This window comes from Gelidibacter maritimus, assembly GCF_014062315.1.
Lineage (GTDB): Bacteria > Bacteroidota > Bacteroidia > Flavobacteriales > Flavobacteriaceae > Gelidibacter > Gelidibacter maritimus.
Window position 1 is genome coordinate 1 of sequence record NZ_JACGLT010000006.1, and the last position, 115343, is coordinate 115343.

Genomic DNA, 115343 nt, shown 5'->3' on the forward strand with positions numbered 1-115343 from the left:
ATATGTTCTGGAAGGTTGTCCAAGGGCAATATCAGTCCATCGACCATTACCATGTTGTTAAAAGGGCTGTTCTCCTGCATGGCACCGGTAGAAAATTCAGGGCTATAATACCATAGATCGAACATATCCTTTATGATCCGGGCCTTGCTCGAGACCGTAGCCCCCTTGGTCCCGAAGTATTCGTTCATCTCTTTGGAACTTATATACGGCTCGAAGGATCTGTCGAACAAAAAATTTATCGACCCTATGGCATGGACCACAGCTGCCGCCCATATCTCTAATTTTCCCCTTGTGAACGGGACGTCTCTTTTTCTACCCATCTTTTTGATGAGTTTTTCACAGAGTACGAAGTATTCATCATTGAGTTTCTGCGCACAGAAGGCCCCCGTTATTTCCAATAATTGTTTTTCCTTTTCCTTTACCTGTTCTTTGGTCATATGCTGTTCTGTTTTTGGTATCCGGGCAGGAGTTCTTCGAGTTTTTGTATGCTATGATCTGGGATCCGCCCGAGGGTCTCCTTTAGCCATTCCCGGGGATTGACGCCCTGCATCTTGCAGCTACCGAAGAAAGAATAGAGCATGGCGGCATTTTGTGCCGCTTTATGTGATCCACAGAAAAGGAAGTTCTTTCTGCCTATGGCCATGGGGCGGATGGCATTTTCGATCAGGTTATTGTCAAGTTCGATGCGTCCATCCTCAAATATGGCCTCCAGTTTTGGGTATTGATTGATGAAGTAGGTCATCGCCTTGCCGATGGGACTTTGCGGCAGCACTCTGAATTGTTGCCCTTCGATCCACGTTTTGATCTGTACCAATAGCGGCTTGATCCTTATGTCTCGTTGTCTTTTTCGGGCTTCAAGATCATCTTGGGCCTCCTCTTTGATCTTACGTTCTTCCAAATAGATATCCCTAAAGATGGCCAATGCTTTTTCCGCTTGTTTTTTATCACTGTCCAGCGCGTCGTGGAACTTGCGCCTGGCATGTACCAGACATCCGGCAAGTGCGATCTTGGGGTCGGTACCTATTTTATCGTACACGGTATAGCCATCGCATTGCAGATACCCACTATAGCCCGCAAGCAATTCTTTGGGGCCGTGCTGTCCACGGCCTTTTCGGTAATTGAAAAGCACCAATTTTTGAACGGGATCGTGATAGACCCATTGATATCCCTGATGTGTACTGCCTTTTTTATCGGAATCCAACACCTTGATCGGACTCTCATCGGCCTGGATATAATCGGAGGCCAGTATTTTTTGTTTCAGTGTATTGTAGAGCGGTTCCAGCAGCTGGCAACAACTGGCCATCCAGTCGCTCATGGTGCTCTGTGCGGGTTCCCATCCAAAGTCCCGTTTGAACATTTGGATCTGCCGGTAGAACGGAAGGTGATCGATATATTTGCCCACCAGGATGTGTGCCAGTAAACAGGCCTCGGCTATCGATTTGTCGATGGGACGGGTAGGAAGTGCCGCGATCAGTACGCCCTCTCCATCCGCTTTGGCATACTTGGGCCGGATCGTCCTTCTTTTGATAAGGCTTGCGGGAGTGTATTCCAAGGTTTCGGTGACCTCTTCCCCGATCTTCTTCAGTCCCGTGGTATCCTCTTCGGGCTCGATGGTGATTTCCCTGACCGGCAGATGTTCGGGCAGTGCATTGCGCCCATTGTGTTTTTTCTTGTCCCTGGAATAGGTAATGGTCTCTTGCGGGGTCTCTTCTACGGTTTCTGGGGAATCATCCCCTGAAAAGAGCGATAACTGGTCGACCACAGCTTGGGATATGAAACTCTCGGATTTGAATCCACTTATGAGTTTGTAGAGCTGTGCCAGTTGATGTTCCAAGGAAACTATTCTGGCCGTGGAGGCCTTCTCCTTTTTTTGAAGGTCCCGGTTCTCGACAAGCAGCTCTTGATAGGTCATAGCAGGGCTAAGATAAAAATTGCCCTGTTAAAAAACAACCTAATATCACGTTTTTTTGTAACGTTTTCTCCTGGTTATATTGGTAATGGAGATCCCATCGATGAGCAGGACCAATTGAGCGTAATCCAGCCGTAGACTGCCGACTGATCCATCGTAATCGGGAAGTTCAAAAGTACCGGATTCCAGCCTTTTGTAGTACAGCATAAACCCTCCCGATTGCCAGTGCAACAACTTTGCCTTGTTGCGGACCTTGTTGATAAAGATATATACCGTACCGTCATCGGGGCTCTGGTCCAGATCGTTGATGACAAGTCCACTCAGGCTATCGAAGCTTTTTCGCATATCGGTGGGGAGGCTGTAGAGTTGGAACCGGTGCGAAGTACCAAGTGCGAACATCTATACTGGGATTTCGATCTCGATCCCGTTTTTGCAACGGATCAAAATGGTTCTGCCATCCTGGACAGGGACGACTTCGATAGGAACGAAATGCGAAGGACCTTTATCGGCCGTTACATCCACAGGCCGCGATAATTTTGATCGCCAATAATGAAGTTTGCCTTCCTTGATCCCATGGGCAGAGGCAAACTCTTTTTGACTCCGACCAGAGTCCAGAAACTCCTTTACCAATTTACGCATCCACAAATCATTCTCCTTTTTTGTCATAATACATATAGTTTATGCCACCAAAGGTAAAAAGCCAGATCATGTCATAAAAGACGTAGTTGCTCGGATGAATACTGCCTTTCCCACCTACGAGCAAAAAATCGCGCCAGCCCTGAGGTAAAACATCAACAACTGCTGTCCTCATCCTACCTTAAAATAGCGTCCACTCAAACAAAACGGCATGATTCAATTTCTACTCAAAGAATATTCTTAGCTTTACATAGACGGTATAAACGGTCGTACTCCCATTTACACAAGGGCTTTCTCCTTCTGTTTTTCATGCGAGTTTGAGAAGTGATTTGGGGTGTAATTGTTGAAAGTCTGGAAAGCGTTAGAGATACCTTCAATTATTTTCCAAACTCATGAGGGGAGATTTTTTCTACTTACTGATTGAGACCCAATTTTTTATTTGTATAAAGCACCTTTAAAATACGTGTATTGAGTCATGCTTATCTGCGTTCAGAAACAAGCTTTCCCAACGTAATCAAAAACTACATAATACACTTTTGAGGTTTGATTCCATAGGTTTGGGATTTTTTACAGTAGTGCGTATTTAAACAAGAATTATTTTGAAATTATAGCCTATAGATTGTAGTGCGCTAGGAACAATTACGGCCAGGTTTGGTGAGGTTATACGGGATGTTTCACTAAGTAATATTCCGATTATCATCCAAAAGGAAATTTATGCCACCATCACTATTCTTTGGTGGATCTATATTTTTATGTTAAACGAGACAGGCGCATCCCAGATGTTACTTAAAGTTACTGGTTTAGTTGCAATAATGTACTGAGATTATTGCCTGTAAGATTCATTGGCAATTGCCAACAATCTGGAAGTCAAATGGATTTTCTTAACAATCATTGATTTCCTTTTGAAATATGCCTTCTGAATAATAGAGGAGCTCTGCCTCAGGAACATGACAGTCATAAGGACGGGGTTTATCAGATCGAGTGAGGATTTAGTAAATAGGGTTGATTGAAAACCATTATTTGTTAAACTTTTGTTTGATCTTTTTTACTTTGTTACGGTGGATGTTGCTGCTGATAAACATGACATTCTAGGATTGAATCAAGAACTTCTAGTGTGAACATAGACTTAATTTTGTGGAAGGTTAGGCATTATTTTGGCAAAATAATTTCGATATTTTGAAATAACTTAATTTTCTTATTTAATTACCTATCTTTAACTTAAGATTGAAAGTCTAACAAACAAATTGAAAATCAATCCCCGTGGTAGCTATCAGGCTACCTCATAATAGGAAATTTTGACAAAGCCTTTGTACAAGAGGGTTTGCGTGACAGGGTTTGAATCCTGTCGAGGTCACGAATAAATCAAAAAAAATAAAAAACGCCAAGTTTACTTGAGCGTTTTTTTTGTTTTAATGATTTTCTAAGCGGAGCTTTACTGTAAGCGCGCAACGAATCCGGATCAAGCGCAATTAAACATGCTGAAACAGCAATAAACGAACGTCAGAAAAAATTATTAAATAAAATTCTTGATGGCTTCGACGGAAAACTGATCTCCTCCAAATGGGCCAAGATCGCTAAATGCTCAAAGGACACCGCCATACGCGACATCAATGATCTGATAGAAAAAGAGATTTTGCAAAAGGAAGCAGCGGGGGGAAGAAGCACAAATTATGAATTAATTCGAAAATAATATTCAAATCCAGATTTATTGGTCAGTAAACCTTTTTCATGTTTACTGCAGAATAATAATTCGTTTTCATGCTAATTAAATGCTTTTCATAATGAACTTACTAATTTATCAATCCATTATTTATAATTAGAGTTTCTATGCCTTTAGCAATACAGGATGATAACGGATTTTTAGCGTTTGCGATACCCTGTCGTTCTCAGATCATAAGATTCAACTTTCTACTATTTAAGTTTTTGTCTTGGCTGTCAATCCCGATAGCCATCGGGATTGACAGCCAAGCGCCTGCCTAAGCAGGGTCTTAATTCCTTTTCTAGTTAAAAACATTCTATTGCGAATCACATCAAACTGTATCACTATTTTTTAAGGGCAGGTAATAAGTAGTTCGTAACTCGTTCCGTCATTGCGAGCAAAGCGAAGCAATCTCTACATTGTTCCATAAAACATTCCAAGCCAATCTATGATCCATTGTCACCCTGAGCGCAGTCTATGGGCCACTAACTTGCACCGCCAACCTCATCTCCAATTCATCCACCTCACACCAATTCAGTCCATTATAAAAAGAGAGCAGGGAATAAGGAGGTCCTCAGTCTTTCCATCAATTCGTAGGCAAGAAATCAAAGATTCAGTGCAGCTATTTTCCATTCCCTGCGCATGCTTTATTAAGTCTAATGAACCTGCCAATATTAGTGTTTTTTAGAACCGATTAAGAATTTCATCTTTTGAGTTAAAGAAAAACAAGATTAAGTCATATTCTGTATTCCGATAAATGATTTTCAAAAGTTTATCTCATTTTTCACATAAAAATCAAAAATAGAAAGGCATGGCAAAGAAAGTAGCAGATTTACTCGTAGAAAACTTAGTAAATGCGGGTGTTAAAAGATTATATGCAGTCACGGGTGATAGTTTAAATCCCATTAATGACGCAGTAAGAAGGGATGGCAGATTGGAGTGGATTCACGTTCGTCATGAAGAAGCTGGAGCCTATGCAGCATCTATGGATGCAGAATTGGACGGTATAGGTTGCTGTATGGGCAGCAGCGGACCGGGTCACGTTCATTTAATCAACGGTCTATATGACGCTAACCGTTCAGGAAACCCTGTAATTGCCATTGCTACCACTATTACTACCGATAAATTTGGGATGGATAATTTTCAGGAAACCAACGTCGTCAAATTATTTGGCGATTGCAGTAAATATTGTGTGATGGCCAACACGCCAGAGCAGGCGGCTAATGCATTTCAATCAGCTATTCAACATGCCATCCAAGACAGAGGCGTTGCAGTGGTGGGCTTGCCTGGCGATGTGTCAGAGTCTGAAGTGACTCATATAACCACTGCCAATAAAAATTTCTACACAAATTCCAGACTTATTCCAGGACAGGAAGAAATGGAACAACTGGCAGAGGTGATCAATGCTAACAAAAAAGTCATGTTGTTCTGTGGTTATGGCTGCAAAGACGCTCAAGCAGAAGCCATGCAGCTTTCTGAACAGTTAAATGCACCGATGGGTTATAGTTTTCGAGGTAAAATATTCTTTGATAAAACAAGCAATCCTTATGCGGTAGGCTTGAACGGGTTGTTGGGAAGTAAATCAGGGTTTAAGGCGATGCAGGAAGCTGATCTCCTAATTTTATTGGGTACTGATTTTCCTTATACAGATTTTCTGCCGGAAGACAATACCATCATTCAAATTGATGATAAGCCCGAACGCATTGGCAGACGAGCAAAAGTAGATTATGGCTATGCAGGAAAAATTAAAGACACTTTGGAAGCCTTAATTCCGATGTTGGATAAAAAATCAGATGACGGGTTTTTAAAAGACATGCGAAAATTACATGACGAGCAAGAAGAAAAATATGCTTCCTATGTAGCGGCAAAATCCGAGGAAAAAAATATTCATCCTGAATTTGCGGCCTCTATAATTGATGATGTGGCTGCCGACGATGCTATATTTACGGTCGATACCGGAATGTCAGCGGTTTGGGCGGCACGATACATTAAGGGTAAACGCAATCGGTACCTCACGGGTTCATTTAACCATGGTTCCATGGCCAATGCTATGCCAATGGCTATTGGTGCGGGATTATCGCACCCAGACAGACAAGTCATAGCACTTTGTGGCGACGGTGGTATTAGTATGCTTTTGGGCGATTTGATGACGATAAGCCAATACAACATTCCTGTAAAAATTATTGTATTTAACAATAGGTCTTTGGGAATGGTTAAAGTGGAAATGCTGGTTGCTGGATATCCCGATTGGCAAACTGATATGAAAAACCCTGATTTTGCAAAGGTTGCAGAAGCCATGGATATTAAAGCTTGGAATGTGGATGAATGCCAAAATGTAAAAAGCACCTTGCAGGAGGCATTTGCGCATGATGGTCCTGCGCTCATAAACATTTTTACAGACCCTGACGCCTTGGCCATGCCTCCAAAAGTGGAATTTGATCAAATAAAGGGATTCACAAAAAGTATGGGAAAATTGATGCTGAACGGCCAAGTTGCTGAGGTGATTGATACAGCAAAATCTAATATGAAATACTTGAAGGAACTGTTTTAGACGGTATCATTAAAGGATAAGTGGTTTTATTCAAATGCTTTAAATTATAAATATGAAAACAGAATATATTGACATTCCATTAGTTAAAAACGAAGATAAAAAACGTTTTGAAATAGAAATTGACGGACACTTCGCGTTTATAGACTATAAGGAATATGGCAGCCAAATGGCGTTAGTGCATACCGAAACGGAGCCAGAACTGAGAGGAAAAGGAGCGGCGGCGGCCGTAGTTGAGAAAACGCTGACTTATCTTGAAAATGAGAACGTCATGGTACTTCCTTTTTGTCCTTACATATTTGCATACATAAAGAAAAATCCAGAATGGAAGCGTGTCGTGAGTCCGAAGTTTAAAGGATACGATAAGCTATAAAATTATTTTGTAAGCTAACGATTCCACAAGAATCTCAATAATAGAAAGGACATAAACGGTAAAAAATCTTAGGCATCTGTGATGAAAACATACACAAGTCTAACGTTAAAAAATAGTAACTAATGTGTAATATAACTGTATTGAATTGGAAAAGCTTCCACCGTAATCATTGGCTATAATTTTAGTTTATTTTCTTTCGATGGGGTTTCGGCTCAAGACAGCGGAATTACGTGTCCTTATGAAGATAAGAGAATTAAAAGGATAGCTATTGAAATAACACATCCTTCTCAAGACATCGTGTTCAATGAACGCCTAATTGATAAAGTGAATCAAAATTTAAAAGCCTTTTAGATAAGAGATTTTTACGTAGCCAAGTTGATTTTGCTTTATCGCATCTCGTCAATATTCTGCCATTGCTGAAACTAAATTAGAACCATAATTTGGACCATTCGGAGGGGTTTGAGTAACAATTTTTCTCACATTGGGTGCCGGCATAGGTGTTTCAGCAGAAAACGGTCTCTTAAAGGCTGGAAAATTTGGTAATCTTCCAAAAGTCTATTTATTTGAGATCGAAAAATACACATATAAAAAACCCCTTCAAGGCTGAAGGGGTTTTTGACTCTTTTTTAATAAACATTAAGTTCTATTCCTTTTGAGTAGGACTCTTACAGGACACTTAATGCTTATTTTTTTGATTCCGCTATTGAAACCTTACGAAATTCTTTCAATAATTTCTCTAAGGCCAATGATGATTTTCTCGCTCTTGTTCCCGCTGATTTATTTCCGCTTTCTAGCTGTGTCTTAGCGTCATTTTCAAATGATTCGTAAGTGCTTTGCATGTTCTCAATAAGTTCTTTCATAAGATTTGTGTTTTAAATTTTTAAAAGAGCGAAAATATACCTTTTTCCTTTAAATACCTGCAACAGTTGAAGAAATTACCCAAGTTAGTGCTCGTTTGTCACTAGTGCCGCAAAGAATGGAAACAGATAAAATCCGCCCCCTACGCCCTTACTGATTAATATATAGGCCACTATGTAAATTTGGGACTATAGGTAATAATGAGTTCGTTAACATTCCTGCGAAAGCAGAGGTCTTCAATCTGTTTAAGTCGATTCTTTGTTTTCAACCTTGAGCACAATAGAAGCAGCTCCCCGCCAATACTACTTTTAAATCCACGATATGTTGAAATTTTACAATACGATATTATAGTATTAGTTATGGATAATAGTCTATTAATATTATCCTCGGCCAGCCTCTAAATTTGTATTAATGTAAAATGTTGGGCTCAGATTCCAATTCTTAAAATGGATGGAGCCATCGATTTGCAATATTGAGATTATCGTAGCACTCATCTTGATAATAAGAATATTTAGGAATTATTCGATAGTAATTGATAGAGGATCAGCTCATTAAAAAAACAATGACAAATGATAACAGGAAAAAACTATATAGGCAATACCTTAAAGGCCAGTGGTGATAAAACACACAAAACGATAAACCCAAGACTTAATACTCAAAATCCAACGGCATTTTATGAAGCTACTTCTGATGAAGTTGATGAGGCCGTTGCATTGGCTTGGAGTGCTTTTAAATCTTATCGGAAAGTTGCTGGGAAGAAAAGAGCAGCATTTTTGAATGCTATTGCCGATGAGATTTTAGCGCTGGACCAAGAGTTGTTGGATGTTTACACAACAGAATCTGGACTTCCTGAAGCCAGGGCCATTGGTGAGCGGGGACGGACAGTATTTCAACTGCGATCTTTTGCAGACTTAGTATCCAGTGAAGAGTGGAGAGAGAACACCATTGACGAAGCTGTGCCAGAACGAACGCCCATGCCAAAGGATGATATCAGACGCACTCTAATACCCATAGGTCCAGTAGTGGTTTTTGCCGCAAGTAACTTTCCTTTGGCTTTTTCGACGGCTGGAGGAGATACTGCTAGCGCATTAGCTGCGGGATGCCCAGTTATTGTTAAAGCACATGCCATGCATTCGGGCACAGCAGAGTTGGTGGCTTCGGCTATTATTAAAGCGGCGGATAAAACTGGAATGCCGAACGGCGTCTTTTCAAATATTATGGGTCGTGGAAGAACCGTTGGTGTTAAATTGGTAAAGCATGATAAGGTGAAAGCAGTAGGTTTTACGGGGAGTATTTCTGGCGGTCGCGCGCTTTTTGATATTGCCGCACAACGTAAAGAGCCTATTCCTGTTTTTGCGGAAATGGGAAGTATCAATCCAGTAATCATCACCCCGAAAGCATTAGCAAATAGATCGGATGCTGTTGCAACTGCCTTTGCCGGCTCAATAACAATGGGAGCTGGACAATTTTGTACAAAACCAGGTTTATTATTGACTGTTGAAGGTGATAGGACTGATCAATTTATAAAAGATTTAGCCCAAAAAACAACAGCTATCGATCCGCAATATATGCTGCATCCAGATATCAAAAAAGCATTTGTTGATAATGTAAACATAGTATCTTCTCAATCAGGAACAGAGGTTGTTGGAAAGGTGGAATGCGCAATTGATGACAATCATGCGCCATCACAGATTGCAAGTGTTTCAGGAAAGGAATTTTTGGCAAACCCTAAGTTGCACCTTGAAGCTTTTGGTCCATTTGCATTGGTGGTCAGCGCTAAGGATCAGGAGGAGTTGATCAAAATCATCAATGGATTGGAAGGCCAATTAACGGGTACCATTATTGCCGAAAAAGAAGATTATCAGAATCTACATGAGGTCATTGATGCGCTTGAAAATAGAGTTGGACGAATCATTTTTAACGGTGTTCCTACAGGGGTTGAGGTGTGTCCGTCAATGCAACATGGCGGTCCCTATCCCGCATCGACCGATTCAAGATTTACTGCGGTAGGAACCAATTCCATAAAAAGATGGGTGCGGCCGGTGAGTTATCAATCGTTTCCTAAAGAGTTGTTACCAGCTGCATTGAGGTAATATTACTAGAAATGTTAATGATAAATTATAGAACGATTTTCGTAAAGATGACACGGACACGTTGAAAACATCATAATTCATCGCTATTTTATCTGTTTGTTTTTTGTAACATACTGTTTTGATAGGTTAAAAACTATGATTTGAAGCTCCCAATCGATTAAGGACTATAGCGATGTCAATTGCCTTAAATAATTTAATAAAGCAATGAGTAGAAGTACATTTGTTTGTATTGACGCACATACCTGCGGAAATCCAGTAAGAGTAATTAAAGAAGGCGGTCCTCATCTGATTGGAGAAACGATGAGTCAAAAACGATTACATTTTTTAAAAGAATTCGATTGGATTCGGAGAGGCCTGATGTTTGAACCTCGTGGACACGATATTATGAGTGGCAGTATCCTCTATCCGCCTCATAATCCTGAAAATGATTTTGCCATTTTATTTATTGAGACCTCAGGCTGTTTGCCGATGTGCGGACATGGTACAATTGGTACTATAACCATAGCTATTGAAGAAGGTTTGATTACGCCAAAGGTGCCTGGTAAGATTAGGATGGAGGCTCCTGCAGGCCTGGTGGAGGTTGAATATAGCACCACTGGAACTAAAGTGGATTGGGTGCGTTTGATCAATGTTAAGAGTTATCTGGCGGCTGAAGGTTTGAACATTGATTGTCCTGAATTGGGAGCACTGACTTTTGATGTAGCTTATGGCGGAAACTATTATGCCATAATAGATCCACAGCCAAACTTTTCAGGTGTAAACAATTTTACCGCGGTTAAGTTGATTCAATATTCTCAGATATTGAGGGATGAAATTAACCAAAAATATCCAAACATGTTTATCCATCCAGAGAATGATTCTATTAAAGATGTGTCACATATACTTTGGACCGGAAAACCAACTGATGCTACATCAACATCAAAAAATGCGGTATTTTATGGCGATAAAGCTATTGATAGAAGCCCTTGCGGCACAGGAACCTCCGCTGTAATGGCACAACGCTATGCAAAGGGCACTCTAAAAATAGGAGAGGAGTTCATCCACGAAAGCTTTATAGGAAGTAAATTTATTGGGAAGATCGTTAAAGCAACCACGTTAGATGGCAAACCTGCAATTATTCCAAGCGTACAAGGCTGGGCCAAAGTGTATGGGTACAATACTATTATAATTGATGATGACGATCCGTACGCTTTAGGGTTTCAGGTCATTTGAAAATCCTTTAGGGTAAAAGATTTTTTTATTCTTTTGGGGGCAAAGCCAATTTGAGAATCTAATTTTGAATAAATGAACAAGGAAGTCATTATTATTGGCGGCGGAATTATCGGGTTGTGCTCTGCATATTATCTTCACAAAGCAGGACATAACGTATCCATTATAGATCAATCCAATTTAGATATGGGCGCTTCTTATGTAAATGCAGGCTTCTTATCGCCGAGCCATTTTATTCCCTTGTCAGCGCCAGGGGTAATGCGGCAAGGAATTAAATGGATGTTCAATAAATCAAGTCCTTTGTATATCAAACCACGATTGGATGTCGATTTCATGAAATGGACCTTGGCGTTCAATAAATCCTGTACCGCCAAACATGTAAACAAATCCATCCCGATAATTAGAGACGTTACGCTGTTGAGCCAAGAACTATACAGTAGTATAAAGCAAGATGAAGGTTTTCAGTTTCAACTGGAAAATAAAGGCTTGTTGATGCTCTGTCAGTCGGAAAGAATGCTTGAAGAAGAAGTTAAAGTAGCCGAGTTAGCGCGCCAAATAGGTTTAGAGGCTTCAGAAATCGGTCTGGACCATTTGAAAAAACTACAGCCTAATGTCCAGTTAAATGTGAAAGGAGCAACTTATTATAAATGTGATTCACACATGACCCCTCAAGAGTTTATGAGCGACATGAAGACCTATTTAAAAGAATCGAGGGTGGCATTTTTTACCAATGAAAAAGTGAGCGATTTTAAGATGGTAAATGGATATATCACATCTATATCAACAAATATAAAAAATTATCGAGCCGACGAATTTGTTCTTGCAGCGGGTTCGTGGAGTTCATTCCTAAGTAAAAAACTATCTTTGCAATTGCTATTACAGGCGGGAAAAGGATATCGTGTTAATACTGATCAAGATACGGGGATATCCATTCCAGCCATACTGTCTGAAGCTAAAGTTGCGGTTACGCCAATGCATGGATTCACCCGCTTTGCTGGGACTATGGAAATAGCCGGGATTAATCAACAAATAAATAAAGCAAGAGTTAATGCCATTGCTCATGCCGTAAGCAAGTATTATCCTGAAATCACATTGAGTCAGGAAGATAAAAATAATGCACAGTCAGGGTTGCGTCCAGTCTCACCTGACGGGTTGCCTTATATAGGAAGGTCAAAAAAGTGTTTTAACTTGACCATTGCAACAGGACATGCCATGATGGGGTGGGGGCTGGGTCCTGCTACGGGTAAATTGGTTTCGGAGGTGATTTCAAACAAGAAGACCTCATTGAACCTTGATCCGTTTCACCCAGACAGAACTTTTTAAAATTTAATAATTTATGAAAACAACAGGAATCGGCGGTAGTACAATTGAAGCCGAATTAAATGCTATCACGCCTAAGGCACATTTAGTAAAGCCAATACAAAAAAGTGAGTTTTATGCACGTATTGATAAAGCGTGTAAATTAATGCAAGAACATAAAGGGGAAGTCATGTATTTAGATGCAGGGACAAACCTGTATTATTTTACCGGAACCAAATGGAGTTCCAGCGAACGTATGGTCGGAGCTTTATTATTTCCTGATGGAAGTTTACACTATATCGCGCCAAATTTTGAAAGAGGGACAATTTTAGATTTTATGGAGGTTGAAGGTGTCATTCATGGTTGGGAGGAACACGAAAGTCCCTATCAATTATTGGCTCAGGTATGCTCAGAAAATGGCGTGGATAAGGGTGTTATCCTTATTGATGAAAGTACGCCGTTTTTTATTAGTGATGGTATTGCAAAAGCAAATTCAAAATTTGAACTTGTTAATTCTAAACCGATCACTGCGGGATGCCGAATGGTAAAATCGGAAGCTGAAATCGCGATTATTCAACATGTCATGAATATTACTTTGGAGGTGCAAAAAGCCGTAGCAAGAATTTTGCATGTGGGCATAAGCGCTAAAGAAGTTACTGACTTCATTCACGAAGCACATAAAAGATACGGTATTCCGTCAGGGTCCTATTTTTGTATCGTCTTGTTTGGCGTGGATACCTCATTTCCGCATGGGGTTAAGACACCTAAAGACTTGGAAGACGGCGAAATGGTTCTGATAGATACCGGTTGCGAATTGCATGGTTACCTCTCGGATATTACTCGCACCTATGTGTACGGAACCATAAAAGCATCGCAAAGACGTATTTGGAATATAGAAAAAGAAACCCAATTGGCAGCTTTTGATGCTGCACAGTTAGGAAACACATTTTCTTCCATTGATAATGCATCGCGGGTGGTTATAGAAGCGCATGGCCTCGGACCAGATTATGAATTGCCCGGACTGCCACATCGTACAGGGCATGGTATTGGTTTGGATATTCACGAGTGGCCTTATGTCATAAGAAATGAAGAGACTGTTATAGAACCTGGAATGTGTTTTAGTATAGAGCCAATGCTTTGCGTGCCAGATGAATTTGGGATTCGCCTTGAAGATCATATTTACATGACTGAGCAAGGACCAAAATGGTTTACACAACCCATGCATTCCATTGACAATCCATTTGGGGAATAATATATAGATCTTGGTTTTTATATTTTTTGCGTACAATTAACTTCTGAACATTCCGATGGAAAGAAGACTTTGTATAATTCAAATAGCGGTATAATGAGCCAAGTGCGTACTGTGTTTTATAGTCTGGGTTTTCGGAGGTTGTCTTAACAGAAACTTTTGACCAACATTCGGAAATTCAGATAATCTATAGGGTGCTGTTTTTAAATCACCTAAGTGCTTTTTGCCTACCCTACCAATATAAAAAATTAAGCTCTTTCCTTTCTGAACTCAGAAGGTGTGTTTTTCTTAATTTCCTTAAACTGTCTATTAAAATTGGATATGTTTTTAAATCCAGATTCATAGGCGATTTCGGCAATGGTAAATTTGTTGTTTGATAGCAATAACTTAGTGGCATGCTCTACGCGTAATTCGGTCAAGAACTGAAAATACGTTTTATTCGTTCTTTTTTTAAAGTATTTACAGAAGGCATTCTTGGTCATGTTGGCCTTTTCTGAGACCGCTTCTAAAGTAATATTGGTGTTAAAATGGCTCATTGTGAATTCAAAGATATTTCGCATTCGATTGCCTTCGTGGTCCGTGTACTGCTTGTCATAAACAAAAGAGGATAAGCTTTTGTAGTCACAGGTAGATGTCATTTTTAATAATTCCAACAAAATTAAAAACTGGTCGAGTTTTTCAGACAATCTTAATTTTAGGAATAAGTTGGCCATTTCCTCTTTCTCTGAATTTACTTTAAAACCATGTGTGGCTCGCATAAAGAATGCCTGTAAACTCTTAGTCTCTTCCAGTTCAAAAAATTTTTCGCCAAAAGAATCTTTTGTAAAGAACAAACTTAACATCTGCGATGTCTTATAAGCACTGGTATCACTTTTAAGAAGATGGGGTAGATAACTGCCAATGACCAAAATATCATTGGGCTTATAGAAATTGATGGTATCTCCAACAATCAACTTGCCCTCACCTTCAATGATATAGCTCAACTGGATTTCTTCATGTTGGTGTAATTGGTCATAGAATGACAGCCCAATGTCTTCCTGATAGACCAGAGCGTCATGTTCCGGTTTCGGTATTTTAAAAGGTAATACTTTCATATCGATTGATCTTATAGCTGAATTTTACAAAAATCTGGGGTTCTACGGTTTTGTACCTATTTATATTTTATGGTGAAACTTGTAGTTTCGGTATTTGGCTAGAAATCCATTCTAATATTACTCAAAAAAAATGTTATTTACTATAGGTAGGACAATATAGTATTAACACTTGATAAATATGAGCTATAACACCACAGGTTTCTTAATTAAATTTGGTAGGTAATTAAGACAGCAATAAAATTTATATCTATGAGTGTAAAATGGGAAGGCATTATGCCAGCAGTCACAACAAAATTTAATGATGATGATACTTTAGATTTTGCAATGTTTGAAACTAATTTAAAAGCACAACTCGATGCTGGTGTACACGGTATTGTTTTGGGAGGTACCTTGGGTGAAGCAAGTACCTTAACAGAATCTGAGAAACGTAGTTTGACAAAATCTACAGTTGACATGGTTAAAGGAAAAGTTCCTGTAATGATCACCTTGGCGGAACAATCTACCAAAGCGGCGGTTAAGGCAGCAAACATGGCGGAAGAAGACGGTGCGTCAGGGTTAATGATGTTGCCTCCAATGCGTTATAAATCCACGGACAGAGAGACTTTGGAGTTTTTCAACTCAGTTGCCATAAACACGTCGCTACCGATAATGGTGTATAATAATCCCGTGGATTATAAAATAGAAATCACCCATAAAATGTTTGATGAGTTATTAAAACATGACAATATAGAAGCGGTGAAAGAATCGACACGAAACACAATGAATATCACCCGTATAAAAAATCGTTTTGGCGATAGGTTAAAAATTATGACCGGCGTTGACACCATTGCTTTTGAAAGTATGGTACTTGGTGCTGATGGTTGGGTGGCGGGCTTGGTCTGTGCATTTCCTGAAGAAACCGTGGCGATGTACGAATTGATTAAAGCCGGACAAATTAAGGAGGCCTTAGACATTCATAGATGGTTTATGCCATTGTTTGAATTGGATATTGTTCCAGAATTGGTGCAGAACATAAAATTGGCTGAGGTTTATACTGGTCTTGGAACTGAAAATGTACGGGCACCACGCTTACCACTTATTGGGGACGAAAGAAAATTTGCTATAAAAACAATTGAGGAGAGTCTAAAAACCAGACCTGCTTTACCAGATTACAAAAATCTCTAAGTGCTATTCTTCGTTTAATATTCAACGGAAATCCATAAAAAGAACAACCTAAAAAATCTCATTAGCTAAGCAGTTTTAGTTAATGGGATTTATTTGCTTTTTGGTTTATCAGTTTTGAATGTTATATTTTGATAATTGTCAAAGCCCGAAGTGGGCGTTCAGAGTAAATGGGTTTATCCAATTTATAAAGACAAAATTAATAATCATATATCCATAACCTTTATGAAAAATATCGTCCAAATTGATGCAGATTTTGTTGAGAATAACACAAATTTCCCAAATTTAATCACGGCCATAGAAAATATGTTTGCCAATAAGGAACTTTTAGTGCCAATGCGACATCATCATGATTTTCCCAATCCGGAAGTTGGTATGGAATCCACGCTATTATTGATGCCTGCTTGGGATCCAGGGAAGGATGCGGGTGTGAAAATAGCGACAGTTAGTCCAGCCAATGGAAAATTTGATTTACCTGCCATTCAAGCCATTTATATTTATTTAGATGCCTTAAAAGGCTCAGTTAAGGCCTTCATAGAAGCTAAAAGTTTAACCGTGAAACGCACTGCCGCGGCATCAGCCTTGGCATCGAAATTTCTAAGTCGAAAGAACTCCAAATCATTATTGATGATTGGAACTGGAGCTTTATCTCCAAACCTTATTAAGGCTCACGCAAGTGTAAGGCCCATAGAGCAGGTTTTTGTTTGGGGCAGGAATTTTGACAAAGCAAAGGCTATCTGTGAGGACTTAAGTGAGGAAAGTTTTGAAATAGTACCTATAAAAACCATTGAAGCTAAAATTAGCGAAGTTGACATCATTTCGGCTGCAACGCTTTCACCGACACCACTTGTTTTGGGCAAGTACCTAAAACCTGGTCAACATATCGATTTGGTTGGGGCTTATCGTCCTGATATGCGAGAAGCCGATGATGATGCCATAAGAAAATCGGAAGTTTTTGTAGATACTTATGAAGGCGGACTAAAGGAAAGTGGTGATATCGTCATTCCGTTAAAAACTAAAGTATTGGCGGAGCAGGATATTAAAGCCGACTTATTTTTAATGGCTGCTAAAAAACATCAAGGTAGAAGTAATGATGAACAAATTACATTATTCAAGTCTGTAGGACACGCTTTAGAAGATCTTGCAGCCGCTACGCATTATTATAATTTATTTAAAAAATGAGAAAACTCTTAAAGTGAAATTGAGAAAATTATGTAACAAAAGTCTCGCTCCGAGAGGTGTTTTCTAAATCTGTATGGGTCGAGATTTTTTATTTGGTCTTAATGATGTGATCTCCTTTTGAAGTTCTGATTTTTATTTTCAAGAATAATATCCTAATTTCAACATATAGGATTTTAAGTGGTCACTCCTTTATTTTTCTACTCACAGAACGAGAAACTACAAGTCTATATTATTATCTGAAAGGCTAAGTGTCCAGATGAAAAAACCTACATAATCATAAATTAATTAAAATAAAATCATGGAAAAATCAAAACGCTATCAGCAGGGAATGGACATTATAAAAAAATATGAAGACCCATCAGAAAAACCTGCTTACTCTATCACTTTTGACAGTTTAATGGATTTAGATTCCGAGTTGGAAAATTATATTGTTGAATTTGCTTTTGGTGACATTTATTCCAGAGCAGGACTATCCGATGAGAATAAAACGCTGATTACAATTTCTTCATTGGTCACCCAGGGGTTGGAACCGCAATTGAGATTGCACGTCAATATTGGCCTTACCATAGGGTTGACTCCAAAGGAAATAATTGGCGCTATCATTCACTTGCTGCCATACACTGGCTTCCCGCGTGTGCTGAATGCCTTGAAAATAGCAAAAGAGGTTTTTACTGAAAGAGATATTAAATAAGGAATCAAGTTAATTAGCTATGGAGCTTATGAATTGCACACCAAAAAGGGGCGAAACTATTTTTTATGAGCGATTAAAATTAAATCAGAATTATTTAGGAAGTAAAGCAGTGATTCAAGTTCTTTGAACATTGAAATACTTTAACCAATGGATAACCTATTAACATTTTCGATTACAGTATTTACCGGGTTTTTTGCGATTACCAACCCAATCTCAAACATGACCATTTTCTTATCCTTGACCCAAGGTGCTGACGAAAGAACTAAACGGGATATTAATAAGAGGGCAAATATTATTGCTTTTATTATTGTTGTCGTTTTTGTTTTATTGGGGAAATATATTTTCGAACTGTTTAACATTAGTATTCCTGCGTTTAAGATTACTGGAGGAATCCTAATATTTTACATTGGTTTTGAAATGCTACAATCAAAAAAATCGAACGTAAAAAACATTAAAGATGTCCATATTGATGAGAATATTGCGGTCTCGCCATTGGCCATTCCTATTTTGGCCGGGCCAGGAACAATTGTTACGGCTATGAACTTTGTGGCTAATGTGACGCCATTCCAGGTGTTTTTAGTCATTGCTATTTTTGGATCCATGAGTTTATTGACTTATATAACTTTTAGACTCAGTAGGTATATTGTAAAAGTTGTTGGATTTAATGTGATTTCAGTAATTGGCAAAATAATGGGATTAATCATTGCAATCATAGGAACGGGGATGATCATAGAAGGGATTAAACTTGCATTTAATTTGATGTCATAACTGTTGCTTCATTTGGCTTTAGCGCTATATAAAATAAAAAGAGCTGTCACCAATAAAATGACAGCTCTTTTCGACTAAATCAAATTAAAACTATATTTATTTAATTAATGGCTGAGTTGGAGTTAATCTCTGATAACGGTATTGGCAAATAAGCGTGAGATGCCGCATTAAATCCGCTTCTGCCTGCGTCCTGCATGGCTTGGTCCAACATATTCCATCGTCTTAAATCAAAAAACCGTACAGATTCTAAGGTTAATTCCATGGTTCGTTCATGGATGATCTGTTTTTTGACATCAGCTTGAGAGGTTACTGTTATTGGAGGCATGTAGCCATGAACAGCCCTTAAGTTATTAATGATGTCTATGGCCTGAGGTGTAGCTCCGGTTTCGTTCAGAGCTTCGGCATACATCAGTAAAACATCAGCATATCGCATCAATACCACATTCACACCAACATAGCTATTGTTCCAAACATAATTAGGTAACCATTTTCTAAAATAAACGGCATCATCATTTGTGTTTTCATAAGTTTCCAACATTAGTTCGTCCCATGTACTTCCCTGCATTTGGTTGGTATCAGGATCATTATAAAACGGATCTCTAAAGTATAGCGAACCGTAAAGTCTATTGTCATACAGACCGTTGCTGGCAATCATGCCTTCACTTTTCATTTCGTTGACAATGTCCATGGTGGCGGCAATTCCGCCCCATCCACCTACAGACCAATCGCCTACAAAAGCATGTAATCTTGTCGAATTATTTGAAGTGGCATCTGCGGTTTTAAACTGGAGTTCAAAGATGGATTCTTTATTGTTTTCATTTTCGCCATTAAACAGACTTGAAAAATCAGACTCTAAGGCATAAGAACCCGCTGAGCCTTCAACAATAGGCTTAAACGCCAAGGCTGCATTTTCAAAGTCAGAGGCTTCAGATGAAGAAGGATCGCCAGCTTTATACATATAAGCTTTTCCTAAATAGGCCAGGGCGGCTCCTTTTGTGGCTCTTCCAGGCTCGGTATTGTCCACTGTTTGTAACATCTCGGCAGCTTGTTTGAAGTCGTTAATGATCACTTCCCAAGCTTCTGGACGAGTGGATAACGGTTTATCTAAGGTCTCGTTGGAGATTAACTCAGTCCTTAAGATAATTTGCTCATAAAGCGTCAATAATTTAAAGTGGTAATAGCCTCTTAAAAAAGTAGCTTCTCCAATTATTTGCTTTTTCTCGGCATCCGATATTTTGTCAGAGGTCATTTCTCCAACTTTGGTAATAACTTGATTGGCAAAATTTAATCCTTTATAGTTGGTGGTCCATATCACATCTATAAAAGTATGGCCATTGGTGTAACTGAAATTATATATGGACATCCAATGGGCATAGTTGCTCGCATCCGGTCCTGGTAAAGCATAATCAGATCTGAAATATTCGACCACTGGACGTCCTTCTTGCCAGCCATCCCAGAAATTGCTTCTTGATTCCAATTCTGAATAGGCAGCTACTAAACCAGACTGCGCGTCTTCGGCATTTCTCCAAAAACTGGCAGAGGTTAATTGATCAACTGATGTTTGTTCTAAGAAATCATCGTCATTACATGATGTTGTAGTTGTTAATATTAAAGCAACTAAAACTATTTTATATACGTTTTTCATATTGTTTTATTTTGTAATTTTTAAAATGCCAATTGAACTCCAAAAATTATCGATTTATATTTCGGATATAAATTAATATCAATACCTCTTGACAATACACTTCCTCCAACTTCAGGGTCTAAGCCACTATATTTGGTAAATGTAAATAAGTCCTGTCCGGTAAGGTAAACTCTGAATTTATCCAACTCTAAAGTTTCTAGAATATTGGTCGGTAACGAATACCCAATCTGAATGGTCTTGATTCTTAAATAATCACCTTTTTCTAAAAATCGCGTTGAGGCTCTACTGTTTCTGTTAGGATCGCCCAATACAGCTCTTGGAATGTTGGTGTTGGTATTGGAAGGTGTCCAAGCGTTCTCCGCTTCAGCTCTGTAATTCCTTCCGGTATCTAAACTTAACAATCTAAAGTCATTGCCGTTATAAATTTTATTGCCTCCAACACCTTGGAAGAATATATTGAAGTCAAATTTCTTGTAATCGGCTGCAAGACTCAAACTGTATTCGTATTTAGGTATTGCGGTGCCTTGATAGGTTTCGTCCATTGAATCTATTACACCATCACCATTTTGATCTACAAATCTAATGTCTCCAGGAGAGGCATTTGGTTGCGCACCGTGAGCATCAATTTCGGCCTGTGATTGGAAAATGCCATCGGCTACAGGTAAAAAATAGGCGCCAGGTTCATAGTCTACTTGGGTTTGATTCACAAAATGATCCGATCCGAACAATAAACCAATACCATATAATTTTTGATTGGCGTTACTTAGTTTTGTGACTTCACTGTTAATGGTGGTAAAGGTTCCAAAAGCCGAGTAACCAAATTCGCTGTCTTTATTGACATAGCCCAATTCTAATTCCAATCCTTTATTTTCAAATTCACCAACGTTTACAATCGGATTGTTGACCCCGCTTGATGGGGAGACCTCTTTTGTAATGAGCAAATCTTGAGTAGTTGTACTGTAATAATTGATGGCCCCTTTCAACTTATTGCGCAATGAGGCAAAGTCGATTCCGAAGTTTGATGAGGTGTTCGTTTCCCATTGAAGATCGTCATTCTGCAAATCGCGAGCGATACTTCCTAAATATGAGGTTTGTGGATTTCCAAAAACGTAACCTCCATTGCTCCTGTCTTTTCCTTGAGAGATAAGGGCTATATAATCATAATATCCTAAAGCACTATCATTACCCGCTTGTCCCCAGCTAAAGCGTAGTTTTAGGAAGTTGAAGATATTTTGATTCTTCATAAAATCTTCATCTGTTATCTTCCAACCAGCAGCTACTGATGGGAAAACACCGTATTGATTGTTTTTTCCAAATTTTGAACTGCCATCCCTTCGGACACTTGCTTGAAATAAGTAGCGATCATTGTAGGCATAATTGACCCTTCCAAATTGTGATACCAATGCATATTCTGCGTTTGTTCCTTCGGCAGAATAAGTGCCGTCGCCAAAAGCATTCATAGTGTTGAAACTTGGATCTAATATTGTAGCTGGGATTTTATCGCCATTCTCATCAAATTTATAACCTTCGGCTTGAACATAGGTCTCCTTAAATGGTTCAGAAATTCTTTGATATCCTGCCAATAAATTAACCGAATGCTTACCTATATCAAACTGGTAATTGAGCGTATACTCTTGATTTAACCTTCTAAATTCGCTGTTGTACTCAGAAACAAAAGCGTATTCATTCTGAGGATTGTCATCAATATCCCTTACCTGAAATGGAGGATGAAAAGCATAAGTATAAGTATCTCTGTTGGCCAAGGAGAAGTTTGCGTTGGCATTTAGTCCCTCAATTATTTCATAAGTAAAGCCTACATTTCCTAAGAAATACTTCATCTTGGTGTAGCCATCAATAATAGCAGCTTCACCAACTGGATTTCGATGGTCAGGTAGATCGCCACTTCTATAACCATATCCTGATGGTTTAGACGGATCTAAAACAGGAATCAAGGGTGATATGAAATAGGTTTCCCTAAGGGAGAATTTATAATCCTCTTGATTTGTTTCACTATAATTTAAACTCGTATTGATTTTTAATTTCCCTTTCGTGGATGAAAGGTTGGCATTGATACCTTTTTTGGTAAAGCCAGAACCGATTAAGATTCCTTTTTCATCAGCGTAACTACCAGCTACACTATAATTGATATTATCTGATGCGCCACTGACCCGAACATTCAATAGGTTTAATTGGCCGGTTCTATGAGTTTCATCAATCCAATTAGTATTTACATTGGGTGGGTTTTGAACATACTGCGGTAGACTTGCACCTGCATTCTCGTACATCTGCCTATGTACTGAGACATAACCATCAGCATCAAGTAACTTCATGTCCTCTCTAGCTGTATTGGAACTTAAAGAACTTTCAATCTCGATTTTTGTTTTGCCAGCTTTACCCTTTTTTGTGGTAATGATAATGACACCATTAGCGGCTCGTGTTCCGTAAATAGCACCAGAAGCCGCGTCTTTTAAAACTTCAATGGACTCAATATCATTGGCATTTAAAAAATACGGATCAGCTTGTACGCCATCAACAATATAAAGCGGTTGATTGTTTCCAAAGCTTCCAATCCCTCTAATGGTGATATCAGAAGTTGAGCCAGGACTTCCAGAAGAAGCCGTGACCGTCACACCCGACACCCTGCCCTGAAGTGCATCTACCGGATTTGTGGTGACCACTTTAGTGAGGTCTTCGCTTTTGACGGAGCTTATGGCCCCAGTAACATCACTTTTCTTTTGGGTACCATAGCCTACAATTACGATTTCATCCAAATCTTCAGCACTTTCTTGTAATGATACATTGATGGTTGTTTGAGTGCCTACCGTGATTTCCTGAGTTGAAAAACCTAGGTAACTATATACTAATATAGTTTGGCTGTTTGGTACTTCAAGAGAATAATTTCCGTCAAAGTCTGACTGTGTTCCAACAGAAGGATCGCTTTTGACCATAACCGTTGCTCCTGCGACAGGTATTCCAGCATTATCTGTAATAGTTCCTTTCACCAAAATGCCTTGAGCATGCGTGTTGGTCATAAATCCAAAAGACACAAATACAAAAAGTAATAAAAACAGACTTTTATAAGTGTGAATTTGATTTTTTGATTGTTGTTTTTTCATGTTAGTAATTTCTTTATTAGTTAGCTGAAACTTCGGTTTAACTTAAGTTTAAGAATACCAAATATGAAATTAATTTGAGACAAAACATTGTAAATCACCTTTACTTGACCTTTACAACCTATATAAAATTTGGTTTTATTAAGGTTTTTGAAATCTTAACATTGATGTTTAAGTAACTGATTATGTGGGTATAATTTACTGATCCGTTTGTGTTGTAAGAAGAGGTGAAAGCAAAATGGTATGAGAAATAACCTTATAACTCAAATGTTTTCTAAAAAAGTTACAAGATTGTCTTTTGACTCCAAGCCGAGTTTTTTTCTTAATCGATGTCTGCCAATTTCTACGGAATTTAAAGAGATATTATTAATGTTGGCAATTTCTTTGGAGCTAAGTTTGAGTTTGACCTGTACTGCTAGCTGAACATCCTTATCCGTTAAGTGCGGAAATTTTTCTTTGATTTTAAACAAGAAGTCGCTTTGCAGATTTTCTATATTGGCATGGAAGCGTTGAATGTCTTCGTTAAAATCAAACTTAAACGTATATTCTTTTATAAGATTATCGATGTTTTTTTTGAGCTCTTTTAAATCGGTGAATTTTAAGTTTTTTAAAGACTTGGTGAAGTCTTTATATATGGAGGTGCGTTGCGAGATAAACAAGGCTAAGTTTGTGAGTTCCTTCTGGCGGAATTCTAATTTGTGTTCAAGGTTCTCGCGTTCTAAAGATTGTGTTTTTAGTTTCTCTTTAGATAGTCTGTGGTTTTGTAGGTAAAGGGCTTTCTTCTTTTTAATATTATTCCAGAGACTTGCAATAATTAAAATAGCAATAATTGCCAATAAGATTGAGCCAATAAGTAAGAAGTTTCTTTTTTGGGCTTCTAAGTTACGTTCTTGCTCCAATAACTTTATTTCGTTTTCACGACGTTCGGCTTCGAATAGAATCCTCATTTCTGCGAGCCTTTCACTTTCTGTGTTCGAGAAAATTTCAGAGGTTTCATCAATGTATTTCTTATAGTAATTATAGGCCTCCCTATAATTGTTTGTTGCTACATAATAATCGGATGTGATTCTATTGTTCTCTAAAATTAATTCCTTATTGTTTTTTATGGTTTGAATAATCATCCGCGATTCTTCCAGTAAAGCATAGGCTTTTTTAAAATCTTCCTGTTTCAAATAAACAATGGAAAGTTCATGGAGTATATAAACTTTTTTGTGATCGAATTTGATTTCATTGGTAATCGCTAGCGCCGATTCTAAGTATTTTATGGCCAAATCAAGGTCGTCGATTTTACGATAACAGATGCCCATATTGGTCATGGCCTCGGCAATTCTGTCCTTGTTGTCGAGCGCTTCGATGAGTTCTAAGGATCTCTTAAAAAATGATAATGCTAAATTACAATCGCCTTTCCCCTCATAAATCAGTCCTATACTATTGTAACTGTAGGCAATCCGTTGTTTAGAGCCTATTCTTTCGTGTATTTTGAGTACTTCCGTATGATATTCTAAGGCTTTGTCAAAATATCCAATGTCATAATAGAGCCATCCAAGCGTGCGTAGGGTAAAAGCTAAATCGTAGTCATTTCCTATCTCTTTCCGAATTTCTAAAGACTGTAATCCATATTGTAATGCCTTGTCATAAATGTCATTAAACAAATAGCCTTGGCAAAGATTGATAAGGGCCAAACCTTCTTGCTCTTTTTGATTAAATTCCTTTGAAAGCTGTAAGGCTTCAGAAGCATATTCTATGGTTTTGTCAGGGTTGATTGACCAAAAGATCTCTGCAATCCTATTTAACAAAGGTGTTTTGTCCGCGCGATTTACCGTTGGCAATACGGTTAACAAACTGTCCAGCTCAACTTGCGAGTCGGCTGGATTCTCATCCCATATATTCGTTTGTGCCTGTGTTGTAAAACAGAGACATATAAAGGTGAAAAGAACAAAATGTGTCAACGTCTTCATGAATCAGAATTTCTTATTAACAGAGCTGTACTTATACTTTTTAGAATGATTTGCGTGTTATCAAATATCGACAATATTAATTTAATAATTTTAATCAAAGAGGCATTTGTAAGGTCAAGTAAAGGTGAGATTTACGTTATTGTCAATAAAAATTCGAAATTTGCTATGTCATAATATAAATGGATTTAAAACTTTGAAATGGTTAAAAAGATGTATCTGAAAACAATGGCCAAATATTTAATTGCACTCGGGATGTTGTTTAATTTGAGTTGCAATTCTTCAAAAGAAAAACAGAAAACTGAGGACACAAATAATTTCCTGGATTTCAGTGAAAACATTTTGGATTATCATATTATACCGAAAGATGCCAAAGATAGGTCAGGTCTTATGTTTTCTGATCAAGGCGCTTGGTTTGCCTATGGGATGCCTGAAGATACAAGTGATGTGATTGGCTTTACAGGGCCTTTTTTAATGACGCAACAAAACGGGATTTGGTTAAGTACTTCTTTTATTAATTCTATGATTCAGGTGGACAACGCCCCTGAATCATTAAATACAGATTCATCACGTAGTTATTCCAGTCACTTGGAAATGCATTATTCAAGCAATAAAATAGCTGTTGATGAAACCTTGTTTTTCAAAAACGGGCACACAGCTTTATTGCAGACCAAAATCAAGAACACTGGCAACGAAACAATCGATGTGGAAGTGCTTTATGAAAATGCACCAATATTGATTGAAGGTATTTCATTATCACAAAATAATCACACCATCACGATTAATTCTTCAAAAACAAATGCCGTCGGCTACCTCACTTTTCCTAAAAACACGAAGGTTGAATTGGTCGATAGCTTATACTACAAAGCAAAAGACGTTTTAACATTAAATCCCAACGAGACCAAAGAAATTGTTGTGGCGCAAACCTTTATTTTTCCTGAATATTCTTGGGAAGAGGAGCAACAAAGTATAACAAACGTGAATTTTGATTCTTTATTTGAGGCTCGAAAAAACGAAAAGAATGCTCAGTTAAAAGCCATTATTGAAAATAGAAAACCAGAATTTAAGGAGGATAAATATGCTGGAGTTCTGGCAAAATCACATTTGACTTTACAAAACAACTGGCGAATCCCTGCAGGGGAATTGACCAATGAAGGCTTGTTTCCGAGTTATCATTATATAGGCTTCCACGGCTTTTGGGCCTGGGATTCGTGGAAACATGCTGTTGGATTATCCTATTACAATATTGACTTGGCGAAAAATCAAATGCGCGCCATGTTCGATTTTCAGAGTGATGATGGATTTATAGTCGACTGTATTTTTCGAGACACCACCATTGAAGCGCATAACTACCGAGATACGAAACCGCCACTTTCGGCTTGGGCGGTAGCTCATATCTACGAAAAGGATAAAGATTTGGAATTTGTAAAAGAGTTGTATCCAAAAATTAAAAAATACCACGAGTGGTGGTACACCAAACGCGATCATGACCAAGATGGTCTGGCTGAGTATGGTTCTACGGACGGCACCGTAGTTGCTGCAAAATGGGAAAGCGGGATGGATAATGCCATTCGTTTTGACGATTCCAAAATTCTTAAAAACGGAGAAGGGGCGTATTCTTTGGATCAGGAAAGTGTCGATTTAAATGCTTATTTATATGCTGAAAAGCTCTATTTAAGTGAATTGGCAGAGATAATCAATAAATTAGAGGAGGCAAAAACCTATAAAGACGAGGCAGCAATTTTAAAAGATAAAATCCAAGAGCAATTTTTTGACCCCGAAGACGGTTGGTTTTACGACACCACTCTTGACGGTAAAACCTTTATTAAAGGTGAAGGAAGTGAAGGTTGGACCGCACTTTGGGCAAATGCCGCAACACAAGAGCAAGCAAATGCTGTAAAACTTAAAATGATGGATCCTGAAAAATTTTATACTAAAGTGCCATTTCAAACCATGAGCGCAGATCATGAGAAATTCAATCCACTAAGAGGTTATTGGAGAGGACCAAACTGGCTGGATCAAGCTTATTTTGGAGTTCAAGGCCTGCGTAATTACGGATTTAATACCGAGGCAGATCAAGCGACCATTCAAATTATTGAAGGAGCCGATGGGGTTTTAGGCAAAGGAAAAGCCATTCGTGAAAATTACCATCCCATTACTGGAGAAGGCTTAAATGCTCAAAATTTCAGTTGGAGTGCAGCACATCTTATCATGCTATTACAAAACGACTAAATGAACTACGACAACCTAAAAATATCAAATCAGCAGGCTGAAGACATCCTCTTCAAGCTATATCAGATTAAAGGAAAAGCAACAGCACTTCCTGGGGAATTGGATTTTAACTTTCGAATAAAAGTTGATAATAATCCTGGTTATATTCTGAAAATTTCGCGTCCAAACGAAGATGAAGACTATCTCGATTTTCAACAACAACTATTGCAGTTTGTTGCGGATCATGGGCGAAATCTTATGGCGCCAAAAGTAATATCGGACATTGATGGAAATGCAATCTCCAAAATCACCGATAATTTTGGTAATGAACGACACGTTCGCTTATTAAGTTGGGTGTCCGGACGCGTTTGGAGTGGTGTGAATCCGCAATTAGACGATTTGCGTTATAGTTTAGGTAAACAATGCGGATTGTTGACACAAGCGCTGCAAGGTTTTGATCATGCAGAAGCACATCGTACTTTTGATTGGGATGTAGCACAATCACTTTGGACAAAAGCCCATGTTGACCTGTTTAATAGCGAGGAAAAAGCCATCGTTGAGCATTTTCAAAATCTATTTGAAAACTCTCAAGATACCTATTCATCATTAAGAAAAGCAGTTGTTCACAATGATGCCAACGATAATAATATCATTGTCTCTTCCGATTTAATTGGACCTAAAGTTGAGGCAGTCATCGATTATGGCGACGCTGTTCATACCCAGATTATCAATGATGTTGCGGTTGCCTGTGCCTATGCCATAATGGATCATAACGATCCGTTGGAAGCGGCTTTACCGATTGTTCAAGGCTATCATTCGACGTTTGCATTACAAGAAGAGGAATTAGCGCATTTGTACAATGCTATTGCCATGCGATTGGTGATTTCAGTCACTAAATCGGCCATCAATAAAATTGCAGAACCTAATAACACTTACTTGTTGATCAGTGAAAAACCAGCTTGGGAAGTACTTGAAAAATGGCGACATATAAGTGCGGATTTTGCACATTATAGTTTTAGAAATGCCTGTGGTTACGCCGCACATCCTAAGGCAAAATCATTTCAAGATTGGGCCGAACAACAAAGTTTCAAACTAAATCAGCTGTTTAAAACCATTGACAAGAAAGAGGCACATCACGTCGATTTAAGTGTATCAAGCAAATGGATCGGCCATCAAGAAGAATTTAATGATTTGGATCTCTTTCAATTTAAAATAGATCAACTTCAAAAGAAACATCCCAATAATATTATCGCTGGTGGTTATTTAGAACCTCGAGCTTTATATACGTCCGGTGCTTATGATAAAATAGGAAATTCTGGTAAGGAAAGTAGAACAATCCATTTAGGTGTCGACTTTTGGTTACCGAGCGGCACCATTGTCAATACGTTATTTGATGGAGAAGTGGTTATTGCTGTTAATGAAACTGGTGATAAGGAATACGGTGGATTGGTGATCTTAAAACACCAAGCTGTAGACTTTGAATTCTATACCTTATATGGGCATTTATCGGCTGAAAGTGCTACTAAACACAGAGTAGGAGACACTATAAAGAAAGATCAAATAATCGGCGAATTAGGAACCTCAAAAGAAAATGGCAATTGGGTGCCACATCTTCATTTTCAAATTATGCTTTCGCTTTTAGATTATAAGAATGATTTCCCCGGAGTGGCTTATTATAATCAAATTGACGTGTGGAAAAACATCTGCCCCAATCCGAATTTGTTTTTTAAATCCGAAGCGCTTCAAAAAACTGTTGGTACTTCCAATGCCGAATTAATCAGCTATAGAAAACAACATTTAGGCAAAAGCTTAAGTCTTCAATATAAAGAACCCATCAAGATGGTTCGCGGGGCTGGCCAATATTTAATGGATCAGTACGGACATAAATATTTGGATACCGTCAATAACGTGGCCCATGTTGGCCATGAGAATTATAAAGTGGTAAAGGCTGGTCAGGAACAAATGGCTTTGATCAATACCAATTCGCGCTATTTGCACAAGAATATTAACGCCTTGGCCGAAGAACTTATTGAAACGTTGCCGCCAGAATTAAGCGTTTTACATTTTGTCAATTCGGGTAGTGAAGCCAATGAACTGGCCATTAGAATGGTCAAAGCAGCCACTGGCGAACGTGATATAATAGCAAGTGAAGTGGGCTATCACGGCAACAGTAATATGTGCATTGACATCAGTTCCTATAAGTTTGATGGAAAGGGTGGCAGTGGTGCCCCAGAACATACCCATATTTTCCCTTTGCCAGATGCATTTAGAGGGACCTATAGAGGGGAGGACAGCGCAGAAAAATATGCAGAAGAAGTTCAAAAGCAAATCGATGCTGTCCATAAAAAGGGACGCGGGGTTGGTGCACTCATCATTGAGCCCATCATCAGTTGTGGCGGACAAATTGAATTGCCTAAAGGTTTTTTAGCCAAAGCATATGAAAAAGTGAGAGCCGTTGGTGGCCTTTGTATTTCTGATGAGGTCCAAACGGGTTGTGGCCGGATGGGGAAAACATTTTGGGGCTTTCAATTGCACAATGTCGTTCCGGATATTGTCACTATTGGCAAGCCCTTAGGAAACGGCCATCCTGTTGCCGCAGTGGCCTGTACACCTGAAGTTGCAGATAAGTTTGCAAATGGCATGGAATATTTCAACACCTTTGGAGGGAATCCTGTTTCTTGCGCTATCGGGGCTGAGGTGATTCGCACCGTAAAGCGCGAGAACTTGCAAGAAAACGCCTTGAAAATTGGAACATTTTTAAAGGATGAACTCCGCAAGTTAGCTCAAGAATTTCCGATTATTGGTGATGTACGTGGACAAGGTTTATTTCTTGGGATTGAATTGGTGGATGCGGATATGAATCCATTAGCCGCCCAAACCGATTATTTAACAGATAGAATGAAAGACCATGGTATTTTAATGAGTACCGATGGCCCTGATCATAACGTATTGAAGATTAAACCCCCAATTATTTTTACCAAGGCTAACGCCGAAGAGTTACTTTTTTATTTAAGAAAAATATTTGCAGAAGATTTTATGCAACTTTAAAATTATAGAGATGAGATTGAGACTATTAAATATTATTCCCTTGTTATTCGTAATGGGTTGCAAAACTGCACCGCTTATGGAAGTGCCAGAGCAAAAATCGCACTTTAATCACGAGATTTTCGAAGATCATAAACTACCACCTAGGGCGACTTATTTCGCATTTGAATCGGCTGATCTTAAAGAAAAGGAAAACTCAAAGAGATTCATGAGTCTCAACGGACCGTGGCAATTTAATTGGGTTAAAGATCCAAAAACAAGACCCACCACATTTCAAAATGTGAATTTTGACGATTCCGATTGGACAACCATTCCAGTTCCTGCTAATTGGGAAGTGGAGGGTTACGATCATCCAATTTATTTGGACGAACGCTATCCGTTTACCACGACCTGGCCAGATGCACCAACAGATTATAATCCCGTAGGTACTTATAGAAAAGAAATTACTTTAAATAAAGATTTTTTATCTGAAGACGTCATCTTGCATTTTGCTGGAGCCAAATCGGCAATGTATGTGTATCTCAATGGGGACTATGTTGGCTATTCACAAGGTAGTAAATTGCCCGCGGAATTTAATATCACCAAGTACTTAAAAGAAGGAAAAAACTTGTTGGCCTTACAAATGTTCCGATGGAGTGATGCCAGTTATTTGGAAAGCCAGGACTTTTTGCGCATGAGTGGTATTGAGCGCGACGTCTATTTATATACGCAACCAAAAGTGACCGTTACAGATTATTACGCTTATACCAATTTAGATGATGACTACACCAATGGCATTTTCAAAAATACCGTGTCAATAGCCAATCATTCTACGGAGCCTGTTAAAAGAAAAGTGTCCGTAGAAGTTTTAGATGGCGAAATATCCAAATTCACCGACACTAAAGTTGTAGAGATTCCCGCGAATGATACTGTGACGTTTTCTTCAGAAAGCAGTTTTGAGGATGTAAAAAAATGGTCGGCCGAACAGCCCAATTTATATACTTTAAACATAGTTTTAGAAGATGAAACTAATGCAAAAAACGATCAATTCATCACCAGAAATGTAGGCTTTAAAAGTGTAGAGATTAAAAACGCTCAGGTGTTGATTAACGGGAAAGCCATTTATATTCGTGGCGTCAACCGTCACGAAACGGATCCGCTTACAGGGCATATCGTTTCAAAAGAATCGATGGAAAAAGATATTCAGCTTATGAAGCTCAATAACATAAATGCCGTGCGGACCTCACATTATCCCAATGATCCGTATTGGCTGGAACTTTGTGATAGATATGGTCTGTATGTTGTAGATGAGGCCAATATTGAAAGTCACCCGTTAGCCATAGACAAAAATACGCAAATAGGTAATGAAATGAGCTGGTTGCCAGCACATGAAGCGCGTACACAACGCATGTACTACCGCGACAGAAATCATATTTCAATTTACTCATGGTCTTTAGGGAATGAAGCAGGAACGGGGGAGATTTTTAGAACCACCTATAAGTGGTTAAAATCACATGATGATAATCGGATTGTGCAATATGAGCCTGCGAGAAAAGATGATTACACAGACTTGTATTGTCCAATGTATCCAAAACCGGAATATCTGATCAATCATGGAAAATCAGATTCTGATAAGCCTTCCATCATGATTGAATATGCGCACGCTATGGGGAATTCGGTGGGCAACTTGCAGGATTATTGGGATATCATTGAAACCTATCCGAATCTTCAAGGTGGTTATATTTGGGATTGGGTAGATCAGGCCTTGGAATATAAAGACGAAAATGGCAATCCGTATTTTGCCTATGGACATGATTACCATCCAGACTTGCCAACCGACGGCAACTTTTTAAATAACGGTTTGGTCGATCCGCACCGTGTACCACATCCACATTTGACCGAAGTTAAAAAGGTTTATGAACCTGTCCAATTTAATTATTTAGGGAATGGCGTTATAGAAGTTACCAACAAGAATTTCTTTGTGGATTTCTCAGATAAAACCATCGCTTGGAAAATTTTGGAAAACGGAAAGGAAGTGTTTGAAAATGATAATATTACCGTTGATGTGAAGCCTCAAGAGACTGAGAAAATCAAACTTGAGAAATTTCCATGTTCTTTTTCTTCAGGAAATGAATATATACTTCAAGTCAGTTTAATTCAAAAAGATGCCAAAGATTTAATTCCGAAAGGCTATGAAGTAGGCTGGGATGAGTTTGTACTTCAAAAAGGACAATTTAAAATGCCAATTTCTTCTGAAGGTGAATCCCTTGAAATCAGTAAAGACAAGGATGCTTTTACGATAAAAAATAACCTTGTTGACTTGAAGATCAATGCAGAAACAGGAGAAATCCAATCGTGGACGTATAACGGAAAACTCATTACCAATGAAGCGATTCGTCCAAATTTCTGGAGAGCACCAACCGACAATGATTTAGGTAATAACATGCAGGACTGGGCTAAAATCTGGCAGGACGCCACCTATAATTATAGTTCTAAGTTGTTAGAAAACCCTACTAAATCCAATGAAGGCGTAGCTTATAAAGTCAATTATCTATTGCCAAATAATGAAGCAAAAGTAGAGGTGAAATACACATTGAAAACCGATGGAAATCTAAATGTCCATTTTAGCTTTACACCCAATCAAACGGATTTACCCAATATCCCTCGTTTAGGAATGTACATGACCTTATCCAATGATTTTACGGATGTGTCTTGGTATGGAAAAGGGGAGACGGAAAGTTATTGGGACAGGAAAACTGGAGTTAAAACAGGCGTATACTCGGGGAAAATCGATGATCAGTTTGAAAGATACCTCCGTCCGCAGGAAACAGGAAATAAAACCGATGTCCGTTGGGTTGAAGTTTCGTCACCTCATGTAAAACTGACGGCGTCAAGTCCTATTTTACTTAACACAAGTGTTTGGCCATTTGCTATGACTGAAATCGATTTTAATAGTGATGATGCCAGCGAATCGGCTTCTGGTTTGGTGCCCGTTACTAAAAAGCACGGTGCCGATATTAAAATTGGCGACACGGTACAATGGAACATTGATTATATGCAAATGGGCGTTGGCGGCGATACCTCATGGGGACGATTGGTCCACCCGGAATATACCATTCCTGCCAATAAGGAATATGAGTACTCGTTTACTATACAGCCTAATTAAAAATCATCTTAGAATAGATAAATATGTCAGGGTAGCTCTAATCAGCTGCCCTTGCTTTTTTCAATTTCTGATAGAATGAGAAGGGTAGTGGGGCTGCCATATCGGATGAGTTTATCTATAAATTGTTGTAGATGTAGCTGATCGCGAAGCACAACGCGAACGTGGATGTTATATGGTCCAGTGATTCTATATGCTTCCTTTACCTCAGGATATGTATTGATTTCTGTTAAAATATATTTTAGCTTCCCGTCAAAGATTTTTAGTAGAATAAACACCTCCAATCCATTTCCTAAAAGAGCCTGATTTAATTTAACGCCATAAGATTTTATAACTCCCAGATCTTCTAATTTCTGAACGCGTTCTCGAACTGCAGAGGGAGAAAGTGCTATTTTTCTTCCAATTTCGGCAAAAGAGGCTCGAGCATTTGTTTTTAAGATGTCGATTATTTCTCTGTCTGTTTCTGTAACCATTGATTCAATTGTTTTTAATTAAAAATACATGTTTTATTTGGAATTATAGTATGATTACCAATCAATCTATTTATGTATTGACCGCTTATCTTGTAATTTTATCTTGTTTAATAAGATGGTTTTAAGATGTCATTAGAAGTTTTTATTATTCTCGCAATTGGAATATTCGTGGGTTTTTATGTGCAGACTGTTGTCGGGTTTGCTGGGTCTTTAATGGCGCTTCCTATTTTGCTTTTCAAAATGGAACTCCCCGATGCAATTGCTTTTATTTCCATTTTTTATCTGTTTTCGAGTGTTTTTCTAATCATAAAGGAATGGCAGAATATTGATAGGAAAATTATTTTACAGTTGGCATTAACCTCAGTTATAGGTGTCGTTTTAGGGATTGTAGTGCTTAGCTATGCAAAACCCATCATTTTAAAAAGAGGGTTGGGAGTCTTTATCTTACTCTACGTCGTCTATGTCTCTTTTGGAAAAACGAAAATAAAACTTAATAAGAGTGGAGTTATTGGATTTGGGGTGATGGGCGGATTTTTTTCAGGTGTATTCTTAACTGGTGGGCCGTTGTATGTAATTTGCGTTGAAAACACCGCTCATAATATTAAAGTGTTTCGAGCCACAATGATAGGAGTATTAGGACTGGTGACGATCACTCGTGTCCCAGCTTTAGCAGTAAGTGGTATATTAAATCTCAATCACTTAAAAACGGCATTATTTGTCTTTCCTATATTTCTACTTGCTCAGTTTTTGGGGAAACGGACGTTTACAAAGATTGATGAAAAATTATTTAAAAGATCATTGATGCTGCTCTTGTGTATTTCGGGGGCGATTATGATAGTTTAAGACCTAATTTTAACTTCATTAATTTCTAATATTAAGCGGGAAGGTTTTACACCGATGGGATAATATACTAATCGAATTTATAAGCTACCCCAAACAGAAGATTTCCTTTTGGCATTGGCACTAAATTAGTTTCCGTGTATTCGGCATTGAAAATATTATTAGCCGACAACGAAATATCAAAATTGTTTTTTTGATAGTTTAATGAGATATCCATTACGCCATATTCATCTCCCGCGTTACGAACTGCGTATTTATAGAGAATCGTTTGTGAAAAATTCTTGATCAGTTGTGATCTGAAATTCGCGATAAATTGATGTTTCAAAGAGTTGATGGCATATCTGGAGTATGGAAGATCCAGTTCCTTTATTTTATCCTCAATAAAGGTGTAGCCAAAATTGATTTTCTGATCAAAGTTCAACATCGAAAATCTATAATCGATGGAAGTCTCAAAGCCTTTTGTGTTGAGGCTTCTGATATTGGTGGCCTTAAAAGGTTCATCCTCGGTGGTTTTGATGAAGTCTATTAGGTTTTTCGAATCCCTATTGAACAAACTAAGCGTCAAATTAACGTTTGATTTTCTATATTTTAATCCAAATTCTTCCGCAATGGCCTCTTCAGGTTTTAGTTGATCATTGCCTAAAGTGGTGGGGTCGCTGTAGTACAAATCAGTATAGGTCGGGATTCTATAGGTATAGCCAATATTGGCATAAGCACGAAGGTTATTCGTAATCTGCATTCCTGCATCAATACCGGGGAAGGCATGAAATTTAAAATCTGAATAGTAAGACATGGCAACTCCAGGAGTTAAATCGACACGATCATTCAAAAGTTTAAAACGTTGTTCCAAAAACAAGGTTGTTATGGTTCGGGAATGGTTACCTAAATTATTGCTAGATATAAAGACTTTTTCAAAATTGACCCCGAAGCCTGTAATTCCAATATTGGAATGATAGGATCCATTTACTTGTGCGCCAACTTTATTTGAAATATGCAGATTTCTATAACCGGTTGGATTTTGACGGTCATATAAATACAAATCTTGATTGCGCCTCCAATAAACTTGTGGCGTAATGGTGAAGTTATTCTTTTTATATCTTGTGGTGATTCCTACAAGACTGGTTTGCGTTTCTTCGTATTGATCGGTTGCCGATGGTGTGGCATAAAATCCGTTGGCTCCAAATTTTCTATCCGTAAATGTGGCTAAAACTTCAATAGGCCTGTTATGAGTGTTGAATGCGCTCTTAAGTAGGTAGTTTTGTGTGTCATAATCGGTGTTATAGCGATAGCCTTCAGAGACGTTTTTAGAATAATGCATTAAGTGATTTGAGTTGTCAAAATTGCTGCTGGCGGTAACTGCGGCGCCCAACTGTTCGTACGAACCACCTCTCAATGCAACGGACAATTGATCAGGACTTTTTTTCTTCGTAATGATATTCACCGCACCCGTAAATGCATTCTGACCGTAAACTCGTGCTGCTGGCCCTTTAATAATTTCTACACGTTCAATGATTTCCAGAGGTAAGGCTGCATTTAAGATATGATGTCCCGTTTGTGCATCGTCCATCTTGATACCATCAATCAGGAGAAGTGTTTGATCAAAACCACCACCTCTGATATATAAGTCAGCTTGCATGCCATTGGTGCCGCGTTGTCTGATATCCAAACCTGCTACTTCTTGTAAAAGCTTGGCCAAGGATGTGGCAGGACTTTTTTCAATATCGGCTGTCGTTATGATTTCTATAGTTCGAGAATCTTTTGAAAACGGAATTTCTATTCGCTGTGCTGAAATAACAATCTCGTCAAGATTTTCAGGGCTCTCTTGTATTTCTTGAGCTTTTATTTGAAGAGAAAAAACTAAAAGTAGAATCAGAAATCTAAAGTTCATGGTAGATTTATTAAAGATTTTTTTTAAGCAGGCAAAGTTACTTAAAGCATATAGGCAAATCCTAAGGAAAGTTGTAACAATTTTTGTGGGATAGTAAAGGTTAGAATTCTCAATTAAAACTTTACTTTCCAACAATTTCCTTAAAATTTGTTAAAATAACCGATGTTTTACCACTTGTTGATTTAAAAAATTAGATTTGTGAAACCATGAACTAGCGTCAACTAACATAACCCATCTTTTAATGAAAAAAAGATACATTATTCTCACGATTATTATTTGTGGACTAATCGCATTAATCGCTTATAGAATAAGTGCCAATTCAAAAGCCAGTAGTCCTAAAAAGGCACAAGCGACAGCTAACATTATGGGCGTGGAAGGTCAAGTCCTCAAAGCTGAGAAATTTGCTGAAAATCTCACACTATCCGGCACCTTGGAAGCCAATGAGGAAATTGAAATACGAAGTGAAATTTCCGGAATTGTAGAAAGCATCAATTTTCAAGAAGGGAAAAAAGTTTCAAAAGGACAAGTTCTGTTTAAAGTCAATGACATTGAACTTCGTGCCCAACTATCGCAAGTGAAAACGGCGCAACAGTTGGCTTCTGAAAATCAAAGAAGAGCCAAACTTTTATTAGAGAAACAAGCCATAAGTCAGGAGGAGTTTGATGTGTCCAACGCCGATTTTGAATCTGCAAGGGCTCAATCCGATTTGATTGCGGCGCAACTGTCAAAAACAACCGTCCGTGCACCCTTTTCAGGAACTATCGGTTTACGCTCCATTTCAAAAGGAACCTACGTAACACCTACAACGCCAATTGCCAATTTGGTCAATACAAGTCAATTAAAACTCACCTTTGCCGTACCCGAAAAGTATGTTTCCCGAATGGAAGTGGGCACTGTCTTGACATTTACAACATCCAATTCCAAAGAAGAACACACGGCCAAAATATACGCCATAGAACCACAGGTTGATATTGCCACAAGAACTTTGAAAATGAGAGCTATCGCCGAAAACAAGGAAGGTAAATTGTACCCAGGTACCTTTTCCAATGTGACCTTACCTCTTACAACAGTCGATGATGCTTTACTTGTCCCAACAGAAGCACTGATTCCTATACAGAACGGAAAAAAGATATTTGTGGTAGAAAACGGAAAAGCCAAAGAAGTAGAGGTTGAAACGGGCGTTAGAACAGATAAATCTGTGCGCGTACTATCTGGAATTAAGGAAGGGGATACCATTTTAACTTCTGGGGTCATGTCACTCAGAAATGGAACTCCTGTTCAAGTCAATTTAAAGAATTAGCTAACAGATGAGTTTATCCACCTTAAGTATTAAACGTCCCGTACTGGCCATTGTGATGAATTTGGTCATCATGCTCTTCGGTATTATTGGCTTTACCTATCTTGGTGTCCGAGAGTTTCCATCTATTGACCCTGCACAGATATCGGTCAGCACCAGTTATGCGGGTGCCAATGCTGATATTATCGAATCCCAAATTACAGAGCCACTCGAGAAATCCATTAACGGGATTGATGGTATTAGAAATATAACCTCTTCTAGTAATCAAGGGAGCAGTAGGATTAGTATTGAATTTAATCTCGACAAAGACCTTGAGGAAGCTGCCAATGACGTTCGCGACAAGGTTTCTCAAGCCATCAGGAGTTTGCCTCAGGATATTGACGCAGCACCGGTGGTTTCAAAAGCTGATGCCGACTCGCAGGCCATCATTTCTATGACCGTTCAGAGTGATAACCGGAACATTTTAGAGCTGACAGACTATGCTGACAATGTTCTGGCGCAACGTTTACAGACCATTCCCGGAGTCAGTAGCGTGCAAATTTGGGGACAGCGCCGTTATGCGATGCGGCTATGGATTGACCCGATTAAATTGGCGTCTTATGGCGTGACAGTTTCTGAAGTGAGACAAGCCTTATTGTCTCAAAATGTCGAATTGCCTTCCGGAAAACTCACTGGAGCCAATACTGAATTGACCGTAAAGACGATTGGAAACCTTTCTACCGAAGAAGAATTCAATGATATCATAATTACATCGGAAGGTGGAAAAGTGGTCCGATTCAGTGACGTGGGTAATGCCACCTTGGAAGCGGAAAATATGGAAACCAAGTTGAGCGATTCTGGGCAGCCTATGGTTGCCTTGGCAATCGTGCCACAACCTGGAGCAAACTATGTAGCCATTGCCGATGATTTTTATGAGGAGTTTGAGAAACTTAAGGAAGATCTTCCGGAAGATTTTAAACTGAACGTTGTTATAGACAATACGCTTTTTGTAAAACGTGCCATTACCGAGGTGGTAGAGACCTTGGCTATTTCCATTGTTTTAGTAATCTTGGTTATTTATTTCTTTTTTAGAAACTGGTCCATGGCACTTCGTCCGCTTATTGATATACCCGTTTCTTTAATTTCCACATTCTTTATCATGTGGATGCTCGGATTTTCCATCAACGTTTTAACGCTTCTTGCAATTGTTCTCGCAACGGGATTGGTGGTGGATGACGGTATTGTGGTCACCGAAAATATCTATAAAAAGATTGAAGAAGGCATGTCGCCCATTGAAGCTGCCATCAAAGGGTCCAACGAGATTTTCTTTGCCGTAATTTCCATTTCGGTAACCTTGGCCGCAGTATTCCTCCCGGTTATTTTCTTGGAAGGATTTGTGGGTCGCTTATTTAGAGAGTTTGGTGTAGTCATTGGTGCCGCAGTAATGATTTCGGCCTTTGTGTCCCTATCATTAACACCAATGTTGAATGCCTATATGATAAAACCAGGTAAGCAAAAGCGTTCCAGGTTTTACAATTTCACGGAGCGTTACTTCGTGAAGATGAATGCCGTTTATGCAAGTACCTTAGGGAAATTCATGAAAAACAAATGGTGGAGTTTTCCTATTTTGGCAATTTGTATTGTGATGATTGGCTTGTTCTATAGCCTACTTCAAAAAGAAACCGCACCTTATGATGATAGGAGCTACTTACGGGTCAGTGTTACCGCTCCAGAGGGCGCCTCTTATGATTATATGGATCGGTTTATGAATGAAATGACCGATCTTATCAATGATTCCATTCCAGAAAAAAAGGTAAGTTTGATCATCACTTCTCCAGGTTGGGGATCGTCTTCAGTAAATAGTGGCCGAGCCATCATTTCCTTGGTAGATCCGAGTGAGCGCGATCGTTCGCAAAAGGAAATCGCTGAGAATTTGACCCGATGGACCCGAAACTTTGAAAATGCGCGTTCAAGTGTTTCCGAAACACCAACTATTGCCGTCAATAGAAGGGGAGGAATGCCTATCCAATATATCATTCAAGCACCAAATTTTGAAAAGCTAAAAGAAAAGATTCCTGAGTTTATGGAAGAAGCAGAGGTCAATCCTGTTTTTGCCAATACGGATGTGAATCTGAAATTCAATAAACCTGAAATCTACGTTACCATTGATCGCGAAAAGGCAAAAAGTTTGGGAGTGTCCGTTCTGGATGTTGCTCAGACCTTGCAATTGTCTTTAAGTGGGCAGCGTTTTGGATATTTCATGATGAATGGGAAGCAGTATCAGGTGATTGGGCAATTTGATAAAAAAGATCGTAATAAACCAATGGACTTAAAGTCGATGTTTGTTAAAAACGATAAGGGCGAATTGATTCAAATGGATAATTTGGTGACCACTGCCGAGCATAGTAGTCCACCACAGCTATATCATAATAACCGATATATGTCGGCCACAGTATCGGCAAGTTTAGCTCCGGGAATGAGTATTGGTGACGGTATTGAAGCCATGGAATCTATAAGGGCGAAAGTTTTGGATGATTCTTTTACGACCGATTTAGGTGGTGAATCCCGTGATTTTGTCGAAAGCAGCTCCAACACCCTATTTGCTTTCGGGTTGGCATTATTGCTCATATTTTTGATTCTTGCAGCTCAATTTGAAAGTTTTATAGATCCGTTTGTGATCATCTTAACCGTGCCAATGGCTGTTGCGGGAGCTCTATTTTCGTTATGGTTATTTGGACAGACTTGGAATATCTTTAGCCAGATTGGAACCATTATGTTAATTGGGTTGGTGACGAAAAACGGGATCTTGATTGTGGAATTTGCCAATCAACTTCGAGACGAAGGGATTGAAAAACACAAAGCCATCCTAACAGCTTCTGAAGCGCGATTGCGACCTATTTTAATGACCAGTTTAACCATTGCCCTTGGAGCCTTGCCAATTGCATTGTCCCTGGGTGCAGCATCTACAAGTCGTATCGGGATGGGCGTAGTGATTATTGGAGGGACCATGTTTTCACTTGTTTTAACCTTGTTCGTCATCCCTGCCATTTATATGATGTGGTCCCGAGAGAAAAAACACCATCCAGAATTTGATAAAATTGATAGTTATGAAAAGGTTTAAGCTCTGGTCTATACATCTCGCTATAGGAATGGGATTGGTTGCCATACCAGCGAAAGCTCAAGAATTGTTGACGCTCGAAGAAGCCATTGAAATTACCTTGGATAATAACTATGAGATACGGTTGGCAAAAAACAATTTGATAACAGATTCTCTTGGTGTCAGTCCCGGATTTGCTGGAATGCTCCCGCGGGTGTTTGCCCAGGCCACTACTAATAACAGTACACAAAATATTTCGCAAACACGTTCAAATGGTGATGTCATTGAATTGGATAATGCCAAAAATAACAGTCTTAATTATGGCGTTGGACTGGACTGGACTATTTTTGATGGCTTTGGCATGTTTGCACGTTATGACCAACTGAAAGAACTTGAAAAATTAGGAAAAGCAGAATTGCAAAGTACTTTATTGAATCGGGTAAGTGATGTGATGGTTACTTATTATGATTTGGTCCAGCACCAGCAGCAATTGACCGCTTTAGACAGTACTCTGGTAATCTCACGACAGCGCTTAGAACTTGCCGATAACCGATTTAATATTGGAAAGGCTTCTAAGCTGGAAGTGTTAAATGCACAGGTGGATCTCAATACAGATAAAACACTGTATATTCGGCAAAGTGAAGCTTATGCGAATACAAAAATTAGGTTGAACGAATTGATGGGACGAGACCCAGAAACCAAATTTAAGGTGAGGGATGAGGTTCTAATAGCGAGTGACTTGCAACTTTCTGAATTGGAAGATTTGGCAACGACCCAAAATCCGGAATTGCAGGCACAATTGATCAATAAACGAATTTCTGAATTGGAACTCAAACAGGTTAAGGGCAATCGCTATCCCAGAATTTCAGCCAATACAGGTTATAATTTCAGCGATTCAGAATCAAGTTTGGGTTTCACCACAAAAAATAATGCGCATGGCTGGAACTACGGATTTTCTGCCAGTATCGATATTTTTAACGGCTCCAATCAAAATAGAAATGAAAAAATAGCGAAGCTTCAAATTGAAAATTCAACCATTGCCATTGCACGGCTGACACAGACTATAAAAACGCAATTACATACCGCATTCCAAACCTACCAGACCAATTTGAGCCTGATTGAACTTGAGACCAAGAATGAAAATATTGCTAAAGAAAATCTTGATATCACTTTAGCGAAATATAAAATAGGAACTATCCCAACTATAGAATTCAGAACAGCACAACTCAATTATATCCAAGCCACCTTGCGTTTGAGCAACGCCATTTACCAGGCTAAACTGTCTGAAATCACCTTGAAGCAACTAGCGGGTAGTTTGTCTTTGAATTAAATAGTGAAAGCCTTGGTCTTTTTTAGCTTATTTTCTTCGGTTTTGATTATTTTTTATACTTTTAGGCCTCTATCCTTTGTTCAAAAACATGTTTACGTCCTATACCAATCATGAACTGTTGAAACGAATAGCTGTTGATGATATAAAAGCTTTTGAAGAGCTCTATCAGAGACACGCTAGCAAGATGCTTGTGTATGCCTTGAATATATTGAAAAAGAGAGATGTTTGTGAAGACTTGGTGCAGAATATTTTTATCGATTTCTGGTCAAAAAGAAAGTCCAATTCTATTCAAAATGTAGAGGCTTATCTCTTCCGCGCCGTTAAATTTCAGGTGTTTAATTATTTCAGAGATCATAAGTTTTCAAATGAGGATTTAACTCGTCTAAATATTGTTGATGTCTCCATGAATGCTGCAAAAAAAATGGAATATGACGAATTAGAGTCTGCCATTAAAGATGTTGTTAATCAATTACCGCCGCGTTGTAAGGAAATATTTGAATTGAGTCGCTATGATCACAAATCTAATAAGGAGATAGCTGAAACCTTGAATGTATCCATTCAGGCCGTAAAAAATCAAATCTCCAAAGCCTTAATCACAATTAGGACGAATCTTCATAGAGAAGAACTATTCTTCTTTTTCATAGTATTCTTTAAGCACCACTTCTAAACTTGTTTTTTTTTTTTTTTTTATGGATTAAAGCGCTTGTAATCAGTTGCATAAGGGTGATTTTATATTTTTTTACGATAAAATCCAATATCTGACGTGTACCAATGTGTTCATTTGGGTACATATAATAAATCAATCGATTTTAATTTTTATTTCAATGAATTTAAAACAAGCGAAAGAGCTTTTTGATAAATATATAAATAATCAATGTTCTCCTGAAGAATTAGAATTATTAGAAACTTTTCTTGACTCCTATCAAGATGGGTATACCGTTCGATCTGACAACAATCTACAGGATGTTAAGAAGAGTCAAGACAAAATTTGGAAAGATATCCTCACCCAAATTGAGGACAAAACTTCAAACAGAAACACCTATCCGTTTAAATCGTATTTGGCATATGCTATTGCGGCATCTGTTCTTGTCTTTTTGGCTATTGGATTCTTTAACCAATTTGATAAAGTTGAAATTGAAACACAATCCAAAATTGTTTCCGAGGAGGCTATAAAGATTGGTACCGATAAAGCTATATTGACACTGGAAGATGGTACTGTAATTGCTTTGGAGAAGGGTAAGAACTATGATGATGATAATGTACGTAGCGACGGTGAAAGTGTGATATATGAAGGTGATGAGCAAGAAAATGTTGAAAGCAAAATAACATACAATTATTTGACAATTCCTAGAGGTGGTCAGTTTTTCGTGAAACTATCTGATGGCACTCAAGTTTGGTTAAATTCAGAAACACAGTTAAAATACCCTGTAAGTTTTATTAAAGGACAGCCTCGCAATGTTGAGTTAGTTTATGGCGAGGCTTACTTTGATGTATCACCAAGTAAACTTCATAATGGTTCAACATTTAGTGTCGCTTCCAAAGGACAGCATGTTGAAGTACTCGGGACTGAATTTAATGTTAAAGCTTATCGAGATGAAGACTTGACTTATACGACATTGGTAGAAGGCATGGTTATGGTAGCTGCTGAAAATCAAGAGGGATTGAAGCTTAAACCAGGACAGCAAGCTGTGTTAAATGAAATGGATAGCACTTTGGTGGTTTCATCAGTTGATGTTTACGGTGAAACTTCATGGATAAATGGAATGTTCAGTTTCAAGAATTTAGCCTTAAAAGATATCATGACAGTGTTATCAAGATGGTATGATGTTGAAGTTACATTTAAGGATAGAGAGACAAAAAATATAAAATTTAACGGTGTCTTGAGTAAACATCAGGATCTTGAAAAGATTCTTACAACCATTCAAAATACTGGATTTATAAATCAATTCAAAATAGAAAATATGAAAGTAACTATCGAGTAAAAAAATAAAGGGACAAGTCACGACCTCTCACAGTAATGCACTTAATCCCTTTTGAGTATTTAATTAATTAAAAATTTAACTAACTAAAACACAAATTTATGGAAATTAAGTTTACCAACACGCTTTTCTATCCTCGGAAAGCTATTCTAAAATGTATCATGAAAACATTTATCCTTTTATTTTGTACTTCAGTATTTAGTTTGACATCAACGACAATTTTATCACAGGATGCTAAAATTAGTATTGACCAGAATAAAGTATTGTCCATTGACCAAGTTTTTGACCTGATAAGGACGCAAACCCAATATACATTTATATATCAGGAGGATATGTTTAAGAATGCGCCTAAGGTTACTTTGGAAAAAGGAGTAATTACAGCAAATAAACTTCTTGAACTTAGTTTAGGAAACAACAATTATGAAGTTATCCTAACTGGAACCAATGAGATTATTATCAAAAAGAAAAAACAACAGTCTGTTGTAACTGGTCAGGTCAAGGATGAAAACGGTATGCCCTTGGGTGGTGTTACAGTGTTGGTTAAGGGATCCGCTAATGGTGTCGCCACTGACATAGATGGGAGGTACTCAATAAAGGCCTCAAAAGGAGAGGTTTTAAAGTTTAGCTACGTTGGCATGATGCCAGTTGAAATTCCAGTTGGAGATGATTTAATAATAAATATAGTTCTTACGGTAGATTCTGAGTCTTTGGAAGAGGTTGTTTTAGTAGGTTACGGTTCTCAAAAGCGAAGTGATATTACGGGTTCAGTTACTAAAGTTAATGTTGCTGAAATGAATAAAACTAATCCAATAAGTGTTGATAACGCATTGGTCGGGAGGGCTTCTGGAGTTCATGTAGTAACTGCGTCAGGAGCACCTGGGTCAAATGCCTCTATAAGAATTCGTGGTATAACTTCAGTTTTTGGTAACAACGAACCTTTGTATGTTATTGACGGTTTACCAATGGAAATTGGTCAAGGGCAGGGCAACGATTTTTATGCTCAAAATTTCTCAAGTACTTTGTCGCCACTTTCATCGATCAACCCGATGGATATTGAGAGTATTGATATTTTAAAAGACGCATCCGCAACCGCTATATATGGATCAAGAGGTGCTAATGGAGTAGTTATCATAACTACTAAAAAGGGAAGTTATTCTTCGGTCCCAAATATTAGTTTAAGTTCTACCACATCCATATCAAGCTTTACCAATGATTATTCCATGCTTGATGCGAACCAATATCATAGCGTTGTTGAAGAGGCATATGGAAATGCAGGAGCGACAATTCCTAATGATGATGAGCTTTATCCATTTGGTAGAGAAGTGAATACCAACTGGCAAGAGCAAACAGATCAAACAGCAATTAATACTAACTATTATTTAAACGCTAATGGAGGGTCACTTAATGGATCTTCACTTTATTCCCTTTCGGCAGGCGTTACAGACCAGAAGGGTGTTATATACGGCACCAATTACAAAAGGAACAATTTAAGAGCAAAACTTGAAACGAGTTTATCTGATAAGTTAAGAGTAGGCGTCAATTTTAACTATAGTGACTCCAATAATAAAGGAAGTAATACCACATTTTATTACCAAATCATAAAATATAGACCGGACATTCCAATTTTTGAAGAAGATGGCAGTTATGCAAATGATCCCGCCAACTTTCAGTCTAACCCTTACGCTAAAGTGAGGTATCCATCTTATGTAGATAGTAAAAATTTGATCCTTTCCTTGTTTGCTGAATATGAACTTACTAAAGGATTACAGTTCAAGTCCACTTATTCTTACACAAAGGGAGATAATGAAAGCTTTAGATATACGCCAAGTTATGATCCATTTGAGTTAAGAAATAACAGAAAAGGGACTTTAAATCAATCAAACTCTGGTTACTCTTCAAGAATCTGGGATAATACTTTGACTTTTAGTAAATCTTTTAACAGACATGATATCAATACTGTGGCAGGAGTTTCTTTCACAGAAAATAGTAGTGAATATACGAGTATAAGAGCCACCGATTTTCCTGATGATGATGTGATGGTGACGCCTGGAGCAGCATCTAGTTTGAACTTAACTAGTGGTGGGACTATTAGCGGACTGGCTTCCTACTTTTTAAGAGCTAATTATAACTTTGATAATAAATATTACCTAACATTCACAGGAAGAGCAGATAATTCAACAAAGTTTGGACCTAAAAACCAGTGGGGCTATTTCCCATCGGGAGCTATAGCATGGCGAATTTCTAAGGAGAAATTTTTCAATGTCGATTTTATAGATGATTTAAAATTAAGAACGTCTTATGGGAAAACGGGATCTGCCAATTTTTCAGATTTTCAGTATGCAACATTCTTTGAAGCGGGAAGTTATTACAATAACAACAATGGGGTTATATCCAATACCATTCCTAATCCAGACATTAAATGGGAAACCACTGACCAATTGGATATCGCTTTGGATTTCTCAATGTGGGATAGAAGAATCAATGGTAGCGTTGGTTACTTTAATAAAAATACTTCCGATCAGATTTTACTGCGAGATGTCATTCTCGAAACAGGAGGAACAAGCCAATATTCGAATATTGGAGATTTCTTGAATAAAGGTTTTGAATTTCAGATTGGCGTGGATGTTATTGCTACAGAGAGATTTCAATGGACTTCTGAGTTTAATATGACCACCATTAAGAGTAAAGTGTTAAAATTGAATGGAGGTTATTACAGGAATTTGATTGAAGGAGAATCTATTAGTTATTTCGAAGGGTATAGAGTAGCTAAAATTTTTCAGAACCAAGAAGAAATAGACGCACTAAATGCCGCATCTCCTAATGGTGTTTATCAATCAAATAATACAGCTCCTGGAGATTTTATGTATGTTGATGTTAATAATGACGGTTATATAGGTGGAGATGATAGAGATATTATTGGAAACGCAGAACCAGACTTCTTTGGTGGATTCAATAACATCTTCAGATTTGGGAATTTTGAAGTCTCAGCCTTATTTAATTATAGTGTTGGTAATTATTTGTACAACAGCAATAAGAAGGATCTGTTGATCTTTAGTAATTACAATAACAATTATTCTAAGGAAATTCTTGGGGCATGGACATCACAAAATCCGAATGTGGATATACCTCGATTAGTTTCTGGCGATCCAAACAACAATAGAAGAGATTCTGATTTTTTCATTGAAGATGCCTCCTTTATTAAATTGAAAAACTTAAATATCACTTATAAATTTAATCCAGATATATTAAAAAAGTTATTTATACAACGTGCTAGTGTCTCTTTATCGGCAAGCAATGTATTTGTAATTACAAAATACAGCGGCTTAGACCCAGAGGTAAACTATAACGCTGCCAGTAATTTCAGCCAAGGGTATGACAGCGCAAGCTATCCATCCGTTAGAACTTTTACATTAGGATTAAACTTAAACTTATAATATTATGAAACTATTTAAAATATATACATACGCTATTCTCGTCTTAGCGCTTTTAGTTAACACCTCCTGTAACTTAACAGATGTTACAGATGTAGAGCCAGTATACCAGGTTTCTGAAGACAAGGTGATTACAAATTTAGATCAAGCTCAAACCGTTTTATATGGTACATATGGAATTCTAAAGAGTCTAGAGTTTACAGGATACGCTCCTGGATTGACTTCCTTGATGGGTGTTACCATGAAACCTGGGTCGTTTGCTGGAAGTTCTGAACATGCGTTTTTTAATAACGATGTGTCTCCTGATAATTTTTATGCAGAAATTATTTATGCTAAAATGTATTTTTTGATCAATAATGCTAATCATGTAATCACTAAAACGGAGTTACTAGAGGCTGATGAAACAAGAAAAAAAGAAATCATTGGAGAAGCAAGAGCTTTGAGGGCCTTGTCTCATTTTTATTTGTTGCGTCTTTGGGGACAATTTTATGATATCAATTCTGAATATGGTATCGTCTTGAAAGAACAGCCAATTAAAGATGCTACAGTTCAGCCACGAGCTACAGTGTCAGAAGTATATGACTTGATTTTGGCCGATTTGGAATATGCCATTCAAAATGCGCCTGACTTTTCAGATACATTTTACACCTCAAAAATATTTGCGAAAGGATTAAAGAGTAAGGTGTTATTGTATAAAAAAGAATATGTACAAGCCGCACAAGCAGCTTTAGAAGTAATAGATTTAGAGCAAAGAACACTTGAAGATACTTTTGCCGATATTTTTATAAAAAAAATCATTGACACTAAAGAGGTACTCTTTCAAACACCTTTTGATAATCAAAATGACCGTAATAATAAGGCATTTATATTTCGAGCTTATTATTTGCCTTCAGATTATTATGTTGACTTTATGGATGGTGATGCGAGAAAGGACGCTGCAATCGCTTACACCACTTCAGGAGCTGCACGGAACGCAAAGTTTAATAACTCTACCTATAATGGGGTTCCTTTAACCGCTGATACAGAGTATTTCCTTCGTTTAGACGAAGTCTATTTAATTTATGCCGAAGCAGTTTTAAGAGGTAATGATGATGTAGATGCCGCATTAGATGCTCTTAATGAGATTAGGGAACGTAGTGAAAACCCGCTGGTTACGACTACCGATAAATCTGAACTCATAGAGATTATTCGTAACGAAAAGATTTATGAATTGGGTGCTGAAAGTGGTGAAGATTGGTTTGATTTGGTGCGGTTCCATAAAGAAGGAGATCTTGATATCAGTAATTTTAAAACCATTTCATCAGATTCAAAACTTATTTTACCAATACCTATGCAATCTGTCGACTTGTCCAATGGCCAAATTGTTCAAAACCCTGACTACTAATGAAAAATGTAATCGTATTAGTAATTTTAAGTTTAGCGTTATTCTCATGTAAGGATAAGCCGTCTGAAGTAAATGAAAAAATAGAGAGTTTCGGAGAAATTGATTTTCGGGAATCAAATTTTGAAAGTCTTTTAGACATGGCTGCTAAAGAAAATAAATTAATTTTCATTGATTGTTACACTTCTTGGTGTGCCCCTTGTAAGTGGATGGATAAAAATATTTTTGTGAAACAAGATGTTTATGAGTTTTATAATAAATCTTTCATCAATGCTAAAATAGATATGGAAAAGGGTGAAGGTCCTAAACTGGGCAAGAGATTCGGTGTCCAATCTTATCCAACGTATCTTTTTATCAATAGTAAAGGAGAATTGGTTCATAAAGCCACCTCTAAAATGAGTGCGGAAGAATTTATTAACGAAGGTAAGAATGCCATAGATCCTTCAAAAGCATTAGGCTCACTTTCTGAAAAATATGAAGAGGGTGTTATGACTAATGAAGAAATGTTGGATTATTTGATGGCGTTAAACCAAATCAGAGACTCAAAAACAAATCAAGTTTATGACAAATTACTTACCAACGTTGATGATAGTTGGCTGAAGTCGGTTTTGGGTTGGCGACTTATTGAGGCCTTTGTTTATGATGATACTCATAAGCTTTTCAAGTTTTTAGATGACAATAAACAGCATTATATAGATTTGATTGGAATTAATGTGGTTAATAAAGTATACAAACGAGCACTGACCAGAAATATATACCGTACCTCTAAAAATACAGATGAAAAGCTGTTTTTTGAGCAATTGGATTCCTTAAAGAAATTGTCTGAGACACCTCGTGATGTTGCAATTATACATTCTTCCTATTACGCAAATACTGATAATGCTGAAGAATTTATCAATACCACGAATTATTATTTAGATAATTATTTGCAGGATGACCCAGAAACTATTGCGTTTATTGCACGCTCTGCCGCTCGTGAAGATCAAAAAAACATGGCCATTTTAAAACAAGCTGCTTATATTATTGATAAGGCTTATAAAATAGATCCTGATAATTATGGCACCGTAGGGACCTATGCACAAATATTGAGCGCCATTGGTGAGAAAGAAAAAGCAATTGAGTTGGGAGAAATCGCTGTTAAAATGGCAGATACTATTAGTAGTAAGGTTAAGAACCGTGCTATGGAAAATTTAGAAGCCATAAAAAAAGCGAATTAAATAATCAAAAATCAAGAATTAAATGAAAAGACTATTAATTGTTTTAACAATAGCGACTATAACTCTGTCTTGTAGAAATGAAATGCCTAACGACTTTACTGTGTTTTCAGGTGAGATCACAAATATAATAGATGATAAAATCATATTGGCAAATCATGATAACAGTGAGAGAGACACTATTGCGGTATCTGAATCTGGTAAGTTTTTAGATACTCTAAAGATTAGCACAGGATCATATTTAGTTACATACGGTAAAATTTTTATGAGGGTCCATCTTGAACCAGCATCACATTTAAACATCACCTTTGACACAAAAGATTTTAAAAACACTCTAAACTTTTCTGGAAAAGGAGCTGCTGTCAATACTTATTTGCAAGAAAAAATTAAGAGAGAAAGAGAATTGATGGGAAGTTTTGAGGAATTCTATAGTCTGGATGAAGTTGAGTTTAAGAAGAAGGCTAATGATATCAAAACGAGTATGGAACATTTCATTGATGACCAAATGAATATTTCCGATGATTTCAAAAAGAAAGAAATTCGAAACATTGGACATGAATTTGTTGCAAAGTTATTGGGATATGAAAGGTCTCATAGCTATGTTATTAAAGTGCCTGATTTTAAGGTTTCTGCTGATTTTTTGCCAGAAATGACAGGATTTGATTACAATAATTCTGAAGATTTTAATTTCTCAAGTTCATACAGACGTCTTGTGTCAAGCCATTTTAGAGAGACTGCCAAAAACATTTCAGACTCAGAGAATCTTGAAGAAGATGTGGCGTATTTAAAGGTTGTTTCCGAATCTCCAAATCAGGAGATAAAAAACAAGCTGTTGTTTGATGAAGCTAAAAATGGAATCTCATATACTGCTAATTTGGAGGATTATTATGAGGTCTACATAAAGGCTTCTACTGATATAAAAAATAATGAGATTATTACAGAGAGTTATCATAAACTTAGAACCGTAGCCAAAGGAATGCCATCTCCAAAGTTTTTTGATTATGAAAACAATGACGGAAGTAAAACTTCTTTAGAAGATTTAAAAGGGAAATATATTTATGTAGATGTTTGGGCAACTTGGTGTGGGCCATGTATAAAAGAAATTCCTTCCTTAAAGAGAGTTGAAAAGGAGTATCATGGCAAGAACATTGAGTTCTTAAGCGTATCGATTGACAAACAATCTGATCATGGAAAGTGGAAAAAAATGATTGTGGATGAGAATTTGGGTGGCATTCAAGTATTAGCAGATAATGCTTGGGAGTCAAAGTTTGTGCGAGATTATTTAATCATGGGTATTCCACGTTTCATTTTGTTGGACCCCGATGGCAATATTGTCACAGCTAATGCACCAAGACCTTCAGATGATAAATTGATTGATTTGTTTAATGAATTAAATATTTAATTGCAGTTTTTGTGGATTATTAAAACAGGGTGGTTTTGAAAAGTAAGTTTTTATTAATTAGGACTATTAATTTTCTTATATAATAAACCACTTCTTAAACTGTTGTTAAAAACCTATAGATCGATGAGTAGAGTTGCACCTTCCTACTTCTTTTAATTACCTTTGCACCTTGAATTTTATAAGTATTAAAATTTTTAACATTTTATTATAAGGGCATTCTGCATTTGCAACGTCTTCTTGATAGAGAAGTTATATTTCATGTTTCTTCTGTTTTAAATATTCATAATCCTAGCTAATACTACCCTATGAGAACTATCTTTCTTTACTTTTTATTGGTTTCCTTAACCTGGACAACAGCAAAAGCTCAAGTTTTGGATCCCGTAAAATGGTCTACTTCAGTTGAGAAAATCTCCGACACAGAATATGATTTAATTTCAACAGCCACTATTGACAGAGGCTGGCACTTGTATTCACAAGAGGTTCCTGAGGACGGCCCAATTCCAACAACGTTCATGTACGACACTGGTAAAGATGTTGAACTTATAGGTAATACCACCGAAGAAGAGGGGCGTACCGTTAATGACCCCGTATTTAATATGCGCATCAAATATTTTGATGATTCGGCTGAATTCAGGCAACGCATCAATATCCTTAACAAAGAGTTATCGATAGTTAAGGGTGAAGTAGAATTCATGGTCTGTGATGATATGCGATGTTTGCCTCCCGCTTATATCGACTTGGATTTTGATTTGACGAAAGCTAAAGGATTTACAGGTACAGATTCTGTTGTCTCTGAAGAAGAAAGCACTATCAATTTTCAGGAACCGGTAAAGGTGGATAGCGATGAAGAGGTTGTTATTACTGAAGAAGAGGAGAAAGAAGCAGAGAACAGTGGTCTGTGGACGATTTTCATTCTTGGAATGGGCGCTGGGCTTATCGCCTTGTTTACCCCATGCGTTTTCCCATTGATACCTATGACGGTCAGCTTCTTTACCAAACAAAGTCAGAACAAGGCTGAGGGAATAAAGAACGCCATTATATACGGCATTTGTATCGTTGTCATCTATGTTATTTTAGGTACGGGCGTTGTAGCCATCTTTGGTGCGAGTGCTATTAATGAGTTCTCAACGAGTGTGACCTTCAACCTATTGTTCTTTATTATTCTCGTGATATTCGCAGTGTCCTTTTTAGGTGCTTTTGAAATAATGCTACCTCAATCCTGGGCAAATAAAATTGACAGTAAAGCTGGTAAAGGAGGCTATACAGGTATATTCTTTATGGCTTTGGCCCTTGCCATTGTCTCCTTTTCTTGTACAGGACCATTTGTTGGTAATATTATCGTCCTTTCAGCCACCAAAGGCGGATTGGCACCTATGATTGGAATGTTAGGTTTCTCCATTGCTTTGGCCTTGCCATTTGGCTTGTTTGCAGCGTTCCCGGGATGGTTAAATTCACTACCTAAATCTGGTGGCTGGTTGAATACAGTTAAAGTGGTTTTAGGATTCTTGGAATTGGCATTTGCTTTTAAATTCCTTTCCCAGGCAGATCTGGTGTTGCAGTTGCATTTCTTGGAGCGTGAAGTATTCATCGCTATCTGGATTGCTATTTTTGGTGCTTTGGCGTTTTATCTGTTTGGAAAGATCAGATTGCCACATGATTCTCCGTTGACGCATATTTCAGTGGGACGTTTAAGCCTTGGCCTGTTGGTGTTGAGTTTTACTATTTATATGATACCAGGACTATGGGGTGCACCACTTAATTTGATCAGTGCGTTCCCTCCGCCGTTGGATTATTCTGAATCGCCTTATGGTGTGGGTAATTCCAAAACCGGGGGCGGATTTAGTGCAGGCGAAGCTCAAGTGCTTCCTGACGGTGGCCATTTATTGGCACCGCACCAAATATTGGCCTTCAATGATTACGATAAAGGCATGGCCTATGCCAAAGAAGTTGGCAAGCCAGTGATGTTGGACTTTACCGGATGGGCTTGTGTCAACTGTAGAAAGATGGAGCAGAATGTTTGGCCAAATGACCAAGTCCTCAATATGCTTAAAAATGAAGTCGTCCTGATTTCATTATATGTTGATGACAAACGAAAGCTTGAAGACGATGAAATCGTGGAATCACAACTCCGACCAGGTAAACAATTAAAATACATTGGACAGAAATGGAGTGAGTTCCAGACCATAAAGTTTAAAACAAACACCCAGCCATTTTACGCATTAATAGGGCATGACGAAGAAAATCTTAATGATCCTGTTGGCTACACACCGGATGCGCAGGAATATCTTGCATGGTTGAAAGAAGGTGTAGCTGCATACGAAAATTAGTATTAAAGCTATATGTTGAAAGACGCCAACAAAACTGGTTGTTGTTTTTCATCTGATGTAAATATATATAACTATGAAAAGCCACTTCTATTAATGAAGTGGTTTTTTGATTGTTAAGCCACGCTCTTCTATATTATCTGAAGAACTTCAATGGCTACAGAACCTCTTGATATTTTGAAGTTGCTTTTCTAAGATTTTCTGAAAGCGTCTTTAGCCAGATTAATTGATTGGAAATTAAGTATGCTTCTTGAAGATTGTGGAGTGTTTCAGTGTCGATTTCTGTATGACCATTTTGAATGTTCTCGTCGCGCATTCTAGATAGACTACGATAGGTTTCCATTAATTTCTCCTGGGCTTTTTCAATATCGATTGTGATTGTTTCACAATCGGCCTGAACGTTTTTTAAAATAGAGCAGGAGGCTTCAAGAGTATTGGCTATTCTCCGAACTATGGCATCAAATTCTTTGGAAGCTGGCGTGGTTTGATGGTTGATAATAAAACTGCCAATAGACGCAATAGCCGACACCATGGTTTGGTTTAAGGTGACCATGTCGTAGATCAGTTGAAATTCCACTTGTTTGGATTTTGGATCTTGTGTCAATCTTTGGAAAGCGGCATTCAAATTGCTTATAGCTAAAAAAGCTTCCTTCCGAGCCAACTTATATGGGAGTTCATTTTTATTCTTGTCATAATATAATTCTTGGGTAGCCAAAAGATATCTTCTGTTCTTGTTTAAAGCATCGACAAGTACATTCTTTAGGTTTAAGGCTTCCCAACTTGGCCATAAAGTGTAATTGGCAATAACGGCAATCCCAGCACCAATGATAGTGTCAATCACCCGGTATTGAATCACCTGAAAGGCATCAGGATTGATAAGTGAATACACGAATATGATATTTATGGTGATAAATGCCGCCGCAGATTTAAGATTTTGTTGTACGAGTGAAAAGGCCAGGGTTAAAGAGATGATTGCTAAAACCCCGTAAACGATGACATTTTGAGTCAGTAGTACAATACCAATAGCTATGGCGGCACCAATAAGTGTCCCAATAATTCGGTCTTTGGAGCGCTCTTTGGTTAGGCCGTAGTTGGGTCGCATAATCACAATGATGGTCAGTAGAATCCAATAGGTATTTCTGATGTCGAAAAGAGTTCCTAGCATAAACGCAAATATGATAGCAACTGTAAATCGTAGGGCATGCCTGAATAAAGTAGAATTCCAACTGAAATTCTGTACAATAACGTTCAGGCGATACTCTTGAAGCGTTAAAAACTGACTAGTGTTCTGGCGTTTTAAGGATACCTTTGAAGCATCTTTAACATTGGCCATTATACGACGAATAGCACTGATTTCATCAAAAATATTTTCTTGGTAATCATAAAGATTCCGAAGTGCTAATGCTCCTTCACGAGCCTTTGGCAATTGGATATCCTCAACATATTTTGATATTGCCTCTTTAGCTTTTGACAGGGCAGTAATTAGAGTGTCGTTATCTGAAATTTTATCATTTTGGATAAGTAATTCTGATAAAGTCATTAAATGGCGACCCATGACTTTATTTAGGTCCTTAAAGGCTTTAAGATGTTTTCGATCACTAAAAAGTCGATCTATTTCGTTATAATCTAAGTGTTTGGCCTCAATAAGTTCAAAAATATTAACCGAAGATATAAAGATCAACAAATGTTTTTCATCATAATGCGAACGCCCTGAACGTTTGCGCTCAAACAGAAGTAATTCTCTTAAAGTTTCATGTTTTTCGTTGATCTGGCTTTGCAGTACGAATGCTTGTTGTATGAGTTCTTGACGTTCTGATTTTTTTGTCAATAGGCGTGCTCGTAATATCAAATACTCTCCAATAAAAGTCATACTATCAGACAAAAATTGGATTTCATCTTTTTTAGGTGATAGTTTCCTGAATAAAAAAGATATGAGCAAATACCAAAGTCCCCCACAACCAATGAGTAAAACATGGGATAAAATTTCAAATGGCGTTTCCTTTTCAACCGCAAAAGCCAAAACCATAGCTAATAGCCCTGAAAATGATACCATCGAGCCCCTAAACCCATATACGGAAATAAAAGAGACAAAAAACGAAAAAACGGCAAGTGCCACAATGACGAGTAGGAAGTAAGGTTTGCAAAATAAAATGGTGGCTGTAATCAGCATTGTTAATGCGGTACTGATTAAAATCGCATTGACCTTACGTTTTAGACTTCCTGGAATATCACCAGGCGCATTTAAAAACGCACCCATAACAATGGCAGGAGCATATTCAAAATGACCCAGGAAATAAAAGACCGCCAAAGGAATTATTACGGCAAAGGTGAGTCGGAGCCCTCTGTGAAAATGGGAGCCTTTTAGGAATAATTCTATGGTTTTAAGGAGTGCTTTCAAGAAGTTGTGAGATTGATTGCAAAGGTAAACTAATTGAATTGGTCTAAATACAGGTCAGATTATTATAATGTTATTCATTTACAAATGTTGGCAAATAAAAAACCACATCTTTTTGGAAGTGGTTTTTAGATATTAGTATTATTTTGGTTATCAATGATAAACAATGGGATTAATCTTCACTTCCCCATGGTGCACTTGGTGTTTCTACTTCCTTGGTGAGGTCAAATTTCACTGAAAATAATCGGTCTGTACCAATCCGTCGTAGATTATAAGTGAATGAATTTTTATCTACAGTAATCCACCATACATTATGTGCAGCATGGGCTAATAGATTGGCGGTAAACTGATCAGCTGGAAAAAACTGAATATTTGAGCGTCCTGTATTTGGGCTCAGTCCACCGTATTGGGTGACATCATCATCAGTGCCATCCATCTTTCTGTGATCGTGCTTTAAGAGAATCAAGTTATCTTCTCCCATGGTCAATACCCAAGTACGCGATTTGTCATCACCAACAAAAAATGGAATTCTGAGTACATTGTCTTCACAACTGCGAACGTGCATGACCAATTTTTCTCCTGTAAAACCATCGCCTTCTTGGCCTCCAGCTATTATTTCGCCTTCATAAGCTTTACCACAGTGACTTTTAAGAGTGTCCCAAAATTGAACAGATCCAGGCACCTCCTGCGCCAATAATTGGAGCGGTACTGCCAATAAAATAAAAAGTAGTTTTTTCATGGTTCCAAGATATGTATTTAAATGGTAGTTGGCAATTGAATTGAATTATCAACCCCAAAATCATTCCACCGTCAAAATCAAATCATCCTGCATCACCATTGTGCCTTCCTTAATGGTGATAGATTTTACTTTTCCTGCTTTAAATGCCGTTACTGTAGTTTCCATCTTCATGGCTTCAATGATAAATAATGGATCATTTTCTTTGACCTTTTGACCTCTTTTCACCAACACTTTGTATAGTGAACCTTGTAAAGGCGCACCAATTTGATTGGCATCAGCAGGATCAATTTTCTCATGGGTTTCTTTTTTGATATTGAGTGATCTGTCCAAAACCTCTACCAAACGGTTTTCGCCGTTTACTTTAAAGAAAACAATTCTGACACCTTCCTCATTGGGAACACCTACCGAAAGTAATCTGACAATTATGGTTTTTCCAGGTTCCAGTTCAATGAGGATTTCTTCACGTTGCTTCATGCCGTAAAAGAAATTCTTGGTAGGCACTAAACTTATATTACCATACAGCTTATAATTCTCGTGCGCTTGTTCAAAAACTTTTGGATATAAGGTATAGGATAAGAAATCTTCAATTTCAATAGCCCTGGTAAATCCTTTCTGAAACTTCTTTTTGAAAGCGTCGTATTCCACATCAAAATCTATAGGTTTTAAGTGAGCATTAGGTCTATCGGTATAGGCTTTGTGATTTCTTAAAATGATTTTTTGTAATTTCTTTGGAAACCCGCCGGTCGGTTGACCTAAATCGCCTTTAAAGAAATTTATCACGGATTCTGGGAAGGATATTTCCGAGCCGCGTTCCAATACATCCTCTGGGGTGAGATTATTGGTGACCATAAAAATGGCCATATCACCCACTACTTTAGAACTTGGCGTTACTTTTATCAAGTTGCCAAACATGGCATTAACCTGAGCATACATTTTTTTGACCTCGTCAAATCGATCGCCCAATCCTAGTGCAATGGCCTGTGGTCGCAAATTGGAATACTGACCACCTGGAATTTCGTGTTGAAAAACTTCGGCTGTACCAGCTTTTAATCCAGATTCGAAAGGATAATAAAGTTCGCGGGTGTCTTCCCAGAAATTTGAGAACTGATTTAAGGTGTTCATATCAAAGTCGTGGGCTCTTGGTTGACCCTTCATCATTTCAACAATCCCATTGAAATTGGGTTGTGAGGTCAATCCTGACAAACCACCCAAGGCCACATCCACCACATCTACACCGGCTTCAATGGCTTTAAGGTATGTTGCCGTTTGTAAAGATGAGGTGTCATGGGTATGCAAATGAACCGGCAGCTTGACTGTGTCTTTTAGTGCGCCCACCAATTCCGTTGCGGCATAGGGCTTTAATAGTCCCGCCATATCCTTAATGGCGATCATGTGGGCACCTGCATTTTCAAGGTCTTTCGCTAATTGGGTATAATATTTTAGGGTGTATTTGGTTTCGTTGACATCTAAAACATTCCCAGTATAACTTATGGCAGCCTGTGCAATACCTCCTGTTTTGTTTCTTACGAAATTAATGCTCGGTTCCATGGCTTTGACCCAGTTGAGGGAATCAAAGATTCTAAAAATATCCACGCCATTTTCCCAAGATTTTTCTACGAATTTCTCTATAAGATTGTCTGGATAGGCTTTATATCCCACACCATTACTGCCACGCAATAACATCTGAAACAAAATATTTGGGATTGCTTTTCGCAATTCGCGCAAACGTGTCCATGGACTTTCGTGTAAGAAACGAAGACAGACATCAAATGTCGCGCCGCCCCAAACTTCCATGCTGAACGTATTCGGGTGGTTTTTGGCAAAACTTTCAGCAACTTTCATCATATCGAAAGTCCGCATTCGAGTGGCGAGCAGCGATTGGTGTGCATCACGCATGGTGGTGTCGGTATAATGAATTTTAGTATCATTTTTGAGCCACTCACAGAATTTCTCTGGTCCCATTTCTGTCAACAGATCCTTTGTGCCTTGGGGATGCGGTGCGGCTAAGTTGAATTTTGGCACCTTCGGATTTCTGAAAACTTTATTTTCTTCTTTATATTTTACATCCGGATTGCCGTTGACGATCACTTCAGCCAAATACTGGGTTACTTTGGTAGTTCGGTCTTGTGGTAGTTTAATTTTGAAAAGGGAAGGGGTATTCTGAATGAAATTTACAGTTACTTTTCCTTCTTTAAATGTATCATGTAGGATCACATTCTGTAAAAAGTGGATGTTGGTGTTGACACCTCTAATCCGAAACTCTTTTAGTGCGCGCACCATTTTACGAACGGCACCGTCCAAAGTCCTACCGTGGGCAGAAACTTTTACGAGCATCGAGTCAAAAAACGGGCTCACACTGTAGCCTTGGTAGATACTTCCTGCATCCAAACGGATGCCCATTCCCGACGCACTTCTATAGGTAGTTATTGTGCCATAATCTGGAGTGAAATTATTACCAGGATCTTCAGTGGTCAATCGGCACTGTAAGGCAAAACCATAAGTTTTTATGGACTCTTGATCGTAGATCTTAATTTGTTTATCCGATAACTTATAGCCTCCTGCAACAAAAATTTGCGTTTTGACCAAATCAATACCGGTAATCATTTCGGTAACCGTATGTTCCACTTGAATACGTGGATTGACTTCAATAAAATAGACGTTATCAGCTTTGTCCACTAAAAACTCTACGGTTCCAATATTATTATAATTGACTTCCGTTGCTATGTCTACAGCGTATTTATAAAGATCTTGCTTGACTTTTTCGGAAACGTTATGTGAAGGCGCAATCTCCACCACTTTCTGATGACGACGTTGTACCGAACAATCTCGTTCAAATAAATGGCGGATGTTCCCGTGATTATCGGCCACAATTTGAACTTCAATATGTTTGGGGTCTTCGACATACTTTTCAAGGAACATGGTGTCGTCACCGAATGAATTGAGGGCCTCATTTCTGGCAGAATCGAAATTCTGTTCCAGATCTTCGGCTTTTCTGATGATACGCATCCCACGCCCACCGCCACCTGAAGCCGCTTTCAACATAAGAGGATAGCCAATGTCTTGTGCCTCTGATAAGGCGATTTTTAATGAGGATAATTTCTTTTTATTACTTTCTATAATGGGCACTTTGCACTTGACAGCAATCTTCTTAGCGGTTATTTTATCGCCTAAGGCATCCATGACCTCAGGAGAGGGGCCGATAAAAACGATATCGTTTTTGGCACATTTTCGAGCAAATTCTGAATTCTCTGAAAGGAAACCATAGCCTGGATGAATAGCATCAACATTCTTGGACTTAGCCAAAGCGATGATTTCATCCATGTCCAAATAGGGCTTTAAAGGCTGATTGTCTTCGCCAATTTGATAGGATTCATCCGCCTTATTGCGATGTTGTGAATAGCGGTCTTCATAGGTGTAAACGGCAACTGTAGCAATGTTTAATTCTGTACAGGCGCGCATGGTGCGAATGGCAATTTCTCCTCGGTTGGCAATAAGTACCTTTTTTATTTTCATTTTTAATAGTATATGATGATGTGTGGATCCTTTATGAATGTAAACTTCCTGAAGTATAGCTGTTAGATATTCTGTCCCAAAACAGCTCTTAGGGAAGTTGTTTTATTTGGAAATGAGCTTTTCAACCACCGAATCCTACGATGTCTTCGAAGATAATTTTTAAATTATTTAAAAACAAAGAGTAGGCCTAAAAATATAAGTATTTTAATTTGGGAGATGATTGAGATTAAATAGTTAGGAGCAAGATTGTATGTGAAGAAATGGGCCCTTGCTACGTGGTTTTTTAAAACGAAATTGTAGAACTAGACTTAATGGCACAAAAAAACCATCCCGGTTTTGACAGGATGGTTTTAATCTTAAGACTTAATTCTAAAAGCGTAGCGCTCTTAATTCTTACTTTATCATCTCATAAGAGCGTTTGATGAATTCGCTCAGTTCTTTTCCTTTAAGCAAGCCTTGAGATAGGCGCGCTAAATCTAAACTTTGAGATATCAAGCGTTCTTGTTTTTTCTTGGTCTTGGTGCTTAAAATTTCACCTACCAAATCAGAATTAGTATTGACGACCAGGTTGTACATCTCTGGCATATTTCCCATGCCAAACATACCGCCACCACCAGTTGCTTGCATCTCTTTCATACGACGCATAAACTCTGGTTGGGTGATGATAAATGGTGAGGCATCACTATCCATAGCTTCCAATTGAACGGTAAACTTCTCTGAAGGAATGGCTTCCTTAAGAATCGTTTCCAAATCAGTTTGTTGCTCTTCAGATAGCTTTGAAATTTTAGTGTCCTCTTTCTTAATCAAGTTATCAATATGGTCAGCATCCACACGTGCAAAAGTGATGTTCTCTTTTGTAGTTTCCATTTTTTGCATCAAGTGACTAATAATTGGCGAATCCAATAGCAACACCTCATAGCCTTTAGCTTTAGCTGCCTCCGTATAACTGTGTTGTGCATCTTCATCAGACGCATATAGGATGACTAACTTACCATCTTTATCAGTTTGATTGTCCTTGATTTTGTCGAACAATTCTTGATAAGTATAATATTCCCCATCAACCGTTGGGTATAGAGCAAAGGCATCAGCTTTTTCAAAGAATTTATCTTCTGAAAGCATTCCATATTCAATGACAATTTTGATGTCGTTCCATTTCTTCTCAAAATCCTCACGGTTCTCATTGAATAAAGATTTCAGTTTATCAGCTACTTTACGGGTGATATATGAAGATATTTTCTTCACATTACCGTCTGCTTGCAAATAACTACGGGATACGTTCAGTGGGATATCTGGTGAATCAATGACTCCTTTCAGCATGGTCAAGAATTCCGGAACGATACCCTCTACATTATCTGTAACGAATACCTGATTTTGGTACAATTGAATTTTATCCTTTTGGATATTCAAATCGGCCGTCATTTTCGGGAAATATAAAATCCCTGTCAAATTGAATGGATAATCCACATTCAAATGGATATGGAATAATGGTTCCTCAAACTGCATTGGATACAGTTCTCTATAAAATGCAGAGTAGTCTTTATCTTCTAATTCAGTAGGTTGCTTGGTCCACGCCGGATTAGGGTTGTTGATGATATTATCAACGGTAATTTTCTTTTGAGGCTCTGTAGTTTCTTTACCGTCTTTATCCTTTTTGGTTTCTGGTTTATGATCTGGATCGTTAACTTCCTTAGTTCCAAATTTGATTGGAATAGGCATGAACTTATTGTACTTGGTCAATAATTCGTTGATCTTAGATTCTTCTAAAAACTCAAGAGAATCCTCTGCAATATGAAGGATAATTTCTGTACCGCGTTCTGTTTTTTCCGCTGGTTCTAAAGTGAATTCAGGAGAGCCATCACAGGTCCAAAGTGCAGCAACAGTATCCTCTTTGTAGGACTTGGTAAGGATTTCAACTTTCTCTGCAACCATAAAAGCGGAGTAGAATCCTAATCCAAAATGTCCAATTATTCCGGAATCCTTTTCTGCATCCTTATATTTGTCCAAGAACTCTTCGGCTCCTGAAAAGGCGATCTGGTTGATGTATTTTTCAACTTCTTCTGCAGTCATCCCAATACCTTGGTCAATGATGTGTAGCTTTTTGCCTTCCTTATCGATTTTTACTTCGATTTTTGGATTGCCATATTCTACTTTTGCCTCACCGATATTGGTTAGGTGCTTTAATTTTAAAGTGGCATCTGTAGCGTTACTGATTAACTCACGTAAAAATATTTCGTGATCACTGTATAAGAACTTCTTAATCAGTGGAAAGATGTTCTCTACCGAAACATTAATATTCCCTTTTGTCATATTTTAATTTATTAAATGTTACCTCTAATTCCGATAGCGATCGGGAGGGAAACTGATTGAACTTTTAGTTTGTTTCATTGTATGAGTCAACAAAAATGCCAATCCGACATTTATGACAAGATGGCATAAAAAAAGCCATTCCGATAATAGAATGGCTTTTGAAAAGAATTTATGTGTTTTTACTTTTTGTTTTTAACGTGAGTTTCCAACCATTGGTCTTGCTCCCATAACATGTGCATTACAGATTCTTTGGCACGATAACCATGGCTTTCGTTAGGCAACATAACCAGTCTTACTGGTGCGCCTAAACCTTTCAGGGCGTTAAAATATCGCTCACTTTGCATAGGATAGGTGCCAGAGTTGTTGTCGGCTTCACCATGAATCAATAACAAAGGTGTTTTCATAGTATGGGAATTCATAAACGGAGACATGGTATTGTAAACGTCTGGTGCTTCCCAATAATTTCGTTCTTCACTTTGAAACCCAAAAGGTGTCAAGGTTCTATTATATGCACCGCTTCTTGCAATACCTGCAGCAAATAGGTTGGAATGAGATAATAAATTAGCCGTCATAAACGCCCCATAAGAATGTCCGCCAACCGCAACACGATCTCGATCAATATAGCCCATGGCATCAACGGCATCAATGGCCGCTTTGGCATTACCCACCAATTGCTTTACAAAAGTATCGTTAGGTTGTTCATCACCTTCCCCAACAATTGGAAAAGCTGCATCATCCAATACTACATAACCTCTTGCTACCCAAAATAAAGGTGAGCCGTACGATGGATATGTGAATTCATTAGAGTTTGAGGTGCTTTGAGCAGCACTATTTTTGTCTTTATATTCTCGCGGATAAGCCCATAAAAGCATTGGGTATTTTTCCCCTTCTTTATAATTGGTTGGTAAATATAATGTTCCGGTTAATGGCAATCCGTCATCGCGCTTGTAAGTAATGACTTCTTTATGCACGTCCTGTAAGCTCTTAAATGGATTCTCAAATTGAGTTAAGGGTTGTAAAGCGATACGCTTCTTGATATTTCTGATATAATAGTTGGGATATTCGTTTTTTGATTCAATTTGAACCACGAACTCCCCAGCTTTAGCATCTAATGCAGAAACGATATTCTCTACTTTATCCGTTAAATTCGATTGGTATAAACGTTTTGTTTTTTGATTATTAAGATTCATTTCATCTATAAACGGAAATTGTCCTTCAGAACTATAACCATCACCAATAAGATAGGCTTTTCCTTTATTGATATCCAAAACAGATTCGTCGTAGGCATTTAAAGTGGTTACAAAACTGCCAGGATCACTATAGACATCTTGGTAATTTCTATCAGAGAGTACTTTTGGAGCCTTGCTAGCATTGGATGGATCAAACAAATAGGTTCTTGTATTTCTGCTGTTCCACCATCTGTCATAAGCAATGGCAGTATTCTCGTTGCCCCATCGGATTCCGGCATAACGATCTTTTAATTTTAAAATCGATTGCTTATTGGCAGTAAATGGCGCTTTTTGTTGAAACACTTCATCTCTAAACGACACTTCCTTTGCTGGATCTCCCTCATCTAAAGCTTCCACCCATACCAGGGTTGCAGGCTGATCATTACGCCAGCTTAGATTACGCATTCCTGTACGTACCGCCATAAACCCTTGTGGTAAATCTTCAATAAGTGGTACCTCCAATATTTTTTTGACTAACGTGCCATTGGCATCATAAATAGTGGTGGTAGAAGGAAACCTGCTATAAGGTACTAAATAGGAAAAAGGCTTGTCTATGGTGGTAATCATTACATAATTACCGTCTGGAGAAAAGTTGATGCTTTGATAGATATCTGTCGATTTCCAATTGCTTGAGTTTCCACTAAGGTCAACTTTTTGGATATCAGACAGCGCCAATTGTTCAAAATTATATTCGTCGTTCGGATTTTTAAGTAAATCTTGATAGGTTCTATTTTGAGCTTTTACACCCGCTTCACTTACAGAAATTGTTGGCCCTTCCGGAACAGATTTCTCTGGATCAATCAATTCTTTTTTAGAAGAAGGCAGGGTTTGTACCAATAAATAGTTACTGTCTTTTGACCATGTATAAGGTCTGCCCATATTGGCATTCAGATTGTCTTCGGTTAACTTCTTTGCCTGTGCAGTGCTGATATCAATGTACCATAATTCTACACCTTTTGAAGTAGTATTTGTGAACGCCGCATAGTTTTGATTTGGAGACCAAGATAAATAGGCATACCGTCCGTTTTCTGGCATTCCTGATATATTTTGAGGATTACCTTCTCTACCATTTCTAATTTTAAAATCGGTATAGTAGGTTGTTCTACTGCCAATATTTGTTACTGGGTTAATTCTCAATCCGCCGAGACGCATTTCAGTTTCCGATAACTCTTCAATAGTTTTGTAGTTGCTTCTGTAAAGGAAAATAAAATTTTCACCTTGTCGATCCATACTTATACGTGGTGCCAATGGTGCCTCTGCAAGATTTAGAATGCTCGGATCAGGTTTTTGATAGGATAAATTGACTTGCCCAAAGCCAAGAAGGGACAGTAAAAAGAAAAAATTCAGTAGAAATGCTCTCATTGTGGATTAGATTTTAGTTAATCCCTAAAATTACAAAAACAAGGGTAGTGGGTCGTCAAATAAATGTTAAAATAAGGCACTCTTGAGCCAATATGGTATTTAAAATAGGTAATTTTATGAAAACTGCGAATATTGCTTAAATTGCAAATCTATTTAACGCTAAACGAAAAAGCTTATGTATAATTCCAAAATAATTGGATTAGGACATTACGTTCCTGATAATGTGGTCACTAATGATGATTTGTCCAAAATAATGGATACTAATGACGAATGGATCCAAGAACGAACAGGTATTAAGGAACGCCGTTGGGCACTTGAAAATTCTGAAGACACCACTTCAGGAATGGGTATAAAGGCTGCTAAAGTTGCCATTGAACGAGCAGGAATTGATAAGGATGATATTGATTTTATTGTGTTTGCAACCTTGAGTCCTGACATGTATTTTCCTGGGCCAGGTGTGCAGGTACAACATGCTCTGGACATTAAAACTGTTGGTGCTTTGGATGTCCGAAATCAGTGTTCGGGCTTTATATATGCTATCTCAGTGGCAGATCAATATATAAAAACCGGAATGTATAAGAATATTTTGGTGATAGGTAGCGAGTTGCATTCCCATGGCTTGGACAAAACCACACGAGGACGGGGTGTTTCGGTTATTTTTGGTGATGGAGCAGGCGCTGCTATTTTGACTAGAGAAGAGGACAATACCAAAGGAATTCTTTCCACGCACTTACACTCACAGGGTGAGCATGCTGAAGAATTGGTATTGGTTGCTCCCGGCATGGGAAAACGATGGGTGAATGATATTCTTAGAGATAACGACCCTAACGACGAAAGCTATTTTCCATACATGAATGGCCAATTTGTCTTTAAAAATGCAGTGGTCCGGTTTAGTGAGGTGATTATGGAAGGGCTGGGAAAAAACAACTTGGGCAAGGAGGCAATTGATATGTTGATTCCACATCAGGCCAATTTAAGGATTTCACAGTTCATCCAAAAAAAGTTTGAATTGAGTGACGACCAAGTGTTTAACAATATTCAGAAATATGGCAACACGACCGCAGCATCTATTCCTATTGCGCTGACAGAAGCATGGGAAGAGGGTAAAATCAAAGAAGGCGATGTAGTCGTACTGGCTGCTTTTGGTAGTGGATTTACTTGGGGGAGCGTGATCATTAAATGGTAACAAATTCCGGCGCAGGTGGGAATCTCTAACCTTAATTAAGCCATTCTCTAATCTTTATTTCTTTATGTGAAATTGTCAATTGAAGAGCGAAATCACGTTTATTGAGCTGTAAATAAAAATAAAATAGTGCCGTTTTTTCAATTGAAACCGATAGAAAATGAGCTTCGAAAACCTAAAAGATTATTCCTGTCTGTGAAGGAACGAGAATTAAAAAACCCGAAACATAATTGTTACGGGTTTTTTGGCTATTAACCAACATTAACTAACACTTGACTTGGTTAAATCAATAAACTTATCACTTTATATTAGACGTAGAAACTTCTATTTTATTTTACAAGGATAAGCTTTTAACTATCAATTAACATTAATTGGCAAATTTTGAAGGAAAATACAGTCATATCCAATTAAAATTCAACGACTTCAATTCCAAATTGCACCGTTTATTAGTTTAGAAGTCTTAACATGATCAATGTGAAGAGAGCGTAGAAACTGTTTTTTATGGAATGAAATTTACAGTTTTCTGATTAAGCAAAAATCCGAAGCATAAACCTTAGACTTTAATTGCAAATATGAAGTGTTCATTACAACACTAATTAACTTTTTGATCTGATTGATTAATTTTGATTTGATTGTTAGAAGAGAGACGGTTACTTTTGTAAATTATTACATTCTTGTAATTTCTCTTTTAATAAAATTCATTGAACCATGCAAACCAATAAAAAAACTCTGGTGTTTGGAGCCTCTTTAAATCCGAGCCGTTACTCCAATTTGGCAATCTACAGATTGACATCCCATGGGCATGAAGTTGTGGCTTTTGGATTGAAGGAAGGCGAGGTTTCTGGAGTCAAGATTGATACGGAATTAGTAGCCTATAATGGTATTGATACGGTTACTTTATATATGAACCCGACCAGACAGAAGCCATTTTATGACTACCTTATTTCTTTAAAACCAAATCGTGTGGTTTTTAACCCTGGCACAGAAAATCCGGATTTTTTCCAGCGTTTGCGTGATGCTAAAATTAATTTTGAAATAGCCTGTACCTTAGTGCTGCTTGGTACGAATCAGTATTAAACCTAAAAATGTCAAAAGGCCATTTAAGATCAAAATAAAATAACCAAACTCAAAGCCTAGCCATTTTAAGCTGTTGACACCAATTATATAGGAAAGAATTGGCGACAAAATTGCAATAAGAGGTACCCATTTGTCTTTTATCTGCCACTTGGTGAACAATCCAAAAGCGTAGAGCCCGAGTAAAGGACCGTAGGTATATCCTGCAAAAAGTAGGAGTTTTGCAATAACACTTTCATCCTTAATGGCATATTTAAAAGCGATAATTATCAAGATTAAGAGGAAGGACATCAGCACATGTACGCGTTTTCTGATCATAATTTGTTTTGCGGCATCATACTTTTTTTCAATATCTAAAATGTCAATGCTGAAAGAGGTGGTCAGGGCAGTTAAAGTACTATCGGCGCTACTATATGCTGCAGCGATCAATCCCAATAAGAAGAACACAAAAACACCAATGCCTAAATGCTCTTTGGCCAAGATAGGGAAGAGCTCATCTTTATGTGCATCAATGCCGTTTTTTTGTGCATAGACAGTTAAAAGAAGGCCTAGACTTAAAATCATAAAGTTGACTATTGTCAGAATGATCGTAAACCAGAACATATTTTTCTGTGCATCCTTCAAGGTTTTGCAGGTGAGATTTTTTTGCATCATGTCTTGGTCCAGACCTGTCATGACTATGGCAATAAAGGCTCCGGATATAAACTGATTCCAGAAATAATCGCTTGATTTAAAGTCGTCAAAAAAGAAGGTTTTAGACAGGTCATTCTCCAATACATAGCTTAAAATATTGCCACCACTAATGCCCAGATCAGTACTCACTGAGTAAATTGCTACACCAATTGCAATCAACATAAATAGGGTTTGTAGAGAATCTGTCCAGATAATGGTTTTGATTCCAGACCTGAAGGTATATAACCATATTAAAAAAACGGTTATGGTTACAGTTTGCCAGAAGCTGACGCCCAAATCATCAAAGAGGAGCACTTGTAGTACATTGGCTACTAAAAATAGCCTGAAGCTGGACCCCACAATTCGGGAAATTAGAAAAAATGACGCACCAGTTTTATAGGATGCATTTCCAAAGCGCTCCCCCAAATAGGTGTAAATAGAGGTAAGATTTAGTTTGTAGTAGAGCGGCAGGAGGACAGTGCCAATAACGAGGTAACCAACGGTATAGCCCAATACCATTTGCATATAGCTAAATTGTGAGGCCTCTATCCAACCCGGAACCGATATAAAGGTCACCCCGGAAAGTGATGCTCCAATCATTCCAAAGGCTACAATATACCATGGCGCTTGTTTATTGGCCTTAAAAAAAGTGTTATTGTCTGATTTTCTTCCCGTGAGATAGGATATCAAAATGAGAATCCCAAAATAGGAAAGTATAAGTAGGATAATGGTTGTAGAATGCATAAACAATAAAATATGGCGGAAATTACTTATTAAAGTTTTGAATTTTCAAATAACGGGACTTATTGTGAAATAAGAACATGTTAAAGCCTCAAAAATATGTGCTAAAAATCCGTAAATTTGCCCCCATGGAATTTTCTTCAAAATTACTCGAAAAAGCTGTCAACGAAATGTCTCAGTTGCCCGGAATTGGTAAACGAACAGCATTGCGTCTTGTTTTGCATTTGCTCCGACAGCCAAAAGATCAAACCATATTATTGACTTCTGCATTGACACAGATGAGAAGCGACATACAATTTTGTTCAAGTTGCCACAATATAAGTGACACCCAACTTTGCGATATCTGTGCCAATCCACGTAGAACGGAAGAAATCATCTGTGTGGTTGAGGACATTAGAGATGTGATGGCTATTGAAAATACAAGTTCGTTCAAAGGACGGTACCATGTATTGGGAGGGAAAATATCTCCAATGGATGGGATTGGGCCTAATGATCTCAATATCGCTTCACTTGTAGAAAAGGTGAAGAAGGGAACTGTAAAAGAGTTGATTTTTGCCCTAAGTTCCACTATGGAAGGCGATACCACCAATTTTTATATTTTTAAGCAGATCCAAGATTACGAAATTGTCACCTCCACCATTGCTAGAGGTATTTCAGTGGGTAATGAATTGGAATATACCGATGAGGTCACGCTCGGAAGAAGTATCTTGAATAGAATCCCTTTTGAAACCTCTTTAAAATCCTAATGGTTTTTGAAGCTATCTGTCATCATATTAAACTATAATGTGCGTTACTTTTTGGAGTTGTGCATCAAAAGCGTTCAAGCGGCTATCACCGATTTAGATGCTGAAATTATTGTTGTTGACAACCACTCCTCTGATGATAGTTGTCAAATGGTAAAGCAGCTTTTTCCTGAAGTTATTTTAATCGAGAACAAAGAGAACTTTGGGTTTTCCAAAGGAAATAATATTGGCGTGGTCCAAGCTAAAGGCGACTATCTATGCATTTTAAATCCTGATACGATGGTGGCTGAAGATACCTTTACAAAGGTGATGGCTTATGCAGCGGATCGTCCGAATATGGGGGTGCTGGGTTGCCAGCTTATAGATGGTTGCGGCACATTTCTTCCAGAAAGCAAACGAAACATCCCCACGCCTAAGGTTGCTGTCAAGAAAATGTTGGGATTTTCAGACGCCTACTATGCAAATCATTTAGGGGCAGCTGAGATTGGGCAAACGGACATTCTTGTTGGTGCATTTATGGTGCTCAAAAAAACAGTTTTTAACGAAGTCGGAGGTTTTGACGAAGACTATTTTATGTATGGAGAAGATATTGACCTTTCTTATAAAATTCTGAAATCAGGGTATGACAATATTTATTACGGTAAAGCTGTTGTGCTTCATTACAAGGGTGAAAGCACCCTAAAAGATAAAACTTATGCCAAGCGATTTTATGGCGCTATGCATATTTTTTATAAAAAACACTTCAAGTCCAGCCTCTTATTTGATGCCGTGGTCTGGCTAGGAATTCTGTTTTCAAAATTTTTATCAAAAGTGCCAAAGGAAATTCATCAAAAAGCAACAAACTATGTTTTAATGACTGAAAATTCAGCTTTCAACCTTGAACTCCCATTCAAAACCACAAAGGTTCATGCTACGACCAATATTGCGCCACATACACAAATTGTATTTGATGGTAATACTATTGATAATAAGCTTATTATCGAGTATATGAATCGGTCAGAAAAGGACAAAAAACTGACATTTCGAATTTTACCCAAAAATGCCCGGTTTATAGTTGGCAGTGATAGCTCAGAACATCGTGGCGAAGTGATTAAATTGTAAAAATCCCGAAAAACAGATGTATTATGAATTCCGAAAATATAGAGGATTATGTAATGAAGTATGGCAATTTTAACTAATTTTGCAAGAGCAAATAAAAATTTTAGCATCTGAATAATAATATGGCAAAATTTGAACTGAAACTCCCAAAGATGGGAGAAAGCGTAGCGGAAGCAACCATAACCTCTTGGTTGAAGAATGTTGGCGACACTATTGAAGCTGATGAAGCGGTATTGGAAATTGCAACCGATAAAGTGGATAGTGAAGTGCCCAGTGAAGTGGATGGCGTTTTAACCGAGATCCTTTATAATGTTGATGATGTTGTAAAAGTAGGGCAGGTGATTGCCATTATTGAAACAGATGCAAGTGAGGCTCAGGCACCTGCTGCTCCAAAGCAAGAACCTGCTTCAGCGCAGTTGGCAGAGGCTCCTGAGGTTGTGCAAGTGGCTCAGACTGTTGAAGCGGCAAAAACAGCTGTGGCAGCTCCAGTAACGTCTACCGAAGATCGTTTTTATTCGCCTTTAGTAAAAAATATAGCCAAACAGGAAGGGGTGTCACAATCTGAATTAGACAGTATTTCTGGTACAGGTAAGGATGGGCGTGTCACCAAAAATGATATTTTCGAATATTTAGAAACTAAGAAATCGGCTCCGGTGTCTGCGGCACCAACGTCAGGAACCGAGTCTGTTAAGGAAGATGGTGCGACAGAAACCGCTAAAAAAGAATCAGGGACGAAATCAACACCGCAAGAAAAAGCATCTGAAAAGTCAAAGGTGTCTTCTGAAATAGCCAGTAACGGTGATGAGATTATTGAAATGACCCGAATGGGTAAATTGATAGCTCATCATATGGTAGAGTCCGTACAAAAATCAGCACATGTACAGAGTTTTATTGAAGCTGATGTGACTAATATTTGGAACTGGCGTAATAAGGTCAAGAAGGATTTTGCGAAACGTGAAGGTGAGAATTTGACCTTTACCCCAATTTTTATGGAAGCTGTGGCGAAGGCATTACGCGATTTCCCTATGATGAATATTTCGCTCCAAGATGATAAAATCATTAAAAAGAAACATATAAATTTAGGTATGGCTGCAGCGTTACCTGACGGGAATCTCATTGTTCCGGTAATTAAGGATGCAGATCAATTAAACCTAATCGGGATGACCAAACGTGTTAACGATTTGGCCAATAGGGCCCGTTTAAATCAATTGAAGCCTGATGATATTCAAGGTGGAACTTACACCGTGACTAATGTTGGGACCTTTGGAAGTATTATGGGCACACCCATTATCAATCAACCACAAGTTGGAATCTTGGCACTTGGTGCAATAAGAAAAGTTCCGGCGGTTGTGGAATCGTCAGAAGGTGACTTTATTGGTATCCGATACCGAATGTTCTTATCACATTCTTATGACCATCGCGTTGTCAATGGTGCATTGGGCGGGCAATTTGTTAAAGCGGTCAAAGATTATTTGGAAGCTTGGGATGTCAATCGTGAGATTTAATAGCGTTCAGAGCTGCGGGTTTCAAAAACCAGGCAGATCTGAGAAAGTATCTTAAAACCTAAACAAATCTTAAACCTAATCTTAAAACAATTAGGTTTTTCTATTTTTACGACAATTAATTATCAATCAGAACCAAACGATAAACTAAAAACAAAAATGAATCTCAATCTTACCAAGCCTATATGTTTTTTTGACCTTGAAACAACAGGTGTAAATATCACCTCAGACCGCATCGTGGAAATTGCCGTGCTGAAAGTATTTCCTAATGGCAAGGAGGATCGGAAGACTTGGTTAGTAAATCCAGGTATACCAATTCCAGCTGAGGTAACCGCAATTCATGGCATATCTGATGCAGATGTTGCCGATAAACCAACGTTTAAAGAGCTTGCCAATGAGATCAACACGATGGTTAAAGATTCAGATCTAGCTGGATTTAATTCCAACAGATTTGATATTCCGTTGTTAGCGGAAGAAATGTTGCGGGCGGGGATTGATTTTGATATGAAAGGCCGGGTGGCTATTGATGTACAAACCATTTTCCATAAAATGGAACAACGTACTCTGGCTGCGGCTTATAAATTTTATTGCGATAAGAATTTGGACGATGCCCATAGTGCAGCTGCCGATACTGAAGCTACCTACGAAGTGTTAAAGGCACAATTGGCAAGATATGATGAATTGGAAAATGACACCAAATTTTTGGCTGAATTCAGTTCGCGAAAAAGGTTCGCTGATTTCGCTGGATTTATAGTATATAACAAATATAATGAAGAGTGTTTTTCATTTGGAAAGCATAAAACAAAAAGAGTGGAAGATGTATTGAATGAAGAACCAGGATATTTTGGTTGGCTGCTCAACGCTGATTTTCCACTTTACACCAAGAAAGTACTGACCGCTATTAAAGTGAGAGCTTTTAATAATAAACTTGCCTAAAGCGCTCTATAATTATGACTGTAATACGGTTTACGAGAGTGAATTTGTTTGTGCAATAACGTCATGAATTAAGAACCTTGGATTTGATCGGCACGCGCGGGCTGGTCCATGAGGTATGAATAAGGAACTATTTTTTAGATTGAAATAAACCTCGAAATATTAAAACCGACTGTTGGGAATAAATGTCATTCGTGACCGTAACATAGCAATATCAATATCAAACCTTCATGAAAATCATCTGCATAGGCCGAAACTACACGGAGCATATCAAAGAACTGGCTAATGAAAGACCAACAGAACCCGTCCTGTTTCTAAAACCAGATACCGCGGTACTTTTAAAGAACCAACCTTTTTTTATTCCAGACTTCTCGAATGATGTCCATTTTGAAGTGGAGGTTTTAGTTAAAATTTCAAAGGTTGGGAAGTATATCGATAAAAAATTCGCCCATAAATATTATAATGAGATTGGACTTGGCATCGATTTTACGGCACGAGATTTACAGCAAAAGTTAAAGCAGAAAGGCTTGCCTTGGGAAAAGGCCAAAGCTTTTGACGGGGCTGCAATGATTGGTAAATGGTTGCCAAAATCCGATTTTGAATCTGTGGATGCCATTAATTTTCAATTGGAAAGAAATGGAAACCTTGTGCAACAGGGCAATACAAGCCATATGTTATGGAAAATTGATGAACTTATAGAATATGTATCAAAATATTTTACTTTAAAGATTGGAGACATTATCTTTACAGGAACACCATCAGGAGTTGCTAAGGTAGAAGCTAATGATGAACTTAGGGGATTGATTGAAAATATTGAAATGTTTAAATTAACAATCAAGTAAATGGAAGAAAATTATAAACTTTATCGCGTACGCGAATTAGCAGATGGCGATGAGGATTTTGTTATGGCAATTGCAGCAGCATTTTTGGAAGAGGTTCCAGAGGATGCTGCGCGACTTAAAAAGGCCGTTGCAGAAGCAGATTATTACACTACCTATCAGGCCGCTCATAAAATGAAACCCACCATTGATCTTTTTGAACTCGGGGTCTTGGACGATTTAATCACCGTTCAGGATTGGGGCAAACTGGAAAAGAAGAGCGAAGACATATCCAAAGAATTAAAGAATGTTTTGGAAGCCATAGAAAAAACAACTGAAGAAATTAAAACCGATTTCAATCTCTAATGTTAGCTGAAATTATAACTATTGGAGATGAAATTCTTATTGGTCAAATTGTCGATACCAATTCTGCCTTTATAGCCAAACAACTTAACAAAATTGGAGTTTCTGTATATCAGATTACGTCTGTGCAAGATGACAAAGAGCATATCTTAAAATCGTTTAAGGAAGCCGAAGAAAATGCAGAAATCATCATTGTTACAGGTGGACTAGGGCCAACAAAGGATGATATTACCAAGAGAACCATTGCAGAATATTTTGATGACACTCTAATCAGAAATGATGAGGTTACAGAAAACATCAAACGGATTTGGGGAGATTTCACGGTCAAAACACCATCTCAGGTCAGTTTGGATCAAGCTTTAGTGCCTTCAAAGGCACAAGTGTTGATGAACATGCATGGGAGTGCGCCCGGAATGTGGCTTGAAAAGGAAGGAAAGATTTTTATTTCGCTCCCTGGCGTACCCTATGAAATGCGCGGCTTGATTGAAGATAAGGTCCTTCCTAAACTTATTAAGCAGTTTAAGTTTCCGTACATCCAGCATGAAACCATATTGACTTACGGTCTTGGTGAAAGTGCCTTGGCAGAACGTATTGAAGCTTGGGCTGACCATTTGCCGCCTTATATTAAGTTAGCATATTTACCCAGTTTAGGAAGGGTACGATTGCGGCTCTCTGGCAAATCTATGGACAAACATCTGATTCAAATTGAAATAAAACATCAAATAGAATTGTTGTTGCCGCAAATTGAAGATGTTTTTGTTGGTTTTGAACGTGATGAATCTATTGAGGCTGTTATAGGTCAACATCTGATTGCTTTAGGTAAAACAGTAGCTACAGCAGAAAGTTGTACGGGCGGTAAAATAGCGGAATCCTTTACCGCGATTGCGGGTGCTTCTCAATATTTTAAGGGTAGCGTGGTGAGTTATGCCACACAAAGTAAGGTGGAGGTCTTAAAAGTTGATCCGAAGTTGATTGCTGAGTTTTCTGTAGTCAGCAAAGAGGTCGCCGAAGCCATGGCTAAAGCAGCTTTAAAACTTTTCGATTCTGACTATGCAATTTCCACAACTGGAAACGCAGGGCCAACAAAAGGTGATGCCGATGCTGAGGTAGGTACCGTTTATATAGCCATTGCTACTAGGCATACCGTGTATTCAGAACGCTTTACTTTTGGTGATCATCGCCACAAAGTCATTAATAGAGCCTCAAACAAAGCCTTTGAAATGTTACAGAAAGAAATTATAAAAAAGTAACAATTAATGTTTGTGATGTTACAAAGTTTTCCTAAATTTGCAAACTGTTTTAAATAACATAATTAAAGTTAGAAAGAATGTCAAGAGTTTGTGAACTTACTGGAAAAAAAGCGATGGTTGGCAACAACGTGTCTCACGCTATGAATAGAACAAAACGTAAATTTGATGCGAATTTGATCAAAAAACGTTTTTACATTCCTGAGGAGGATAAATGGGTAACTTTAAAAGTATCTACTTCTGCGCTGAAAACCATCAATAAAATAGGAATTTCTGCTGCAATCAAAGAGGCAAAATCTAAAGGATTTTTAAAATAATAGCCTACAAGGATGGAATTTCTTCTCGATAACTATCGGGATTCACGGAAATGATTAATAAAATATTTTACAATGGCAAAAAAGGGTAATAGAATACAGGTCATATTAGAGTGTACGGAGCACAAAGAGTCTGGGCAACCAGGAACTTCACGTTACATCACTACAAAGAATAAAAAGAATACGCCAGATAGAATGGAGATTAAAAAATTTAATCCTATTCTTAAGCGCATGACAGTTCACAAAGAGATAAAATAAATGTAGATTTCCTTCCGATGGCTATCGGATTCGAGGAAGTTATAAAAATAATTTTTACAATGGCAAAGAAATCAGTAGCATCGTTACAAAAAGGATCTAAGAGATTAACTAAAGCAATAAAGATGGTTAAATCTCCAAAAACAGGAGCTTATCAGTTCGTTGAAGCTGTTGTTGCACCTGAGTTTGTGGATGATTTTTTAAATAAAAAATAAATAAATTCACTATATTTTTAAAAACTGCTTTCATTTGAAAGCAGTTTTTTTATGTCTATATTTGAGTTAAATCTGACAATTTAGCAGTTTGAACATTAGGGTCTTAAATTTGTTATAAGATTTTGGCGTCACCTTTTAATCCCACAAGGTTTCAAAAAGATCTCGCGTTTTAAAAGGTCGTGTTTTAAAAGGTCGTGTTTTACGGAATACCGTTTTATATTAAGGGCTTAGACAAGTTCAGTCACCAAATAAAAAGGATGCCGCTACAAATACGAAGCTTTTACGAATTTGATAATTCAAAAGCGGTTAGTGATGAGTAATCCCTAACGCAAAGCCGTCTTTTAGCCATAAAAACGGCATAACATTAAACACTGCATAACGAATGAGCTTTTTTAAAAAAATTTTTACTTCAGAAAAAAAGGAAACCTTAGATAAAGGTTTAGAAAAATCCAAAACTTCTTTTTTCACCAAGCTCAATAAAGCCGTTGCTGGAAAATCAAAAGTTGATGATGATGTACTTGATAATTTAGAGGAGATCTTGGTGTCAAGTGATGTTGGTGTAAACACCACCTTAAAAATCATTGATAGGATTGAAGAGCGTGTGGCTAAGGATAAATATTTAGGCACTTCTGAACTCAACCAAATTTTACGGGAAGAAATTGCCGGTCTGCTTTCTGAAATTGATAGCGGTAATGCAACGGAGTTTACCATACCAACAGATAAAAAACCCTTTGTCATCATGGTTGTGGGCGTAAACGGTGTGGGTAAAACTACAACTATTGGCAAATTAGCATCCCAATTTAAAAAACAGGGCTTACAAGTTGTTCTTGGTGCTGCCGATACTTTTAGAGCTGCAGCTATTGATCAGTTGCAAATATGGGCCGATCGGGTTGAGGTACCCATGGTACGGCAAGATTTTGGCAGTGATCCAGCTTCTGTCGCCTTTGATACCTTGAAAAGTGGGGTCAACCAAAATGCCGATGTGGTTATTATTGATACCGCTGGACGTCTTCATAATAAAGTCAATTTGATGAACGAGTTGACCAAAATTAAACGGGTAATGCAAAAAGTAATTTCCGATGCGCCTCACGAAGTATTATTGGTATTGGACGGCTCTACAGGACAAAATGCTTTTGAACAAGCCAAGCAATTTACAGCTGCAACAGAAGTTACTTCTTTGGCGGTAACAAAATTGGACGGAACCGCAAAAGGTGGTGTGGTGATTGGTATTTCTGATCAATTTCAAATTCCAGTAAAATATATCGGGGTGGGCGAAGGTATTGATGACTTGCAAGTCTTTAATAAATTTGAATTTGTAGACTCTTTTTTCAAATAGTGAAATCCTGCGAATTCAGCAACCTCATTTCTACTTATAATTTATTGAGTGTTAATCATATTTGTAGCTCTATCGGCATTTTTTTCCAAGAATGAACGTCAACTCTATTTTTCAAAGTTCGTTGATTTTTTCCACCTAAAACATTGTAAAATTCATACATCAACAAATACTTATTAATTTGAACGCCTTTGGAGTAATCAATTCCATTTGAGTATTTTTAGTAAAAAATCAAAGTATGAAACCAATATTGTTTTGTTTATCATTTATGATCGTTTGCGGCTGTAAGAACCCTGAAAAAAATAACACTGGATCTGAAAATTCCTCTACAGATATCAGCGCCATCTCTACCAAGGAATTTACTGAATTCAAGGTGTTGGACTCTAAGTATATTGACCAGTCCAAGTTATGGAAAGTTTTTGATGAAGATCTTGCAGAATTCTCCGAAGACCTGTACAATAGGCTTAAACCCTTAATTTTAGAACAAGATATCCCGACCATTCAGCAGCATATTCAAGATAGAAAGTTGTCTTATGAAAATTTGACCAAGTTTTATCTTTATCGCATCAGAGCTTTTGATCGTGAAAATGATTTATCCTTGAATGCCGTGATTTCCCTTAATCCTAATGTGATATCGGAAGCAAAACAAAGGGATATCGCTTTGAAAAATAAGATGCGCAAACATCCAATTTTCGGAATGCCAATTCTTTTAAAAGACAATATTAATACGGTCGATATGCCTACGACTTCCGGGGCTGTGGTTTTTCAAAATAACAATACAAAGGACGCTTATATAGTTGAACGCTTAAAAGATCAAGGCGCTCTTATTTTAGGGAAGGCCAATTTAAGCGAATGGGCTTATTTCTTTTGTGGCGATTGCCCAAGTGGCTATAGTGCCATTGGCGGTCAAACCTTAAATCCGTACGGCCGAAAGACCATAGATACTGGTGGATCAAGTTCAGGAAGTGGGGTGGCTGTAGCTACTAATTTTTGCGTCGCGGCGGTTGGTACTGAAACCTCAGGATCCATTTTATCTCCGGCCAGTCAAAATTCAGGAGTAGGTCTAAAACCAACTGTAGGGCTGTTGAGTAGGAGCGGTATTGTACCAATTTCGTCAACGCTAGATACACCTGGCCCAATGGCTAAGAATGTTACAGATACTGCCATCTTGTTGGATGCCATGCTTGGCTTTGATGATAAAGATCCGAAGGCGGTGAACCTAAGCGCCACATCTAAAGATTACTATGAGCATAATCTTAATGAACAGGAGTTGTTAAACCGTCGTTTTGGAGTGTTCAAAGCCATGCTTGAAGATACACTTTATGCCAACGCTATTTCAGATTTAAAGTCGAAAGGTGCCGTCATTGTTGAGATTGCAGCAGAAAAGATTGAACTGCCTAATTTCCTGAGACTTCTGAATTTAGATATGAAAAACGATCTTCCAAACTATATTAAAGCTTCCGGAGACCCCAAGCTGACGGTAACATCTGTTGAAGATATTATTGTTTTCAACAAAAAAGATTCTATTGCGATGATGCCTTATGGACAGAGTTTATTTGAAGGAATAGCCGCAGATACCGCTACCGAGAATGAGTTTTGGGATATCAAAAACACCCTCAAAACCAATGGGAAATTATTTTTTGACACCCCATTGCAAAGACATCGTTTAGACGGTATTTTATCAATAAACAACTATCACGCTGGCTTTGCTGCCGTTGCTGAATACCCTGCAGTTACTGTGCCTATGGGATTTACCGATACTGGTGCACCAAAAGGTCTGACATTTATTGGGAGGCCGTTGAGTGAAGCCGCGCTATTGTCTTGGGCCTATGCTTTTGAACAAGCATCTAAGCGACGCATAGCCCCTAAGAATTATAATTAATTGGTGAGTACATTTATTAGACCCGTAGAGTATTGACAATATTTGACAGTTCAAAACGAATCGCATCTGCTGCATCTCCCATTGTATTTTCACGAGTCCTTTACTCGAAGCTTAAATCGATGATAAATGATCAGATTAGTACAGATGCAATGATGATATTAAAAGTAGAGCGTGTTCAGAAAATCAATGATCCACATCCTCCAAATGCATTCTTGGTTGATTTTAGTAATTTATATTAATAAGCCATTCAGTGTTCAAAGTTTAAACTTTAATTTCAATGGTTTCTTTGGCATTATTTATGAATCGTAAATCGTAATTCTTAAATCGTTTTCATTACGTATCTTTGCACACTTAATTTTTTTGAATATGAGAACGAAATCGCTTAAAAAGAACCGCATAAATGTTGTGACCTTAGGTTGTAGCAAGAATGTCTATGATAGTGAAGTCCTTATGGGACAACTAAAGGCAAGCGGTAAAGAGGTGGTCCACGAGGAAGAAGGCAATATTGTAGTCATTAATACCTGTGGTTTTATTAATAATGCGAAGGAAGAAAGCGTCAATACCATTCTCGAATTCATGCAGAAAAAGGAAGATGGTGAAGTTGATAAGGTTTTTGTTACCGGTTGCTTGAGTGAACGCTATAAACCAGACTTACAAAAGGAAATTCCCAATGTAGACCAATACTTTGGAACTACCGAACTTCCGGGACTGCTTAAAGTATTAGGTGCCGATTACAAACACGAACTCATTGGTGAACGTTTAACAACAACACCGAAAAATTATGCCTATTTGAAAATTGCCGAAGGTTGTGACAGGCCTTGTAGTTTTTGTGCCATTCCGATTATGCGTGGTAAACACCGATCGACACCTATTGAAGACATCGTTGTTGAAGCTGAAAAGTTGGCTGCCAAAGGAGTTAAGGAATTAATTTTAATTGCTCAAGATTTGACCTATTATGGTCTCGATTTATACAAAAAACGTAACCTTGCCGAATTACTAGAAGCACTAGTTAAAGTTGAGGGTGTAGAGTGGATTCGTTTGCATTATGCATTTCCTACAGGTTTTCCGATGGATGTGCTTGACGTGATGAAACGCGAGCCAAAAATTTGTAACTATCTCGATATCCCATTACAACACATTTCGGATAATATTCTAAAAAGTATGCGTCGTGGTACCACTAAAGAAAAAACGACAAAACTGCTTAAAGAATTCAGAAAGACTGTTCCGGAGATGGCGATTAGAACCACTTTAATTGTTGGTTATCCGGGAGAAACGGAAGAGAATTTTCAAGAATTGAAACAATGGGTTAGCGATATGCGATTTGAACGTTTAGGCTGTTTTACCTATAGCCATGAAGAGAACACACATGCCTATAATCTGGAAGACGATGTTCCGCAAGAGATCAAGCAAGACCGTGCGAATCAGATTATGGAAATTCAATCCCAGATTTCTTGGGAATTGAACCAAGCCAAAATAGGCCAGGAATTTAAAGTGGTTATTGACCGTAAAGAAGGGAATTATTTTGTGGGCCGCACAGAGTTTGACTCGCCCGACGTTGATAACGAAGTGCGAATTGATGCTACCAAAAACTATTTAAAAACGGGAGAGTATGCCATGGTCACCATTACGGAAGCTGAGGATTTTGATCTTTATGGAAACGTTGTAACGGCTTAAAGTTTGACGATCAATTGGCTAATGGATTAAGCTGAATTTGATTTAAAATTGAACGTCTCTGGGTTATCCAGCCCTACTCAAACGGTTACGCTACGATTTACTGTTCGATTTTATACCATGTTGGTGTTAAAATCCAAAATACCGAGCAGCAAGAGAAAAGTAAATCAATACCCCACATATATCAGATAGTGACGTGACTAATGGTGCACTAGCGGTAGCTGGGTCGATTTTGAATTTTGTGAATATAAATGGCAATAACATGCCAATCAAACTGCCAAGCATAACATTAATGACCATGGCCATGCACACGACAATAATGACTTCTGGTGCTCTAAAACTCGCGACGGCGGCAACACTGGCGGCCATGGTCAATCCCAGTAAAAATGAGACCAATAACTCTCTGCCAATGAGCTTGTACCAATCGGATAATTGTATTTCACCCAAAGCCAAGTAGCGGATCATAAGTGTAGCCGACTGTGATCCGGCATTTCCACCACTATCAATCAACAGCGGTAAAAAGAACACCAAAGCAACCACTTGTTGAATCACGTCTTCAAAACTTGCTAAAGCTGCTCCAGAAAATACATTCATAAAAACTAAAAGCACAAGCCAAACAATCCTATTTTTATATAAGGAAAAGATGCGTTCCTTTAGTGGGTTTTTACTTGCATTTTGAACAGATCCAAATTTATGGAAATCCTCAGTGGACTCCTCTTCAATAACATCTAAAATATCGTCAAAAGTGACAATTCCTAAAAGGACGCCGTTTTTGTTTAAAACTGGCAAGGCTTCCCGGTCATAATCTTTAAATACCTGAATAGCTGCTTCTTGGTCATCCCAGGCATTCAAGAAAACAAACCGATGATCAAGCAACTCCGAAACATCTTGTTCAGGGCTGGCTAAAATAAGGTCTTTAATAGAGATATCGTCTATCAGTCGCCAAGCATCGTCGATGATATAAATAACATTTAACGTTTCAGAGTCCTGTCCGAATTGTCTGATATGCTCGAAAGCTTTCGCAACAGTAATATCTGCCTTAATAGCTACAAATTCAGGGGTCATCAAACGTCCAATACTATCTTTTGGATAGCTTAAAAGTTTAACGGTAATTTCCCGCTCCTCTGGAGAAAGCATTTCAATGAAGCTTTGTGTAATATCCTCCGGTAAATCCTGAAAAAAAGAAGTTCTGTCATCAGGCTCAATATCGTTGAGCAGGCGAGACAGCTTTTGTGAATTTTCAGATAATCCCTCAATAATCTCCTCTTGATCGGATTGTGGGAGCATCTTGAAAACATTCTTGGCCTGTTCTCTAGATAACAACCTGAACAAAATAATCTTGTCGTTTGCTGAGAAGCTTTCTACCATCAGTGACAGGTCCAAATCATCCATTTCCTGTAAGGCCAGTTTTAACTTACGCCATTCTTTTTGCTTTATCAAGTCGAGAAAATGTGGACTGGTAACTTCCATATACGAAATCTTTATATTATCAGAATTTAGAGAAACAAAATCATTTTTAAGATTTTAAGTGCAAATGTAAGTCTTATTTTTTGCTTTAATGCGCATGTTATTATCGCTACTAATGATTTTGCTGATTCGACTTTGTGATCTGAATAAATTGGAGGTGGGGCATTAAAAACGAAGCATAAAAAGTAGTATTCATATTTAATTTTCAATAGTTATTATACGTTTGAGGAGGCGTATAATTGCGAATTAGAGTCAGTACATAACACACATATATACGGAGTTCAATCATAGTATAAATCCGTAAATAAGATGATAGAAACTTTCAGTTAAAGTACAGTCGAGAACCATTAAATGCATGTGGTGATGTTTAACTTTCCTCAAGCTAACAGATGCTATAAATGTTCACAATAAGCCAGTAATTAACTACTGAGCTCTAATTACCAATTCAATTTTATATTTCTTAATTTTGAGTATTCAAAAATAAGCGGTCGGGTGAAAAAAATACTTGTCATAGAAGATGATCCAGAGCTCAATAGAAATATCAAAGAAGCGCTTTTGGCGGAAAATATGCAGGTGGAAACTGTTTATGACGGTTTGTTGGCGGAGCGTATTCTCAATAAATCACATTTTGACTGCATCTTGCTGGACATTAATCTGCCGGGTAAAAGTGGTTTCGATTTAGCAAAGGATTTCAGGACCCATAATATCGCTACGCCCATTTTAATGATATCAGCCTTTTCTGAATTGGAAGATAAGGTGCACGGTTACGAAATGGGAGCTGACGATTATATCACCAAACCTTTTTATATGCGCGAATTGATTTTAAAGATCAATTCACTCATAAAACGTAGCCAAAATACCGCTGCTGACCGTCATGAAAATGAACTCATCATAGCAGGTGATCTTCAGTTGGATACAAGATTAAAAAAAGTTAGCCGGCAGCACACAGAAATCGCTTTGACCCCAAGAGAATATCAAATACTACTTAAATTGTTGGAATCAAAAGGTGAAATTGTTTCCAAGCAACGGTTGGTTCAGGAAATATGGGGAAAATCTTTTGATGCCAACACCAACACCATCGAAGTCTATATTAATTTTTTGCGCAAGAAAATTGATCGCCCGTTTAACAAGGAATCGATCAAAACGAAAATTGGTTATGGCTATTATTTTGAAGACTGATGAGTATTAAACGAAAAATTCTATTGTATTTTTCAGCAACCATCATCAGTTTGCTCGGCATGACCCTGTTTTTTATCTACACGCTTTTCTACGAATATCGTGAAGAGGAATTTCAACAAAAACAGAAACAGAAAATCACCTCCACCATAAAGTTTTTAACGGAGATTAGACAAGCCGACGAATCTATTATTCAAGCTATGGATCGGATTAGTATCAATGAGTTTTATGATGAGAAACTCCTAATTTTTGACCATTCAAAAACCTTGATTTATTCAAGCATTGATGATCTGGAAATTGCTGAAAAAGAGGTTGATAGTATCCTCAAGGTATTGACCATTGTCAACCCTTGGTTAGAAACCAAAGCTGATTTGTATGATGTGGTAGGGGTTTATGTAAAATATAATAACAATACCTATTACGGCATCAATAAAGCCTATGACGAGTCAGGGTATTCTAAATTGGATTTTTTACGGTATGTATTGCTGATTACCTTTTTCGGTATTTCTTTAGTCGTTGTTTTAATTGCTTATTATCTAGCAAGAATTATTGCAGAACCTATTGTGGACATTACTGAAAAAATCACCAATTATAATTTTGATACGCTTTATATTCCTATTGAAGTCAAGCGTTCGGAAAATGAGATTGTGGTCTTGGCCGAGCAATTCAACAAATTGATGAAACGGATGAAGGAGGCCGTTTCTTTTCAAAAGCATGCCATCAATCATATTTCACATGAGTTAAAAACACCCATCGCTGTTTTGGTTTCCAATTTTGAACGTATGGATAACGAAACGGATTTAGCGGTTTTGAAAGCGCAGATCAATCGGCAAAAGGAAGACACTAAAAACCTCAGTGAAATCATTAATCTCTTGCTAGAACTTTCAAAAACTGATGCTGGCCATAGCATCCCGAAAACGAGTATCCGTGTGGATGAGTTGATTTTTGATACGATTGATGAGCTCTCCCAACTATATACAGAATTTGAATTCTCAGTAGACTATATCGGCCCAACAGATAATGAAGGCTTATTGACCATACAGGGCTCTGCACGCTTGTTAAAATCTGCATTTATGAATCTGATGCTAAACTCCATCCATTATAGCTCCAATAAGGAAGGCAATATAAATATAATAACGAACGAGAAAGAACTTCAAATAGATTTTATCAATGAAGGCCCCGTAATTTCGATGGAGGAACAGAAATTTCTTTTCCAGCATTTTTTCAGAGGGGAAAATAGTAAAGGCAAATCTGGTTTTGGCTTAGGGCTTGTTTTTATCTATAAAATTATTTCACAGCACCAAGGGCATATTTCTTACCATACGGACAACAAAAACTTAAATGTCTTTACTTTAATCTTCCCATTACAGAGTACGAACCCCACTTGAATAGAACGGCCTTAAGCTAAACTTTATCCATTTTAAGGTCTTTTTAAGCTTGTTTTGATGTCTTTTGCACCATGAAATTGAAAGACGATTTAACGGGTGGTAGAAAAATGTTGGGTTTTGTCCAATTTATTTCGAAGGTTGCGGTCCTGATCTTTATTGGTATTAGCTCAAGTGTATTTGGGCAATTAAGCCAAACAGACACGCTAAAACTTAGCCGACAACAGTATGAAGAGTTTTTCTTAAAGCAAAACTTATTACTACTTGCCGAGACCTACAAAATTAATCAGGCAGAAGCCATGGTGTTACAGGCAAAACTTTGGCCTAATCCAAGTTTGAGCATCGAAGAAATAAACTTGTGGACCACCAATAAACAATTGTCTTATTTAGACGAACCACTACCTCAGATTTTTGGAAATGTTGCTCAAAATACACAGTTTGCAGTGCAGCTGGAGCAGCAAATCATTACCGCTGGAAAGCGTAAAAAACTGATGGATGTTGAGCGAGTTGGCGTTAAAGTGGCAGAACAAGAGTTTGAAGAATTGCTTCGGAATCTGAAATACGAGTTTAGAAATACCCTAACTGAATTGCAGTATTTACAATTGTACACGCAAGTGTTTTTTAAACAACAAGATTTGATTAACAATCTACTAAATGCTTACAGGCGCCAATTGGAGAACGATCATATTAGTAAGGGCGAGTATATGCGGCTGCAGACTCTGCAATTGGAACTTTCCAGAGAAATCAATGCATTGTCCAAGACCAAAAATGAAACCGAAAAGGAATTAAAAGTGCTTTTGAGCATTACCGGACCAGCCAGTTTATTTGTTCTGGAAGATGATTTCACGCCCGATCTTCATAAACTTAAATCATTTGATGTTCTGACACTTCAACAAGATTTCTTGAATTATAGACCTGATGTGAAATTGGCCGAATTGGAAAATGAGCATTTTAAGAGCTTGTTGACTTATGAGAAATCGCAGGCCATTCCCGACTTTAGCTTAAATGCCTCCTACGATCGTGGCGGAGGCGTTTGGCCAAGTTTCTTCGGATTCGGTCTGTCTATAGATTTACCTATTTTTAACCGAAATCAAGGTGCAATTGCTTATGCCCATGTAGGTGTCGAAAATACGAGTCTTCTTTCCGATGATATTCGACTACGGGCACAAGCCGAATTTGAGCAGTATTTCAAAGATTTCCGAACCTCCTTACTTTTTTATGAAAGTATAGAATCCGAATTTGAAATGGATTTAGATGAGATTTTTGAAAGTTATACCCGAAATTTTATGAGTCGGAATATCGGTTTGTTGCAGTATTTGGATTTTCAAGAAGCGTATTTAGAAAATAAAAAGATCATCCTCGAATCAAAGAAAGAGCTACATCTCCAATTTGAGAGGCTCCAACATACTATCGGAAAAGATATTTAACCACCATATTATTTAATTATATAAGATGTACACCACCAATTTATACCGTCTGATGCTTGTTGTTTTTGCGATTTTACTTGGTGCAAGTTGCGCAAAAAATAAGAATGAACACATCATTCAAGAAGAGAGCCCCACGTTTTGTCTCAATGATTTTATGAAAGATGATATTGTCAAAGTGGCGATAGAAAAAAAAGCTATTACAGAATCCATTTTATTAAATGCGAAAGTAGAGGCAAATCCTGACAAGCTGGTTCACTTTGTGAGTCTTGTAAGTGGCGTAGTGACCAAGACCTATTTTTCCTCTGGTGAAAAGGTTAAAAAAGGACAGTTGCTTTTGGAAATGATGAGTAGTGAGTTGAGTAACCTGAACTCAGAGAAATCCAGTCTGCAATCTCAAATTTTGGTTGCACAACGTGAATTGGAATCGGTACAGGAAATGCATCGTGATAAGATTGCTTCTCAAAGAGATTTGATAGCGGCACAAAGTCATTTGGATGTGTTGAGGGCAGAGCTTCAAAATACCAATGCACAACTCAACCTATATAGTGCGAGTAGTGAACGTGGTGTGTTTCAGGTGAGAGCCTCGTCTTCAGGCACAATTATCAGTAAGAATGTTGCCGCCGGAATGCAGGTTTCTGCAGAGGGCGATCCGCTTTTTACAATCTCCGATTTGGATGAAGTTTGGATCATGGCCAATATTTATGTGGGGAATGTACCGTATGTAAAACAGGGCATGCCCGTAGAAATAAAAGCTTTGCCTTACGCCAATGAGGTGTTTTTTGGAGAGATAAATGCAGTGTCGCAAGTGTTTGATTCCGATGAGCGTGTTTTAAAAGCACGTATTGTGATGGATAATATTGACGGAAAACTCATGCCGGGCATGTTGGTGGATGTTACAGTTGAAAAGGAAGATGGCCTCATGGCAAACGCTGCTCCTGTAGAGGCCTTGGTGTTTGATGATAATCAGCACTTTTTGGTGCTCTACAAGTCCGATTGCGATATTGAAGTCCGAAAGGTAACGCCCAATATTCAAAACGCCAACACGGTCTATTTTGAAAACAATATAGAAGCGGGCGAACAAATTATTATAAAGAATCATCTGCTGATCTACAACCATCTAAAAGCACTAAAATAAACCTTATCCATGAAGAAATTTGTTCAAGGTATTGTTGGGTTTTCCTTAAAAAACTCGACCATTGTATTTTTTCTAACGGGATTATTGTTGGTAGCGGGCATTATAAATTATATCAAAATCCCGATAGAGGCATTTCCAGATGTTACCAATACAAGAGCACGAATCATCACCCAATGGCCGGGTAGAAGTGCTGAGGAAGTAGAGAAATTTATTACACTTCCAGTTTCGAAAGAAATGAATACCATTCCCAAAAAAGCAGAAGTGCGATCTACGTCTTTATTTGGGCTTTCGGTGGTGACCGTTCTTTTTGATGATGATGTTGAAGATTTCTATGCGCAACAATATGCTTCCAATAGATTGCAAGGATTGGAATTGCCAGAAGGAAGTGACGCTCAAATTGAACCGCCATCTGGAGCTACCGGTGAAATTTTCAGATATGTGGTAAAAAGTGACCTGCCAATTAAGGAGGTTTCCTCAATCCACGATTGGGTTATTGAACGAGAATTGCTGTCGGTGCCGGGTGTTGCCGATGTAGCGAGTTTTGGAGGGGAGGAAAAAATTTATGAAATACAGATCAATCCTAGCGAATTAAAAAACTATGACCTTTCGCCTTTAGATGTTTACGAAGCGGTTTCTAAAAGTAATATTAATGTTGGCGGAGATGTGATCCAGCGTGGTGATCAGGCTTACGCCGTCCGTGGGGTTGGGCTGTTGGAAAGTGTTGCAGATATTGAAAATATCCTAATTACGGTCAACGGTTCTACGCCAGTTTTAGTGAAACACGTAGCCGAGGTTATCATTACGGCCAAACCAAGACTGGGCCAAGTAGGTTTAGATGATGAAGATGATCTTGTCCAAGGAATTGTGATCATGTTGCGTGGTGAGAATCCAGCCGATGTTATTGAAGGTCTGAAAGCTCGAATCAACGAACTTAACACCCGAATTCTACCATCAAATGTGGAGATCGTTCCGTTCATAGACCGTTCGGAATTGGTGGAAACTACCGTTAGTACAGTAACGACCAACTTAATTGAGGGGGTGATTCTGGTCTCGCTGATCGTCTTCATTTTTCTATATAATTGGCGTACTACGCTTATTGTAGCCTCGGTAATTCCGCTGTCCTTTTTATTTGCCATTATCATGTTGCGCATTCAAGGGCTTCCAGCAAACTTAATATCCATGGGCGCACTCGATTTTGGATTGCTCCTGGAAGGTACTTTGGTGATTGTGGAACAGGTGTTTGTTTCCCTTCAAATTAAATCCCGCCTTATGGGACGGGCTAAATTTGCCAAGGCTTCTAAATTGGGAATTATTAAAAAAAGTGTGGGTAAGGTCTCAACCCCCATATTTTTTGCCCTATTTATTCTTATTGTTGCACTCATGCCTATATTTTCTTTCCAAAAAGTGGAAGGTAAAATGTTCTCACCCTTGGCTTTTACCTTAGGTTATGCGCTTTTAGGTTCGCTAATTTTGAGTTTGACCTACGTGCCAGCTATGTGTAAAGTGCTATTAAATAAAGGAGTTAACGATAGGGAGAGTATGGTTTCAAAATTTTTTAACAAACAATTCTTTAGGCTCTATAAGTTTACCGATAAACACGGAAAAGCTACATTGTATGCCTTTGTGGGTTTATTGGTGATATGTGCTGTAAAATTCAGTTATTACGGCACTGAGTTTTTACCAAAATTAAATGAGGGTGCTATCTATGTCCGAGCAACCTTACCGGTAAGCATCCACTTGGAGGAATCGGTGAAATTGGCACAGGAGATGAAAGAAAAAATTCGCCAACACGACGAGATAAAATTTGTGTTGACCCAAACGGGACGTCCCAATGATGGTACTGATCCTACGGGGTTTTTTAATATTGAATTCCACATTGAATTGGAGCCTGAAGACGAGTGGGAACGTAATATCTCAAAAGAGGATTTAATGGCAGAATTACGGGATGATTTGGAAACTTATCCTGGTATCAATTTCGGATTTAGCCAACCTATTCAGGACAACGTTGAAGAATATGTGGCCGGCGTAAAAAGTTCGTTGGTGGTCAAAATTTTTGGAGATGATCTTTTCGAATTGGAAGGGAAAGCTCATGAGGTTGCTGATGCCATCCGAGATATTGAGGGTATTACTGATTTAAATGTTTATGAAAACATCGGTCAACCCGAATTACGAATTCAATTGCATGACAATAAGATGGCAAAATACGGTGTTACCATGGCCGATGCGCAGTCGGTAGTAGCCATGGCCATTGGAGGTCAGGCTGCTACAACGTTTTATGAAGGTGAACGGATGTTTGATATCCGTATTAGATATCAAAAACAACATCGTGAATCGGCGGAGGCTATTGGTAATATTTTGGTGCCTGTTTATGATGGCCACCACGTTCCATTAAAGGAAATTGCCACCATTGATTTCCATACCGGTCCAGCGTTTATCTATCGCGAAGGCAATAGCCGATATATCGGAGTTGGTTTTAGCATTGAAGGTCGCGATTTGGGAAGTACCATTGCCGAGGCGCGTAAAAAAGTGGAAGCAGAAGTAGACATTCCGCCGTATAATAAAGTAGAATGGGCTGGTGAATTTGAAAGTAAGGAACGTGCTAGTAAACAATTGATGGTGGTGGTGCCTATTTCTTTGCTGTTGATTCTTTTCTTGTTGTATATGAATTTTGGAAATGTTAAAGATACAATTATAGCTGCGCTAACACTACCGTTTGCTTTTGTTGGTGGTTTGATATCTTTATGGGTGACAGGAACAGTTTTTGGTATCTCGGCAGGTATCGGTTTTATTATCCTTTTTGGTGTATCTACAATTAACGGACTCATTTTAATTACGGTTATTCATGAGAAATTAAGGGAACGCCATAATTTAAGAGAAGCGATTTCTTTGGGAGTCAAAGAAAAAATAAGACCTATTGTCATGATTGGTTTGATGGGTGCCATGGGCTTATTACCTGCCGCGCTTTCCAATGGTATGGGATCTGAAATCCAAAAACCTTTGGCAATTATGATTGTAGGTGGTATTTTAATTTGTACACTACTTTCACTAACGGTATTGCCACAGTTGTTTTATTTGGCGTACAGAAAATCAAAGGAATAGTTGATGTTTAGAGGATAGAAAATAGAGAAAAATTGGCAGTTTTCAGGTGACAGTCGGCAGTTCGCAATTGGCATAATTATATTGAGTAAGTTAAGGCCAAGTTTTCTTTGGGACTTTTAAGATTGCGCCGTGTATTTAGTGTAATAAAATGCATTAACAGCTTAGAGTTTTAATATTTACGATTCATTATTTGGTATTAAAGATAGGTTAGATTTTACACCTGTTCTTTAATATAACTCTCCAAAACGATTATGGATACTGGGATTCTTTCTCGCAGCGGATAATGCAATTAAAACTTGGGATGTGATTGAAATAAATATTTGATTTTCAATTAATAAGTCCTTGGCATCTAAGGTTGAGTCAAGAACTCTAGTGATTTTTAAATTTCTTGAAGATGTTTTAATGCAATGAGAATAAAAAATAAAAATTAGTCTTTACTCATTCCTAATTCGTCTCTTCATTTGTCGGTTGATTTTATCGATGGCAGACTCAATAGATTTCTCTGGTTCAATGATATTGTATTCTCCCCAAAAGTCAGGGTCAGAAAAACCAGAGGCTTCATCACTTAGAATAACCGTGGGACGTAAGGTTTCTTTTCGGGTAAAGGAATCGTTAAAACTCCTTGCCCAATCGGTTACGGCCATTTCACTGCTCAAGGTGTATACACTATTAAATAATTTCCCCTTCCAATTGACTTTCATAGTTAATTGAAGGTTGCTGTATCCATAAAACCACTTGCCATCTTTAATTCTATAATCCACACGATACGCTGCTTCTGTTGGATAAACGGTAACGCGGTTAGGCTTCTTTCTGACAAACATCTTTGCCGCCATTTCCCGATTGTCAACATTCAAATTATAGATAGCACTGATCAAAACAAAAGTTTCGGCATCAATATAAAGTTTTCCGTAATAAAGCGGATGGTAAAACTCTGGTCGTGCTTTAAAATTTACCACATAAACTGAACGGTCATTGATTTCAGTTGGCTTATCGAAAGAAAATTCATACTCGGATAGATTGTTTTCTGGAAATGTATATTCAGGATATTTTATCATGTCAGCATACAATGCACTGAAAGGGCCGCCTTGTAATTTTACGGCCAAAGTATCCAATCTGTTATAGTCTGTACTTTTTCGCGCTTTTATAAGTTTGATTTTATCTGATTTTGACGAGGTGTATGGTTCTCTGTAAATTTCTACAACAGCTTCAGATAATGACGCGTCACGACGTCTTTTTTTGATGGTTTCCCTATAGAAAGCAGTCATTATGGTTTCTTCATTAAAATAGTGTTCACCTTTTTTGTCTAAGGCAGTTTTCACTAATGATCGCGCATCCTTGGGGACGTTTATTTTTACCTCTGAAAGTTGCATCGCAGACTCTTCCAGTAAAATTTGAATGTTATCCCCGTTCAGATTCGAAAGCGGAATAGTTTTAACCTGATAGCCCAAAAAAGAGATGGTGATGGAATTGTCGACCAGCTCATTGGGTACTTTGAGCAAAAATTCACCATTAGAATTGGTGATGGTGCTAATATTTGTATCGTCAACGGTGATCGTGGCAAAAGATAAAGGTGCTTTAGATTTGCTATCAACAACAGTTCCCTTAAATTCAGAGAATGTTTGTATGCTTTGTTGCTCTTGAAATAAGGTGGCTGCAAATAGCGAAGTCCCACTATAAATAATGAACAAAAAGTATAGCAAACATCTTTTGTAGTCGAAGAAAACGCCGTTGGATTTAGTTTTCACAATATTCATAACAGGGAAGTTTATGTTATTAAAATACAAAATAAAATAGACGTGGAAACGGCATCAACTGTTAATTTTATTTTCATCAACAGGTTTCAATAGAACAGAGACCTCGATAGACGAGATTAGTACTTAGTCAAACTTCTTAGTTCTCTTCGCTCTCCCACTCGAAAAGCGTAGATTTTATTATCTTTTCTACAGTTGAAAGGCATTATTATTCACAAAGAAAATGGCATTGACAAAAAATAATTTACCATTTTCCCAAAAATTCCTGAAAAGGATATTGTCAGCCATGTAAATAATGCTACCCTTACCATAGCGTTCTTCACCGAAAATCAAAGAGTTGTTAAGATTGCTTAAAGTGTTTTTACCCGCAAATCCGGACATCTTTTTCGGATTTTCGCCTAAATAGCCAACGTTGTAACCTTTTTCCAATAAGCTGTACGCAGTAGGCCCTGATTTTAGTGTGAAATAATTTTGACCATAGCCAAACGCCAACGGATGGGTATTGTCAATTTCGGCTTTAAAAATACTACCAGTAATCAGCTCATTGGTATTGTCACGCTCGCGATCTGCATAGGCCACGAGGTTGCTTTTTATAGCAGTGGTATCTTTTGATTTATTTTTCTTTAAATTAAAATCTTTATGATCTGCAAAAATGTTTAAAGCGCCGTCAATCGCAATCACCTTTCCTCCTTTTTTGATCCAATTTTGAAGTTTTTCTAAGTTAGATGCATCAAATAATCTACTGAAATTCCCATTCGGAATCACCAAAACCGTGTATTTGTCAAGATCGGTTCTGGCAAAATTAGCGGTATTAATTGAGGTGACGGGATACTGTAATTGTTGTTCAAAAAAATGCCATACTTCGCCATAACCTAACGATGACGTGTAATTGCCTGAGAGTACGGCAATATTATGTTTATTGACCAATTTGACATCTGGCGACCCAAAATCAGGGCCTGTTTTTGAAAATCCGCTGGTAACCGCAACCGTTCTTCTCTTAAACTTATTGGCGGCAGCAATAACTACAGCATCAAAGTCTTCAATGTTTTTATTGTCACCCCTTATAATAATTAAGGCACCCCGATCAAAGGATTCAGAATTTCTGGTAGTTAAAGGCTTTTCTGTGAAACGTATTTTAATGTCTTTTTTTAATAATTCAGCTAGAAATTCGGCGTCTTTCATGTGGTCCCACTTAGAAACATAGGCAACGGCATTAGCGTTTTTCGTATTTAATTCTGAAGTCTTCCCAATAGTTGTGGTACCAACTGAATTTTTGCTTGCAACGGCGTCCAATCCGTAAGCATAGGGTAGGGACCAGGCTGTTATATCGTAAGTAATTGAATCTGCCAATTTTGTATGGGGTTCAAATAAAACTTGTACCATCTGACCTTTTGGTTGTAGGGCGCTGACTACCAGGTCTTCGGAATTTACAGTGCGACTGCCATTTTTACCTTCTATATAATTGAAACCCGTAATTTTTCCTGAGGTTGCGGCATTATAACCAATTTCGTGTTTGTCCAATAATGCTTTTAACCCGTTTATCTTATCAGCAGAGCCACTCAAAACATAACTTTTATACTTTACATTTCTGTTAGTAAAGAATTTTTTGAATTCGGTATTTAGTTTTTCGGCATTTTTTGAAGCCATTTCTACCGTTGATAAACCCGTAGTGTAATGATGCTCCAATCGGTCCACTAAGATTAGCACATCACCTTCATCATTCAAAACACCTAAGCCTGATTGGCCACTTTGCTCATAGGTCATTCCGATGGCTCCCATATAGGTCGGGTAAGTATCGCCATAACTTGGATAAAGCAAATCAAAACGTTCTTTTGTAAAGTAAAGCCATCCGTTGGCATCAAAGTATTTGGCGTGATTTTCTCCAATTTGAGTTTGGAAATCACGTTGCCAATCGGTAATAATCTCGTGAAAAGGTGCTGCAGCAGGCGCAAAATAATACGGATCGTTGATGCCCTGTTCATGAAAATCGACGTGAATTTGTGGCATCCACTTATTATAGACTTTTAATCGTGCCTGTGTTTCTTTTTGGCTGGCCCAAACCCAATCTCGATTGAGATCAAATAGATAATGATTGGCTCTGCCCCGTGGCCAAGGTTCGTTTTGTTCGCTGGCTTGTTGGTCAATATTATAAGGCGTGCTTTTGGTCTGATTATACCAATTGACGTAACGATCACGCCCATCAGGATTTAAACATGGATCCATAATGATTACCGTGTTTTCTAACCATCCTTGTTTTTCTGTCAATAAGGTGTGAATAGTTTTCATGGACGCTTCCGTACTCGAAGCTTCATTGCCGTGAACATTATAGCTCAGCCAAACCACGGCAATATCATTGGGAGGTACGCTTCCTTCAAGAATACCAGTGTTTTTGAGATGGTTTTGACGGATGGTTTCAATGTTCTTAATGTTTTCTTCGGAAGAAATAATAGCTGTATATAACGGCCGCCTTTCATAAGTCTCACCGTACTGTTCAAGCTTTACCTGATTGGGAAGTTGCGAAGCAACCATTTTAAAATAGTCCACAACGTGATGGTGTCTTGAAAATTGAGTACCCAAATCATAGCCAAGAAACTCTGATGGTGTTTGGAGGTTTTGCGCTTGGGAAACAAAAACGGAACTAAAAAGAGCGAAAAGGAAAACAGAAAGTTTTTGCATAATGAAATGGTGTGGAATAAATTAGTTGAGTAAAGATAGCAAGCCAAAGTGAATTAACTTTAATTTAGTACTCAAAAAAAGTTAAGAGCATTATCTTTACAAATCAACATTTAAATTCGATTATGCCAACGCGTTACATTCCGTTTAGAGACACCAACTACTTTTCGAACCTAATTTCAGATTATCTCGATGAAAAAGAAAGTCTCAAAGCATTTTATAATCGCTTTCCAAAACTTGAAAACTTTGAAGAGCAGATTGAAGAGAAACAGATAAATTATAATAAAAATAAAAGAGCAGATTTAGTTAAGGCGCTCATGCTGCAATATGAAGGCTTGAGTATTTCCTCCATGACGCTGACTAATATTGATCTTTTAAAACACGGTACTACCTTTACGGTCACTACAGGGCATCAACTGAATTTGTTTACCGGACCTCTATATTTTTTCTACAAAATTGTCTCGACTATTAACCTTTGTAAGGAACTGAAAGCTGCCTATCCTAATTTTAATTTTGTACCAATCTTTTGGATGGCGACGGAGGACCACGATTTTGAGGAAATCAATTTTTTTAATTTTAAGGGGAAAAAGGTAAAATGGGACAGGAAGGCTTCGGGAGCTGTAGGAGAATTGGATTTAGATGGGTTGGATCATGTGTATGAGGTGTTTGCTGCACAATTGGACAAAAGTCAAAACGCAAAATCCTTAAAAAGATTATTTCAACAAGCTTATTTGGAGCATGAAACCTTGACTGAAGCAACCCGGTTTTTAGTCAATAAACTATTTTCTGTGTATGGTCTGGTTATTTTGGATGGGAGCGATCCCATCTTGAAAAAAATGTATGAGCCCTATATTACTGAAGAGTTAATTCAGCAAACAGCTTATGAAAAAGTGACCAAAACAAATGAGGAGATCAATAAATTGCCTTCAAATTATAAAATACAGGTTAATCCAAGAGAAATTAACTTGTTCTATCTCAATAAAGATATCCGAGAACGCATTTTGGAAACCGATGGTGTATTTGGAGTCTTGGATACCGATATCCGATGGACTAAAGACGAATTATTGGCCGAGGTAAATGCGCATCCAGAACGATTTAGTCCGAATGTAATATTGCGCCCCATGTACCAAGAGATTATTTTACCTAACCTTTGCTATATCGGCGGCGGTGGGGAATTGGCGTATTGGTTACAATTGAAATCTAATTTTGAAGCGCAAGACGTGACTTTCCCAATATTATTGCTTCGGAATTCTGTACTGCTCATCACTGAAAAACAAACGGACAAACTTAATAAATTGAATATTCCGGTAACGGATTTATTTTTAAATCAAAATGATTTGATGACCAAGGTGACCAAATCCATTTCTGATATCAATATTGATTTCACGCCACAGAAAGAACAACTGCAAAAGCAATTTGAATATTTATATCAATTAGCGGGGCAGACGGATAAGTCATTTATAGGTGCCGTTGCGGCACAAGAAGTCAAACAGATCAAAGGTCTCGAAAATCTTGAGCAGCGTTTATTAAAAGCCCAAAAACGAAAAATGGAAGATGTTTTGGAACGCGTTAAAATAATCCAAGATGAACTGTTTCCGAGACAAAGTTTGCAAGAGCGCTATCTCAATATTTCAGAATTTTATTTGGAATACGGCGAAGACGTCATTCAGAATTTAATTGAAAACTTAGAGCCATTAAAGGCTGAGTTCTTAATCTTGGATATTTCAAATCAATAAATTTGGGAGCAATGAAAAGTATGCACAAAATTGATTTGAATTTAATTGAGATGACCTTGGATATCATGAAATATGCTATTGGGCGTATTTCGGCGACAGAGCATCCCATTGGAAAACCCAAGAAAAAGGAAGAACTCAAAAGTCTGGTAGGCGAAACCATTACTGCCAAAGGGATTGGTGGCGAATATGCCTTTAATTTATGGAAAGACCATTTGGCAAAAGCGAATGTACCAGTTGACCATCCTCGAAATCTTGCTTTTGTGCCAGCTTCACCTACCAAGGCAGCCATTATGTTTGATTTGGTTACTTCTGCGTCCAGCATTCATGGAGCCTATTGGATGGAAGGTGCGGGCGGTATTTTTTGCGAAAATGAAGCTATGAAATGGATTGTGTCACTCACAGGTATGCCAGAAGGTGCTTTCGGTGTGTTTACGAGTGGCGGTACTGCAGCCAATTTATCGGCCATTGTAACAGCAAGAGAACATTGGCGTGAACGTCCTGAATTCCAAAAAGAAAAGGGATTGATCATTACCTCCATTGGTGCACATTCATCAATCAAGGCCATGGCGAAAGTAGCCGATGTAGATATTCTTTTGGTGGATTCTGAAGAACGATTGACAGGCGAGGATTTAAAGCTAAAGATTCAAAATTTGACCGCTCATGAACGAAAAAGATTATTTGCAGTCGTTGCCACAGCAGGCACAACTAATGCCGGAATCATAGATGACTTGGATGATATTGCGAGCGTCTGCCAACAGGAAAACTTATGGTTTCATGTGGATGCCGCCTACGGTGGTGGCGCTTTGGTAGCAGATTCGGTTCGGCACTTATTTAATGGAATAGAAAAGGCCGATAGCGTGACCATTGATCCACATAAATGGATGTTTTCACCCTACGATTGTGGTGCCGTAATTTATAAAGACCCAGAACTGGCAAAAAATGCACATTCGCAACAAGGTTCTTATTTGGATATATTTAAGGATGAAGGCGCTCACGGTTTTAATCCCACCGATTATCAAATCCAGTTGACCCGTCGTGTACGAGGCTTGCCGTTATGGTTTTCATTGGCAACACACGGAACAGATCGGTATAGGGAAGCAGTGGAACGTGGCATAGAATTGGCCCAGATTGCCGGTAGAATGATTGAAGCACATCCTAATCTGGAATTGGTACGAGAACCAAGTTTATCATGTGTACTTTACCGAAGAAAAGGATGGCAACCTGACGATTATACTGAATGGACTTATGAGAACCATCGTAAAGGCTTTGCATTGGTCACACCTACCAAATGGAAAAATGGCGACCATTTTGAAACCGTATCACGTTTTTGTTTCATCAATCCGGACACTACGGAAAGGGATATTGAGATGATTTTGGAATCGATGGAGTAGAGGTGCTAGTTCCTCATAAGTGAAATTACTAAGTGTATCTTACTTAGCAGAATATCTTTATTTCCAATAGGAAGATTTCATATACAGAAGCTTTCTTTGACTAAAAAAGAAATTCCCTATGCTCTCAACAAAGACATGTCCGTCTGTTTCCTGAAGTTGGGGCCCGAAATTCTTGATATGCTCTCATTGAGTTAATCCAATGTACTTTGGACAATTATAACGCTTTTGAGTATTTGTTAGTTCTTATGTATATGTATCGAACTCCATTACAAACATCTGTTTGTGAGAGAGTTTGTCGAAAATATCCGTAGTTTACCTATAATAAAGTGCGTTGTGTAATAAAGTGCGTTTCTTTATAGAGAAAAGTAGACAATTCGTCTCTTGAATAAATTCATAAATACTTTATTTATTTTTGAATAAGGTATAGTCGATACGACTAAACTCAAGTTCTAAAATCCTACTTATTCCTAACTATTATGATACGCTTAAAATTTTTCACGCTTTCCATATTCCTGCTTTTTATAGGAATTAAGGGTTATTCTCAATCATCACACGATCCAAGCCTTCCTCAAGACGGAGGTCAATGGGGAGGTGTCATTGAATTTGACTTGGTTCCTGTTGCTGTAGCAAACTTGCCAGATGGAAGATTGGTAACGTGGTCTTCCAAATATCATGACGATTTTGATATGAATGATGGGTATACGTTCACCCAAATATTTGATCCGATGGGTAATGAGGGTTTAGGATCTGTCTTACCAAGAACGGTAACTGAAACATTTCACGATATGTTCTGTCCTGGGATTAACAACCTATCCGATGGACGATTATTGGTCACCGGCGGAAGTTCTGATGAAAAAACCAGTATATATGATCCAAAAACAGGGGTATGGACAGCTGATGTAGATATGAATATACCTAGAGGATACCAAGGTGCAGTGACTTTAGCGGATGGTTCGGCATTTACTATTGGTGGTTCATGGAATGAAGGTGTTATAGGAGGTAGAGATGGGGAAATTTGGATAGAAGGAGAAGGATGGAAACACCTGCCTGGATTGCCGGGAGATATACTTTGGAATGCTACTGATTCAATTGGAGATCCTGAAGGTGAGTATCGATTAGATAACCATGCGTGGATGTTTGCTGCCCCTAATGGAAAAATATTACACGCTGGGCCTGGAGAGACCATGCACTGGATTGATGTAGATGGAGCGGGTTCTTATCAAGAAATTGGTCAAAGAGCGCAAGACTCCATGTCAATGAATGGTGGCGCCGCCATGTTTGATATAGGTAGAATTTTAAAAGTAGGCGGTAGTGCGTCATACTCGTCCAATACCGTACCAAATCCAAATGCCTATGTCATAGATCTTGATCCAACAGGTTCTACTGATATTGTGACCGTAACTGCCACGGCTAATCCTATGGAACACGCCAGGATATATGTGAGTAGCGTCGTGCTCCCAAATGGAGAAGTGTTGATTATGGGAGGTCTGGATCATGCGGAGGTTTTTAAGGACGATGTGGCTTATTTATCTGCAGAGATGTTTAATCCTGATACAAATTCATTTCGCACTTTAACCAGTATGCAAGTACCAAGAACCTACCATAGTGCTGCCATTTTATTAAAAGATGGACGAGTCTTTATGGGTGGGGGTGGACTTTGTGGTGTAAATTGTGCAGAAAACCATACAGATGCTGAAATATATAGTCCGCCTTATTTGTTTAATAGCAATGGCGAGTTGGCAGAACGTCCAACTTTAGATGCTCCAGATAAGGCATTTTACGAAGGGTCTTTAATGGTAATGGCTAGTTCAGGCATTCAAGAATTTTCTTTTTTAAGAATGTCCTCAGCCACCCACAGTGTCAATAATGAACAACGTCGGGTGCCTGTAACCTATTCAGATAATAATGATGGTAGTTACAGTTTAAATGTGCCCGAAGCCAACCTTATGCCTCCAGGCTACTATATGTTATTTGCAATAGATGCCGATGGGGTGCCAAGTATTGCTGAAGTGATTATGGTAGGCGCCCCGGATTCAAGACTTAACGGAAACAATTTATTAGTTGAATTTGATTTTTTTGAAGGAACGGGATCTCTAATAAGGGATACATCTGGGAACAGCAATCATGGAGAAATTATTGAACATGACGATGATGGTCATCCAGTCAATCCGCCAAGTCATTTTTGGAGTGCAGATGGTTTATCTGGAAATGCACTCGAAATGGATGGGATGGAATTTAGAAGTAACTCAATTGTTGATATTCCGACTTCTTCTACTATAGGAGCAGCCTTAACAGACCAAGTTACGGTCATGGCTTGGGTAAATAGGAATGTGGATAGCAGGTTGCCAGACGGTAAAATTCCTAATGTGGCTGTTTTTACACATCTGGGTGAACTAAGCTCTGGATATTCGTCATTTTTCCTTGGGTATCACGCAGATGCCTATAAATTAGAGTTTTTTACTGAAGGTGGTTCAGCCGTTATCTATCGTGATGAACCAGAGCATGAGAGATATACGCCTGGAGTTTGGGAACATCTTGTTGGAACCTATGATGGAACTACAGCCACGCTATATGTGAATGGTGAAGTAGTAGATAGCGTAGGGGTTACAGGAAATCTTATAATTAATACTACAGAATCTCTAAAAAGTGCATTCACCTTATCTGGTTTTTATGAACTGCGTGACAATCCTGGAGGAACAGCGGGGAACAGCAGTGGCATAAGCGATGAACTCGACGGCCGCATGGACAAGTTTAAATTATATAATATTGCACTTACCCATGATGAAATCCAAGCTATTTATAATGAAGAATATGAGGTCGTTGTGGAACCGGATCCTTGTGATGATTATTATTTGGTGTATGAAATAGGTGAAAATTCCGGTAGTGGCTCCAAAGAAATTTCCATTCGTGAAGGCGATAGTATCAGATTGACCCTTAATGATGAAAACGTGCAGTATATTGTGAGAAACCCTGATGGGGTCGAAATACCGGATGGAATTATAGAAAACATCATGGAATCTGGTGAATATACTATAACCACTATATTGAATGAAACAGCGGCTGCCACAAGTGTGGTTGCCATCGGAGCCTGTAGTGAACACACAGGTTGGGGTGAAAATATTGCTGATAAAGCTGTTGATGGAAGTCCTAATACCTATTGGCACACGGAATGGGGGAAAGATAATGAACCGGCTGACTTCCCTCATTGGATAGATTTAGATTTAGGTGTAGAAAAAGGAGTAGTAGGTCTTGAGTACTTACCTCGACCAGATGATATAACTGATGCAAATAGAAAAAATGGTAACATTGCTGATTTCGCTATATATGTAAGTGATTCAGTTGATGATTGGGTGAGTGAGGACTATTTAGATTGGGGTGTTCCTATCCACTCTGGAACATGGAATGATATATATGAATGGAAAATAGAAGCATTTCCTGAAATACGTGGTAGATACTTGCGCTTAGTGTCACACAGAGAAGTAAGAAATACTCAAGCATTTGCCAATGCAGCGGAAATTAGAGTGATAGTGACTACAGAATGCGTTCAAACCATAGAAATTAATGTGGTGACTCCAAAAACCTTTGTTTTTAACGACACTTGGTCTTCTAATGGAGATCCAAGTGTTAAAGCCACTGAATCCAGTGAGTTTGATGATATCGTTATTGAAAGTGGTGTGGCTGAAATTTTGAAGAGTACCTCGGCTCGAAATATTACAGTTCAACCTGGAGCGGCCCTTACCGTAAATCCAAATACTGCAGTTAATTTATCGGTTAGAAATACCCTCACTCTAAATTCAAACTCGACGTCTTATGCAAGTTTGATTGAAACTGGATATTTAACCGGGACTGTTATTTATAATCGTTATGTGAATAAGATGGGAAATAATACATCAGGTGGCGGTAATGATCTTATTTCGCCTCCTGTAGCTCGGAATTTTAATAAAGATTTTGTAACTGCAAATGATGGTGTATTGGCAGCGCATCCAGCTAATAACGGCATCTTTGCCTTTGCGCCGTATAATCGGGACACTGGAAAATATGAGAATTTCAACATAGGTACTGATAGTTTGGGAAGTTTTGCAACGGTTCCAGGTGTTGGATACAGAGTTGCAACAGTCGATGGGGGAACCCTAACTTTTAGAGGAACGACGACTAAGAATGTTGTAAGTGTTCCAATTACTGAAGGTACTGAAAGTTCTTGGAACCTTATCGGGAATCCTTATCCTTCTTATCTTGATTTTACAGAGTTTCTCTTAGCTAATCAGGATCAGTTTGATGCCAATGGTTATCAAGCCATTTACGGTTATACGGGTGAATCTAATAGTTGGGATATCTGGAACTCAGCTACAGGCGGATCACTGATTGCTCCTGGGCAAGGTTTCTTCGTAAAGTCCAGATCAGGTGGTGGTACGGTTCAGTTTACACCTGATATGAGGCGGCCAGGTAATTCAGATGATTTCATTCCAAATAGACCCGGTAGTTCATCTAAAGTCTTAAGTAGGTTGAAATTAAGTAGAGCTTCCAATGCGGTTTCCACCAGCGTGTATTTTATTGAAGGCACAACCAAAGGCTTGGATCCTGGTTATGATGCGGCGGCTTACGGTGCCACGTCAGTTGATCTTTCGATCTTTACCAATTTATTGGAAGAGAATAATGGATTGGACATTGCCATTCAGTCTTTGCCTTATGAAGACTTCAACAACGTGATTGTTCCTTTGGGAATCAAAGCAAAAGCTGGAGCTGAATTGAGCATCAGCCTGGATGAGGTTTCAACACTGCCATCAAACATCAATGTCTATTTGGAAGACACTCAAAACAATACGCTGACATTTTTAAATGATGATGACTATACGTTTACACTTAGTTCAGATTTGAATGGCACAGGACGTTTCAATGTGCATTATGCGTCGAGAACGCTATCCATTGGCGATTTGGATGTGAACGACAATTTGCGCATCTACACAACAGCATCACCTAAAACCTTATTTATTACAGGACAGTTGACCGGTGCCACAACCGCTCAGCTCTATGATATCCAGGGGCGTTTGGTATTGAGCAAAGCACTCAATCCAAATATTATAGAAAACACTATGGATATCTCAACTTTTGGTACTGGTATTTATGTGATAAAACTTAATAATGACCATCAAAATAAAACTCAAAAGCTTGTCATTAAATAGGGCAAAATGATTGGCAAATGCCAATCGAATAGTACAAACTATTAAAGCTGAACAACACCCTCGTTGTTCGGCTTTTTTTATTGGATATATTATTTACGATTGGAGTGAAAAGGATTACGCCTATGTGAAGCATTTTGCGTATTTACAATCGACAACTATGTTGTGCGAAACTGAAAGTTTCCTTTCGTATAAAACCTTCAGGTTCGATCTTTTGTATAAATCATGAACCTCGAAACCCGTCCAAGCGACAAGGGCGGGCAAGTCCACGAGATATGAATAAGGAATTATCTTTTCGATCGAGGCAAGCCTCGGGGAATTAAAACCCACTGGTGGGAATAATCAAACTTCAATATGATTTTGGGATTATAAAAATGATAAATACGCAACAGGTATTATATAAATCTCTCTGGTAGCCTAATATGAAACGATGAAAATTTTCTTGAACTTAAATAGTTTGTCGAGAAGATTGGTAGTATATCTTAAAAAATCGGTCATCGTAGAATTATGTTTTTAATTTGCAGACAGTTGACCGTTGAATTTGATTAAAAAATCAAATGTTCAAACAGTCTCAGCTCCAAACTTTATCTCTTAATATTATGAAGAACTCTACTTATTCTCTACTTCTTTCAGTTTTAATTTTATATGGATTTCAAGGGTTTTCGCAAAACCTTGGACCCAATTTGGCTCTTGGTCAACCAACCTCACAATCCAGTGTAGGCTGGGGAGGAAATCCTGAGAAAGCTGTCGATGGTAATACGAGTGGTTTTTTTGATAATGATAATTTACCCAATAACTCTGTTACACATACCGCAGATGGTGATTATGATGCTTGGTGGCGCGTCGATTTAGGTGAGTTGTATGATTTATCTCAAATACGGATTTACAATAGGACGGATGAATTGGAGCGTTTAGCTGGTGCAGAGGTCTATGTTGGTAACATTAATAGTCAAGATGTTGATGATTATCGATTAGTTGGAATTTTAAATTCAAGAACCATCCAAGTAGTATCAATCGATCTTGGGATTGCAAGATATATAATGATTCGTCAAGATGATATATTAAGCTTGGCAGAAGTTGAAGTATATGCTAATCCTTTAAACTGTCCTCCCGCAGGTAGCAGCTGTGATGATGGTGATCCAAATACAATCAATGACGAACAAGATGGGGATTGTAATTGTTTGGGTACCGTTATATTATGTGAGGATTTATCGATAGCCTATCAAATAAATAGTGACCAAAGAGTTGACGGTGTAACAGAAGTTACCGTCGCTGCGGGTGATGATATAGGGTTGTTTTTAAATTTGGAGGGTGTGGACTATACGGTCACAGATCCAAGTGATACTGTTTTAAATAGTCCTATTATATCAGACATCAGTAGTGAACAATCTGGTCTATATACAGTGACCAGCGACTTGCATCCTATCGTGCATTTTGTAGATAGTGCGGAATTTTTGACAGAGAATGGCCGCGCTTCAAACGCCGTTGATGACGATCCGAACACCATATGGCATACGGAATGGTCAGCCATAGATGATCCATACCCTCATGAAATAGTTATTGATTTACGTACTGAATCGGTTGTGTCGGGTCTTGATTATTTACCAAGACAAGATGGTATATTGCATGGAATGATTGCCGAATATGAAATTTATGTGAGTAATTCAACTACAAACTGGGGCAGTCCAGTTGCTTCTGCACATAATGATAATACAGGAACTAATGTACCATGGGCATACAATGCCGATTTAAAAACAGTGGCTTTTACTGAAACCCAGGGGAGGTATGTGCGCTTTGTTGCACTTTCAGAAGGAGGTGATAATGATTGGGCCTCTGCTGCAGAAATTACCGTGATTAGCGAACCAATTACACCATGTGTCAAAACCATACAAATAAATGTGGGAACAGCATACGTTTATGATGGTATGTCATGGTTGCCAAGCGATCCAAATATCGGTAGCGTCGGCATACATGATAGTATTCTCATTGATTCAGGTGATGCTGAAATTTCCAATGATATATCATGTTATAGTGTAACCATTGCACCTGGCGCAGGATTAACTATAAATAATGGAGTCACACTGACTGCCAACAGAACAATATTGCAATCGACATCACTTACCTATTCCAGTTTAATTCTGAATGGTGAGATCAATGGCCCTGTCAATTATGAACGTCATGTCAATGTCATTGGAAATTCAGCCGGTGGTGGAAATGATTTGATTTCTGCACCAGTGATCAACCAAACTTTTGGATTTTTTGCATCTGAGCCTGCTAACAACAGCTTAGCAGCATCTGGAACGCTAAGAGCATTTGCGCCTTATAACACTGCTGCTGGTGCCTATCAAAATTATGATGTTAATACGAATGCATCCACTATCATAGCTTCAGGAGTGGGGTTCAGAGCGGCTACAGCTGAAGGTAGTAATTTGACTTTTACAGGCTTAGTTTCAAAATCAAATGTACAGGTGGCTATGTCAGATGCCTCAGCAGGAAGAGCCTGGAACCTGATTGGAAACCCTTACCCATCCTATCTTGATGTTGAATCGTTTTTCACAGCGAATAATGTGAACCAGTTGGAAGATGAATATGTTGCGGTGTACGGATATACAGGCAGTAGAGATAGCTGGGAAATTTATAATCAGGCCAATGTGCCTAGCGGAACATTAATGGCACCGGGACAGGGATTCTTTGTAAAAGCGAAGTCTGGTGCAGGCAGTATAATATTTACACCGGCTATGAGGCGTACAGGAACTACTGATGACTTTATATCTGGTAGGCCAGGTGGTAACTCTAAAGCATTAAGCAAACTTAATTTAAGCAGCGCTTCCAATACGGCATCAACAAGTATCTATTTTATTGAAGGAACCACCAGAGGTTTGGATCGAGGGTATGACGCTGCAGCTTATTCGGCAACTAAAGTTGATTTCTCAATGTTTACCAACTTATTGGAAGACCATACAGGTCTTGATATTGCCATTCAATCCTTACCTTATAATGATTTTAAGAATGTCATTGTACCATTGGGAGTTAAGGCTAAGAAAGGATCTGAATTAACAATTAGTATTGATGATGCTTCTACTCTGCCACCCAATATCAATGTGTATTTGGAAGATACCAAAACTAAAACATTAACCTTGCTTAACAATGGCGATTTTAAATATACACCTACAACTGACGTAAACGGTTCTGGCCGATTTAATGTGCATTACTCATCCAGAACGCTGTCTATTGACGATATAGAATCCAATGATAACCTACGTATCTTCACGACGGCATCGCCTAAATCATTATATATTGTGGGACAGTTGACTAATTCCACTATAGCCTATTTGTATGATATACAAGGCCGACGTGTATTGAGCAAAGTTCTCAATGCCAATAGTACAGAGAATACAATGGATATTTCAACTTTAAGTCCAGGTGTTTATGTGGTCAAGATTAATAATGATCATCAGACTAAAACACAAAGGGTGATTATTAGATAATAACCAATAATTGCATATATTAGAAAAGCTGTCTTTAAAAGGCAGCTTTTTTTATTTAGAGATGTATAGGCACTTAGTATATTATCGCCTCCGCTTTAGAGGGCATTAAACCTTGGTGATATCTGTTCTAAATTTTTTTGAGGTATTTTAATGAAACTTTCGTTTTGCTTTTTAATTAGGGCGATAGTCTTATGCTATTTTACAATGCATACTCATTCAAAATTCAATATCTTTGGAAAAATTATTAAAACAAATCGCGGGTCCAAATTCGTCATTATAAAATCAATTACTACTTTTGCGCATGCAACATAATAAAGTCCTTATTTTAGATTTCGGATCGCAGTACACACAGCTGATTGCGAGACGTGTGAGAGAGCTCAATATATATTGTGAGATCCACCCATTCAATAAAATTCCATCAGAAATAGATAGCTTTAAAGCGGTCATTTTATCTGGAGGGCCATCATCCGTTAGAGCAGAAGATGCACCACATCCAGATTTGTCAAAAATCAGAGGACACTTGCCGTTGCTCGGTGTGTGTTACGGCGCCCAATATCTGTCTCATTTTTCTGGAGGACTGGTGGAACCATCAGATTCTCGTGAATATGGAAGGACTAATTTGTCTTATATCATGGTCAAAGAACCTTTGTTCAATCATATTGACACTGGAAGTCAAGTGTGGATGAGCCATAGTGATACTATTAAAAGCTTACCAACTAACGGACTGTTGATTGCCAGTACAAAAGATGTTGAAAATGCGGCTTTCGTTATTAAAGGTGAGCAGACTTATGGCATTCAATTTCATCCTGAAGTATATCATTCTACCGATGGCAAGCAACTCTTGGAGAACTTTTTGGTGCATATTGCAAAATTGAAGCAGGATTGGACACCTCAGTCTTTTGTGGAAGAAACCGTTGAGAGCTTACAAGAGCAAATTGGTAACGACCGAGTTGTCTTAGGGCTTTCTGGAGGCGTAGACTCTTCAGTGGCTGCAATTCTGCTGCATAAAGCTATTGGCAAAAATCTGTATTGCATTTTTGTAAATAACGGATTGCTTCGTAAAAATGAATTTGACAGTGTTTTGGCCCAATACGAAGGCATGGGGCTCAACGTCAAAGGTGTTGATGCTTCGGCACGTTTTTTGGACGCTCTTGCGGGTGTGAGCGATCCGGAGTTGAAACGAAAAGCTATCGGTCGCGTATTCATTGAGGTTTTTGATGATGAAGCACATCAAATTGAAGATGTAAAATGGTTGGCACAAGGCACCATATATCCTGATGTGATAGAAAGCGTATCTGCCACCGGCGGCCCAAGTGCTACGATTAAAAGCCATCATAATGTAGGTGGATTGCCTGATTTTATGAAGCTTAAAATAGTCGAACCTTTAAGAGCTTTGTTTAAGGATGAAGTTAGACGTGTAGGAGCTTCTATGGATATGGATGAAAATATCTTAGGTAGGCACCCATTTCCTGGTCCTGGTTTAGCCATTCGTATTTTAGGCGATATTACTGCTGAAAAAGTACGTATCTTACAAGAAGTAGATGCTATCTTTATCAATAACCTTAAGCAATGGAACTTATACGATAAAGTATGGCAAGCGGGAGCTATTCTGTTGCCTGTAAATAGTGTTGGCGTAATGGGCGATGAGCGCACCTACGAAAAATGCGTTGCGTTAAGAGCGGTAGAAAGTACGGATGGTATGACTGCAGATTGGGTAAATTTACCTTACGAATTTTTGCAAAACACCTCCAATGAAATAATAAATAAAGTAAAAGGCGTTAATAGAGTAGTCTATGACATTAGTTCTAAACCGCCAGCAACTATTGAATGGGAATAGCGGGAGACGCCAGCTTACAGTTGCAGTTTTCATTCAATTATACAAAAATATAACATGAAAAAACTCATTTTAATTTGTTTCATTACATTGTCTTGCAGTTGGTTTGCCAACGCGCAAAAGTTTAAAGCGCATACCGTAAAACCAGGCGAAACTATAGAGTCCATCGCTAAGAAATATCAAGTTTCTGTCGCTGATATTTATGCTTTAAATCCAGATGCCAAAAGAAAATTAAACCCGAATTCAGTTTTAATCATACCAAATGCATCTGCTATTTCATCGGATGCCACAACGGAAACCAAAGAGCTGATTGGTTATGCATCTCATAAGGTTAAGCGTAAGGAAACACTGTATGGTATTTCAAAACAGTATGATGTTGAAATAGCGGATATAAAAAAGCACAATAAACGTCTGTATTCGGAGAATTTAAGAAGAGGAGACGAAATTAGGATTCCGAGATATAAAATAGTGGTTTCAAAAGTGACACCAAGTAGTGCGCTTAAAACATACAAGGTACAGCCCAAGGAAGGGAAATGGCGCGTCGCGTATAAATTTGGAATTACCGTAGCCGAGTTGGAAGCATTGAATCCAGGTATGAACGAGGTCTTGCAGCCAGGGGACGAAATAAATGTACCAAGCACCACCGATGAAAAAGTCATCGACGATAATTTTAATTATTACACGGTTCAAAAAAGCGAAGGCTATTACCGTTTGAAGATCAAATTAGGCTTGACCCAAGAGGAATTGGAAAAACTTAATCCAGAATTAATGGTCGACGGGTTAAAAGAAGGCATGGTTTTAAAAGTACCTCAAAATGTTACTGTTGGAGAAGTTGCTGGAGAGGTTGAAGCAACAAATCTCACAAAAAATTTAAGGAATTTAAAAACTAAGCAAATCGCTGTTATGCTGCCTTTTCGGTTAAGTCGTGTAGATGTCGGTTTGGTTGAGGAGGCCAAAGAAATGATTAAAACAGACCGTCGCTTGTCGGTTTCTCTCGATTTTCACACGGGTGTTTTAATGGCCGTAGATTCGGCAAAACAATTAGGTATCTCAACAAAATTAAAGGTTTTTGATACTGAAGATCAACTTGCCGAAATTTCAAATATTTTAAATAGCAACGATTTTTCTGAATATGACGCGGTGATTGGACCGTTAATGGCCAATAATTTTGATCGTGTGGCGCGAGCGTTAGAAAGGAATCAGGTACCAGTAATTTCACCAATTACAAAGCCAGGACACTTGTTAGATAATGTTTTTCAAACCATTCCGGAGCCACAGATGCTGGAAGATGCCATCATTAAATATGTTAAAGATGATCCGTCTAGAGTGAATGTGGTGATCATATCGGATCATTCAAAAAGAGCAATTAGCAATCGGTTGAAATCTGAATTTGCAAGTGCAAAACAAATCTTCTCTCGGAAAGACAAGGACGGACGCGATGCGTTCTATATTATGGCTGCCGATTTAAGCGGTGCTTTTTCAAACGGAAAAAATTATATTTTTCTAGAAACTGCTAACGAGGCTTTGGTGTCCAATGTAACGAGTATGCTCAACGGATTAACCAATAAAAATCAGAATATTGTTTTAGTCACTACCAATAAAACCGATGCTTTTGAAGGATCAAATGTGTCCAATTATCATTTAGCAAGTTTGAAGTTTCACTACCCAAACACTCATAAAAGCTTGAATTCAGATCAGCAGAACAGTTTCGTAAAATCCTACAAAAGTAAATACGGCATTGAACCAAATAAGTTTGCTGCCAGAGGATTTGATCTGACCTTTGATGTGCTTCTTCGATTGGCGTCTGACGAAGACTTGTACAAGGCGTCATCAAATGCTATCGAAACACAGTACACTGAAAACAAATTTAGATATGCCAAACAATTAAATGGTGGCTATTATAATGAAGCCATTTATATTGTGAAATATACAAGTGATCTTACTATAGAAGAAGCGAAATTATGACCTCAAAAGTAGTTTGCCTGGGCGACTTAAGAACCGAATGTACCCATATTAAATCGGGAGATACATTTATTACCGATGCGCCTACCGATAATAACGGTAAAGGTTTGGCGTTCTCTCCAACTGACACTATTGCTACCGGCTTGGCAAGTTGTATGATGACCGTTATGGGTATCAAAGCAAGGGATTTAGGTGTGGATATGACAGGTACAAGCTCTGAAGTCACTAAAACAATGGCCAGCAATCCAAGACGTATTTCCAAGATTGAAGTTATCATGAATTTGCCCGTCGAGACCGATGAGAAAACAAAAAAAATTCTTGAAAACACTGGTAAAACTTGCCCGGTCCTTTATAGTCTACATCCAGATATAGAAAAAACCATCACCTTTAAGTGGATGTGATGATTTATAAGCTGTTTTTTATATTGGCATTGTTGGTTAATGGCCCATCCGATAATGAAGATGTTTTGGAATGGGATGAAAATATTCAACTCAAGTGGTCTGATTTTAAGGGTCAACCCCAAGATTTTGGAGATATTGTGGCCATAACTTCCTCTGGGATATCATTTAAATTCTCCATTAAGGAGGGAAATGGTCAAGTTATAGAATTCAACACTCAAGTACAGGCCCATTTTTATCCTAAACGTTCTTGGGTCCACAAGAAAAAATCATCCGATCATATTCTCGCCCATGAGCAGTTGCATTTTGATATTACGGAATTACACGTGCGTAAATTCAAAAGCGAAATCAGTCAATTAGAAATCTCCAATAACATTAAACAACATCTAAATCAGACCTATAAGCATATTAATAGAGAGCTGGCCATTATGCAGCATACGTATGATATAGAAACCAATTACTCCAGAAACGCCATAATGCAATCTGCTTGGAAAATTAAGGTAGATAATGCGTTGAAACGCTATGGTGATTATAAAAACATTCATAAAAAGTGATAGAACCAGATAAGACTTTTCTCATCAAACTCGCGCATACCAAAATGCCATTTGGCAAATATGAAGGAAGGTTTCTAATTGATTTACCAGAATATTATGTGGTTTGGTATCATAATAAAGGTTTTCCTAAGGGACAGCTTGGCTTGATGCTTGCGACGGTATATGAGCTAAAATTAAATGGTTTAGAGGACTTAATTCGCAACATTAAAAGGACGTATCCAAAGTAATTTTTTAACTTTAAGATATAAAAATTCGTTTCCCAATGGATGCAGAATCAACAAATAAATCAGAAAAGTCAGAGCATTTAGAAGAAAATTTCAAATTAAAGCACCTCCCTTCTTTATTCGTAAAAAGTTTCAAAACATGGAATGATGAAGATCCATTTCGATTAAGTGCTGTGGTGGCGTATTATGCCGTATTGTCTCTACCCGGACTAATTGTTATTCTGATCAATATTGTAGGTAGCATTTGGGGTCCTGCGATTGTGCAAGGCCAATTGACACAAGAAATAAGCGAAGTTTTAGGACAGGATGCCGCCGATATCATTAAAACTATTGTTACCGAAACACTCAATACGGAAAAGAATATTATTTCAACCCTGATTGGAATTGCCAGTATAATTTTTGGGGCTACAGGGGTATTCTACCAATTACAGATTTCGCTCAATAAAATCTGGAAGGTAGAAGAATCCGAAAAATTCAGCCTTAAAAAACTCGTTACAGATCGGGCCAGGAGTTTTGCATTTATATTGGTCATTGGATTTTTATTGCTGATAAGTTTTATCATTTCTGCAATTTTGGGTGTATTAAGTAGTTATATAAAAGAAGTATTTCCGCAAATAGTACTCTATGTTGCTTATTTGTTGGATTTGGTGCTGTCTGTAGCGGTTGTGACTACGCTTTTTGCGCTGATGTTCAAATACATGCCAGATGCAAAAATCAAATGGAAAACGGTGTGGATTGGCGCCTTTATTACAGCCTTACTCTTCACCCTTGGTAAATACCTATTGGGTCTATATTTCGGAACTGCCAATCCTGGATCAACTTACGGAGCCGCTGGTGGTATTGTTTTGGTGCTACTCTGGGTATCTTATTCGTGTCTTATTTTCTTTTTTGGAGCAGCGTTTACCAAGGAGTTTTCAAAAAAATATGGACACGATGCGTATACCATTTCTGAAGTGCTTGAGCAGATTGAAAAGGAGAAGCACGACTCCAAGAACAATCAGGGACTTCATGGACCATCCAATTGGAAGGGCAGGCGAGGTCCAGAGGCATAATTTCCGAATTGCCTTTTTAACCAAGGGAAGACTTGTGCTATTAAAACCCATGGGTGTGAATGATTCGTCTTAAAATTTAAAACTTATCTTTGTAAAAATTATCAGTAAGATGCATAAAGCAGGTTTTGTAAATATTATAGGAAATCCAAATGTTGGAAAATCAACTTTGATGAATGCCTTTGTTGGCGAAAAACTATCCATTATCACCTCTAAAGCACAAACAACAAGGCACCGTATTCTTGGCATTGTCAATGGCGATGATTTCCAGGTCATTTTATCCGATACCCCAGGAATTATCAAACCGGCTTACGAACTTCAGGCATCCATGATGGATTTTGTGAAATCTGCCTTTGATGATGCCGATGTCTTGATATACATGGTGGAAATAGGAGAACAGGAACTTAAAGATGAGGCCTTCTTTAAAAAAATCACCAATGCTAAAATTCCAGTGCTATTATTGCTCAATAAAATTGACAAGTCTGATCAACAGCAATTGGAAGAACAAGTGCAGTTATGGTCTGAAAAAGTACCAAATGCGGAAATTTACCCAATATCCGCCTTAGAAGGATTTAACGTTAAAGAAGTCTTTGGGAGAATTATTGAGCTCTTACCAGAATCGCCAGCATTTTATCCAAAAGATCAATTGACGGACAAACCGGAACGTTTTTTCGTGAACGAAACCATTCGGGAGAAAATTCTGATGCACTACAAAAAGGAAATTCCCTACGCTGTAGAAATTGACACTGAAGAGTTTTTTGAGGAAGAAAACATTATCCGAATGCGGTCTGTTATTATGGTAGAACGCGAAACTCAAAAAGGAATCCTCATTGGACATAAGGGTGCTGCTTTAAAAAGAGTAGGTGTTGAAGCCAGAAAGGATTTGGAACTGTTCTTCGGTAAACAAGTCCATTTAGAACTCTATGTTAAGGTGAATAAAAATTGGCGAAGTGACCAGAAACAGTTAAAGCGCTTTGGGTATAACCAAAAGTAGGTTACAGTTACGAGTAGGCAGTTTTCAGTTGAGATGCCATCCAAAACTAATGCCAAAAATGTGGATTCGTATATATGTTTCAAAACCTCTCTGGGGAGCTCTGTTTAATAAGCTTATTAGTGGGTAGTTGGTAGAGGGTAGTTGGTAGAGGGCTTGCTCAACAAATCAGTTAAACAAAAACTGTTTCTCAAAAAACCGCTCTGTGGAACTCTGTGCTCCTTTGTGGAACTCGGTGTGATAATTTATTAGAGGGTAGTTGTTAGAGGGTAGTGGGTAGTGGGTAGAGGCTTGCTCAACTCAAAATCTGTTAAACAAAGAC

77 protein-coding genes are annotated in these 115343 nt (G+C 38.1%); 56 read left to right on the forward strand and 21 right to left on the reverse strand.

Annotated features, from left to right (window positions below):
• The 5 genes from H3Z82_RS09055 to H3Z82_RS09075 all read right to left on the reverse strand — a co-directional run.
• A partial coding sequence (locus H3Z82_RS09055) for a DUF6398 domain-containing protein (protein WP_182205183.1) occupies positions 1 to 437 on the reverse strand: 437 nt, incomplete at its 3' end.
• Positions 434 to 1912, reverse strand: coding sequence for an IS66 family transposase (tnpC, locus tag H3Z82_RS09060; RefSeq protein WP_182205184.1), 1479 nt, complete (start codon positions 1910 to 1912; stop codon positions 434 to 436). The genes H3Z82_RS09055 and tnpC, both read right to left, overlap by 4 nt.
• A 45-nt stretch (positions 1913 to 1957) precedes the next feature.
• Positions 1958 to 2308 (reverse strand): IS66 family insertion sequence element accessory protein TnpB, encoded by a 351-nt coding sequence (gene tnpB, locus H3Z82_RS09065; protein ID WP_182205185.1) that lies wholly within the window; start codon positions 2306 to 2308, stop codon positions 1958 to 1960.
• Positions 2309 to 2575 carry an IS66 family insertion sequence element accessory protein TnpA gene (gene tnpA, locus H3Z82_RS09070; RefSeq protein WP_182205186.1) on the reverse strand — a complete coding sequence of 89 codons (267 nt, stop codon included), beginning with the start codon at positions 2573 to 2575 and terminating at the stop codon, positions 2309 to 2311.
• Positions 2556 to 2720, reverse strand: coding sequence for a hypothetical protein (locus tag H3Z82_RS09075; protein ID WP_182205187.1), 165 nt, complete (start codon positions 2718 to 2720; stop codon positions 2556 to 2558). The genes tnpA and H3Z82_RS09075 overlap by 20 nt, the downstream gene beginning before the upstream one ends.
• A gap of 487 nt (positions 2721 to 3207) precedes the next feature.
• Between H3Z82_RS09075 and H3Z82_RS19810 the strand changes: the two genes are divergently transcribed.
• The 3 genes from H3Z82_RS19810 to H3Z82_RS09090 all read left to right on the forward strand — a co-directional run bounded on the left by H3Z82_RS19810 (position 3208) and on the right by H3Z82_RS09090 (position 7165).
• On the forward strand, positions 3208 to 3366 hold the full coding sequence (locus tag H3Z82_RS19810; RefSeq protein ID WP_394368103.1) for a trimeric intracellular cation channel family protein: 159 nt from the start codon (positions 3208 to 3210) through the stop codon (positions 3364 to 3366).
• A 1689-nt stretch (positions 3367 to 5055) separates the two neighbouring features.
• Positions 5056 to 6795, forward strand: a complete 1740-nt coding sequence (locus H3Z82_RS09085) for a thiamine pyrophosphate-dependent enzyme (RefSeq protein ID WP_182205188.1) — start codon at positions 5056 to 5058, stop codon at positions 6793 to 6795.
• Positions 6796 to 6847: 52 nt separating this feature from the next.
• Positions 6848 to 7165, forward strand: a complete 318-nt coding sequence (locus H3Z82_RS09090) for a GNAT family N-acetyltransferase (protein WP_182205189.1) — start codon at positions 6848 to 6850, stop codon at positions 7163 to 7165.
• A gap of 683 nt (positions 7166 to 7848) precedes the next feature.
• Here the strand turns inward: H3Z82_RS09090 and H3Z82_RS09095 are convergent.
• The gene (locus tag H3Z82_RS09095) at positions 7849 to 8025 is read right to left on the reverse strand and encodes a histone H1 (RefSeq protein ID WP_182205190.1); all 177 of its coding nucleotides are present in this window, start codon (positions 8023 to 8025) and stop codon (positions 7849 to 7851) included.
• A 567-nt stretch (positions 8026 to 8592) separates the two neighbouring features.
• Between H3Z82_RS09095 and H3Z82_RS09100 the strand changes: the two genes are divergently transcribed.
• The 4 genes from H3Z82_RS09100 (at position 8593) to H3Z82_RS09115 (ending at position 13876) form a co-directional block, all read left to right on the forward strand.
• Entirely contained in the window at positions 8593 to 10116 is a 1524-nt protein-coding gene (locus H3Z82_RS09100; RefSeq protein WP_182205191.1) for an aldehyde dehydrogenase (NADP(+)), read from the forward strand.
• A gap of 204 nt (positions 10117 to 10320) precedes the next feature.
• Positions 10321 to 11328 (forward strand): 4-hydroxyproline epimerase, encoded by a 1008-nt coding sequence (locus tag H3Z82_RS09105; RefSeq protein WP_182205192.1) that lies wholly within the window; start codon positions 10321 to 10323, stop codon positions 11326 to 11328.
• 72 nt (positions 11329 to 11400) lie between these two features.
• Positions 11401 to 12648, forward strand: a complete 1248-nt coding sequence (locus H3Z82_RS09110; protein ID WP_182205193.1) for an NAD(P)/FAD-dependent oxidoreductase — start codon at positions 11401 to 11403, stop codon at positions 12646 to 12648.
• 13 nt (positions 12649 to 12661) lie between these two features.
• On the forward strand, positions 12662 to 13876 hold the full coding sequence (locus H3Z82_RS09115; RefSeq protein WP_182205194.1) for a M24 family metallopeptidase: 1215 nt from the start codon (positions 12662 to 12664) through the stop codon (positions 13874 to 13876).
• Positions 13877 to 14121: 245 nt separating this feature from the next.
• On the opposite strand, the gene H3Z82_RS09120 is transcribed toward H3Z82_RS09115, so the two are convergent.
• A complete protein-coding gene (locus H3Z82_RS09120) occupies positions 14122 to 14967 on the reverse strand; it encodes an AraC family transcriptional regulator (protein WP_182205195.1) in 846 nt (281 codons plus the stop codon).
• A 249-nt stretch (positions 14968 to 15216) separates the two neighbouring features.
• On the opposite strand from H3Z82_RS09120, the gene H3Z82_RS09125 reads away from it, so the two are divergent.
• From H3Z82_RS09125 to H3Z82_RS09140, 4 genes are all read left to right on the forward strand, one after another.
• Positions 15217 to 16131 carry a dihydrodipicolinate synthase family protein gene (locus H3Z82_RS09125; RefSeq protein WP_182205196.1) on the forward strand — a complete coding sequence of 305 codons (915 nt, stop codon included), beginning with the start codon at positions 15217 to 15219 and terminating at the stop codon, positions 16129 to 16131.
• Positions 16132 to 16353: 222 nt separating this feature from the next.
• Positions 16354 to 17310, forward strand: a complete 957-nt coding sequence (locus H3Z82_RS09130; protein WP_182205197.1) for an ornithine cyclodeaminase family protein — start codon at positions 16354 to 16356, stop codon at positions 17308 to 17310.
• Positions 17311 to 17608: 298 nt separating this feature from the next.
• The gene (locus tag H3Z82_RS09135) at positions 17609 to 18001 is read left to right on the forward strand and encodes a carboxymuconolactone decarboxylase family protein (RefSeq protein ID WP_182205198.1); all 393 of its coding nucleotides are present in this window, start codon (positions 17609 to 17611) and stop codon (positions 17999 to 18001) included.
• 147 nt (positions 18002 to 18148) lie between these two features.
• Positions 18149 to 18769 carry a MarC family protein gene (locus H3Z82_RS09140; RefSeq protein ID WP_182205199.1) on the forward strand — a complete coding sequence of 207 codons (621 nt, stop codon included), beginning with the start codon at positions 18149 to 18151 and terminating at the stop codon, positions 18767 to 18769.
• A 100-nt stretch (positions 18770 to 18869) separates the two neighbouring features.
• Here the strand turns inward: H3Z82_RS09140 and H3Z82_RS09145 are convergent, their stop codons facing one another.
• From H3Z82_RS09145 to H3Z82_RS09155, 3 genes are all read right to left on the reverse strand, one after another.
• A complete protein-coding gene (locus H3Z82_RS09145) occupies positions 18870 to 20414 on the reverse strand; it encodes a RagB/SusD family nutrient uptake outer membrane protein (RefSeq protein WP_182205200.1) in 1545 nt (514 codons plus the stop codon).
• 20 nt (positions 20415 to 20434) lie between these two features.
• The gene (locus H3Z82_RS09150) at positions 20435 to 23530 is read right to left on the reverse strand and encodes a SusC/RagA family TonB-linked outer membrane protein (protein ID WP_182205201.1); all 3096 of its coding nucleotides are present in this window, start codon (positions 23528 to 23530) and stop codon (positions 20435 to 20437) included.
• 260 nt (positions 23531 to 23790) lie between these two features.
• Positions 23791 to 25485 (reverse strand): tetratricopeptide repeat protein, encoded by a 1695-nt coding sequence (locus tag H3Z82_RS09155; RefSeq protein ID WP_182205202.1) that lies wholly within the window; start codon positions 25483 to 25485, stop codon positions 23791 to 23793.
• 225 nt (positions 25486 to 25710) lie between these two features.
• Between H3Z82_RS09155 and H3Z82_RS09160 the strand changes: the two genes are divergently transcribed.
• The 3 genes from H3Z82_RS09160 to H3Z82_RS09170 are packed head-to-tail and all read left to right on the forward strand — an operon-like array spanning position 25711 to position 33883.
• Positions 25711 to 27714, forward strand: a complete 2004-nt coding sequence (locus H3Z82_RS09160; protein WP_182205203.1) for an MGH1-like glycoside hydrolase domain-containing protein — start codon at positions 25711 to 25713, stop codon at positions 27712 to 27714.
• Entirely contained in the window at positions 27715 to 30741 is a 3027-nt protein-coding gene (locus H3Z82_RS09165; protein ID WP_182205204.1) for an aminotransferase class III-fold pyridoxal phosphate-dependent enzyme, read from the forward strand.
• A gap of 10 nt (positions 30742 to 30751) precedes the next feature.
• A complete protein-coding gene (locus H3Z82_RS09170; RefSeq protein ID WP_182205205.1) occupies positions 30752 to 33883 on the forward strand; it encodes a glycoside hydrolase family 2 TIM barrel-domain containing protein in 3132 nt (1043 codons plus the stop codon).
• 41 nt (positions 33884 to 33924) lie between these two features.
• On the opposite strand, the gene H3Z82_RS09175 is transcribed toward H3Z82_RS09170, so the two are convergent.
• Positions 33925 to 34353, reverse strand: coding sequence for an Lrp/AsnC family transcriptional regulator (locus tag H3Z82_RS09175; protein WP_182205206.1), 429 nt, complete (start codon positions 34351 to 34353; stop codon positions 33925 to 33927).
• A 126-nt stretch (positions 34354 to 34479) separates the two neighbouring features.
• On the opposite strand from H3Z82_RS09175, the gene H3Z82_RS09180 reads away from it, so the two are divergent.
• Complete coding sequence (locus H3Z82_RS09180) at positions 34480 to 35196, forward strand: sulfite exporter TauE/SafE family protein (RefSeq protein WP_182205207.1); 717 nt, start codon at positions 34480 to 34482, stop codon at positions 35194 to 35196.
• Positions 35197 to 35263: 67 nt separating this feature from the next.
• On the opposite strand, the gene H3Z82_RS09185 is transcribed toward H3Z82_RS09180, so the two are convergent.
• Entirely contained in the window at positions 35264 to 37081 is a 1818-nt protein-coding gene (locus H3Z82_RS09185; RefSeq protein ID WP_182205208.1) for a TonB-dependent receptor plug domain-containing protein, read from the reverse strand.
• Between the two features lie 241 nt (positions 37082 to 37322).
• Between H3Z82_RS09185 and H3Z82_RS09190 the strand changes: the two genes are divergently transcribed.
• The 10 genes from H3Z82_RS09190 (at position 37323) to H3Z82_RS09235 (ending at position 54518) form a co-directional block, all read left to right on the forward strand.
• A complete protein-coding gene (locus tag H3Z82_RS09190) occupies positions 37323 to 38381 on the forward strand; it encodes an efflux RND transporter periplasmic adaptor subunit (protein WP_182205209.1) in 1059 nt (352 codons plus the stop codon).
• A gap of 7 nt (positions 38382 to 38388) precedes the next feature.
• A complete protein-coding gene (locus H3Z82_RS09195) occupies positions 38389 to 41478 on the forward strand; it encodes an efflux RND transporter permease subunit (RefSeq protein ID WP_182205210.1) in 3090 nt (1029 codons plus the stop codon).
• The gene (locus tag H3Z82_RS09200) at positions 41465 to 42784 is read left to right on the forward strand and encodes a TolC family protein (RefSeq protein WP_317172442.1); all 1320 of its coding nucleotides are present in this window, start codon (positions 41465 to 41467) and stop codon (positions 42782 to 42784) included. Before H3Z82_RS09195 ends, H3Z82_RS09200 begins: the two co-directional genes overlap by 14 nt.
• An 88-nt stretch (positions 42785 to 42872) precedes the next feature.
• Positions 42873 to 43451: an RNA polymerase sigma-70 factor gene (locus tag H3Z82_RS09205; RefSeq protein ID WP_182205211.1), complete on the forward strand. Its 579-nt coding sequence runs from the start codon at positions 42873 to 42875 to the stop codon at positions 43449 to 43451.
• Positions 43452 to 43608: 157 nt separating this feature from the next.
• Complete coding sequence (locus H3Z82_RS09210; protein WP_182205212.1) at positions 43609 to 44766, forward strand: FecR family protein; 1158 nt, start codon at positions 43609 to 43611, stop codon at positions 44764 to 44766.
• Between the two features lie 98 nt (positions 44767 to 44864).
• Entirely contained in the window at positions 44865 to 48197 is a 3333-nt protein-coding gene (locus H3Z82_RS09215) for a SusC/RagA family TonB-linked outer membrane protein (RefSeq protein WP_182205213.1), read from the forward strand.
• Between the two features lie 4 nt (positions 48198 to 48201).
• The gene (locus tag H3Z82_RS09220) at positions 48202 to 49578 is read left to right on the forward strand and encodes a RagB/SusD family nutrient uptake outer membrane protein (RefSeq protein WP_182205214.1); all 1377 of its coding nucleotides are present in this window, start codon (positions 48202 to 48204) and stop codon (positions 49576 to 49578) included.
• Positions 49578 to 50792: a thioredoxin fold domain-containing protein gene (locus tag H3Z82_RS09225; RefSeq protein ID WP_182205215.1), complete on the forward strand. Its 1215-nt coding sequence runs from the start codon at positions 49578 to 49580 to the stop codon at positions 50790 to 50792. The genes H3Z82_RS09220 and H3Z82_RS09225 overlap by 1 nt, the downstream gene beginning before the upstream one ends.
• Before the next feature lie 22 nt (positions 50793 to 50814).
• Positions 50815 to 52191 carry a TlpA family protein disulfide reductase gene (locus H3Z82_RS09230; protein ID WP_182205216.1) on the forward strand — a complete coding sequence of 459 codons (1377 nt, stop codon included), beginning with the start codon at positions 50815 to 50817 and terminating at the stop codon, positions 52189 to 52191.
• A 305-nt stretch (positions 52192 to 52496) separates the two neighbouring features.
• The gene (locus tag H3Z82_RS09235) at positions 52497 to 54518 is read left to right on the forward strand and encodes a protein-disulfide reductase DsbD family protein (RefSeq protein ID WP_182205217.1); all 2022 of its coding nucleotides are present in this window, start codon (positions 52497 to 52499) and stop codon (positions 54516 to 54518) included.
• A 154-nt stretch (positions 54519 to 54672) separates the two neighbouring features.
• Here H3Z82_RS09235 and H3Z82_RS09240 read toward each other — a convergent pair whose 3' ends face one another.
• From H3Z82_RS09240 to H3Z82_RS09260, 5 genes are all read right to left on the reverse strand, one after another.
• The gene (locus H3Z82_RS09240) at positions 54673 to 56913 is read right to left on the reverse strand and encodes an FUSC family protein (RefSeq protein ID WP_182205218.1); all 2241 of its coding nucleotides are present in this window, start codon (positions 56911 to 56913) and stop codon (positions 54673 to 54675) included.
• Between the two features lie 169 nt (positions 56914 to 57082).
• Positions 57083 to 57649, reverse strand: a complete 567-nt coding sequence (locus H3Z82_RS09245; protein ID WP_182205219.1) for a hypothetical protein — start codon at positions 57647 to 57649, stop codon at positions 57083 to 57085.
• A 60-nt stretch (positions 57650 to 57709) separates the two neighbouring features.
• Positions 57710 to 61162, reverse strand: a complete 3453-nt coding sequence (locus H3Z82_RS09250) for a pyruvate carboxylase (protein WP_182205220.1) — start codon at positions 61160 to 61162, stop codon at positions 57710 to 57712.
• Between the two features lie 393 nt (positions 61163 to 61555).
• Complete coding sequence (htpG, locus tag H3Z82_RS09255; protein WP_182205221.1) at positions 61556 to 63469, reverse strand: molecular chaperone HtpG; 1914 nt, start codon at positions 63467 to 63469, stop codon at positions 61556 to 61558.
• A gap of 179 nt (positions 63470 to 63648) precedes the next feature.
• Positions 63649 to 66060 (reverse strand): alpha/beta hydrolase family protein, encoded by a 2412-nt coding sequence (locus H3Z82_RS09260; protein WP_182205222.1) that lies wholly within the window; start codon positions 66058 to 66060, stop codon positions 63649 to 63651.
• 175 nt (positions 66061 to 66235) lie between these two features.
• Between H3Z82_RS09260 and H3Z82_RS09265 the strand changes: the two genes are divergently transcribed.
• Positions 66236 to 67246 (forward strand): 3-oxoacyl-ACP synthase III family protein, encoded by a 1011-nt coding sequence (locus tag H3Z82_RS09265; RefSeq protein WP_182205223.1) that lies wholly within the window; start codon positions 66236 to 66238, stop codon positions 67244 to 67246.
• A gap of 705 nt (positions 67247 to 67951) precedes the next feature.
• Positions 67952 to 68320, forward strand: coding sequence for a CoA-binding protein (locus H3Z82_RS09270; RefSeq protein ID WP_182205224.1), 369 nt, complete (start codon positions 67952 to 67954; stop codon positions 68318 to 68320).
• On the opposite strand, the gene H3Z82_RS09275 is transcribed toward H3Z82_RS09270, so the two are convergent.
• Positions 68291 to 69733 carry a sodium:solute symporter gene (locus H3Z82_RS09275; RefSeq protein WP_182205225.1) on the reverse strand — a complete coding sequence of 481 codons (1443 nt, stop codon included), beginning with the start codon at positions 69731 to 69733 and terminating at the stop codon, positions 68291 to 68293. The genes H3Z82_RS09270 and H3Z82_RS09275 overlap by 30 nt on opposite strands.
• 125 nt (positions 69734 to 69858) lie before the next feature.
• Here H3Z82_RS09275 and recR point away from each other — a divergent pair, with 125 nt between their 5' ends.
• The 13 genes from recR to rimO all read left to right on the forward strand — a co-directional run bounded on the left by recR (position 69859) and on the right by rimO (position 82107).
• Positions 69859 to 70476, forward strand: a complete 618-nt coding sequence (gene recR / locus H3Z82_RS09280; protein ID WP_182205226.1) for a recombination mediator RecR — start codon at positions 69859 to 69861, stop codon at positions 70474 to 70476.
• 6 nt (positions 70477 to 70482) lie between these two features.
• Positions 70483 to 71574 carry a glycosyltransferase family 2 protein gene (locus H3Z82_RS09285; protein WP_182205227.1) on the forward strand — a complete coding sequence of 364 codons (1092 nt, stop codon included), beginning with the start codon at positions 70483 to 70485 and terminating at the stop codon, positions 71572 to 71574.
• Positions 71575 to 71693: 119 nt separating this feature from the next.
• The gene (locus H3Z82_RS09290; RefSeq protein WP_182205228.1) at positions 71694 to 73076 is read left to right on the forward strand and encodes a dihydrolipoamide acetyltransferase family protein; all 1383 of its coding nucleotides are present in this window, start codon (positions 71694 to 71696) and stop codon (positions 73074 to 73076) included.
• A 156-nt stretch (positions 73077 to 73232) separates the two neighbouring features.
• Positions 73233 to 74009, forward strand: coding sequence for a 3'-5' exonuclease (locus H3Z82_RS09295; protein ID WP_182205229.1), 777 nt, complete (start codon positions 73233 to 73235; stop codon positions 74007 to 74009).
• A gap of 227 nt (positions 74010 to 74236) precedes the next feature.
• The gene (locus tag H3Z82_RS09300) at positions 74237 to 74848 is read left to right on the forward strand and encodes a fumarylacetoacetate hydrolase family protein (protein WP_182205230.1); all 612 of its coding nucleotides are present in this window, start codon (positions 74237 to 74239) and stop codon (positions 74846 to 74848) included.
• A complete protein-coding gene (locus tag H3Z82_RS09305) occupies positions 74849 to 75190 on the forward strand; it encodes an Hpt domain-containing protein (RefSeq protein WP_182205231.1) in 342 nt (113 codons plus the stop codon).
• Entirely contained in the window at positions 75190 to 76437 is a 1248-nt protein-coding gene (locus H3Z82_RS09310; RefSeq protein ID WP_182205232.1) for a CinA family nicotinamide mononucleotide deamidase-related protein, read from the forward strand. Before H3Z82_RS09305 ends, H3Z82_RS09310 begins: the two co-directional genes overlap by 1 nt.
• A gap of 77 nt (positions 76438 to 76514) precedes the next feature.
• A complete protein-coding gene (gene rpmB, locus H3Z82_RS09315; RefSeq protein ID WP_182205233.1) occupies positions 76515 to 76751 on the forward strand; it encodes a 50S ribosomal protein L28 in 237 nt (78 codons plus the stop codon).
• A gap of 72 nt (positions 76752 to 76823) precedes the next feature.
• Positions 76824 to 77006 carry a 50S ribosomal protein L33 gene (gene rpmG / locus H3Z82_RS09320; RefSeq protein ID WP_007648529.1) on the forward strand — a complete coding sequence of 61 codons (183 nt, stop codon included), beginning with the start codon at positions 76824 to 76826 and terminating at the stop codon, positions 77004 to 77006.
• A gap of 59 nt (positions 77007 to 77065) precedes the next feature.
• On the forward strand, positions 77066 to 77218 hold the full coding sequence (locus H3Z82_RS09325; protein WP_182205234.1) for a DUF4295 domain-containing protein: 153 nt from the start codon (positions 77066 to 77068) through the stop codon (positions 77216 to 77218).
• Between the two features lie 382 nt (positions 77219 to 77600).
• Positions 77601 to 78554, forward strand: a complete 954-nt coding sequence (gene ftsY / locus H3Z82_RS09330) for a signal recognition particle-docking protein FtsY (RefSeq protein WP_182205235.1) — start codon at positions 77601 to 77603, stop codon at positions 78552 to 78554.
• A 235-nt stretch (positions 78555 to 78789) separates the two neighbouring features.
• Positions 78790 to 80433 (forward strand): amidase family protein, encoded by a 1644-nt coding sequence (locus H3Z82_RS09335; protein WP_182205236.1) that lies wholly within the window; start codon positions 78790 to 78792, stop codon positions 80431 to 80433.
• 366 nt (positions 80434 to 80799) lie between these two features.
• Entirely contained in the window at positions 80800 to 82107 is a 1308-nt protein-coding gene (gene rimO, locus H3Z82_RS09340) for a 30S ribosomal protein S12 methylthiotransferase RimO (RefSeq protein ID WP_182205237.1), read from the forward strand.
• Positions 82108 to 82233: 126 nt separating this feature from the next.
• Here the strand turns inward: rimO and mgtE are convergent, their stop codons facing one another.
• Positions 82234 to 83574, reverse strand: coding sequence for a magnesium transporter (gene mgtE / locus H3Z82_RS09345; RefSeq protein WP_182205238.1), 1341 nt, complete (start codon positions 83572 to 83574; stop codon positions 82234 to 82236).
• Positions 83575 to 84063: 489 nt separating this feature from the next.
• Here mgtE and H3Z82_RS09350 point away from each other — a divergent pair, with 489 nt between their 5' ends.
• The 5 genes from H3Z82_RS09350 to H3Z82_RS09370 all read left to right on the forward strand — a co-directional run bounded on the left by H3Z82_RS09350 (position 84064) and on the right by H3Z82_RS09370 (position 91793).
• A complete protein-coding gene (locus H3Z82_RS09350; protein ID WP_182205239.1) occupies positions 84064 to 84750 on the forward strand; it encodes a response regulator transcription factor in 687 nt (228 codons plus the stop codon).
• On the forward strand, positions 84750 to 86135 hold the full coding sequence (locus tag H3Z82_RS09355; protein WP_182205240.1) for a HAMP domain-containing sensor histidine kinase: 1386 nt from the start codon (positions 84750 to 84752) through the stop codon (positions 86133 to 86135). Before H3Z82_RS09350 ends, H3Z82_RS09355 begins: the two co-directional genes overlap by 1 nt.
• Before the next feature lie 71 nt (positions 86136 to 86206).
• The gene (locus H3Z82_RS09360; RefSeq protein WP_182205241.1) at positions 86207 to 87559 is read left to right on the forward strand and encodes a TolC family protein; all 1353 of its coding nucleotides are present in this window, start codon (positions 86207 to 86209) and stop codon (positions 87557 to 87559) included.
• A 25-nt stretch (positions 87560 to 87584) separates the two neighbouring features.
• Positions 87585 to 88694 carry an efflux RND transporter periplasmic adaptor subunit gene (locus H3Z82_RS09365; protein WP_182205242.1) on the forward strand — a complete coding sequence of 370 codons (1110 nt, stop codon included), beginning with the start codon at positions 87585 to 87587 and terminating at the stop codon, positions 88692 to 88694.
• A gap of 9 nt (positions 88695 to 88703) precedes the next feature.
• A complete protein-coding gene (locus H3Z82_RS09370; protein ID WP_182205243.1) occupies positions 88704 to 91793 on the forward strand; it encodes an efflux RND transporter permease subunit in 3090 nt (1029 codons plus the stop codon).
• 434 nt (positions 91794 to 92227) lie between these two features.
• Here H3Z82_RS09370 and H3Z82_RS09375 read toward each other — a convergent pair whose 3' ends face one another.
• Together H3Z82_RS09375 and H3Z82_RS09380 are read right to left on the reverse strand one after the other, a co-directional pair.
• A complete protein-coding gene (locus H3Z82_RS09375; RefSeq protein ID WP_182205244.1) occupies positions 92228 to 93547 on the reverse strand; it encodes a carboxypeptidase-like regulatory domain-containing protein in 1320 nt (439 codons plus the stop codon).
• A gap of 186 nt (positions 93548 to 93733) precedes the next feature.
• Positions 93734 to 96220 (reverse strand): M14 metallopeptidase family protein, encoded by a 2487-nt coding sequence (locus H3Z82_RS09380; RefSeq protein ID WP_182205245.1) that lies wholly within the window; start codon positions 96218 to 96220, stop codon positions 93734 to 93736.
• 122 nt (positions 96221 to 96342) lie between these two features.
• Between H3Z82_RS09380 and bshC the strand changes: the two genes are divergently transcribed.
• The 11 genes from bshC to era all read left to right on the forward strand — a co-directional run bounded on the left by bshC (position 96343) and on the right by era (position 115024).
• Positions 96343 to 97953: a bacillithiol biosynthesis cysteine-adding enzyme BshC gene (gene bshC, locus H3Z82_RS09385; protein ID WP_182205246.1), complete on the forward strand. Its 1611-nt coding sequence runs from the start codon at positions 96343 to 96345 to the stop codon at positions 97951 to 97953.
• A gap of 20 nt (positions 97954 to 97973) precedes the next feature.
• A complete protein-coding gene (locus tag H3Z82_RS09390; RefSeq protein WP_182205377.1) occupies positions 97974 to 99344 on the forward strand; it encodes a pyridoxal phosphate-dependent decarboxylase family protein in 1371 nt (456 codons plus the stop codon).
• Positions 99345 to 99820: 476 nt separating this feature from the next.
• Positions 99821 to 104524: a LamG-like jellyroll fold domain-containing protein gene (locus H3Z82_RS09395; protein ID WP_182205247.1), complete on the forward strand. Its 4704-nt coding sequence runs from the start codon at positions 99821 to 99823 to the stop codon at positions 104522 to 104524.
• Between the two features lie 554 nt (positions 104525 to 105078).
• On the forward strand, positions 105079 to 108009 hold the full coding sequence (locus tag H3Z82_RS09400) for a discoidin domain-containing protein (RefSeq protein WP_182205248.1): 2931 nt from the start codon (positions 105079 to 105081) through the stop codon (positions 108007 to 108009).
• Between the two features lie 301 nt (positions 108010 to 108310).
• Entirely contained in the window at positions 108311 to 109846 is a 1536-nt protein-coding gene (gene guaA / locus H3Z82_RS09405) for a glutamine-hydrolyzing GMP synthase (protein WP_182205249.1), read from the forward strand.
• Between the two features lie 54 nt (positions 109847 to 109900).
• Complete coding sequence (locus H3Z82_RS09410; RefSeq protein ID WP_182205250.1) at positions 109901 to 111808, forward strand: LysM peptidoglycan-binding domain-containing protein; 1908 nt, start codon at positions 109901 to 109903, stop codon at positions 111806 to 111808.
• Positions 111805 to 112206 carry an OsmC family protein gene (locus H3Z82_RS09415; RefSeq protein ID WP_182205251.1) on the forward strand — a complete coding sequence of 134 codons (402 nt, stop codon included), beginning with the start codon at positions 111805 to 111807 and terminating at the stop codon, positions 112204 to 112206. Before H3Z82_RS09410 ends, H3Z82_RS09415 begins: the two co-directional genes overlap by 4 nt.
• The gene (locus tag H3Z82_RS09420; protein ID WP_182205252.1) at positions 112206 to 112757 is read left to right on the forward strand and encodes a DUF922 domain-containing protein; all 552 of its coding nucleotides are present in this window, start codon (positions 112206 to 112208) and stop codon (positions 112755 to 112757) included. Before H3Z82_RS09415 ends, H3Z82_RS09420 begins: the two co-directional genes overlap by 1 nt.
• Positions 112757 to 112984, forward strand: a complete 228-nt coding sequence (locus H3Z82_RS09425; RefSeq protein ID WP_182205378.1) for a DUF3820 family protein — start codon at positions 112757 to 112759, stop codon at positions 112982 to 112984. Before H3Z82_RS09420 ends, H3Z82_RS09425 begins: the two co-directional genes overlap by 1 nt.
• A 35-nt stretch (positions 112985 to 113019) precedes the next feature.
• Entirely contained in the window at positions 113020 to 114033 is a 1014-nt protein-coding gene (locus H3Z82_RS09430; RefSeq protein WP_182205253.1) for a YihY/virulence factor BrkB family protein, read from the forward strand.
• Between the two features lie 109 nt (positions 114034 to 114142).
• Positions 114143 to 115024 carry a GTPase Era gene (gene era / locus H3Z82_RS09435; protein WP_182205254.1) on the forward strand — a complete coding sequence of 294 codons (882 nt, stop codon included), beginning with the start codon at positions 114143 to 114145 and terminating at the stop codon, positions 115022 to 115024.
• The last annotated feature ends 319 nt before the right edge of the window (positions 115025 to 115343 follow it).

Bases quoted from the DNA above. Each gene is read 5' to 3' on its own strand.
- H3Z82_RS09095 (WP_182205190.1), bottom strand. From the start codon at position 8,025: ATGAAAGAACTTATTGAGAACATGCAAAGCACTTACGAATCATTTGAA.
- H3Z82_RS09105 (WP_182205192.1), top strand. From the start codon at position 10,321: ATGAGTAGAAGTACATTTGTTTGTATTGACGCACATACCTGCGGAAAT.
- H3Z82_RS09155 (WP_182205202.1), bottom strand. From the start codon at position 25,485: ATGAAGACGTTGACACATTTTGTTCTTTTCACCTTTATATGTCTCTGT.
- H3Z82_RS09400 (WP_182205248.1), top strand. From the start codon at position 105,079: ATGTTCAAACAGTCTCAGCTCCAAACTTTATCTCTTAATATTATGAAG.
- H3Z82_RS09180 (WP_182205207.1), top strand. From the start codon at position 34,480: ATGTCATTAGAAGTTTTTATTATTCTCGCAATTGGAATATTCGTGGGT.
- H3Z82_RS09295 (WP_182205229.1), top strand. From the start codon at position 73,233: ATGAATCTCAATCTTACCAAGCCTATATGTTTTTTTGACCTTGAAACA.
- H3Z82_RS09190 (WP_182205209.1), top strand. From the start codon at position 37,323: ATGAAAAAAAGATACATTATTCTCACGATTATTATTTGTGGACTAATC.
- H3Z82_RS09310 (WP_182205232.1), top strand. From the start codon at position 75,190: ATGTTAGCTGAAATTATAACTATTGGAGATGAAATTCTTATTGGTCAA.
- H3Z82_RS09415 (WP_182205251.1), top strand. From the start codon at position 111,805: ATGACCTCAAAAGTAGTTTGCCTGGGCGACTTAAGAACCGAATGTACC.
- H3Z82_RS09120 (WP_182205195.1), bottom strand. From the start codon at position 14,967: ATGAAAGTATTACCTTTTAAAATACCGAAACCGGAACATGACGCTCTG.
- H3Z82_RS09420 (WP_182205252.1), top strand. From the start codon at position 112,206: ATGATTTATAAGCTGTTTTTTATATTGGCATTGTTGGTTAATGGCCCA.
- H3Z82_RS09230 (WP_182205216.1), top strand. From the start codon at position 50,815: ATGAAAAGACTATTAATTGTTTTAACAATAGCGACTATAACTCTGTCT.
- H3Z82_RS09205 (WP_182205211.1), top strand. From the start codon at position 42,873: ATGTTTACGTCCTATACCAATCATGAACTGTTGAAACGAATAGCTGTT.
- H3Z82_RS09245 (WP_182205219.1), bottom strand. From the start codon at position 57,649: ATGAAAAAACTACTTTTTATTTTATTGGCAGTACCGCTCCAATTATTG.
- H3Z82_RS09355 (WP_182205240.1), top strand. From the start codon at position 84,750: ATGAGTATTAAACGAAAAATTCTATTGTATTTTTCAGCAACCATCATC.
- H3Z82_RS09300 (WP_182205230.1), top strand. From the start codon at position 74,237: ATGAAAATCATCTGCATAGGCCGAAACTACACGGAGCATATCAAAGAA.
- htpG (WP_182205221.1), bottom strand. From the start codon at position 63,469: ATGACAAAAGGGAATATTAATGTTTCGGTAGAGAACATCTTTCCACTG.
- H3Z82_RS09160 (WP_182205203.1), top strand. From the start codon at position 25,711: ATGGCCAAATATTTAATTGCACTCGGGATGTTGTTTAATTTGAGTTGC.
- H3Z82_RS09390 (WP_182205377.1), top strand. From the start codon at position 97,974: ATGCACAAAATTGATTTGAATTTAATTGAGATGACCTTGGATATCATG.
- H3Z82_RS09370 (WP_182205243.1), top strand. From the start codon at position 88,704: ATGAAGAAATTTGTTCAAGGTATTGTTGGGTTTTCCTTAAAAAACTCG.
- ftsY (WP_182205235.1), top strand. From the start codon at position 77,601: ATGAGCTTTTTTAAAAAAATTTTTACTTCAGAAAAAAAGGAAACCTTA.
- era (WP_182205254.1), top strand. From the start codon at position 114,143: ATGCATAAAGCAGGTTTTGTAAATATTATAGGAAATCCAAATGTTGGA.
- H3Z82_RS09090 (WP_182205189.1), top strand. From the start codon at position 6,848: ATGAAAACAGAATATATTGACATTCCATTAGTTAAAAACGAAGATAAA.
- H3Z82_RS09365 (WP_182205242.1), top strand. From the start codon at position 87,585: ATGTACACCACCAATTTATACCGTCTGATGCTTGTTGTTTTTGCGATT.
- H3Z82_RS09125 (WP_182205196.1), top strand. From the start codon at position 15,217: ATGAGTGTAAAATGGGAAGGCATTATGCCAGCAGTCACAACAAAATTT.
- H3Z82_RS09275 (WP_182205225.1), bottom strand. From the start codon at position 69,733: ATGCATTCTACAACCATTATCCTACTTATACTTTCCTATTTTGGGATT.
- rpmB (WP_182205233.1), top strand. From the start codon at position 76,515: ATGTCAAGAGTTTGTGAACTTACTGGAAAAAAAGCGATGGTTGGCAAC.
- rimO (WP_182205237.1), top strand. From the start codon at position 80,800: ATGAGAACGAAATCGCTTAAAAAGAACCGCATAAATGTTGTGACCTTA.
- H3Z82_RS09335 (WP_182205236.1), top strand. From the start codon at position 78,790: ATGAAACCAATATTGTTTTGTTTATCATTTATGATCGTTTGCGGCTGT.
- H3Z82_RS09140 (WP_182205199.1), top strand. From the start codon at position 18,149: ATGGATAACCTATTAACATTTTCGATTACAGTATTTACCGGGTTTTTT.
- bshC (WP_182205246.1), top strand. From the start codon at position 96,343: ATGCCAACGCGTTACATTCCGTTTAGAGACACCAACTACTTTTCGAAC.
- H3Z82_RS09145 (WP_182205200.1), bottom strand. From the start codon at position 20,414: ATGAAAAACGTATATAAAATAGTTTTAGTTGCTTTAATATTAACAACT.
- H3Z82_RS09395 (WP_182205247.1), top strand. From the start codon at position 99,821: ATGATACGCTTAAAATTTTTCACGCTTTCCATATTCCTGCTTTTTATA.
- H3Z82_RS09210 (WP_182205212.1), top strand. From the start codon at position 43,609: ATGAATTTAAAACAAGCGAAAGAGCTTTTTGATAAATATATAAATAAT.
- H3Z82_RS09360 (WP_182205241.1), top strand. From the start codon at position 86,207: ATGAAATTGAAAGACGATTTAACGGGTGGTAGAAAAATGTTGGGTTTT.
- H3Z82_RS09265 (WP_182205223.1), top strand. From the start codon at position 66,236: ATGTATAATTCCAAAATAATTGGATTAGGACATTACGTTCCTGATAAT.
- mgtE (WP_182205238.1), bottom strand. From the start codon at position 83,574: ATGGAAGTTACCAGTCCACATTTTCTCGACTTGATAAAGCAAAAAGAA.
- tnpC (WP_182205184.1), bottom strand. From the start codon at position 1,912: ATGACCTATCAAGAGCTGCTTGTCGAGAACCGGGACCTTCAAAAAAAG.
- H3Z82_RS09150 (WP_182205201.1), bottom strand. From the start codon at position 23,530: ATGAAAAAACAACAATCAAAAAATCAAATTCACACTTATAAAAGTCTG.
- H3Z82_RS09135 (WP_182205198.1), top strand. From the start codon at position 17,609: ATGGAAAAATCAAAACGCTATCAGCAGGGAATGGACATTATAAAAAAA.
- H3Z82_RS09215 (WP_182205213.1), top strand. From the start codon at position 44,865: ATGGAAATTAAGTTTACCAACACGCTTTTCTATCCTCGGAAAGCTATT.
- H3Z82_RS09260 (WP_182205222.1), bottom strand. From the start codon at position 66,060: ATGAGAGCATTTCTACTGAATTTTTTCTTTTTACTGTCCCTTCTTGGC.
- guaA (WP_182205249.1), top strand. From the start codon at position 108,311: ATGCAACATAATAAAGTCCTTATTTTAGATTTCGGATCGCAGTACACA.
- H3Z82_RS09380 (WP_182205245.1), bottom strand. From the start codon at position 96,220: ATGCAAAAACTTTCTGTTTTCCTTTTCGCTCTTTTTAGTTCCGTTTTT.
- H3Z82_RS09235 (WP_182205217.1), top strand. From the start codon at position 52,497: ATGAGAACTATCTTTCTTTACTTTTTATTGGTTTCCTTAACCTGGACA.
- H3Z82_RS09410 (WP_182205250.1), top strand. From the start codon at position 109,901: ATGAAAAAACTCATTTTAATTTGTTTCATTACATTGTCTTGCAGTTGG.
- H3Z82_RS09250 (WP_182205220.1), bottom strand. From the start codon at position 61,162: ATGAAAATAAAAAAGGTACTTATTGCCAACCGAGGAGAAATTGCCATT.
- tnpB (WP_182205185.1), bottom strand. From the start codon at position 2,308: ATGTTCGCACTTGGTACTTCGCACCGGTTCCAACTCTACAGCCTCCCC.
- H3Z82_RS09075 (WP_182205187.1), bottom strand. From the start codon at position 2,720: ATGAGGACAGCAGTTGTTGATGTTTTACCTCAGGGCTGGCGCGATTTT.
- H3Z82_RS09200 (WP_317172442.1), top strand. From the start codon at position 41,465: ATGAAAAGGTTTAAGCTCTGGTCTATACATCTCGCTATAGGAATGGGA.
- H3Z82_RS09110 (WP_182205193.1), top strand. From the start codon at position 11,401: ATGAACAAGGAAGTCATTATTATTGGCGGCGGAATTATCGGGTTGTGC.
- recR (WP_182205226.1), top strand. From the start codon at position 69,859: ATGGAATTTTCTTCAAAATTACTCGAAAAAGCTGTCAACGAAATGTCT.
- H3Z82_RS09375 (WP_182205244.1), bottom strand. From the start codon at position 93,547: ATGAATATTGTGAAAACTAAATCCAACGGCGTTTTCTTCGACTACAAA.
- H3Z82_RS09185 (WP_182205208.1), bottom strand. From the start codon at position 37,081: ATGAACTTTAGATTTCTGATTCTACTTTTAGTTTTTTCTCTTCAAATA.
- H3Z82_RS09195 (WP_182205210.1), top strand. From the start codon at position 38,389: ATGAGTTTATCCACCTTAAGTATTAAACGTCCCGTACTGGCCATTGTG.
- H3Z82_RS09325 (WP_182205234.1), top strand. From the start codon at position 77,066: ATGGCAAAGAAATCAGTAGCATCGTTACAAAAAGGATCTAAGAGATTA.
- H3Z82_RS09290 (WP_182205228.1), top strand. From the start codon at position 71,694: ATGGCAAAATTTGAACTGAAACTCCCAAAGATGGGAGAAAGCGTAGCG.
- H3Z82_RS09430 (WP_182205253.1), top strand. From the start codon at position 113,020: ATGGATGCAGAATCAACAAATAAATCAGAAAAGTCAGAGCATTTAGAA.
- H3Z82_RS09305 (WP_182205231.1), top strand. From the start codon at position 74,849: ATGGAAGAAAATTATAAACTTTATCGCGTACGCGAATTAGCAGATGGC.
- H3Z82_RS09220 (WP_182205214.1), top strand. From the start codon at position 48,202: ATGAAACTATTTAAAATATATACATACGCTATTCTCGTCTTAGCGCTT.
- H3Z82_RS09170 (WP_182205205.1), top strand. From the start codon at position 30,752: ATGAGATTGAGACTATTAAATATTATTCCCTTGTTATTCGTAATGGGT.
- H3Z82_RS09085 (WP_182205188.1), top strand. From the start codon at position 5,056: ATGGCAAAGAAAGTAGCAGATTTACTCGTAGAAAACTTAGTAAATGCG.
- rpmG (WP_007648529.1), top strand. From the start codon at position 76,824: ATGGCAAAAAAGGGTAATAGAATACAGGTCATATTAGAGTGTACGGAG.
- H3Z82_RS09100 (WP_182205191.1), top strand. From the start codon at position 8,593: ATGATAACAGGAAAAAACTATATAGGCAATACCTTAAAGGCCAGTGGT.
- H3Z82_RS09270 (WP_182205224.1), top strand. From the start codon at position 67,952: ATGCAAACCAATAAAAAAACTCTGGTGTTTGGAGCCTCTTTAAATCCG.
- H3Z82_RS09225 (WP_182205215.1), top strand. From the start codon at position 49,578: ATGAAAAATGTAATCGTATTAGTAATTTTAAGTTTAGCGTTATTCTCA.
- H3Z82_RS09165 (WP_182205204.1), top strand. From the start codon at position 27,715: ATGAACTACGACAACCTAAAAATATCAAATCAGCAGGCTGAAGACATC.
- H3Z82_RS09175 (WP_182205206.1), bottom strand. From the start codon at position 34,353: ATGGTTACAGAAACAGACAGAGAAATAATCGACATCTTAAAAACAAAT.
- H3Z82_RS09115 (WP_182205194.1), top strand. From the start codon at position 12,662: ATGAAAACAACAGGAATCGGCGGTAGTACAATTGAAGCCGAATTAAAT.
- H3Z82_RS09130 (WP_182205197.1), top strand. From the start codon at position 16,354: ATGAAAAATATCGTCCAAATTGATGCAGATTTTGTTGAGAATAACACA.
- tnpA (WP_182205186.1), bottom strand. From the start codon at position 2,575: ATGACAAAAAAGGAGAATGATTTGTGGATGCGTAAATTGGTAAAGGAG.